Raw genomic sequence first — 115,343 nt, 5'->3', positions numbered from 1 at the left:
GAGGTCGGCGCCCGCACCCGCGGAACCGTTCAGTGCACCGGTGAGGCCAGCGGCCAGATCGCCCCCAACGCCTGCTACACCGCTCAGGCCGGCGGCCAAGTCACCGCCCACACCGACCGCACCGTTCAGCGCACCACCGACACCGGCAGCCACATCGCCACCGACACCGACCACACCACCGAGGCCCGCAGCCAAGTCACTACCCACACCGACCGCACCGTTCAGCGCACCACCGACACCGGCTGCCACATCGCCACCGACACCGACCACACCACCGAGGCCCGCAGCCAAGTCACTTCCCACACCGACCGCGCCGTTCACAGCGCCGGTGAGGCCGGCGGCGAGGTCAGCACCTGCGCCGACCACGCCATTGAGCGCACCACCGACGCCGGCAGCCACTTCGCCGCCCACGCCGATCGCACCGTTCACAGCACCATTGAGACCAGCAGCCAGATCGCCACCCACACCGATCGCACCGTTCACAGCACCGTTGAGGCCGGTCGTCAGGTCGGCGTCCACGTCCACGTTCGCGCCGGTGACGGCGTCGAGGGCGACGTCGATGCCGGCTCCTACCTGGGCGGCGGCGTCGGCGACAACCGACGCTACGGCGCCGAGGCCGACGTCGAGGCCGAGGTCGAGTTCGGCGTCGGCTGCCGCGGCCGCGGTGACGGCGGCAGCAGCGGTGGCGGTGGAGGCGAGGGCCGCGCCCGTGCTCGCCGCGGCGCCTGCCGCCACGATCGCCTGCAACTGGGAGCCGCCGCTGACCAGCGCGGATTCCGCCACCATCGGGGCGACGGCGGAGATGTCCTCCGGGGTCACCGTCAGGCCTGCCTCGGCCAGCGCGTGGCACGGGTTGGCGCAGTAGGAGGCCGCGGCGTCCCGGTCGCGCAGCAGATTGAGGATGAACTCCAGAATCGCGTTCGGTGTCATCGAGATCAGCTCCTCCAGATCATGGGCGATGAGGCCCGACCTGTTTGTCGTTGGAATGTCTTTCACGCTAGGTGAGCCCGTCGTTACAGGTAATGGGGCGAATACCTAGTTCGCGCCGGACGCACCCGTTAGGGGCCCGCCGTCGATTAGGGGAATTTCCCCGTACTTGCCCCGCCGGGGGTAACAGCTCCCACCTGGCAACCGACAGATCGAGTGGGACGCCTGCCATCGGCGATCTCGCCGCGCACAAGCGTTTACCGGTCCACCGAAAGTCCTGCGAACGGGGTTGTCCAATGACAGAGCGTCTGGCGCTCGGCATCACTGTCGGAGCTGCGAATTCGATCGCCGCGGCCACGACAGCCGACGGGACCGGTGCCACCGTTCTCTCCCACCGCAGCGCGTTGTCGCTCGGCGCCGACGGATCGGTGAGCTTCGCCGACACGACCCGCCACCCGCGCGCAGTGGTCGTCGACGACTATCTGTCCAGGGTCGGCGACCCGGTGGATCTGCTGGCAGAAGACGGTTCCACCCACGACGCGGCCGACTTGGTCGCCGCCGCCACCCGCGCGTTGATCGCCGAACTCTCCGGCTCCGCAACCGAATCCGCCACTGCGCCGACCACCGTCGCGTGCTGTCCGGCGTGGTGGCCGGAGCAGACCGTCGAGGCCGCACGGGCCGCGCTCGCACGGGCGGGTCTGCCCGAGGTGACGCTGGTGCCCGAGCCGCTGGCCGCAGTGCGCCGATACGAGATCGAGCACGGACTGCTCGACGACGGCGCGTTGGTCGTCTACGACCTCGGCGCGAGCGGGTTGACGGTGACGGTCCTGCGCACCGGCGAGCAGGCCGGACTGCTCGGCGTCCCGGTGCACGCCACCGCGATCGCCGGTTCGGAATTCGATCTGCTGACCATGCGCTACGTGCTGGCAAATGCGCTGGACGGAAACGACATCGATCCATTCGATCCCGTTGTCGAAGCGGAATTGTCGGCACTGCGGCAACGTTGCGCAATCGCGAAAGAAGAACTCTCCCGAATTACCGCGACGGCGGTTCCGGTCGGCATGCTCAACCCCGCCGTCCACACCGCACAGGTCCGGCTGACGCGGGGCGAACTCGAGGATCTGCTCCGCCCGCTCCTGCTCGACTCGATGAATCTGGTGCAGGACGCGGTGCGCCGCGCCGACCTCACCCTCGGCGACATCAGTCGGGTGCTGCTCACCGGCGGGGGTGGCGCGATCCCCCTGGTCGCCGAGCTGATCTCCACCGAGTTCGGCCTGCCGGTGATCGCCTGCGCCGACCCGGCGACCTGCGCGGCACAGGGCGCGGCCGAGATCGCCCTCGACGTCGCCGCGATCAATGTCGCTACCGTGGCCATCCCGGTCGTACCGGTGGCCCCGGCGCCGGTTGCCGTGGCACCGGCGGTAGAGAAACTCGCGCTGCCGCCCTCGGAGCCCGCACCGACCAAGATGTTCACGGCCAAACGCTCGGCGATCATCGCGGCGGCGGCCCTGACCATGGCCGCGCTGGCCACCGGCACCCTCGCTCTCGGTGGCACCACGCAGTTCTCGCCCACCGGGCCCGCGGCGACCACCAGCGCCCCACAGGCCCCCGGCGCCCCCGCGTCGACCGGTGCCGGCGGAGCGGGCGGGGCCACGAACTCCGCGGTAACCGATCCTGCGCGACCCGGCGCCGAGGCGCCGTCGGGTGCGATCCCGGTCGGCACGGCCGACGCGGGCGTTCCCGGCAGTACGCCCGGGACGGGGACGCCGGCACCCGCCGGAGCCCCCGCAGCCGGAGCTCCCGCCGCCGGAACACCCGCCGGGGGCACACCGGCGCCGGCGGGCCAGCCCGGCCCCGCCGCACAGCAACCGACACAGACGCCGCCCGGTGCACAGGCCCCGGCACCCGCGCCTGCCCCGGCACCTGCTCCCGCACCTGCACCCGCGCCCGCACCTGCACCCGCGCCCGCACCTGCACCCGCGCCGGCTCCTACCCCTAACCGGCCACAGGCTCCGACCATCCAGGTCGACCCCGGCGGCCTGCTCGACGACGTGGGCGGCGCGGTCGGCGACACCCTCGAATCGGGCACGCAACTGCCGGGTCGGGTCCTCGGAGGAAATGGTGGCTGAGATCGCTCTCGACACCTTCCCCAACGCCCGAACCGTTTTCCGCGAACTGGGCACCGTCGATCAGCAGGCGGTGTTCCTGCTGATCCGCGGCCGAGCCGGAACCGGAAAATCGTTCCTGCTCAACGCCGTTCGCGCACATCTGCGTGGCCGCGGCCTCCCGGTCGTCGAATTCGCGGCCGACACCGTGGAGCACGCGGTTCCCGATCGGGCGGTGCTCGTCGCCGACAACGTCCACCACTACAGCGACGCCGAACTGCGCGCGCTCTGCGCGGCCATCGAAACCGGACAGCGTTCAGTGGTGCTCACCACCCAGCCGCGCCCACACGATCCCCGGCTGCGCGCGCTGACCGACGCGGTGGCGCGCAACGGCCGCACGGTGGACCTGCGGGCGCTGGGCAGTGCCCACATCGCCTCGTTCGCCAGGGAACTCGGCGTGGCCGTGTCCCAGCCCCTCGCGCTGCACATCCATCAGCTGACAGCGGGAATCCCCGGTGGTGTCGTCGCGGCGCTGACGGGCGCGCACGCGGCGTCGCTGCAGACCTGCGAGACAGCGGTCGACGAAGCCGTCACCGCGTGGACGCGGTCGCTGCTGGAATCGGTCGAACCTGAGCTGCTCGAAACGCTGGTCATCGCCGCGACCGGAACCGGTTTGGACGCGACGGAACTCACCGAGGTGCTCGGTGTCGACACCGCCACCGCGCACGAGCTGATCGACCGCGCCAGGGCGGGCGCCCTGGTCACCGATGCCGATCTGCTCCTCTCCCCCGCCGTCGGTCCGCTGCGGACGCTGCTCGGCGATCGCCGCTATGTCGAGGTGCAGCGCAAACTGCTCACCGCGCGACTCGACGCCGGTCTGCTGCGCGATCGCACAGCGCTGATCCTGGCCGAGTCCGGTGTGGTCGATGCGCGGCTGGCCGAGTTCCTGTGCCGCACAGCGGAGAAGTCGGATCAGGCGGCCCGCTGCTATGCCGCGGCGGCGGCGGCCGGTGCGGCGGTCGAGTCGATCGCGGTGCGCTGGGCCGAGGCCGCCGCGCACGCGGGCGACACCGACACCGCGTTGCGCCTGGCCGAACCGCTGCTGACCGCGGACAACATCGCACGGGCCGAACTCGTCGCCGCGGTGCGAATCTGCGCGGGCGTGCTCACCCGCCGAGGACTGGTGAGCCGCGCGGCCAGCCTGTACAACTGGCTCGGTCCCGATCGGATCGGCGCCGACTGGGCTCCCGCGGCGATGGTCCTCACCCTGGCCGGCGACCAGGCCGCCGCCGCGCGGATGTCGGCCTCCGCACAGCACTGGCCGCCGACCGAGGCCGACGCGGGAGCTCGGCTGATCGCGCACGCGCTCGACGAATCGCTCGATCCACACGGCGCGGGCACGGCCGCGGCGATTTCGGCACTGATCCAGGCGGGCAACACCGACACCGGTGACGATCGCTATCTCCCCTGCTCGGCTGTCTCGATCGCCACCCTGCTGTGTCTCGGCAGCGGCGAGCCGCGCCGTGCCGGTGACGCGCTGCGCCGGGCGGCGGGCATGGGCGGCGGCCGACAACTTCCGGTGCTCACCGCCTGGACCGCGTTGCTCGGCGGCGACGAACGCCGCGCCGCGAGCACCCTCGCCGAGATCGACATCCCGGCCCTCGCGCCCCGCGATCAACTCCTCGCCCATGCCCTGTCCGTCGGCCTGGCGCGCCGCGGCGGCGATCACGCGGTCCTTGCTCGCGCGTGGCAGGCGGCCTGCCCCCTGTTCGACGAACTGGAAGCCGACCTGTTGAGCCTGTTGCCGATCGGCGAACTGTGGCTGGCGGGCATCCGCCTGCGCGATGTGCGCCGGATCGAGCCGCTCGTCGACGCGACCAGAGCGCTGGTGCGCAAGCTGGGCCGCGCACCCGCCTGGACCAATTCCTTCCACTGGTACGGGGTGCAGGCCGCGCTGGCCGACGAGTCGCCGAGCGCGCTGCTGCCCCACGCCCACGCGCTCAGGACGGCGGCGGAGGCGGGCGACCGGCAGGCCGGAGTGCTGGCCGACGCCGGACGCACCTGGGTGCTCGTCCTGCGCGGACAGGTGGTCGCCGCCGATGTGCAGGCCGCGGTGTCGGCGCTGGCCGAACTCGGCCTCACATGGGACGCTGCCCGCCTGGCCAGCGAAGCCGCCCTCGCGACAGGCGATTCGACGGCCGCGACCGCCCTGCTCAAGCTCGCGCGCTCGGTGCGCACCCAGGCTCAGCCGGTGGAGCCGCCGCGACCGACCGCACAACCGCTGCCGCAGATACCGGCCGGGCCCGTGCCGCCGAACGGCGAGTCCGGTGCTCTCAGCGACCGCGAACGGGAGGTGGCCGAGCTGGTTCTGCTCGGTCTGACCTATCGGGAGATCGGCGCGAGGCTGTACATTTCCGCGAAGACCGTAGAGCATCACGTCGCGCGGATCCGACGTCGAATAGGCGCGCGCTCACGATCGGAATTACTGTCAATGCTGCGCGCGATGGGACACGGCCAACTGCTGGTGTGACTCGCGCGGATTATGTCGACGCCGAGTGAGGGGTGTTCCGCCGATGGCCACTGGGGTCGGCCTGCGTATCGCCGATGACGAATGCATCGCCGCGGTGGTCACCGAGGACGGCACTGTCCAGTTGATCGAGCGTGCTTCGATCCTGCACATGTCCGACGACGGTGACGCCGCCCTCGGCGGACCAGCTCCCACCGGGCACGCTCACACGATCGCCGGATTCGTCCGCGCGATCGGCGACCCGGCAGGCGTCGATGTCGACGGCGGCGAGGCCTATCGCGCCGAGGACCTCCTCGCGACGGCCATGTTCTGCCTGATCGATCTCACCACCGAGCACCTCAGCGGCCCCGCCGAGTTCTACGCCACCCACCCCGCGGGCTGGTCGCCCGAGGTCGTGCGCGGCGTGCGTGAGGCTCTGGACTATCTGGGCTTGAAGTCGGTGGCCCTGCTCGGCGAGGACGAACTGCCCCAGCCCGAGGACGGCGCCGATCCGGGCAAGACCTTCGCCAACGCGGCCGCCGAGGCCGCGCTGGTCGCGGTGCTGGCGACCCCGGCGGGCGCGACGCCGCCCGACCCGATCGTCACCGAGAACGCCATGGTGGCCACCGACGTGATGCCCGCGCTACCGCCGCCCGTGGTGACGGCACAGGCGTATTCGGCGGCGCTGCCGGTCTCGCCCCAGCCGACGAAGGCGATGACGCCGGTCGCGCCCGCCCCGGTCGCCGCACCCGCGGTGGTTCCCGCCGACACACCCGCCCGCGGCAAGACCCCGCTGCTGATCGCCGCCGCCGCGGTCATCGGACTGTTGCTGGGCGGCGTCGCTGTCGCGGTACTGATTCGCGACCCGGGAACAACCGCGCCCCCGACGATTTCCGATGCCCGCCCGGAAACGCTCACCCCCACCTCGGCGCCCGCGCCGCCCCCACCGCCGCCGGTCGCCGAATCGCCACTCCCGCCGCCGGTCATCATCACGACCACCATCGAGCCGGAGCCGACGACCACCACCGAGGCGCCCCCGACGACCACCCCGGAGCCGACGACCACCCCGCCGACGACCACCCCGAGCCCTACCACCACCACCCGTCCTCGGCTGCCGTTCGGGACCTACCCACCCGGCTATCTTCCCGCGCCCCTGACGATCCCGGGACAGCGCTGAAACCAGCAGCCGGACGGTAACCGCGCCGGCTGGGCGAGCGTGCCTTAGAGTGATGCGCTGACCGACTTGATCGCCGTCGGCGGTGTTCTCGGTCACTGGTTGATGACGAAGGGATTTCATGCGCAAGTTGGTGGCGCGTCGCGCCGCGGTCAAGGCAGCCTCCGCCGGGTTCGCCGCGACTGTTCTTCTCGCACCCCTGCTCGGATCCGGTATCGCATCATCGGAACCTGTTGCACCACCCCAGCTTTCAGTCGACGCGTTACCCGGCGAACTGGTGACCGCGTTGTCGCGTGATCTCGGGATGACGCCCACCGAGTACCTCGATCGCGCCGCGCGCGCCCAGCAGCTGCGCGACTACGCGAGCGAGTTCCGCGCCGCGAACCCCGACACCTTCGCCGGTGCCTGGCTCACGCCGGAAGGCAAGGCCGTCGTGGCCACCACCGACGCCGAAGCAGGCAAGCTCGTCACCGCCGCGGGCTACCAAACCCACCTCGCGCCGATCTCGGCCGGTGGCCTCGAAGGCGCGCTGGTGCAACTGAGCCAGTGGATCGCGAGCCTGCCGCCCGCCATCTCCGCGCCGATCAGCTCGATCGCGATCGACGCGCTCAACAGCCAGTTGGTGCTCAACGTGGCCAACACCGGCACCGGCCACATGCTGAACCTGCCGACCCTGATCGCCACCATCAAGGTGGTGCTCTCGCCCGGCGGCGGCGGTCCGGTGGAATACAAGCCGATGGGCGGCGACACCTACATCACCGCGACCAAGGACCTGCACGACGCCACCCTGCGCGGCGTCGACGTGTGCTCGTTCGGTTTCAACAGCACCGACGCCGCGGGCAACGCGCTCAACATCTCCGCGGGCCACTGCAACCCGAACGTCGACGGCGGCGGCTCCGCCTCGGTCTACGTGCCGAACGTGCGCGACATCCCCAACAGTCCCGAGGTCGGCTCGTTCACCCACGCCGTGCTCGGCGGTCCCGCCTCGCTCGACTACTCGGTGATCAAGCTCAACGAGCGGGCGGTGAACGCGGGCATGGACCAGCCTCGCGTGCGCGGCGCCGAGGGCACCACCCTGACGCTCACCGGGACCGCCGAACCCGTCACCGGCGCGCCGGTCTGCAAGACCGGCCAGTCCTCCACCTTCACCTGCGGGTTCGTCTCCGCCGACCGCGTGGAGACCCAGCTGTTCACCGAGGCGGGCGTCAGCAAGACGATCCGCGGCTTCGCCAGCACCGCCTGCACCCTGGGCGGCGACAGCGGCGGCGCCATCGTCACCGGCACCCTCGCCCTCGGCATCACCAGCGGCTCGAACGCCTCGGCCGCGCCCAACTGCACCGAAGCCAACACCCAGCTGGCCCCTTACGGCGGCACCGCGTCCCTCGGCATCCCGATCCGGCCCATTCTGGCCGACATCGAGGCCTCCTCCGGTGGCGGCGTCGGCAGCGGAATCATGGTGCGCACCAAGCCCAACGCGGGCTGAGCCGGAACAAATCACCGACCGGACCGGGTGAGCGAAATCTCTTGCCCGGTCCGAGTAGGCATAAGTCGCTCGAGCCCATATAGTTCGGATCATGCTCCTGCCACGTATGGGTCGTACCCCGTCCGCGCGAAGCTCGACAAGAGCTCGGAAATCGATGATCGCCGCTTCGGCGGCGTTTCTGCTGTTCGGCCCCACGATGGCGGTTGCCGACGCGCAGCCCGCACCCGCAGACCTGCCCGCCCAGCTCGTCGAGGCGGTCACTCGCGATCTGAAGATCTCGCCCGACGAATACCTGCGCCGCGCCGAAGTCGCGCAGCAGGTGGCCGCGTTCTCCACCACCGCGCAGCGTCAGTTCCCGCAGGTCTTCGCCGGTTCCTGGCTGAGCGACCAGGGCAACGCGGTCGTCGCGCTGTCGCAGGGCCCCGGCGCCGAGCAGGCCCGGGATGCCGCGCAGTCGGCCGGTTTCGAGGTCCGCAACGTCGCCAAGAGCGAGTCCATGTTGCGCGGCGAGAAGACCGCCTTCGAGAACTGGCTCGCCGCCGCGCCGCCGGAGATCTCCGCGCTGGTGCGTGGCGTCGTCATCGACACCGTGAACAACTCGATCGCGGTTCGCGTGCAGCAGGCCGGCCTGCCGCTGCCCAGCTTCATCGACCCCTCCCGCGTCATCGTCACCGCCCCGCCGGTGGCAGGCGAGCGGATCGACCTGTCCGCCACCCCCGTCGCCGGTGACGGCAACGGCGCGCTGGCCGGCGGCGACGGCTACGCCTCCGTGGTTGGCCGCAGTTCGCTGCGCTGCTCGCTCGGCTTCAACGGCACCGACCGCTCGGGCAACGTCATCAACATCTCGGCGGGCCACTGCAACCCCGACCTCGAGTCGGCGGGCACCGGCAACGCCGCCGCCGTCTACGAGGTCAACGGCGACCGTGCGGGCGCCCAGCTCGGCACCTTCCAGAAGTCGGTGCTCGGCGAGCAGGACTACTCGATCATCCGGGTCAACGACAACGCGCGCGCCCGCTTCGAGAACAACCTGGTCCGCGTCCCCGGCAACGCCCCCATCGCCGTCGACGGCGTGGCCACCCCCGTGGTCGGCGCCCCCGTCTGCAAGTCCGGTGCCCGCACCGGCTTCAGCTGCGGCGTGATCAACGGCATCGACCAGACCGTCCAGGTCGGCGACCGTCAGCTCACCCAGAGCTTCTCGGCCAACATCTGCGCCCTCCCCGGCGATTCCGGCGGCGCCATCGTCACCGGCCGCCTTGCTCTCGGCATCTCCAGCGCGTCCTCGGTCGCCGACTTCCCCATCTGCGAGATCCCGAACATCATCGGTGCCCTCACCGGCGACACCCCCCAGCTGTTCGCCCAGCCGCTGACCGTCGTCCTCTCGGACAACCCCGGTCTGTCGGTCCGCACCAACTGATCACCCCCATGTAGGCACAGAGCAGCCCCGAAAAGGCCGGTAGCACTCCCGCTACCGGCCTTTTCCGCGTCATCACACCCCTCGGCCACACCCCGGCGGCCTCAGACCGCCCTACCGACCCGGCAGTGCCGAGACCGCCGAAGCACCGCGCTCCCAATTCCGCACTCGCGCCCCGGGCACTACCCCCTGAGATCCATGCCCATTACCAACCAGTACCGCCCTGCGTCTCACCACCCCAGATGTACGCTCGCCCAGCACTCCTGTCGGGGGGAGTCGCGCACACCGGCCAGCCGACCGGCTGTGCAACTGTGAGCAGGGGACTTTCGATGTGAATCACTCAGCGGGGAAAGCATTTCCGTCAGCACGCATCGCGCGCACAGCGATAATCGCGGCGGCGATGCTGGCAGGCGTCGCCGGTTGTGCGGCCGAAAGCACTTCGAGCCCGACGTCGACGACGCAGAGTCCACCCACGACAGCGCAAGCCGCAGTCCCGACGAGTACGCCCGCGATCGCACCACCGGCCCCGCTCGCCCCGGCGCCTGCCCCCACCTCCGCCGCCGCGCCGGCACCGACCGCGATCATGCCCACGGTGGTCTGCATGAACCTGCAGCAGGCGCAGGACACCATCCAGGCGGCGGGAGTGTTCTTCTCCCGGTCCACCGACGCCAGCGGCCGTGGCCGCGCCCAGATGATGGACCGCAATTGGACCGTCGTCGCCCAGGAGCCCGCACCGGGAACACTGATCGGCGAGGGAGAAGCGGTGCTGTCGGTGGTGAAGAACGACGAACCCAGCCAGTGCTGAGGTGAGTCCGGCGGGCCCATGTACGCGCGCGCTCGTCGCGCGCGTTGACAGCTACGAGTTGCCGCTGCGTGGAAGAGCAGTGAGGCGCGGGTTCCTGGGAATCCGCGCCTCACCGGGTGTTCGTGTTCAGTTCGTCAGCTCTTGCGACCCGGAGACTTCGCACCGGACTTGAAGCCGAGTCCGCCGGGCTTGGCGGTCGGCGGAGCTACCGAGGTGCCGTTGCCGTTGGTCGGCGCGGCCTCAGTGGCCGACTCCGCCGCGGGCGCTTTCGGTTCGGCAGCAGCCGCAGGCTCAGCCGGGGCCGCAGGCTCAGCCGGGGCCGCAGGAGCCTCGGCGGGAGCGGCGCCAGGAGCCTTCGGGCCGGGCCGCTTCAAGCCCGACTTCATGGCAAGCCCCTTCGCGGGGACCGACGGCTTGGACTCCGCAGGAGCCGAAACCTCAGGGGCGACAGGAGCCTCGGCGGGAGCCGCCTCCGCGGCCGGAGCCGCCGATCCCTCGGGAGCCGCGGCTGCCGGAGCTGCCGCCTTGGCACCTGGAGCCTTGGCCTTGCCCTTCATGCCGAGTCCCTTGACCGGCGCGGCGGCCGGTGCGGGAGCGGCTTCAGCGGCGGGGGTTTCGGCAGCCGAGGTTTCCGGCGCGGGAGCGGCAGGCGCCTTCGCACCGGGAGCCTTGGCCCCACCCTTCATCCCGAGTCCACCACCGGGAGCCTTCGCTCCACCCTTCATTCCCAGACCCTTGACCGCGGGAGCCGCGGTTTCGGTGGCGGGAGCCGCGGACTCGGTGGCAGGGGCCGCTTCCGCCGCGGGGGCCTTGGCACCGGGAGCCTTGGCGCCGCCCTTCATACCGAGCCCGCCACCGGGGGCCTTTGCCCCACCCTTCATGCCGAGGCCCTTGGCCGGGGCGGCCGCGGTGGTCTCGGCAGCTGGGGCTGCCTCAGCGGAGGCTTTCGCGCCGGGCGCCTTGGCAGCACCCTTCATGCCCAGACCGCCACCGGGCGCCTTGGCCCCACCCTTCATACCCAGACCGCCACCAGCAGGAGCAGCCTTCGGCGCCGCCGCGGTCGCGGTCGCGACCTCGGCGACCGGCTCCGGTTCCGGTTCGGGTGCCGGCTCGGCCTTGGGCTCCTGGACAACCACCAGGTTGGCCGACAACTCGGCCGCATCGATACGGGTGATCGAGTCCAGCATCAGCTGCGACACATCGACAACCTCGACGCCCTCGCCCTGGCCCTGCTCCTGACGGGCGGTGACACCGTCGTTGAGCATGACCCGGCAGAACGGGCAACCCGTCGCGATCTTGGTCGGGTTGGTCGAGAGCGCCTCGTCGACCCGGTCGACGTTGATGCGCTTACCGAGCTGCTCCTCCATCCACATCCGAGCACCACCGGCACCACAACACATCGAACGTTCGCCGTGACGCGGCATCTCGACCAACGTCGAGCCCGACGCCTCCATCAACTCACGCGGCGCGTTGTAGATCTTGTTGTGCCGACCCAGGTAGCAAGGATCGTGGTAGGTGATGTTCTGCGAGACCTGCGCGACCGGGACCAACTGCTTCTGGCGCACGAGCCGGTTGAGCAACTGGGTGTGGTGCACGACCTCGTAGGTCCCACCGACCTGCGGGTACTCGTTGTTCAAAGCGTTGAAGCAGTGTGCGCAGGTGACGACGATCTTCTTCTTGGACTGCTCGACACCTTCGAACACCGAGTTGATGACCTCGATGTTCTGCATCGCCAACTGCTGGAACAGGAACTCGTTGCCCGCGCGGCGAGCGGAGTCACCGGTGCAGGTCTCCTCGGCACCCAACACCATGAACTTGGTGCCCGCGGTCGCGAGGAGCTCGGCGACGGCCTTGGTGGTTTTCTTCGCGCGGTCCTCGTAGGCACCGGCACAACCAACCCAGAACAGGTACTCGTAGCCGTCGAAGCTGTCGGCGTCCTTACCGAAGACCGGAATGTCGAAATCGACTTCCTTGATCCAGTTCAGGCGATCCTTGGAGTTCTGACCCCACGGGTTGCCCTTGTTCTCGAGGTTCTTGAACAGGCCGGCCAGCTCGGAGGGGAACTCCGACTCGATCAGCACCTGGTAGCGGCGCATATCGATGATGTGGTCGACGTGCTCGATATCGACCGGGCACTGCTCGACACACGCGCCACAGGTGGTGCAGCTCCACAGCACTTCGGGATCGATGATGCCGTGGATGTCCTCGCCACCGACCAGCGGACGATCGGCTTCGGCCCGAGCGGCCTCGGGGATCTTGGCCAGCGCGGCCTCGTCGGGCTTGCCGTCGGCGTCGACCAGACCGACCTCGTCACCGCCGGCGTCCTTGCGGCCACCGGCCAGCAGGTACGGGGCAGCGGCATAACCGTGGTCGCGCAGCGACATGATGAGCAGCTTGGGCGAGAGCGGCTTACCGGTGTTCCAGGCGGGGCACTGCGACTGGCAGCGGCCACACTCGGTGCAGGTGGTGAAGTCGAGCCAGCCCTTCCAGGAGAAGTCCTCCATGCGGCCCGCGCCCAGGTTGTCGACCTCGGGGTCGACGTTCTCCATGTCGAGGACCTTGCCGTCCGACATCATCGGCTTGAGCGCACCGAGGGCGACGCTGCCGTCTGCCTCGCGCTTGAAGTAGATGTTGAAGAAGGCGGAGAACCGGTGCCAGGCCACGCCCCAGGTGATGTTGCGGCCGACCAGGTACAGGAACGCCATGCCCGACATCAGCTTGATGAACGCGAAGATCGACACCATGGTCGGGCTCGCGGGCAGCAGCTTCGCGATCTGCATGGTGAAGAAGTCGGTGGAGGCGTGCCCGTTTCCGTAGGTGGCGATCTTGCCGGCCTTGACGAAGATCATGCCGAGGCCCTCCATCAAGACGATCGTCTCGATGACATAGGCGGGGGCCATCTTGGAGCCGCTGAAACGCGACAGGCGTGCGGGAGTCCGCGGGTGGTTCAGCTGACGGATGATGATCAGCGCGGTGATGCCGACCACGGTGCCGATGCCGAGGATCTCGTCGACCAGGTGGTAGATGGCCCAGTTGCCGATGATCGGCCAGTGGAACGAGCCGTCGAAGGTCTGGCCGTAGGCCTCGAACCACAGGATCGCGCCGAGGATGAAGCCGGTCATCACCAGCCAGTGCGCCCAGCCGACGGTGCGGAACTTGTTCATCCGCGTGTGGGCCGCGACCTCGACGAACATGTTCTTGAACCGTGGGAAGAACGGTCGCCAACGATCGGGAGCCGTCTGGCCGATGGTGATGGCCTTGCCGATGTTCCATGCGCCGCCGATAAACGACGCCCAACAGAACAGGCTGAGCACAGCTCCAATCGTGCCCAACGTAATTGTCAGGGCATTCATGTCGCGACCTTTCTTTCGAGGCAACACGAGGGTCTGAGCGAGGAGACCTCACTCGATTGCTCGTATCGTAACCGCCACTAAGTTACCGGCCAGTAACTAACACTGTCCACCGTAGGATCGGCATTTGTGCTCTGACCTTGTTTACTGCAACTTGACCTGTGGTTTGCCTGTGAGCAATCTCACATAAAAGTTTGCTGCGGGGTTCCCGTAGCGCCCGTTGAACACCGTAAACCGTCCGTGAACTGCGGTGAAGCTAAGGTCAGGCTTACTAAGCCCACCGAAATTCCTTCTGGTCTCAGGGGATTCGGTCCATTAAGCTCCAGCTGTTCTGCATGCTGTGCCGGTCTTCACACTGCTCGGGGAGAAGTAGGCGACATCTCACATGGGTGCCCTACTTGACGAGTCTCGCGTGTCGCTCGATCGCACGCCGCACCAACACCTGATGATTGGAACCTGAATGAACTTCCGTAGGACCACTGCGGCTGCCGCACTGGTTATCGGGGCGATGACTGTGGCCACGGGCACCTCGCACGCCGACCCCGCCGCGCCCCAGGACATCAAATACTCGGTGAAGCTGGTCGACAAGACCGTCGTCGCCACTCTCCAGAACGGCACCTTCTCGGTTGTCGAGCAGCCGGGCGAAACGCCGGAGGCTCCCAAGGTCAAGGTCGCCGAGATCAAGGACAGCCGCGGCGCGGTCGTCGTGTCGCTGCCGATGGAGTACTCCATCAACGGCGCCGCCATCCCGATGAAGACCGAGGTAGACAAGGACAGCAAGATCCTGTCGCTCACCCCGGAGAAGCCGGCCGGCGTCGAGATCGGCCAGGAGGTCGTCGCTCCGCAGCCCGTGCTGAAGGGCGAGGCGATCGCCTCCCCCACGGAGAACTCGAAGGCGATCAACGACTTCTCCTCGAAGTTCAGCATCGGCACCGCGATCGGCACCTTCGTCGGTACCGCCATCGGCGCGATCGTCGGCTGCGGCCTCGGCCTGCTCGCGATCCTCGCGGGCTGCGTCGTCGGCCTGCCGCTGGGCGCCACGATCGGCGGCATCCTGGGCATGATCGTGATCGGCGGCCCGACCATGGCCGTGGCCGGCTGGGAGCTGCTGCAGGTGCTGCAGGCCGCACCGGGCACGTCGGCATGGGCGGACAAGCCCACCGCCGCGCCCGCGCCGGCCGCCGCACCGGCCAACTGATCGGGCTTACCCCCAACAGTTTCCCGCCAAGGCCCCGTTCCTCTTCGGAGCGGGGCCTTTCGCGTTCGCCGAAGAGCTACACCTTCAGCAGTCGGCGAACCAGGCCTTCACGAACCCCGCCGACTGATAGGCGTAGTCCCATGCCCAGCGGACAGGTGAGAGCTGAGGCTCGGGATCGACGAACAGCAACTCACCGTCCCAGCATTCACCGAGGATGTAGCGGGCACGGGAGATGTGCGGGGTGAAGGTGACCACGATGACGCGGTCCCAGTCGGCACCGAGCCGCGCCAGTGCACGGCCTTCCCCGAGGGTGGTGCGAGGGTCGGGGTCGAAGCAGATGACCTCGAAGCTGTAGCCCCCGTGGCAGATTCGATTCACCATCGGGCTGTGGTCGTAAGGGTTGGAGACCAGGACTCGTGGCGCGTACCCCTGCGCGGCCAACCGCAACCCGAGCTGTTCGCGGCCGTCGTGTGCCCCGCCGAGGACGAGGATCGCGTCGGCGGCCCGCGGGGTATCCGTGCGCGGCCGCACATACACCGGCCACAGGGCGACCACCGCGATCAGCACGGCGACCACCGATACACCCGTGGCGAACAGGATCCGGCGCATCAGCAAATGCTAGTGAATCAGCGCCGTCGACCTGTCCACAGCCACCGACGGATGCACACCGACAAACCGAACCAAGCACTCGTCACCGATCGCATCGCCGCAGGTAGAAGCCTTGACGGACGTCGACCGTTCCGAGCTGCCGACGCATTTCGCCCCCTGTACACCAGATGTTGCGCCCCCTCTTGCCTCACTGACGCGGCGTAGCCACGCGCGCCGCTTACCAACAGAACTATGCGATGCACAGTCTTCGGAACGGGGTACCTCGGAGCCACGCATGCAGCGTGTATGGCCGAGTTGGGACACGACGTGGTCGGGGTGGACATCGATCCCGGCAAGGTGGCCAAGTTGGCCGATGGTGTGGTGCCGTTCTACGAGCCGGGGCTCGAGGAAGTGCTGCAACGCAACCTCACCGCGGGCCGACTGCGGTTCACCACCGATTACGAAGACGCCGCGGCCCACGCCGACGTCCACTTCCTCGGGGTCGGAACACCCCAGAAGAAGGGCGAGTACGGCGCCGACCTGAAATACGTTCACGCGGTGGTGGATACGCTCGCCCCGATGCTGGAACGCCCGGCGATGATCGTCGGCAAGTCCACGGTGCCGGTGGGAACCGCGGCGGCCCTCGGTCTTCGAGCTCGCGAGCAGGCGAAGGTCGAGGTCGAGGTCGCCTGGAATCCGGAGTTCCTGCGCGAGGGCTTCGCGGTTCAGGACACCCTGCGCCCCGATCGCCTCGTCCTCGGCCTCGACCGGGCCCGCGAACGTTCGTCCTGGGTCGAGCAGCACATCCGCGAGATCTACGCCGACCTCATCGCCGCCGAGATCCCCTTCCTGCTCACCGATCTGGCCACCGCCGAATTGGTGAAGGTCTCGGCGAATGCCTTTCTGGCGACGAAGATCTCGTTCATCAACGCGGTGTCGGAGGTGTGTGAGGCCACCGGCGCCGATGTCACCATGCTGGCCGACGCGCTCGGCTACGACGCCCGCATCGGCCGCCGGTTCCTCAATGCCGGACTGGGTTTCGGTGGCGGCTGCCTGCCCAAGGACATCCGCGCCTTCATGGCGCGCTCGGGCGAACTCGGCGCCGATCACGCTGTCGCGTTCCTGCGCGAGGTCGACAACATCAACATGCGCCGTCGCACGAAGGTCGTCGACATGGCCGCCCGTGCCTGCGGCGGTTCCGTGCTCGGTGCGAATGTGGCGGTCCTCGGCGCGGCCTTCAAGCCCGAATCCGACGATGTGCGCGATTCGCCCGCGCTGAACGTGGCGGGGATGATCCAGCTGCACGGCGCGGTCGTCACCGTGTACGACCCCAAGGCCGTGGAGAATTCGCGCCGCGTGTTCCCCACGTTGAACTACGCCACCTCGGTCTCGGAGGCCTGCGATCGCGCCGACGTGGTGCTGGTCCTGACCGAATGGAACGAGTTCACCGCTTTGACTCCGGCCGACCTGGACCCGGTGGTACGGTCCCGTTCGATCATCGACGGTCGCAACTGCTTGGACAGCGCAACCTGGCGTGAAGCCGGATGGGTATACGCCGGACTCGGCACCCCGTAGAGTAACGAGCCAAGCGGGGGCTGGAGCGGATTTCGGTCCGCGTTATCGCAGTCCCTCGCACGTCGTGCAACACGGACGAGATGGGCAGCGGATGAGTTCGGTTCTGGGAATATCGGTGGGGGCCGGGACGGTGCGCCTCGCGCGTCCGCAGCACGGTGGCCCACACGATTCCGTGCCGCCGTATTCGTTCGAGCTGCAATCGATCTCGATGCCCGAACAGCGGGCCGAGGAGTTCGCCGCCGACGCGATCGCCGCCGTGTTGGCCGCCTCGCCGGACATCGCCGCCACCACCATCACCTTTCGCAGCGAGCCGCAGGCCAGGGCCGTCCGCGCCGCGATGGCGCGACGCCAACTCACCAACTATCAGCTCGTTCCCGAAGCCGTCGCCGCCGTGCACTTCGCCCACGCCACCAGCGACATGCGCGAAGTGTCCACGCTGGCCGTCTACGACCTGGGCAGTTCGGGTCTCACGGTGAGCGTGATCAACGCCCGCACCAGTGATGTGTACCAGTGCGAGCGGATCAGCGATATCAGCGGCGACTACCTGGATTCGCTGATCAGGGAGCAGCAGATCGCCTCGGGTCGGATCGCTCACCCTGCCGATCCGGCGGGCCTCGCCGCGCTCGACGGGCTGTGCCGGGCCGCCAAGGAGCAGCTGTCCAACAGCAACGCGGTGGCGTTACCCAGCGAGCAGGGCCTGGTCCTGCTCACGCAGGAGAATTTCGAAGCGCTGATGATGCTGGCGATCGAGTCGTCGGCCCGGATGACCCGCGATGTCGTCATCCGCGCGCAGCAGCCGGTGCAGGCGGTGATGGTGCTCGGTGGTGGCGCCCGGATTCCGCTGATCGCGCGCGTGTTGGAACGCACGATCGGCGTGCCGGTGATCGTGCCCGCCGAGCCGGAGACGGCGCTGGCCCGCGGTGCCGCGCTGCTGGCCCGTCCCGCCCAGGTCCAGCAGGCGCCGGCCGCCGCCGCACCGGCTCCGCTCGGCGACCACGACGACGCGACAACCCCCGCCTGGCTCACCGCGCCCACCCGGGGCCGCCGCCCGCTCAGCGCGCTCACCGGCCGCGGACATTCCCGCCGCGAACTGAACGTGGCGGTGCTGACGGTGAGTTCGCTGGTGGTCGTCGCCGCGATCGGTCTCGGCCTCGGCTACGGCCCCGAAGTGCTCGAGCGCGGTTCGTCGAGCGACGGTTCGCAAGCCGTCCCGGCGACCACGCCACCACGGCCGAGCACCGCGAGCCCGACCACGGCCCCGGTCGCGACCACCGAGCTCGAACACGGAACCGTCGCCGCTCCACCGGTCAATCCGCGCCAGATCGAGGCAACCACCACCGCGCCCCCTTCACCGGGTCCCAACACCTTCACCGTCGTGCCGGGCCTCCCGCCGGTCGTGCTGCCGACCCTGCCTCCGGTGGTTCTCCCCGGTTTTCCCCCCGCCGGGCAGTAACCGCTCGATCCGAGACCCGACGGGCTCAGTTCCGAGCGTGCCTGGCCCGCGCGGGCGCCACCGCGGCGGTCGGCTTCGACCCGAACGGTCGTGCCAACATCACCGCGATCGCCGTGGTCAGCGGCACCGACAACGCCAGCGCGATACCACCCACCGCCGAGCGCGTGATCTCGATGGCCACCGCGTCCCCGGTCAGCACATCGGTGATCGATCGCCCCGCCACGCTGAACAGCAGCAGCAGCGGCAGCGCGCCGCCGGCGTAGGCGAGCACGAGCGTGTAGACCGTGCTGGCGATGTGGTCGCGCCCCACCCGCATGGCCGCGGTGAAGATCTCGCGCCGCGACGCGCCTTCATCGAGCGCGGCGAGTTCGAAGGCCGCCGAGGCCTGGGTGATGGTCACGTCGTTGAGTACGCCGAGCGAGCCGATGATGAATCCCGCCAGCAGCAAGCCGGTGATGCTCACGTGCTGAATGTAGGTCGCCACGTTGGTGTTCTGTTCCTCGGACAATCCCGTGAGATGGGTGATCTCGATCGCCACCCACGACAGCACCGCCGCCACCACCATCGACGCGAGCGTCCCGAGCAACGCCGAACTGGTCCGCAGATTCACCCCGTGCGCGAGGTAGAGCACCACGTAGAGGATCAGCGCCCCCGACACCAGCGCGACCGGGATCGCCGACTTCCCGTCGAGCAGCGCGGGCAACAGGAACATCACCACCACGCCGAACGCGAAACACAGCCCCACCAGCGCCCGGAATCCCCGCCACCGCGCGACCACGCAGATCACCACGACGAACGCGAGCACGATCAACAGCAGCGGCAGCCCGCGCGAGTAGTCCTCGAACGCGTACATGGTGATCCCGGCCGGGTCCGCGGCCCGCACCACCCGAATGTTGTCGCCCGCCCGCAGGTCGGGTTGGCCCGGCCCCGGCGCGATCTCGAACAAGGTCTTCTTGCCCTCGTCGGGCCCCGATTCGATCTCGATGATGCTGCGCTGACATGTGTAGGAGGCGGTCCGTGGCGGTTCCGGCTCGCTGGTGAACACCTTGCCGATCGACGGACTCCCGCAGGCCCCGATGTCCTGCATGACCACGGTTCCGGCCTCGGTCTGCACCGCCCCGCCCGCCATGGTCTGCATCGGCAACGGGATCTCGACGTGCTGGGCGCTCGGCCACAGAATCACCGTCGCGACGAGCACCACCACCCCGATGATCCCCAACAGCCCGACAACAACCTTCGCCGCCGTGTCGCTGATGGCAATCGGCCCGGAATGGTCGTGATGGTGGTGATGATGATCGCTCACGGCCCGAAGCTTAAAGGATCTGATTTTCAAGAACACCCGCGCAACACCAGTTCTCGCGAGAACAAGGCCGGCTCTCCGGGAACGGGCAAACCGCCCACATCGGAACCATTGCCCGCGGACGAAAAAACCTCCCCGGGTCCAGGACTTGCCCGGGCCCGGGGAGTCGGAAGTGTGCGGCGGCGGAGAGCAGGGGGGTGTCTCCGCCGCCGGAGGCAGGCGCCTAGGGGGGTAGGCGCGCGTACCTAAGGCTCTCGGTTGTCCAGGGGGGGTAGACAACCGGGCCAGGGCGCCGAAGCGCCGAGGTCTACTGTACACAAAAGATCGACTTTTGCACTAGTAGATCGGCAAAACATCCAACATTCTGAACTCGAAGTCGGTTTAACCTGTCATACCAGGATGGCCATCCTGGCTGAGCCCCTCGAACTCACAGGTCAAAGCCCTGACAAGTGAGCCCCTACTGTCGGTAACCGGCCAGGAAGTTGCCGAACCGCTCGATCGCCACGGCCAGATCCCGCGCCCACGGCAACGTCACGATCCGCAGATGATCGTTCGCGGGCCAGTTGAACCCGGTGCCCTGCACCATCAGGATCTTCTCCTGCAACAGCAGGTCCAGCACGAGCTTCCCGTCGTCGTGGATCTCGTGCACATTCGGATCCAGCCGCGGGAACGCGTACAGCGCGCCACGCGGCTTCACGCACGACACCCCCGGAATCATATTGAGCCGCTCCCACGCCACGTCGCGCTGCTCGAGCAGCCGCCCACCGGGCAGGATCAGGTCCTCGATGCTCTGATGCCCGCCGAGTGCCACCTGAATGGCGTGCTGAGCGGGCACGTTCGGGCACAGGCGCGAGGAAGCGAGCAGATCGACGCCCTCCAGGAACCCGGCGGCGTGCTCCTTGGGCCCGGTGATCGCGAGCCACCCCGCCCGGTAACCCGCTACCCGATACGCCTTCGACAGGCCGTTGAACGTCAGGCACAGCAGGTCGGGGGCGAGCGAGGCCAGCGAGATGTGCTTGGCGTCGTCGTAGAGGATCTTGTCGTAGATCTCGTCGGCCAGCAGCAGCAACTGATGCTTGCGCGCCAGGTCGACGATCTGCTGCAACACCTCCGTCGAGTACACCGCACCCGTCGGATTGTTCGGGTTGATCACCAGCAGGGCCTTGGTCTTGTCGGTGATCTTCGATTCGATATCGGCGATATCGGGCTGCCAGCCGTTGTCCTCGTCGCACAGGTAGTGCACCGGAGTACCGCCGGCCAGGCTCGTCATGGCCGTCCACAGCGGGTAGTCGGGGGCCGGGATCAGCACCTCGTCGCCGTTGTCGAGCAGGGCCTGCATGGTGACGGTGATCAGCTCGGACACTCCGTTGCCGAGGTAGACGTCGTCCACATCGAGCTCGGGGAAGCCGGGCACCAACTCGTACCGGGTGACGATGGCGCGCCGCGCCGACAGGATCCCCTTGGACTCGGAGTACCCCTGGGCATACGGCAGGGCGGCGATGATGTCGCGCATGATCACATCGGGCGCCTCGAACCCGAAGGGCGCCGGGTTGCCGATGTTGAGCTTGAGGATGCGGTGCCCCTCGGCCTCCAGACGTGCTGCCTGTGCGTGAACCGGTCCACGGATCTCGTAGACCACGTTCTGCAGTTTCGTCGACTGCTCGAGAACGCGCGGGGGCACATGCGAAGATTGAGGACTCACCCGTCCATGGTGCCATCCGCGGCAAACCAATAAAGCTGCGCGGTTGCTCTGTGGCTGGTGACAGCCCCTACGACCGCGGGTGGCCGGCCAATGCGGCGGTCGCCACACAGAACTCTTCGATGCGCTCATCGAGGCCCCGCGCCTCCACGGCGTCGCGATAGGTCGGGGCGGCGATGCGGCGGCGCAGGCCGACGAGGCGCTCGCTCAGCTGGGCGATGCGTTTGTCCTCGGGCAGGTCCAGAACCGGGCGCAGGGCGTCGGCGGCGCCGTCGATACTGCCGTTGATGAGATGGGCGGCCGCGTTGTCGACCCGGGCCAGCGATTCGGCGCCGTAGGAACGTTGCAGCGGCGGTCCGCTCGAGTACAGGGTGATGGCGCGTTCGGTGGCGGTGAGCGCTTGTTCGGCGCGGCCGAGCTGGATGCAGGTGGCGCCGGCGTAGTAAGCGGCCTTGGGCGGGCCGAATCCGAACACCCCGCCGATCTCGTCGTGTAGGTCGTCGCGGCGGTCACCGGCTGCCACCTCGGCCGCGCGCAGGCACCGGTCGGTCTCGGCATCGCTGCCCAGCCGCGCCCACACCCTGGCCTCGATATTGAGCAGCCGCACCCGTCCCAGTCCCGGACCGACGAATTCCTGTCCGCTGCGCGCCAGGTGGACGGCGTTGCGCGGACGATCGGACCAGTTCTCGATCAGCGCGTGCATGCCGCGCGTCCACGCGCGTAACCCGTTGTGCCCGCTCAGTTCCGCGTAAGCCCAAGCGGCCCTGATCTGCTCGCCCGCGGCATCGAGGTAGCCCAGGTCGGTGCTCGCGTTGGCCAGCAGCCCCGACAACGTCCCCGCCAGCAGATATAGGTGGCTGGTGTCGACCGGCTTCTGTTGCCCGTCGAGTAGTCGATACACCCGCCTGCGCACCCGCAGCATCTCCACCATCATCGGCGCCGGTGCGGCGTGGACGTATTCGTTGGCGATGCGCCGCACGTCGGCGTCGAGCTGGGCCAACGTCGTGGCACCTACGTTGGTGCCCTCCGCGGCGGCCGCATGTTCGCTGGCCTCGTGCGCAGCCGCCATGATCAACTCCCTCTCCGACAACACCTCGGGCACAGCACCTTTGACAGTTCCCGCATCGACGAACGCGAGCAGGTCGGCATCACCCGCGGGCGCCAGCAGGGTCGAGAATCGCGCGCGCACAACATCATCGGAGCGAGCCAATGACGTATCCAGCGCTGCCTGGTTCACCGGACGTGGGCGCACCCGCACCCCGCCGGCTTCCCATTTCGACACCAGTCGTTCGTGCACACCGAGATGAGCCGCGAACTCCCGGATGCTCATTCGTTTGGCATCGCGAAGAGCTCTGGCCTCTCTCCCTGTCCACTCCCCGACCACGGCGTCACCTCATCCGACGGACAACTCCCTCCAGAGTACGAGTGTGACAGTGAGACACACCACAAGTTCGCGGAATCGGTTGCCAGGGGCAGTGAAAGGGCGGTGCGGGGCAGTGGTCACGCGCTCGCGCATGCGCGACTCTGGAAGCGTGGAAGCCAGAACTGTCGACGACTGGGTGCGTTGTTACCAGCGTGAATTCCGGCTACCCGTCCGCGAGCGCGGCGGCTTTGTGATGCTGCCGATCACCGACCGGCTCTGCGTGGTGCATCTACCGACCACGCGCGCCGAGAAGGTGCTCACGGCGCTGCGCGAGCAACGCTGTGAGGGTCCGGTGCTGGCGCGTCAGATCCGCTGGAGCGTGCTCGCCGCACCCGACGCCAGGCCCTCCGAGGAAGAGGCCGCCGAGCTCGCGGGGCTCGATATCGATATCCCCGGCACCGGCAGCGCCGTGATGCTGCCGACGAACCTGGGCCGCTGGAGTCGCGAGGGTTGTCACTGGGTGCGCCCGCCGTCCGGCGGTGGCGACACCCTGCCCGCGCTGTCGCTGGTGCTGCGCCTGGCCGTGGCGTCAGGCCCTCAGCGCGCCTCGACCGCGCTCAGGGAATCGGGCGAGAGGGGAAAATTGAGGTACGACCGCGACGGCGTCGGCCCCCGCTGACCCTGATACTTCGACCCGGCCTTGGCGCTGCCGTACGGGTGCTCGGCCGGACTCGACAGCCGGATCAGGCACAGCTGCCCGATCTTCATCCCCGGCCACAGCGTGATCGGCAGATTGGCGACGTTCGACAGCTCGAGAGTGATGTGCCCGCTGAACCCCGGATCGATGAACCCCGCCGTGGAATGCGTGAGCAGCCCGAGCCGCCCCAAGCTCGACTTGCCCTCCAGCCGTCCCGCCAGATCGTCGGGCAGCGAGCACACCTCGAGCGTTGACCCGAGCACGAACTCCCCCGGATGCAGCACGAACGGCTCCCCCGGCTTCGGCTCCACCAGGCTGGTCAACTCGTCCTGCTGCTGCGCCGGATCGATATGGGTGTAGCGACTGTTGTCGAACACCCGAAACAGCCCGTCGAGGCGTACGTCGATGCTCGACGGCTGAACCATCGACTCGAGCATCGGTTCGACGCCGAGACGCCCGGCAGCGATCTCGGCCCTGATGTCACGATCGGAGAGCAGCACCGGCCCAGTGTAGGCAGCTGCGCCCCAGGTAGGGCCCCCACCCCTGTGGCCGCCGTCGACGGGCAGCCTCGTTCGCCCACGGGCGTCGGCCCCCGGCACAGCCGCGAGGCGAACGCGCCTCTGGCGGCTACTCGGTAGGGGCGACACTTTTCGACCGCTGCACCGGCGTGCCGACTTCGGAAGTCTCCGTCGCCGTGGTTCGGGTTCGTGCAGATCGTCCCCTCACACGGCACCCAGGCCCCGTCCCCGTTCAGCTCGGGCATCTGGTGCGAAACCCGCTGCCCGCACTCTAGATCCCCCACCGACAACCACCCCGATACCCACGCGATCACCCGACGCCACAGCCACTACCTGGGCATACGCGACAACACTTGCGTCGCACAGCGCGAGGTCTGATAGAGTCGCCAACGCGCCTGACAGCGCACTGCCGATGTAGTTCAATGGTAGAACTTCTGCTTCCCAAGCAGATGGCGCGGGTTCGATTCCCGTCATCGGCTCAACGACAAAACCCCCAGGTCATCCTGGGGGTTTTGTTGTTTCTGTCGGTCTGGCCGAGGTGGTCCCAAGGGGCCGCCGTGCCACACACGTGCCACTTAGGCACTGGAACGTCCGTCGCGGTAGTCCTTGGCCATCTGCGAAAGATCGCTGGCAATGCGACGTTCGGCGTCGTCAGTCGCCCGCTGGTAGATCAGCGCCGCCCGCATATCGTCATGGCCCATCCGGGACATCAGATCCTTGGTCGACATCCCCGACTTAGACGCCCACAGGTTCCCGGCATGCCGCAAGTCATGGATGTGGATGCCGGCGAGCCCGACCGACATGGTGGCCGTCTTCCAGTTCACGTTCTTGGTGAAGTTGGACCGTCGCAACGGATTCCCCCTCAGCCCGGTAAACACGTAGGCATCTGGCCGGTTGTCGACGTACTTCTCGAGGTGAGCCAGGATGTCGGGCCGGATCGCTTCTGGAACCGTCAGCGTTCGAACACCTGCCCGCGACTTGGGGCGAGAAACCACCAGTCCGAGCCCGGTGACCTCGACCATCGCCTTGCCGACTCGCACGCTCTCCGCGCCGTCGGAGATGTCGGCCCGGGTCAGCGCAGATGCCTCACCCCATCGCAGCGACAGGAACGAGGTCAGCAGGATCACCACCCGATACCGCTCCGGCACGGCACCGGCGAGCGCGAACACCTGAGCCACTGACAACACCGGACGTTCTGGGCTGTCCTCCTTGTCGGCGCCCTTCACACGGACCGGATTGCGCGGAATGATCTTGTCCTCATCCACGGCGGTGTTCAACGCCGCTCGGACCAGCCGGTACGCCTTCGCCGTCGTGATCTTCGAGACACCAGCGTCGAGCCGTTCGGATCGCCATTGCCGAACCATCGGTGTGGTGAGCTTGCCGAGCTGGGTTCCACCCATCGCCGTCGACTTCACATGCGCACGCAACAGCCAGCGGTACAGCGAGAGCGTCTTAGGCCGAAGTCCGGGACGCTGATCAATCCACCGTTCGACGTACTCGTCAAGGCGCCTGCGGCGGCGCGTGCGCGCCATCGGCAGACGCCGGAGCTCCGGAAGCTCACCACCGCATCGGCCCGAGCAGTGGACGAGGCCGACGAGGACCAAGCCGCGGATTGCAGAACGGAATTCCCGAGCCCGATTCGGCCGGCATATGCCCCGATCGACGGCCATCAGCACACCGACTCCCATACGGTGCTGCCGCACGAGCTTCGCTCGATTGCCTCATAAGACCCAGCCTGCCGAACCCGCGTAGAGGTCAACGAGCCGTCACCAGTTCAGCCGAAATCCGTCGGCATACTTCTCGATCACTATGTCGCTCACCAAGTGCGAGCGAATTGCTGAACGGCATCCGTGGTGTGTCCTGCGATGCCGATTTCCGATCCAGGACGCTGCTGCGGCCACACGCCAGCCCCTCCTACCGCTGCCCCCGGAAATGGGTTCGGATGCTAGCCTCCACGAGCTTGATAGAGAGGCGGAACTGGTGTTGCGTTGGGCTTTGGGGTTCGTCGAGATCAGAGTTTGGGCTTTGATCCTGGCGATCGTTGCAGCGTTTTTACTGTTCAACAACGTCCCGAAGATTCAGCATCCACCCAGCCCGTCCATGATCGAGTGCAACGGCCAGCGCCTGGCCGAGCGTGGTACTTGTTTGATCAGTGGCGAAGGTGTACTGAGCTACGACGACTTGGTCCAGCGAGAACAGGACTCCGCGCGCGACCGTGCGGTCATCTGGACAATTTTTGGAACCGGAGCAGCTGCGGTCGCCGTGATTTTTCTCGTGCCGATCCGATCGCGCAAGGCTTCTGCCGACCGCAGAGGGAGCTCTGCTCGGGCGCGGCGCGCACCCCGGCCGCTCGAGACTTTCCCGGTCTCTGAAATTATGACGCCTTTACCCGGACTCGATGATCAGTGAACGCTCTTCACTCTGGTTAGGGGCGGGCCAGCGGCGCTACATCTTCATCAGAACAGGTCGAGCGGGTACCCTTCCACGTTGCTTATCGCGCGAGTAGCCGTCGCTCCGCTGTGCCCCATTCGTGCCCCGAGCCAGGGGCAAATGGGGTAAATCTGGGTACACCACGCGCAAGCGCCAGCCCAGTTCAGGGCGTCATTCCCGCCTATACGCCTGCTTCCCAAGCAGATGGCGCGGGTTCGATTCCCGTCATCGTCTCAAAGACGAAACCCCCAGGTCACCCTGGGGGTTTCGTTGTTTCTGTAGGTCTGGCCGCAGTGCTCCCAAGTGGCCGCCGTACTACTACGCTTCGGGGGCCACCACATGCAGGCTCGGGTGATAGTGCAGCATCTCGATGACGACAGCCTCGGGCGAGTAGGGATGAAGCCGCATCGGCGACAACGTCATCGCCTTTCGGTCTCCAACCGTCGACCAGCCCGAATACAGCACACTTTCAAGCGGCGTTCGCGTCGTATTCCGCGTCGATCGCGCGTGCAGAATGATCTCGACCGCGTTGGAAGAACCGCTCTTTCGCAACCGGACGGCCACCACCTCGTGCCAGCGGATCTTCCTGGCAGGTGGGACCAGCAGTCCTTCAGCGTCAAGTACGAGCTCCGGCCTGTTCCGAACAAGCGCTGTCACCGCCACGGGTGTTCCCACGATGGATGCGACAAGAACGCCTCCACCCAGGACGATTCGCTCCAGGGCGACGAACTCCTCGAGCATCATGAACAGGGCGCCGAGCACGCCGGCCAGCGGCGTCATAACGACTGCCAGAATTCGAGCAGCGCGCGAACCCGGATAGATCGTCTGTTCGTTCATCTTTGTCCCACGGTTCAGGTGTTCATCCCAGGATCTCCGAGCCCGGCGTGAACTCGCCGGTCGGCAATCCTCGACACAACTTATCGCGGCTGGGTGCCCACGCCCGCTCCGATGCAGATGGCCCGGCATCGATTCCCGTGCTCGGCTCTACGCCGCTTCCCTGACACATTCACCCGACTCCTCAACGCCGGGTGGGCATCTCGACCACGTCCAGGCTGATGTTCCACATCTGCCCAATGCGTTTGCACGCGTGTCATACTCGGCCGACACTGCGTCCGGGTTGATACGGGAACGGTTTCCAAGTGTGCGTTCAGGTTCTCGAAAACATCCGCGCATGCGGTTGCAATCAGTAACGGGCCAAGGCAATTCGCATCGCGATGCGAACCACGTCAATCGGAAATCAGCCCGGTTGGAGCCACGACATCGCTGCTCGTTCTCGTGCTGTTCTCGAGGACTCGAAAGACGACAGCCTCCTGTCCCAGGACGGGACGTGGAGCATCGACTCCCCGGCTGGCACATGGTCGTTCGGCGGCCAGATGCGCGAAGGCGCCTGCCATGGATCCTGGATCTTCACCATGCGTCGAACCGCGCGGTCTCGAACGCGGGAGTAGACACCGTCGAGCCCCCGTCCGGTCGGAGTGGGGCTCGGTCGTCGCGCTGGTGGTTCACTCGGCGCGGTAAGCGACACTATCGTGCGTCGGAATTCTCGGTCGCCTGGGTGTCGAACGCCTGTGCAACGGCGAGGCTGTCCTCGTAGACGTGATGGCGGGTGACGAGGTCGTTCTCGACAGTGAGGTGCAGGGCGAAACGGGCACGGTAGGCGCGGCCGGTGGGCCGGGCGGTTTGGCGGATCTCACCCAGCACCACCGCGTCGGGGCCGTCGATCAGGATGCGTTCGATCACCGTTTCGTTCTGTTCGGGCAGGTGGTGCCGGGAGACTTCGCGGTAGTGCTCGGCCACGTCGGCGCGCGTGGCACGATGCCGAATCCACGGGGTCTCGGTCCGGCCGTGCTCGTTGTCGGGCCAGTCCAACTTCCAGTCGCTGACCGGGGCGTAGATCGCTGAGATGGTGTCGGCGTCGCCCGAGCCGATTCGACGGAGAAGCTCTTCGACAACGGTGCGGGTGGCGCTTGTCGCGATGTTGCTCATATCAGCCACCATGCCCGAGCCGGCCCGATTTCGTCGACCACCGGTGCCCGGCCTCCGACCTGGAGACCACCACGACGGTTATTCTCACCCTCGTGCCGACTGGCGGTAGTAAACAGGTTCGCGCCGCACGCAAGCGCAAGAAGCGGATGGCGCAGGTCACCCACGACCTCACCGACGCGCAGTGGGACGCGCTCAAGTCGTCCTGGGGTGGCTGCGCGTACTGCCGCTCCTCCGCCACCGCGCTGCAAAAGGACTGCGTGCGGGCGATCTCGCGGGGTGGCCGCTACACAGTCGCCAACGTTGTGCCCGCGTGCGGATCGTGCAACGCCAGCAAGTGCAACGCCGAGGTGACCGGCTGGCTGCGGCGCAAGAAGCTCGACGAACGCTCGTTCCTCGTGCGCCACTACGAGATCTCGACCGAGCTCACCACCCGGTTCGCCTGGTCGACCGGTTCCGAGGGCTGAGCGGTTGGCTCGCACCGGGCCGACCCACCAGATCGCCGAGCTCACCCCGTCCGGAATATCCACCCACCCTCGCGTCCCACAATCGACTGCGGCACCTCGTTCAGCAGACGGTGCCGCCACTAAGTGATCGACTGCGGCACAGCTGGTCTCATCCGCTCACAGGGCAGTACCTCCGCTGGCGTCGAGGGTCTGCCCGGTGATCCATCGGGCGTCGTCGCTGACGAGGTAGGAGACGATGTCGGCGATGTCGGCGGGGCGGCCGACGCGTCCGAGAGCGACGTTGGACGAGGCTTCGCGCTGACCGTCGGGGTTGTCGATGAGCCAGGCGTTCATATCCGTGAGTACATAGCCGGGGGCGACGGCGTTGACGGTGATGCCGCGCGAGCCGAGAGCCTGGGCCAGAACGCGGGTGAAGCTGTCGATGGCGCCTTTGGTCATGGTGTAGCCCAGGATGTCGGGAATGGCCATCCGGGTGACGGCCGAGGACAGATTCACGACGCGGCCGCCGTCACGGAGCCGGTCGAGGAAGCCTTGCACCAGGAAGAACGGGGCGCGGACATTGGTGGCGAAGAGGGTGTCGAATTCCGTGGGCGTCATGGTGTCGACGCCTTTCATGACGGTCATGCCCGCGTTGTTGACCAGGATGTCCAGGCCGGCGGGGGCGCCGAGGTCGGCGAAGCCCGCGTCCACGTCATCGAGGAGGGTGGCGAAGTCGGTGGAGCCGAGGTCGCCACGCACCGCGAAAGCGCGGCCACCGTCGGACTCGATCCCGGCGACTACCTCTTTGGCCGCAGCGTCGTTCTGGCCGAAGTGCACTGCTACCAGTGCACCGTCTCGGGCCAATCGTTCGGCGATCGCACGGCCGATGCCCCGGCTCGCGCCGGTTACCAGGGCTGTTTTGGTTGTGGGGGTTTCGGTTTCGCTCATGCAAGCTATTCAACGGACACGACCTTCCGATGTCCGGCTGGATTCGGACATGGCATTCAGGGCAGGCGCAGGCCGTCCAGAGCGGTAGTGAGTTCCGAGCTGGTTCGCACCTCGGGCAGGCGCGCTTGGACAGCGACGCCGAACCCTGCCATGCGGATCGTGTCGTCGATGAAGGAATCCAGGTCCTCGGGCCAGGGCAACTGCGGCGCGGCGATGAGCAACGAGACGCAGCCGTGCGCGGCCGACCACAGCTGCAACGCCAGTGTGCCGGGGTCACCGTGCATCAGACCGGTCGCGACACAGGAGGAAATCGCGTTGGTCATCAATCGGAAACAGGTTGTCGCGGCGGGGTTCTCCGAGGTGGACTTGCGCATCAGCAGCACCCGGTACTGCACTGGATGCGCCAGTGCGAACTTCACGTAGGCGCACCCGAACCTGCCCATGGAATGGAAGGGATCGGCGACCTGGCAGCGGTGGAACAGCTCTTCCAGTTGCCCCCACACCCGGATACAGACTGCCTCGAGCAGGGCTTCTCGATCGGCGAAGTGCAGGTAGACCGAGGGAGTGGACACCCCGGCGGCCGTGGCGACGGCGCGTACGGTCAGCGCGTCTTCGGTACCGGTGGACTCGAGCAACTGCTCGGCGGCTTCGAGGATCTCCTCCCGTAGCCGCCCGCCCTGTCCCGGATTGGCTCGCACCCTTCTGTTCGTCACAACTGCACATTGACATCGTCAACCTGACGGTGTCAACCTGGCTCCATGCAAACCTTCGCCGAAGCCACGGCGGTCATCCCCAGCGACGACAACGCTTGCGCCGCCGACCTCGACCCTCAGTGGACCGTGGGCGGCAAGCTGCACGGCGGCTATCTGATGGCCGTCATGGCCCGCGCGGCCGCCGCTCACGCCGATCACCCACAGGTGACCGCGATCAGTGCCACGTTCCTGGCACCGCCCTCACCCGGCCCGGCGACGGTGACCGTCGACGTGCTCCGCGCCGGCCGCACCTCGACGCAGGTGCGCGCCCGGCTGGAGCAGAACGGCCGATCCTGCACCGAAGCCCTGATCACCCTCGGCGTCCTCGAAGATCTCGACCCCTGGTGGACGACCGCGGTGACCCCGGAGATCCCGGCCGAGGTCGACTGCTTCCACTCCCCCTCGAATCCGCCGGGAGCCCCGTTTCCCGTGCCGCTGCTGGATGTCGTCGAACACCGACTGGATCCGTCGACCTTGGGTTTCGTTGTCGGTGAGCCGTCCATGAAAGGTCGTATCGCGGCCTGGCTGCGGCTGGCCGACGGCTCCGACTGGGACTCGTTCGCCCTGCTGATCGCACTGGACCCGATACCCCCGGCTTCGCTGACCCTGGGCATGCCCGGCTGGGCGCCCACCATCAGCTTCACCGCCTACCTGCGCCGCCGCCCCGCACCTGGTCCGGTCCACGTGATCATGCACGCCACCGATGTCACCGCCGGTCGAATGCACGAGACAGCCGAAGTCTGGGACGCCACAGGCAATCTCGTCGGATGCGCCACGCAACTTGCCGCGGTTCGCATCCCCACTGACCGCACACGGCAGTCGGCACAACCGGATCTTGACGATGGGCGACTCGCATAGGGGCGTTGCCTGCCGTGCCCGGTGAGTTACCCACGTCTTTGCGAGATCAGGCGCCGGGTTCAGCCGGTGTGCAGGGTCCGGAACTTGCTGCCGTGGAATACCAATGGATCGATGTCCTCGCGTGCGGCCACCCGATTCACCCGCAGGATCACCACCAGGTGGTCGCCCGCACCGACCTGGGTCTCGGGCACCCCTTCGATCCAGGCGGTGGCGCCGTCGATGAACACCGCCTCGCCGGTTCCGCGGTGCAGGGCGGTCTCCCGGAAGCGATCGCCGTTGCGAGCGCCGAGCGCCTTGGCCGCGGCTTGCTGATCGGTGCCGAGCAGACTGAGCCCGAGGTGGCCGGCGCCTGCCAGCTTCGGCCAGGTCGACGACGAGTTCTGCACACAGAACGACACCAGCGGCGGATCGAGGGAAACGGGCACGAAGGTGCTCACCGCCAAACCGTGTGGCGTGCCGTCGATCTCGGCACACACGGCCACCACGCCGCTGGGGAAGTTGGCGAAGGCGCGGCGTAGGCCGTTGCCGTCGGCGGGAAAGTTCAAGAGCTCATGCATGATTGGCTGCCTCCGTCGGCTGCTCGGCCGGGTCTGCCAGTGCCGCGGCGACGGGTCCCCATCGCCGCGCGTATTCCTCGATGACGCCGTCCTCGCCGAAAGTGCGATCCGACAGAGAGAGCCCCGGCAGTGCGGCGGTGCCACCGATTTCCACCAGGACCGGTTTGAGCACCAGGTCGGGGGCGAGGGCATGGGTCGGACCGGCGCCGAGCATCACCGGCACGGTCACCACACCGGCCGGCCCGGTACCACCGTCGAACTGTTCGAGGAACAGTTTCAGCAGCCCGGTGTAGGTAGCTTTGCAGGTCGGGCTGGCGAATTCGACGAGTTCCGAGGATGCGACCGTGCGCGCGGCCGCCGTCACCGCCGGGTCACCCCAGCCGAGCAGACCGGGCCCAGGGTCACCAGGTCTATCACCGTGGGTTCGACATCGGGACGCAGGGCCCGCGCGACCAGCACGGCCGCGGCGAGCGTGCGCGATGCGGGTTTCGGGTTTCGGGTTTCGGGTTTCCGACGACGACGGTCACTGACATGAAATGTCCTTGTCTGTCCGGGGTCTAGATGACGCCGTGCAGCGGCGGCGGCCGGTTGTGCAGAACGGCCCGCCCGAGGTGCTGGTATTTCCAGCGAACCGGGTCGTGCAGGGTGTGCGTGCGCGCGTTGCGCCAGAAGTGATCGAGCCGGTGTTCGGCCGCGGCGCTCCTGGTGCCTGCTACTTCGAATATCGCCGCGGACACCTCGTTCGCAGCACGGTCGGCGAGGATCTTGGCCGTCGCGGCCGCGATCGATGCCTGCGCGCCGTCGCCTTCGAGGGTTCCCACCGGGTCATCCGCGATGGTCCTCGGCCGAACCGCCGCGTCCACCGCCGTACCCGCGACGATCAGCGTCGCCTCAGCAGCCGCGACCGCGACAGCCAATTCCCCGAATCGCTGCACGACCAGCGGATCGTCGGCCGCATGCTCGACCTCGGCCTCGAACCACGGCCTGCTGTGCGTCCGGACGAACTCGGCCGCCGCCCGCAGGGCACCGCGCGCGATACCGGTATCGATGGCGGCATGCAGGAGTTGCGCGAACGCCCCGTACCCGGTCGGCGCGCGCACCGCGCCCGACCGCGCGACCAGCTGCTCGCGCACGAGCGCCACCGAAGCGAATTCGACAGTTCCACTTCCAGTTGTTCTCTGCCCCAGCGCATCCCAGTCGTCGACTATTCGAATTCCAGGTTCGGACGCCGGTACGAAAGCCACGTACTCGCCCGGCTCCAGTCCCGAAATACCCTGCGGGTCATCGAGTCTGGCCAATACGGCGAGCCAATCGGCGTAGAGCGACCCGGTGCAATAGAACTTCGTCCCCTCGAGCACAAACCGCTGAGCCTTTGTGCCGTCGAGTTCGGCACCAGCGATTCCGACCTGCCCCCGCCCGCGCACCGTCCCGCCGACGCGCCCACGCCCACCGTCGCCCGAATCGTCGACCGGCCGCAGCACCGTCGCGATCTCGGCGACCGTCGCCCCACCACGCTCGGACTGCGCATTGGCGATCCGCGCACCCGCGAGCACCTTGCCGAACAAGTCCTCGCGCTGCGCCCGAGTTCCGGCCAGCCGCAACAGGTTCAGATACACGAAGTGGCTGTGCGGCACCTGTGCGATATTCGGATCAGCGGCGGCCAGGATCCGCACCACCTCGGCGACCACACTCGGCGGTAGGTCGGCGCCACCGAATTCGGCGGGCACCGTGATCGCGAGCAACCCGCTGGCCGAGAGCTGATCGAGCTCCTCGTGCGGCAGTCGACGGAGCAGATCGCGCTCGGCGGCGCCCGCGGCGAACACCTCGGCCAACTCGGCCGCGATCCGCACCGCCTGGTCCGCCGTGGCGATCCGCTCGGCGGTCACCACCGTCATCAGCGTCCCGCCGCGACCGGCGTGGCGGCGGCCTCCAGTTCACGCACCAGCGGCAAAACCTTGGCGCCGAAGTACTCGACTTCTTCCTGGAAGTGCAGGAATCCGGCCAGGATCAGGTCGACGCCGAGCGCGCGGTAGGCCACGATCCGCTCGGCGATCTGCTCGGGCGTGCCGATCAGTCCGGTGCGGAATCCGTCGTTGTACTGGACCAGGTCCTCGAAGGTGGAGTCGGCCCACATGCCCTTGCGGTCACCGGTGGACGCGCCCGCTTGCCGCACCGCGTCGCGGAACCCTTGCACCGCGGGCTTGTTCGCCTTCTCGACGATCTCGCGCAGGGTGTCGCGGGCTTCGGTCTCGGTGTCGCGAGCGATGATGAACCCGTTGAGCCCGAACTTCACCTCGCGATCATCGGCCCTGGCGACTTCGCGTAGATCGTCCAATTGTTCTGTGACGCCGTCGAAGTCCTTGCCGTTGGAGAAATACCAGTCCGCGTGGCGACCACCGTTGCGCCGGGCCGCCGTCGAGTTGCCGCCTTGGAACAGTTCGGGATTGGGCCGTTCAGGGGTATTGAGTGGCTTCGGCTTCAAGGTGAAGTCGCGGATCCGGTAGAAGTCGCCGCCGTAGTTCACCGCGTCCTCGGTCCAGATCTTGCGGATCACCTCGAGGAACTCGGCGCTGCGCCGGTACCGCTCGTCGTGTTCGAGCCACGGCTCGCCCAGAGCCTGGAACTCACCGGCGAACCACCCCGACACCACATTGATCGCGAACCGGCCGCCGGACAGGTGGTCGGCCGTCGCACCGAACTTCGCCAGCACGGCCGGATGCCACAGCCCCGGATGCACCGCGGCGATCACCTTGAGCCGTTCGGTCGCGGCGAGTAGCGCGAGGCTGAACGAGGTCGACTCGTGCTGGAACTCGGCGCCATAGGAGGCGGTGTAGCGCACCTGGGTGAGCGCGTAGTCGAAGCCGTTGCGCTCCGCTGTCCGGGCGAGCTTCCTGTTGTAGTCGAAATCCCAGCTGGTGCGCTGTTCGATATCGCTGGTCACCAGTCCGCCACTGACGTTGGGCACCCAGTAGGCGAACGAGACCTGGTCGGCGATTGTCTCCGTGGTCACGGCAGTTCCTCCTCGTCGTCGGCGCTTCCAGTGCAACACCGGTGGCCGACGGCGACGAGGGTTTGAATCGGCGCGATCGTTACGTGCCCGGGTCAGCTCCCCACGCGCACGCAATCGGCCGCGATCTTCGACTGCGCCGCGCTCACCTTGGCCGCGTCGCTCTCGCCGAGCAGCGTGGCCGGATCGTCGGATTGCGCGTTCGACACCATCACCCGCAGCCCGTCCTGCGACATCCCCGAGTCGAGGAATACCTGCGCCGCGCAGTCGGCCAGCGCGGGGTTCTTCAACCCCTTGTCCTGCAACGACTTCGACAGCTCGGCCTGAGTAACCGCAGGAGCTTCGTCGCCACTGCCGCAGGCCGACAGCACCGGCAGTGCCAGCAGTGCCGCGGCAATCAGACAGATCCGCATTCGGTGAGTCCTCTCGATCCTCGCGCATCGAGGCGACGCGCGATGCGTTCGGATCATGCCGCAATGCCGTCCGTGTGGCCACCCACTCGAACTGACTCGCGAGTAAGATAGCCACATGGGAGACCACATCACCGTCCGTTTCGACAACGACCGCGCCTACGTCGAACTGAACAGGCCCGGCAAACACAACGGGCTCACCTTGGAAATGCTCCGCGATCTCGTCGCCGCGGCCCGAGAAGTGGCCGACCGCAAGACAACCCGTGCCGTCATCATCACCGGCAACGGCCCGAGTTTCAGTAGCGGCCTCGATATCGCCGCCGCCACCCGCGACCCGCTGGCTATCGTGCGTGAATTCCTCCCCCGCCCCCTGCGCGGGACCAACACCTTCCAGGAAGCCTGCTGGGCCTGGCGCCGCCTCGACGTTCCGGTGATCGCCGCGGTACACGGCCGCTGCTTCGGTGGCGGCCTCCAGCTCGCCCTGGCCGCCGACTTCCGCATCGCCGCGCCGACCGCGGAGTTCTCGGTGATGGAAGCCGCCCACGGCCTGATTCCCGATATGACGGGCCCCGCTACGTTGTCACAGCTCATCGGCATCGACCAGGCGCTGCTGCTGGCGATGACCGCCGACTCGATCGACGCCGATTACGCGCTGCGCATCGGCCTGATCACCGACGTCGCCGACGACCCGGTGAAGGCCGCACAGGATCTCGCCGACCGCGTCACTGCCCGCGATCGCAAGGCGGTGGCCGCCGCCAAGCACCTTTTCGACCGCTCGTGGCACCGCGGCTCCCGCGCCACCTTCGCCGCCGAGCGCATGGCCCAACTGCCGTTGCTGGTGCGCAAAGCGCTCAGTAGTAGCGACTGACAAGCAATCCGCCGGGAATTTCATGTCAGCTACCCAACGTATGTACCGCAGATCACTGTTAGCGGCTGTTAGCATCGCTTCGATTCGCTGACCAGCCGAAAGTGGTACGTGACGGCAAGCCTGGACCGTGCCCCGGATTTCGGCCCGACCCGGAGGCTCGAGCAACCTGTGAACAAGACCGGATCCATCCTGCTGTCCGCGCTCGCAGGTACCACGGCCTTGCTGGTGAGCGCTGCGCCTCCCGCCGTGGCCAACCCCAACGCCATCAACCCGATTCCGGTGCTCAACGGCACCCACGGCCTGCCCGTTCTGCACGGGCGCACCCAGGCGGTGTTCCAGGTCACCGGCATGGCCAGCCCCAACAACACCCAGAACTACAACGTCCTCGGCACCGACCTCGGCATCATGTGGGACAACGGGCGCGGCGAGATGCTCACCGCCTTCGGTGACACCGCGGGCATCGGCTTTCCCAACCTGCTCGCAGGCAGCACCTGGGCGTGGCGCTCCAACATCCTGGTCCGCAGTCACGACAAGAACCCGGCCGACGGGATCATGTTCGACAGCGTCGTACGCGACGTCATCGGCCAGGCGCGCGACCTGATCCCCAGCCCGAAGATCCCGTTCCTGGAGATCAGCCGCATCCCCACCGCGGGCATCTCGGCCAACGGCGTGCAGTACATGTCGTTGATGTCGGTGAAGACCTGGGACGCGCCCGGTGAGTGGACCACCAGCTTCTCCGGCCTGGCGGCCTCGGCCGACAACGGCGAGACCTGGGCCGATCTCGGCCACACCCGCCGTCCCGACGAGGGCGGCAACGCCAACTTCCAGATGAACAGCTTCGTGAAGGACGGCGGCTTCGTCTACGAGTACGGCACCCGCGCCGGCCGCAACAACGACGCCTTCATCGCCCGCGTTCCCGAGGCCCAGATCGAGAACCTGGCCGCCTACGAGTACTGGGACGGCGGCGAGTGGAAGCTCAACGACGTGAACGCGGCCGCTCCCATCATGGGCGGCGTCGGCGAACTCTCGGTGATGTACAACGAGCATCTCGGCCAGTTCGTCTCCCTGACCACCGACCCGTTCAACTCCGTGGTGATGCGCCGCGCGGCCTCCCCCGTAGGCCCTTGGAGCGCCCCGGAGGTGTTGATCGACGCCCGCGAACTCCCCACCGCCTACGCCCCGTCGATCTTCCCCTACCAAACCGGCCGCGACCTCTACTTCATGACGACGATCCACACCCAGTACAACGTGGTACTCATGCGCACCACCCTGTGATCACCTTCGCGGTGGAACGCATGAGCGCAGCCGGCCGACAGTAGGACCGGTACGACGTGGCGACCGGGTCCTACACTCGACCCATGGATGCGGCGGAGTGGGACTCTCGATACGCGCGTAGTGAATTGGTGTGGGGCGCACCACCGAACAGCACCGTCGTCGAACATGTCTACGGCCTCGACCGCAGGATCCCACTGCTCCCCGATGATTCAGGGGTCACGCCCCCGCTTCCCCGGGCCCTCGACCTGGCCTGCGGCGAAGGCCGCCACGCACTCTGGCTGGCCACCCACGGCTGGCAGGTGACGGCCGTCGACTTCTCCCAGGTGGGCATCGACAAGGGCAGAACCGTCGCCGCGCGCCTGTCGCGCTCGGTCCGCTCCCGCGTGCACTGGCAGACCGCCGACATCACCGACCTCGAAGCCGCCGAGATCACCGGCCCCTTCGAACTGATCCTGATGGTCTTCGTCCACCTGACCGCCGACGAGCGCCGCACCCTGCTGCACCAACTCTCCGACATGCTCGCCCCCGGCGGCATGCTCCTGATCCTGGGTCACGCCACCCGCAACGTCACCGACGGCTACGGCGGCCCCCAAGACCCCCAAATCCTCTTCTCCCCCGAAGACCTCCGCGCCGACCTGCCCCGCGACGACCTCACCATCACCCTCGCCAGCGAGGTTTTGCGCCCCACCGAAGGCCCCGACGCCATAGATTCCCTCCTCATCGCCGAACGCCCCCTCCCCGAGCCCACCGACTGACCAAGATCAACAGGCGGTCAGGGATTTTCCTTCTCGGGCGATGCCTCCCTGAGGGCCTGGTGATCAACCGTCCAGCGGGCGAACCAGGGGGTTACCGTCGCGGCGATGATGTCGAATCCCGTGCGGAACGAGTGCGCCTGCTTCGGGATCACCCGTACTTCGGCGGCGTCGGCGGCATCGGGCACCCCGAACGGGTCACTACCCCCGTTGATCACCACGACCGCGATATCGCCGGGCGCCAACAGTTCGTCTCGCCTGCTCCTCTCTGGCTTGCCCGGCGGATGCAACGGGAACGACAGCGCGATCACGCCCCTCGCACCGGCCGCCACGGCCGTCCGGCACGCAACTCGCGCTCCATTGCTGCGACCCCCCTGGACAACTGGCACCCCCGGATACCGAGCCATCAGCGCCGCCACTATCTCGAGCCAGGCCTCATCCTGTTTCTCCGCGTTCCCCGGCGCCCGCCGCCCCGCAACCCGATAGGGCTGCACCACCCGAGCTACCGAACCACCAGCTTCTACAGCCGAATCGCGCACGGCCAGAATATCTTTCGCTTCGACGCCACCGCCGGCCCCGTGCGTGATCACCAGCAGGAATGCCGGATCGCGCACCTCATCGAGCTCGATCTCGGCCGGTCCAGCAGTCGTCTCGATGCGCACATCTCACGGTAGCCCCGAGGTCGCGGCGAGCAACGTTTCCGCACCCGCGCGTGTTTTTCACATCACATTGCCGCCCATCCCTTTGCCGAACCCATTACCCACCGGTAATATGATCCATAAGTTACCCGCGAGTAGCATGCGGACAACCGGCGACGGGCGGGAACGGCACACCACCGACCGCACCAGAACTCAACGGAGAGTGAGTAGTCACATGGGCCACTACAAGGCAAACGTTCGCGATCTCGAGTTCAACCTCTTCGAGGTTCTCGGCATCGGCAAGGTGCTCGACGCAGGCGCCTTCGGCGACCTGGACACCGACACTGTCAAGGAAATGCTCTCCGAGGTCCGCCGCCTGGCCGAGGGCCCGCTGGCCGATTCGTTCGCCGACGCGGACCGCAACCCGCCGGTGTTCGACCCGAACACCCACACCGTGAAGCTGCCCGAGTCCTTCAAGAAGTCCTACAAGGCGCTCGAGGACGGCGAGTGGGCCAAGGTCCCGCTGAACGACGAGCTCGGCGGCCTCGGCGCCCCGTCCGCCATCGCGTGGGCCCTGTCGGAGATGGTGCTCGGCGCCAACCCGCCCGTCCAGATGTACGCCGCGGGCGCAGGCTTCGCCCAGGTGTTCTTCAACAACGGCACCGACGAGCAGAAGAAGTGGGCGGCCAAGATCGCCGACCGCAACTGGGGCGCCACCATGGTGCTGACCGAGCCGGATGCCGGTTCCGACGTCGGCGCCGGTCGCACCAAGGCGATCAAGCAGGAAGACGGCACCTGGCACATCGAGGGCGTCAAGCGCTTCATCACCTCGGCCGACTCCGACGACATGTTCGAAAACATCATGCACCTGGTGCTGGCTCGCCCCGAGGGCGCCGGACCGGGCACCAAGGGCCTGTCGCTGTTCTACGTCCCGAAGACCCACTTCGACTTCGAGACCGAGACCTACGGCGACCGCAACGGTGTGTTCGTCACCAACGTCGAGCACAAGATGGGCATCAAGGCCTCGACCACCTGTGAGCTCACCTTCGGCGGCCACGGCGTTCCCGCCAAGGGCTGGCTCGTCGGCGAGGTGCACAACGGCATCGCGCAGATGTTCGACGTCATCGAGAACGCTCGCATGATGGTGGGCACCAAGGCCATCGCGACCCTGTCGACCGGCTACCTGAACGCGCTCGAGTACGCCAAGACTCGCGTCCAGGGTGCCGACCTGACCCAGATGACCGACAAGGCCGCGCCCCGCGTGACCATCACCCACCACCCCGACGTGCGTCGCTCGCTGGCCATGCAGAAGGCCTACGCCGAGGGCCTGCGCGCGGTGTACCTCTACACCGCCGCGCACCAGAACCCGGAAATCGCCGAGGTCGTCTCGGGCGCGGACAAGGACGTCGCGTTCCGCGTGAACGACCTGCTGCTCCCGATCGTCAAGGGTGTCGGCTCCGAGCGCGCCTACCAGTACCTGACCGATTCGCTGCAGACCTTCGGAGGCTCGGGCTTCCTGCAGGACTACCCGATCGAGCAGTACATCCGCGACGCGAAGATCGACTCGCTGTACGAGGGCACCACCGCCATCCAGGCGCAGGACTTCTTCTTCCGCAAGATCGCGCGTGACCGCGGTGTGGCCCTGGCCCACGTGGCGGGCCAGATCCAGAAGTTCCTGGAGTCCGACTCCGCCAACGAGCGCCTCAAGGGCGAGCGCAAGCAGCTCGCCACCGCGCTCGAGGACGTGCAGGCCATGGCCGCCACCCTGACCGGCCACCTGATGGGCGCGCAGGAGCAGCCGACCGAGCTGTACAAGGTCGGCCTGGGTTCGGTGCGCTTCCTGATGGCCGTCGGCGACCTGTTCATCGGCTGGATGCTGCTGAACCAGGCCGAGATCGCCCTCGCCGCGCTGGACAACGGTGCCACCGGCGCCGACGTCGCGTTCTACACCGGCAAGGTCGCCTCGGCGCAGTTCTTCGCCCGCAACGTCCTGCCCGAGCTGACCGCCACCCGCGCGATCCTGGCCAACCTGGACAACGACATCATGGAACTCGACGAAGCCGCCTTCTGATCCGCTTCTCCGCGTATTTTGGCCGGACTCAGGTGGGCCTTCGGTTGGGTACGCGGCCAGCGGAAAAGCATGTGGGTAGTTAGCCGGTTCCCGACGAGTTACCCATGTTCTTGCTAGATCAGCAGAATGGCCCGGAGCTTTTGCTCCGGGCCATTTCGTTGTCTGCGTGTCAGCCCGCGAGGGCACCTGAGCCAAGTGGGGCCGGCCATTCCTGTCACGTGATGGTCACGAACGCGTGGTGGCACCGGCGGCTTCAGTTCCCGGCCGTCGGACCAACATCCGCGAGTACCCTGGGTTTTACCGTCGGTCGGGGTGAGGCTCGGGGGTTGAGATGACTGAAAGCACTGCGCTCAGTGTGTATCTGCGTGAGCGGCGACTGGCCGCGGGGCTCGCGCGGGCCGAACTCGCCACCCGCACACAGCTCGCGCCACTTCTCATCAGCCAGATCGAATCAGGGACCCTCGTCCCGAATCCCGCCATGCTGCAACGGCTTTTCGACAGCCTCGGCGTGCCGCCGTGGTATCGCAAGCACATCCTGGTCCTCGGCCTGCCCGCCGTCGAATCCGGTGCCGCCCCCACCGCACCGTCGGCCGAAGACCTCGCCGACCTGGCCAGCCTCACCCACCCCGCGTGCCTCGCGCGCTTCCCCACCATGGACATGCTCGCCGCGAACTCCGACTACCAGCGCCTTTTCCCCGGTCTCGGCGCCGGCGTGAACATGCTCGAGTGGATGTTCCTCAACCCCGTGGCGAAGAAGGTCTACCTCGACTGGACCACCGAAGCCCAGCTCCTGGTGCATGCCTTTCGCATGCTCGCCCCGCTCGCCCCCACCCAGCGCGTCACCGCCATCACCGAATCGTGCTGCGAATCCCCCGACTGGGATCCGGTGTGGACCAGCGAGGTTCGCCCGCAGGACATCGCGCGACGTCACCTGCGCCTGCGCGAACGCAGCACCGGCCTGGAGCGCCGCATGATGCTGCGCATCTACGACCCCGCGTTTCCCAGCCGCCCGTGGTGGCTGTACCGCCTGATCCCCGTGCGGTGAAATGCGGCGAGGCCCCCGTTGCCGTAGCAACAGGGGCCCGCGAATTCTTCAGCAGTTACTCGGCGGCTTCGCCCGAACCCGACGTCAACTGCTCGAGCAGCGCGGCAAGGCCATCGGCCGAACCGGTCTCGGCCTCGTCCTCGACGACGTCTTCGACTTCCTCGCCCGACCCTGAGGTCAGCGAGGCCAGGATCGCGGCCAGCTGCTCCGACGACCCGGTGGCGGGAGCCGGCTCTTCCGCCGACGCCGTACCCGCACCGAGCACGGCGATGCTCGCCGCCGCAGCCATGGCCACACCGAAGACACGAATCTTACTCATTCTGAACCCCTCGCAATTAAGATTTGCTGCGGATTTCCGCCGCACAAGATGTTTAACAGCGCGACGGCCCCGAGCGGCAGCCCAATGAAAGGGGGCAAGACAAACCGTCAGGAACCCGACCCACTGGCCAACACCTGCATGAGCGAGGTCAACCCCCACAGCATCGTGGTGGCCGAACCGGTCGGCAATTCCTCGGCGATACCTGTTCCCATATTCGAAACCCCTTGTTGCTCATCATCACCGACAATGTCCGACCAAGATCATAATGAGTCACTCGATCCGGAAGCGGCGGCGGTACTCGTTCGGGGTGGTGTCGAGCTGGCGTCGAAATGCGCGAGCGAGCGTATCGACGGTGTTGAAACCGCAACCGGCAGCGATCCGTTGGAGCGATTCGTCGCTCGTCTCGAGCCGATGCCGCGCCACCTCCACCCGCGCCGATTCGATGTAGGCCGCCGGCGTCATCCCGAGTTCGGTGCGAAAAATGCGCGTGAGCTGGCGTTCACCGACATGAACCTGCTCGGCCAACTCGGCGACCGTGAGCGAGCTCGCGATATTGCGCGAAATATAGTGCCGCAGATCCTCGATCCGCCGGGTGGTCGACACCGGCTCGAGCGACACACTGAACTGGCTCTGTCCGCCCGGCCTTTTCAGATACATCACCAGCTGGCGAGCTACCCGCAACGCCAGTTCGTCCCCGAAATCGTCGGCCACCAACGCCAAAGTGAGATCCAGACAAGCCGTGAGTCCCGCACCGGTCCACACATTGCCGTCACGAATGTAGATCGGATCAGCATCGACGATGACCGCCGGATGCTCGGCCGCCAATTGCGGCGCCGTCGACCAATGCGTGGTCGCCCGCTTCCCGTCGAGCAGCCCCGCGGCCGCCAGCACATGCGCGCCGACGCACACCGAAGCCACCCGCCGGGCCCCCTCCGCCAACCGCGCCACCGCCGCGACCACCCCCGGATCCACCACCGCGCGGAAGCGCCGCCTGCTGTCCGCCTCCACCGCCCCCGGCACCACCACCGTGTCCACCCGCCCCAACTCGGCGAACGTCACATCCGGCAGAATCCGAACTCCCGCCGAGGTGGTCACCGGCGCCATCGACTCCGCGGCCAACACGACCCGATACCCGGTCGGCTCATCCATCTCCCGCTGCAACAGCGAGAAGACCTCGGACGGACCCGTGACATCGAGCAGATCCACCTGATCGAACATCACGATCACGACGAGCCGCTCGGCCATCACCACACCTCCGTGTCCGAATCTGCAGGTTACATGTCATTGCCGACATTACTCGGGCGCCATAGCGTGGAACACATGACCTCGACAACCCTGCGCGAACTCAACGGCCTCGACGAAACCCCCGCATCCCTGACCAACTCCACCCTCGTCCTGGTCGACTACCAGAACACCTACACCCAGGGCGTCTTGGAACTGACCGACTGGGAGCCCGCCCTCGATGTAGCCGCCGAACTACTCACCGCGGCAAGGGAATCCGGCACGAAGATCATCCACGTCATCCACGACAGCGGCGTGGGATCGCCCTACGACGTCACCGCCGACATCGGCCAGATCCACCCCAAGGTAGCCCCCATCGCCGACGAGCCCATCGTCGTGAAATCCGCCCCTAACGCCTTCGTCGGAACCAATCTCGCCGACCTGGTCGACGCTGCGGGCAACACGAACCTCATCGTCATCGGCTTCATGACCCACATGTGCGTCACCTTCACCTCCGAAGGAGCCTTCCTCCGCGGCAACACCCCCACCGTCGTCGCCGACGCCTGCGCCACCCGCCCCCTCGGCCAGGTCTCCGCTGACCAACTCCACGACAGCGCCCTGGCCACGATCAGCGACCTCTACGGCATCGTCGTCCCCACCCCCACCAACCTCAGCGACTAACCCTCAGCGGACTCCAGCTCAACGAGTACCTGTCGGACAAGCGCCGCTTCGCGGGGCAACCGATTCGCAAGGAGGTTCCAGTGGATGGTGTGGTCGACAGCGTCGTAGTTGCGGGCGACCAGGTTCCGTGTCGCTTTCACACCACGCCAGGAAACCTCAGGGTGCGACGCGACGAATTCTGCAGGTAGGCGGGCTACGGACTCGCCGAGTCGATGCAGCACCGCCTCGGCGGCAAGTCTGGTGATCTCATCGGCGTCGTAGGCGGCCTTGCCACCACTGACGATGCGTGCCGCCATTTCACTGAAGGCAAGGAAGTCCTGCAGGCTCTCGACTGTCCGCCCGCTGGCATCGCGGCCGCTCACAGCGGCTTGGCCTCGTCCCGGAGGGGGTGCGGCCCCGGCGGCAGCCCACCTTCGGACACCAAGTCGACATGAAGACCGGTGAGTTCCTCCAAGTCGAGCATCAACTCCGCCATATCGAGCAGGTCGGCATCGTCGTCGAACCGCACCAGCAGATCGATATCACTACCCGAGACATCGTCGCCCCGCGACACAGAACCGAACACGCGTACGCGATGTGCCTTGTGCCGCAGCGCGAGCGCGATGATCTGATCTCGATGCGCGGCAACGACCCCGGACGGGCGAGGCTTGGCAACCTCGCGCAGCCGCGCCATCATCGCGGCCGAAGGTCGGCGGTTGCCACTCTCGTAGGCGGCGATATTGGGCTGCGCCACACCGGAGCGCTGAGCCAGCTCGGCCTGAGTGAGGCCAGCAGCCAGTCGCAGCTCACGCACAGTTTCCATGCCTCGATCATATCGGAAGATATCAACCTCACCGGTCCGTCATGGACGAGAGCCACAGAAACGACAAAACGACCGTCCTAGTGCCCGAAAAGGAGCGGCCCACTTGACGCGCCCCCGTCAGGGGATATCGCGGTCACGGTGTAATAGTTGGCACTGAAGAACCTGATTGAACTGCATCTCGGCCTGCAAGAACTCTACGCCGCTATAACGATGGAAATGCTGAGATCGAGCAGGTGACGGATGTCATAGCAACCCTTGAGAACAGCGGAATAGACTGCCTTGAAACCGAATTCACACTCATAGCGCGTAATCTACCTGACTGTCAGGAAGTCGATCGTTCCTGTTATCAGCTCACAAGAACACGTAGACGACGTCATCGGCGCGCAACACTGGCTGCGACGCCAACAGAATGTTTGCCGGGATCTCTGCGGACAGGCTCACTCCCGTACTGAGCGCAGGACTCGAAAATGTCTGCACAACACCATTGCGGAGCTGCTGTACAGCGAAAGTGGCGATTTCGGTCGCGGTGCCGGGCAGAACACGGAAGGCCGCGCACCATGCGGTGCGCGGCCTTTTCTACTGTTGCGTTATCAGGCGCCCGCACCGGAATCGACGTCCGGATCGGTCGGCTCCTCGGCACCGGCGGAACCGCTGAGCAGCGCCTCGAGCGCGGCGGCCAGGCCCTCGGCCGAACCCGTCTCCACGGCGGTGCCGTCGTCACCGGTGGCGTCGTCGCTGATCGCGTCACCGGCATCGGTGGCCGGGTCCTCGGCGCCGGCCGAACCAGTGGTGAGCGCCTGCAGGAACTCGGCGAGGCCGTCGGCCGAACCGGTGGTGGTCTCCTCCTGGGTGCCACCGGTAGCGGTGTCGTCCGCGGTGGCGACGCCCGTGCCGAACATGGCCATTCCGGCCGCGATGACGATGCCGAAGCCGAGCGTGCGAATCTTCTTCATTAAGTGAAACCCCTTGATATGGAACATGATTGCCGACTTTGTTGCCGACTGAAAGTTTCTAACACGCGCTGCAGGGGTTGCCCCAGCCCACAACATTCGGGGCATTCGCGGTGCCGTAGCTGCGCGGTTGCCACTGCGATGGAATTCGGTGGTCCTCGTTCAGGGGACTTCGTATCGATGGTTCGCGGATCGCCGTCCGGCGATGAAGACGCGAGCATGAACAAGATCATTACCGCTGGACAATCGATCAATCGGGCATTCGGTTCAGATGCGGCCGTTCGCGAAGATTTCGGGTCGAGCGACACGCTTGCGCCGAACTTTACTGAATACCCAGTTAACACTCGGCGTATAGCATGATTGATCTCACCCACAGGACCCGTAACGAGCCGGGGTCCGTAACCGATTGCAGCACAATTGTATTCGGTTCGTAGGCAGGACCGCTCAGGCTTGCCGCAACAGTTGCCGACGGATTTCCGAGCGATAGCTTCCAAGCAGGGCCGCAGGCTTTTTCGTGCCTGCGGCCCTGGTGGCTCACGGGTGTAAAACGCTAGGACGGGCAGTTGACCGTGTACTCCCACTGGGTGTCGTTCGGCCCCGTGACCCGAACGCTCACCGTCGACAACGACCCCGCGGGCAACGACACCACCCGGGAGCCGGTGCCCTGGTTGGCATTGTCGCCGACATAGCCGGTGTCGAGCACTTGGCCGCCTTCGTAGAACACCTGAATACGGTCGGGAATATTGAGAGTTTCGTAGGTCAGGACGAACGAGGTGGGACCGGTGACGCCGAGCTGATGCGTCGTATTTGTCACCCCCGCCCCACCCGACTTCGTCGAGCGATTGCACTGCTGCACGGTCTCGGAAGATCCGCCGCTCGCGCCACCGCCGACGATTCCACTGCCCGCATCGAGCAGATCACCCAGAATGCCACTGCCCGTGTCGATCACCCCGCTCCCGGTCTCGCCGCTACCGGTATCCGCGCCGGCTGCCCCCGCGCACGCGACCATCGACATCATCGCCCCCGCGACAGCCACCGCCCGAAGAACCCTCCGATTCGAAAGACTGATCTTGTTCACAACGCTTCCTCCACCACACTTCTCGCCACGGATCTGGATCAGGTGAACCCGCCGAAGCGACCGAACGATCGCTGGGCAAGAGAAGTTCTACACGCGTCGCGAAGCATCCGAAATGCCCCGAATTCGGCCACCACAGTGTTCAGATGCCGAAGAGTTGCCCGGCTGCACGAGCGTTCGATATTGGCATTCGGGCAACACTCTATACGCAGCCCACCGCGCCGTGAGCAATTTCTTAGCACGCAGAAGAAAACACCGGACGGTAGACCAGAATGCCCATTCGAATACTCGACGGCAATTACACAGCGAATGAATTCGGGGCGATGAGTAAAGTCACAGCAATTGTGCGTAACGACGCGCCTCGCGGGGACGATCGGGCAATTCGCCTGTGCCCGAACACCACAAGGGCCGCACACCCCCCTGGAGTGTGCGGCCCTTGCTGGTGAAGCCTCAGCGCAGGGTGGCGGTGAGGTGGGGGTAGCCCTTTTTGGGGTTCAGGATGGAGAGATCCCAGCCGGATCCGACCTGATCGGCGTAGATGTTCACCGACGACGGCAGGAAGATCGGCTTGCCGAATTTGACCGAGTAGGTGGCCTTTTCGGGTACGCGGCCCTCGATGGTGCCGAGGATCGCGGCGGCGGACCACATGCCGTGGGCGATGGTTTGCGGGAAACCCATTGCCTTGGCGCCGATTCCGGAGACGTGGATCGGATTGTGGTCACCGGACGCGGCGGCGTAGCGGTTGATCATCTTCTGATCGACGCGCTGCACGCGCAGCGGAGGCGGGGGCACCTCGTCGGCGGGAGGCGCCGACTTGGGGCCACCAGAGAGGGACGTGCGCTGCTGGTGCAGGAAGGTGGTCACCTGGCGCCAGACGAGTTCACGGCCGACGCTGATCTCCGTGATCGCGTCCACCAGAAGGCCTTTCGGGTGTTCGCGGAGGTTCTCGATGTGGGTGGCGAAATCGAGCGGTTCGGACAGCGAGATCTCGCGGGTGCGTTCGATGACGTTCTCGAAGTGCACCGCACCGACCGCGCTGAACGGGAAATCCCGTGCGACGACGAGTTGCATCGCCAGCGGGAAGCTGAGGATGAACGGGTACGTCAGCGGCAGGGTGTCGCTGAAACGCAGGCCGGTGGCGTGGCAATAGGCAGCGAGGTGATCGGGGTCGACCCGCACGCCTTCCACGACGACGCGACGGTCGGGCAGGGTCGGCTTGCGACCCGACAGTGCGGCGGGCAGCGGGATGGCACCCAGCGCCGCCTTCGCGTACAGGGCGCCGTTCTTGGGAACCTCAGTGAGGGTGATGGTCTGGGTCATCAGGCGCCGATCAGGCTCTGACCACAGACGCGAACCACGTTGCCGCTCACCGCGTTCGACGCGGGGCTCGCGAAGTAGGCGATGGTCTCGGCGACGTCGACGGTCTGGCCGCCCTGCAGCAGCGAGCTCATCAGTCGACCGGCCTCACGGGTGCCGACGGGGATCGCGGCGGTCATCGCGGTCTCGATGAAGCCGGGCGCCACCGCGTTGATGGTGATGCCCTTCTCGGCCAGCAGCGGGGACTCGGCGTCGACCATGCCGATGACGCCCGCCTTGGACGCGCCGTAGTTGGTCTGGCCGCGGTTGCCCGCGATGCCCGCGATGGAGGACACGTCGATCACGCGGCCGCCTTCCTTGAGCACGCCCTTGGCGACGAGACCGGAGGTGATGCGGTGCGGGGCAGCGAGATTGACGTTGATCACCGAGCTCCAGCGGCCCTCGTCCATGTTGGCGAGCAGCTTGTCGCGGGTGATACCGGCGTTGTGCACGACGATGTCGATGCCGCCGAAACGCTCGGTGGCGAACTCGGCCAGACGCTCGGCGGCGTCGGGCGCGGTGACGTCGAGGGCCAGCGCGGTGGCGCCGATCTTGTTCGCGGTGTCCGACAGCGCCTCGCCCGCGGCGGGGATGTCGGCCACGATCACGGTGGCGCCGTCACGGGCGAACACCTCGGCGATGGTGGCGCCGATGCCGCGCGCGGCACCGGTGACCACGGCGACCTTGCCGGCGAGGGGCTTGTCCCAGCTGGCCGGAGCGACGGAGTCGTCCTTGCCGACGCGGATGACCTGGCCGTCGACGAAGGCCGACTTACCCGAGAGCAGGAAACGCAGGGTCGACTCGAGGCCGGTGGCGGCGGTGCCCGCTTCGGGGTGCACGTAGACGAGCTGGCCGGTGGCGCCGCGCAGCAGCTCCTTGGCGACCGAACGGGTGAAGCCCTCGAGCGCGCGCTGGGCGATCTGCTCGTCGACCGAGCCGACCAGTTCGGGCGTGGTGCCCAGAACCACGACACGACCCGAAGGGGCGAGGCTGCGCATGGCGGGCTGGAAGAATTCGAACAGCTGCGCGAGCTTGTCGATCGAGTCGATGCCGGTGGCGTCGAAGACCAGCGCGCCGTACTTGGTGCCCGAGTCGAGCGAATCCGCGACGGTGTAGTCCGACAGCAGCGCGCGGACCGGCTCGGCCAGGCGGCCCTTGCCACCGAGCAGCACCGGGCCGGGCAGCGCGGGCTCGCCCGCCTTGTAGCGGCGCAGTTCGGCCGGCTGCGGGAGGCCGAGCTTGCTCGCGAGGAACGCGCCCGGGGCGGAGTGGATGAAAGATCCGTACAGGTTCGGTGCACCCTTGCTCTTGGCTGCCACTGTTCCTACCTTCTCTGTGCTCGACGAGTGTGTGACCGTGCTCCGCCCAGTGTCCCCCGTGTGAGCGCACACTTGCGGGTACGGTGTCGACAACGAACTTACTCCGGAGTAAGTTTAATGTAAACCGATACGACGCTGTGACCGCACGGGGGCCATTCCACCGGCCGGCGTTACCCGGATCCGACGAGACCATGGAGAACTCGAGTGACAAGTAAAGCCCGCTCGGCGACGGCCAAGGCTGCGGCCACCACCGCCAAGACCGCCAAGACCCAGCGCCCGATCGCCATCGTTGGCGGCAACCGCATCCCGTTCGCGCGCTCGGACAAGGCGTACGCGAAGGCGTCCAACCAAGACATGTTCACCGCCGCCATCGACGGACTGGTCAGCCGGTTCGGCCTGCAGGGCGAGCGCCTCGGCATGGTTGTCGGCGGCGCGGTGCTCAAGCGCGTGGGCGAGCACAGCCTGGTCCGCGAGAGCGTGCTCGGCTCGAAGCTCTCCCCCTACACCCCGGCCCACGACCTGCAGCTGGCCTGTGGCACCGGCCTGCAGTCGATCGTCACCGTCGGTGACGCGATCGCCCTCGGCCGCATCGAGTCGGGCATCGGAGGCGGCGCCGACACCACCTCCGACGCGCCGATCGGCGTGAGCGAGGACATGCGCGAGTGGATGCTCACCGCCAACCGCGCCCGGACCAACAAGGACAAGCTCAAGCTGGTCGGCCAGCTGCGCCCCTCGATGCTCGGCATCGAGATCCCGCGCAACGCCGAGCCGCGTACCGGGCTGTCGATGGGTGAGCACGCCGCCATCACCGCCAAGGAATTCGGCGTGGCCCGCGAGGCGCAGGACGAACTGGCCTACCTCTCGCACAAGAACATGGCGGCCGCCTACGACCGTGGCTTCTTCGACGACCTGATCACCCCGTTCCTCGGCCTGACCCGCGACGACAACCTGCGTCCCGGGTCGACCGTCGAGAAGCTGTCGACCCTGAAGCCGGTGTTCGGCGTCAAGGCGGGCGACGCCACCATGACCGCGGGCAACTCGACCCCGCTCACCGACGGCGCGTCGGCGGTGCTGCTGTCCACCGACGAGTGGGCCGCCGAGCACAAGCTGCCGGTGCTCGCGCACCTGGTGGACTCCGAGGTCGCCGCGGTCGACTACATCCACGGCCCCGACGGCCTGCTGATGGCGCCCACCTACGCGGTCGCGCGTCTGCTGGCCCGCAACGGCCTGACCCTGCAGGACTTCGACTACTACGAGATCCACGAGGCCTTCGCCTCCGTGGTACTGGCCACCCTGGCCGCGTGGGAGTCCGACGCCTACTGCAAGGAACGCCTCGGCCTCGACGCCGCGCTGGGCTCGATCGACCGCAGCAAGCTCAACGTGAACGGTTCCTCGCTCGCCGCGGGCCACCCGTTCGCCGCGACCGGCGGCCGCATCGTCGCCTCGACCGCGAAGATGCTGGCGGAGAAGGGCTCCGGCCGCGCGCTGGTTTCCATCTGCGCCGCGGGCGGCCAGGGCGTGGTGGCGATCATCGAGCGCTAGTGCGCGCCTGATCACACAGCGACGGCGGGTGGTTTCCGGCTTCCGGAGACCACCCGCCGTTCGTCGTCAGACCTCAGCGGCACATCGGGTTCGGGTGCGGCTGCGTGGACCCCCATGGCCCGCAGATGATGAGCTTCAGGAAGCCCAGTGGAAAGTCGACCAGTGCCGAACCGGTTCCGGCGGAACCCGATTCGGCCACGACGGCCGGCTGCGCGGGGGCGGCGAGCGCGGGGGACGCGCCTGCGGCGAGACCGGCGACAGCCGCGGTGGCAACCAGGACTCGGATCATTCGACGATGCATAACAAGCCTTTCGGGGGAAAATCTAGGCGAAGCTGATAATCACATCGGGTGCCCCGCCACGGGCGTTATCCATAACTTCCGGGGGCTTGACTACCTGAATTGATCAGTGCTACAAGCTGTTCGAACCGGCATCAGCTCGCGCCGAGGGCCGCAGCCAGAAGTGGCCAGGAGTTGTGCAGGTCCTGTTCCCAGTACTGCCAGGTATGGGAGCCTGCCGGGCGGAATTCGGTGTGGGCGGGAATGCCCAGTTCCGCGAGCCGGGCGGCAAGGCGCTGGGTGCACAGGTTGGCAGCAGCCTCGATGGCGCCCCCGAGCAGGATCTGGTCGGTCATGCCGATGACTTTTCCGGGCGTCGCGCCCGGCGGGAGAGCTTCGGCGGGGCCGGGCAGGCCGCTCGCGCTGGACAGGTAGATCGCCTTGCCGCGCAGGCGTTCCGCGTTCAGGTAGGCATCGTTCGCGCGCCAGGCGGGGTCGCCGGGCGGGCCCCACATATTGACCGGGTCGGCTCCGCCGCGGGCGAGGACCAGGTCGATGGCGGCGCGGCCGAGCGGGTCATCCACCGAGGCGCAGCCGCTGTAGGCGCCGACGGCGCGGTAGCGGTCCGGAGCGGCGATGGCCAGGTTGAGCACCGCGGTGGCCGACATCGACAGGCCCGCGATGGCATTCACGCCGGTGGCGTTCAGGGCGGCATCGATGATCGGCGGCAGTTCCTCGGTGAGGAAGGTCTGCCATTTGTTGCGGCCGAGCTTCGGATCGTCGCGCTGCCAGTCGGTGTAGTACGAGAAAGCGCCTGCCGCGGGCGTGACGACGTTGACGTTCTTGTCGGCGAAGAACTGCACGATATCGGTCTGGTTGTACCAGTTCGCGATGTCCTGCCCACCCCCCGCGCCGTTGAGCAGATACAACGTCGGACGTGGCTCGCTGGTGTCGTGCGGCGTGATGACCTGCAGCGGGATCACCCGGTCCATCGACGCGGAGTACACGTGCAGTGTCTGCTGCCGCTGGCCGGGCCGATCGATACCGTCGAGCCGAGAGCCGTCCGCACCGGCGGTGCCGATCGACAGCAGCACCAGCGCGATGGTCGACATCGCGACCGAGCGCGCACGGGTGAACACGAACATCAATCCTCACTCCAGATGACAGCCGAGATGTCCCAAACTTGTTCGACAACCCGGAGCGCCGGGACGACAGCGCGAGAGCCGTCCCGGCGACCAGGTGCTACGCGATCAGCTACCGATCAGATTGCGCAGCACGTCGGAGATGATGTCGCTCAGCGAGCCGGTGGAGCTCAGCTGATTGTCGGAGGAACCAAGCCCGTTGTCGCCGAGGCTGCCGATCACGCTTTCGCCCGCGTTGGCGCCGCGCGCGGTGAAACAAGCAGTCAGGTCGGGCATTTCGTTGCTGACGCCCACCGTGCCCGCCACGCCGACGCCGCCGCTGGTGACCATCTGGCCCACCTTGATGCCGCTGGGCACCGGGTAGGTGATGGTCAAGGTGACGGGGTTGCCGGAGTTGACGAACCACCCGGTGCTGGTGACCTTCCAGCCGCCCGCGTTGGGCACGGCGGTGACGTCCTCGGTGACCTGGCCGCCGACCGCGTGATAGGCGGTGATGGTGGTCTTGGTCGGCGCCCCGAAGCCGACCGGCGGGAAGTCGGTGATCGTGTTGACGTACGGATTGCCGATCCCGGTGGTCCCGACGATCACCTTGTAGGTGACCGAGGTGCCGACACCGATCTGCTCCGCGCTGGCGACCTTGTCGTAGACGTGGGTGACACCGACGGTGCTCCAGTCCTGCTTGGTGTCGTGGCTGCTGACAGCACAGGCGGCGTCGGCGGTGGCGACGCCGGAACCCAGGCCGACACCGACGCCCGCGACGACGAGCGCGGTAGTGGCGAAGCCCGCGGCGATACGCGAAGTCCGGAACATGATTTCCTCCATAGCCCTGGCGCGGACGGCCGGGGCGAATTCCTCATCAGGTGGGCTGTCCCCCCTCTGACCACAAGGTATAGGTCGGACTGGACGTTTGTCCTGGAAAATAGGAACGTGTTCTCATTTTGTGGAACGTACCTATTTTACTCTTTGGCACGGGTAGCATCCGAGGTTTTCGACCCACCTCCATCACCCCGAAAACGCGACAACCGGCCTCCGTCTGGCGACGAAAGACCGGCTGCGGGCGTCTAGGGGGCTACTTCTGGGGCAGCTCGTTGTGGCCGCCGAACGCCTTTCGGGATATACGCGTCTGGCTACTTCTGGGGCAGCTCGTTATGACCGCCGAACGCCTTTCTCATGGCCGAGAGCATCTTGTCGGCGTACAAGGCCTGACCGCGGGAGGAGAAGCGCTGGTAGAGGGCTGCGGAGAGGACCGGGACGGGGACCGCGGTGTCGATGGCGGCGTCGATGGTCCAACGGCCTTCGCCGGAATCGGACACGTGACCACCGTAGGAGTCCAGCTCGGGGTCGGCGACCAGCGCCGACGCGGTGAGGTCGAGGAGCCAGGAGGCCACGACCGACCCACGGCGCCACACCTCGGTGATCGCCGGGATGTCCAGGTCGTACATGTAGTACTCGGGGTGCTCCATCGGCGTCTCCTCGGCGGAGTGCTCACCGTGCAGATACTGCGAGCCCGCGTTGGCGTGCTTCAAGATGTTGAGACCCTCGGCGTAGGCGCCCATCGCGCCGTATTCGATGCCGTTGTGGACCATCTTCACGAAGTGGCCCGCACCGTGCGGACCGCACAGCAGATAGCCCTTCTCCGCCTGCGACGGCTCACCGGTGAGACCAGGGGTGCGGGGGGCAGCCTCGTAGCCGGGCGCGATGGTTTCCAGGAGCGGCTCGAGGTAGTCGACCTGGGCCCGGTTCCCACCGATCATCAGGCAGTAGCCACGCTGCAAACCGAACACGCCACCCGAGGTGCCGATGTCGAGGTAGTGAATACCCTTGGGCTCCAAGGCCTTCGCGCGCTTGATGTCCTCGTGGTAGCGGCTGTTGCCGCCGTCGATGATGATGTCGCCGGGCTCCAGCAGCTCGGCGACCTGCTCGATCACCGCACCGGTGGCACCGGCGGGGATCATCACCCACACCACCCGGGGCACCTCGAGCATGCCGATGAACTCGGCCAGGTCGGTCGTGCCGCCGAACTTGTCACCGAGTTCGGACTCCAGCTGGGAAATGGCCTCTGGATGACGCTCGTAACCCACAGCGGTGTGTCCGTTACGCACGATGCGGCGCACGATGTTGGCGCCCATCCGGCCGAGGCCGATCATTCCCAGCTGCATCAGTTCTCCTCGTTGTCCGGTCGTGGTGTCGAGTCTCACCTCGATTGTCTCGCGACGTCGAGCAGCACCGGAGGGCGGCGTCACCCCGCGCGCGGAAATTCTTCCGAATGGGCTGTAACGCCCCGCTCCGGGCCACGATAAACAGATCGGCTCCGTGTAGTTGCCAGACCCCCGACCCGGCAACTACACGGAGCCTTTTCGCTGCCCGAACCCGGTCGCCGAGCTGCTGAGTGCGCCCAAGCGCGTTACCCTCGGGCCGGACCCCGCAAACACATCGGGGCCAACCTAACGGAAGGACCTCCGTGCCCAGCGAGTCGACCGCCGGACAACCGGCCGACCGGAGGGGCGAGGTCGGATTACGCAAGTTGCTCGAATCAAATCGCACTTTCGATCCGGACACCACCGCCCTCACCCAGCCCCTGAACACCGTGACCCGCGATCGCTGGTCACCCACCCCCGGCCCCGGAGGCGCACAGCCGCCGACTCCGCCGGACAACCAACAGCTGGTCAAGCGAATCGGGATCGCGGTCGGCGCCGTGCTGGCCGTCGGAACCGCCGCCTACCTGGCCGACCTCGCGTTGAGCGCCGGTGACGTGGCGCGCGGCGTCGTCGTCGCCGGTATCGACATCGGCGGGATGGACCAGGCCGAGGCCGACGCGCTGCTGCACACCGAGCTCGGCCCCAGGGCCGAACGACCGCTGCCCGTGCGCATCGGCGATGTGCGGGCGAGCATGGTGCCCGCCGCCGCCGGTCTGTCGGTGGACTACGACCGCACCTGGGATGCCGTCGGCAGCCAGCCGTTGAACCCGGTGAGCCGACTGATCTCGGTTTTCGGCACCCGCGAGGTGCCGGTCTCGACCACCGTCGACGCCGCGGCTCTCGACGCTCAACTCACGACCTTCCGCATGCACGACAACCCGACCGTGGAAGGCACGGTGCGGTTCGAGAACGGTAGACCCGTCGCGGTCGCGCCGGTGCCGGGCCTGGTGCTCGATACCGAGGCCGCGCGCGCCACCATCACCGACCACTGGGCTGTCGGCGAGGAACTGGATCTGCCCGTGGTGGCCGCACCCGTCGCCGTGCGTGCCGATGCCGTGCAGGCGGCGTTGCGCGATATCGCGACGCCGGCCGTCGCGTCACCGATCACCATGTCCGGCAAGGACGTCGAGGCGACGCTGACGCCCGATCAGATCGCCGACGTACTCGGTTTCGTGCCCGACGGCAACGGCGGGCTGGCGCCCCGGTTCGACAACGACGCCGTGATCGCCTTGCTCGCACCGCAATTGGCGAAGTCCGAGGTGGAGCCCAAGGACGCCACCTTCACGGTGAGCACGGGTAAGCCGACCGTCGTGCCCGCCGTGGTCGGCGAGAAGGTCGACTGGCCGAAGACGCTGGAGAAACTGCCCGCTCTGCTCACCCAGCCCGGACCGCGCGACAACCCGGTGGTGTACGAGCGCATCGAGCCCAAGCTCACCACCGAGGCCGCCGCCGCGCTCGGCGTCAACGAGAAGATCGGGGAGTTCACCACCGGCGGCTTCAGCGGCCCCTCGGGAGTCAACATCCGCACGGTCGCCGCCAAGGTCGACGGCGCGGTGGTGAAGCCGGGAGAGATGTTCTCGCTCAACGAGTTCACCGGTCCGCGCACCGCCGCGGAAGGCTACGTGGAGTCCGGCATCATCGACAAGGGCAGGCCGAGCACCGCGGTCGGCGGCGGTATCAGCCAGTTCGCCACCACGCTCTACAACGCGGCCTACTTCGCCGGGATGGAAGACGGCGGACACACCGAGCACAGCTACTACATCTCGCGCTACCCGGCCGCACGTGAGGCGACCGTGTTCGACGGTGCGATCGACCTGGCGTTCCGCAACACCGGCACCACCGGTGTCTACATTCAGACGGTCGCCACCGGATCCGAGATCACCGTGCGGTTGTGGGGCACCAAAACCGTGAACGTGGAATCGATCACGGGTGAGAAGTCGAAGCCGACCGAGCCCAACGAAGTGGTGCTGCCCAAGGGCAAGGACTGCATCGCCTCCGAAGGTGCGCCCGGTTTCACCATCTCCGACACGCGGGTGATCACCGACGCCAAGTCGGGCACTCAGGTGTCGCGGCACACGCGCACGGTGAAGTACGACCCGATCCCGGTCGTCAAGTGCGAGTAGGGGTTCGACGGTAAGGGGCTCGCGCGGTCGGCGGATTCGCCACCGCGCGAGCCTTTTTCGTCAGCAGCTGCAGTCGCAACCACAGTCGCCGCAGCAGCCGTCCTCGCCGCAGCAACTGCAGCAGTCGCCACAGCCACCGCAGCAGTCGCCGCAACTGCCACAGTCGCAGCGCTTCGCCCAGGCCTCCTTCTGTTCACCGGTGCACGGACTGGTGTGGTCGATGCAGCAGGCCATGCCGGTGCAGTAGACGCCGAGCACCAGGCCACCAGCCTGGAACGGGCTCGGCCGGTTCGGGCGTCGACCAGGCGGGGACGGGAATTCGTACGGCGAATGCTGTTGAGCTGTCACCGAAGTACGGCAGACATGCCCGACCGCGATGCCAAGCCCTTGGCCCAGGCGTCGCAGCAGGCTCGCCAGCGGATCGAGCAGCGCCCAGCGCACGGTCGGCAGCTGGTCGAGTTCGGCCGCTGATGCGGCCTGCCGGATCTGAGATTCGCTCTCGCGCAGCAGATCATAGGCACGGGGCAGATCGGTGCCGGTGGCCTTGAGTGGATTGAAACGGCCGCGGGCCCGGTCGCGTTCGAGGTCTTCGATGGCATCGGCCAGATGCGCGATGCGACCGACATGGCGCCCGATCTCCTGCAGGGCCGCGACGTTTTCCGGTCGACCCGCCAGAGTGGCGGTATGCCCGAACAGCGTGGCGGCGCAGAGCTGAGTAGGGCCGGTGAGCTCTTCGAGCGTGATCACCTCGATCGCCTGAATTCGCGGACTCCGCTGTTCTGCAACCGAATTGGTCGGGTCGGAGGCCGAACCCGGACCCAGTTTTCGCGCAGCCGTCGCGCGGGACTCGAGTAACGGCTGCGTAGCGATCGCGCTCAGCATGGGCCGCACATCGAGCCCGATCAGACCGGCCTGCCGCTCGGCTCGGGCGGCCCAGGTATTCGACACCCTCCGCATCGGTCGGCGGGCAAGGACAGAGGCGTCACCGTCGTCGATGTGATCGCCGATCTCGGCCGCCCCCAACAGCAGTGACGCCGTCGCGGCCAATTGCACGCCCGGCGCGTTCGCGGCGACCACCGACGCGCGCCGCATCCCGCGCAGCGGACACGGACCGGCGGTGGTACGCGCACCCGCACTCGACTGCGCCTCGGTGAGCACGCTGAGCACGATCGCATCCGTATTGGTCGCCGCACGGGCCAACTGGCCGTGCCCGTCACGCAGACCCAGACACAACCCGCACATGTGCGCTTGCCACTGCCCCGGATCGATGCCGTATTTCGCCGCACCGTGCGCACACGGCTTCAACACACCGAACACTGCCACCCCGTCTATCGTCGATCGTCAACCGTGCAGGATCGCAGGCGACGGGGCGCGGCGCAACCGCTAGTCGGGCTTCTTGCGACCGGCCAGACCGCGCCAGGCGAGATCGTCGAGCAGGTCGACCGCCTCGGCCACTTCGATCCGTCCGCTGGCGACCCGGTCGGCGATGGCCTCACCGGCGCCGATCACCGCCGCCGCGACGACCTCGAAATTGGTGCCGGGATCGGCGTTCTTGGCACTGGATTCCAGCAGTTTCGCGGTGAGTTCGATGACGCGCTCACGGGCATTGTCGATTTCGGAGGCGAAGGTTTGCTGACCGATCGCCTGACGGTAGAGAACCTGCCAGGACTGCCGGTTGCGGTCGACGAAATCGAGGAAGCCCTCGAGTGCGGTGCGGACCTGTTCGTGGGGGGTCAACTGCGGGTTGCCCGCCGGCGCAACGGCCTCGATGAAGCGCAGACCCTCGCGCTGGATGCAGGCGCGAAACAGCTCGTCCTTGGAGCCGTAGTACAGGTAGAGCATGGGCTTGGAGATCTTCGCCTCGGCGGCGATGGCATCCATCGACGTGTCGTGGAAGCCCTTGCGCGCGAACACCTCGACCGCGGCATCGAGCATCTGCTGCTCGCGAACCGCCCGGGGAAGTCGCTTGGTCCCGCCTGCCATCCACTCTCCTACCGCAGGGTGAACCACCTATCTTACTTGAAGGTAAGTTCACCCGCGCTCATTTGCCGCACAGTCGCCGGGTGCGATCAGCAGCCCAGCGCTACGCCCTTGTAGCGCGCCATCCGCAGTACGGAAGTGTCGACCCGGTCGGCGGGCAGTTTGCCACTAGCCACCGACTGTTCCAAACGGTCGAGCACCTGGGGCACCGCATCGCTGCTGATCCACAGCGCGTTGTCGGCGCCCGCGACGAGCGTGGCCTCGACCGCGTCGGCGATGGACATGCGGGCGGTGATGGCGGCCATGCCGCTGAGATCGTCGGTGAAGATCGGGCCGTCGAACGGCGGGGCGCCGTAGCCCTTGCCCTCACGCAGCAGCGTCATCACGGCCGGGCTGAGGCTGGCAGGCACGTCGGGCTCGGTCAGGCCGGGGACGTCGAGGTGGCCGACCATCACCGCCGCGCCGGAGTTCACGAGGTCGCGGAACGGCACCAGGTCGGTGTTCTGCATCTGCTCCAGCGGCGGGGTGGTCACCGCGCCGGTGTGCGAGTCACCGGAACCGGAGCCGTGGCCGGGGAAATGCTTGATCACCGAACCGAGGCCCACCTCGTTGGAGGCGCGGATGTAGGCGCCCGCGTATTCGCTGACGACCTTCGGGTCGTCGCTGTAGGAGCGGTCACCGATCACACTGTTGGCAGGCTGGCTGCTCACGTCGGTGTCGGGCGCGAAATCGACGGTGATGCCGACGTCCTTGAGGGCCTTCGACCTGGTCAGGGTGAACTGGTAGTACTCCTCGGGCGACAGGGTCTGCGCGATCTCGCGCGCCGACGGCGCGGCGCCGATCACGTTCTTCGCGCGGGAGACACGCCCGCCCTCTTCGTCGATGGTCACCATCAACGGCACCTCGGCCTCGGCCTTCACCGCGTCGAGTGCCGTCTTGTCCAGCAGGCTCGGATCGGTCCAGCTGCCGATGAAGATGCCGCCCACCTGCTCCGAACTCACCACGTTCGAGGCGTCCGCCGCACCGGTGATACCCACGGTCAACAGCTGGGCGAGCTTCTCTCGCTGCGAGAGCGCGGCCAGATAGTCTGCGCCGCAATTGTTCTGGACCGGAGTCCCCGACGTGGGCGAACTCGATTCCGACCCGGCGGAGGGGGAGGCCGCGGCGCTGCTGCTCGCGGCGGGCGTCGTCTCGTTCGACGAACCTCCCGAACAGCCGGTGACCGAACCAGTGAGGGCGGCGAGAACTGCGAACACGACCACAGGCGATTTCCGCATGCGCTCCACGGTAGCCCGCACCCGGCACGAACCACACCACCCGGGATCTGATTCGCAGGTCCGAATCGCGGGTAATCTGATGGGAAAGCCGCTCCGACCAGCGCAGGAGGTCGTCATGGCATGCGATCGGATGCTCATCGCCTACGACGGTTCCGAACAAGCCAAACGAGCCGTCGAGTACGCGGGGCGGTTCCTCACCGCCGAGCGCGCGATTCTGCTCACCGCGTGGGAGCCGATGGTCCGCCAGGCCGCGCGCATCTCCGGGCTCGCCGGGGTGATGCAGCCGGACTGGGTGCCCGACGAGGAGTTGGAGGACATCGCCTACTCCGACGCCCGCAAGATCAACGCCGAGGGCGTGCACCTGGCGAAACTGGCCGGCATCGACGCCGAACCGCGCACCGCCGAGTGCACCACCACGATCTGGAACGCCATCGTGGATTGTGCCGATGAGCTCGACGTCGACATCATCGTCGCCGGGACGCGCGGTTCGACGGGATTGCGCGCGCTGTTGCACAGCAGCGTCGCCGAAGCGGTGCTCAAGCACGGTCACCGGCCCGTCTTCCTGGTGCCGCCCGAGCAGTAGCTCCGCTGGTGTCGGTGGTGGCGTCGCGCGGTGAGAGTTCGGTCGCTCTCGCGGTTCGGGGCCGCCGCGTCGGCGTTATGGTCGAAGCACGATGAACGAATTCCTGCTCGCTCGACCCGACTCGGTGTTGCGGACCTCGGGCGTGCGCGCGACGTATTCGGACCCCCGCCGGGCGGTCGAGGCGTTGCACCAGCGGATCGCCCCGAAGTTGATCGTCGGCGCACTTCCATTCGATCCTCGGACGGCGGCCGCGCTCTGGCAGCCCGAGAACGTGCTGCACACCGCCGGACCGTGGCGACCCGCCGCCCTGCCGGAACTGCCCGACGTGCGAGTGGTGGCCGAGATACCCAGCGCGCCAGAACATGTGGCGCGGGTGACGAAACTGGTCGAGCAACTCGGCGACCCCGCCAACGAGCTGCGCAAGGTGGTGGCCGCGCGGTCGATGGTGGTCGAAGCCGCCGCGCCGCTGGACCCGGAGGTGTTGGCCGGACATCTGTTGAGCAGGCATCCGAATGCCGCGGTGTACGCGGTCGACCTGTCCGCCGCGGGACGAGCGGGCGAGACGCTGATCGGTGCGACACCCGAAGTGCTGGTGGCACGGCACGGCGACCGCGTGAGCCTGCATCCGCTGGCAGGCACACTCGCCCGCCGCGCCGACCCGGCCGACGACGCGGCACAGGCGCGCGAACTGCTCTCCAGCGCCAAGAACCACGACGAGCACGCCTTCGTGATCGACTGGATCCGTCGACAGCTGACGCCGGTCTGCGCACAGCTGCACATCCCCGACGCGCCCGAACTGCTCAGCACCGAACAGGTGTGGCACCTGGCCACCCCCATCCACGGTGTGCTGCGTGACCCGTCGACCACCGCACTCGACCTCGCGCTGCTGCTGCACCCCACCCCCGCCGTCAACGGCACCCCCTTCGCCGCCGCGCTCGAAGCGATCACCACCGACGAACCGTGGCGCGGGTTCTACGGCGGCGCGGTGGGCTGGTGTGACGACAACGGCGACGGCGAGTGGGTCGTCGCGATTCGCGGCGGCGAACTCTCGGCCGATCAGCGGGTGCTGCGCGCCAGTGCGGGCGGCGGGATCGTGGCGGCCTCGGATCCACCGGCAGAACTGGCCGAGACCACGGCCAAACTACGCACCCTGCTCGGCGCCCTGCGTTGCGAGCTGCCCAACGACTGACCGAGGCCGCTGGACCTGCTAGGTTGACCGAGAAAGGCCCCGACGTCGAGCGTATTGGAGTGCGCGATGAAGTTTGCTGTTCCGGCTGTTGCCAGCGCGGTCGGCGGCGCCCTGCTGAGCGCGATCGCTGTCTTCGCGATCACGGCAGCGGTGCAGCAGAACACGGCGCCCTCGATCGACCGCAGCGGTGACAAAGACTCCTCGCTGCTCAACGCTCCTGAATACGGCAGCCGCTGAGGCCGACGCCCGCGCGTCGCGCCCCGCATCGGGGCAACCGGACAAGGCGCCACTGGGTTGGCGCTGGCTCGTCGGCTCGGTAGTAGCCGCCTTCGTACTGACCTTCGCGCAGGCGCCCGGCCTCACCGTCGCCGACACCAAATACGACCTCGCGCAGAACCCGCTCGGCTTCCTCGCGCGGGCCTCGCACCTGTGGAGCAGCCAGGCCCCGATGGGCCAGGTCCAGAACCAGGCCTACGGCTACTTCTTCCCGCACGGCACCTTCTTCTCCGCGGGTCACCTCCTGCACCTGCCCGCGTGGGTCACCCAGCGTGTGTGGTGGGCTCTGCTGCTGCTGGCCGGGTTCTGGGGAATCGTCAAGCTGTGCGAGACCCTCGGGATCGGCTCGCGCGGTTCTCGCGTGATCGCGGGCATCGCTTTCGCGTTGTCGCCGCGAGTGCTCACCACGCTCGGGTCGATCTCCTCGGAAACACTGCCGATGATGTTGGCGCCCTGGGTTCTGTTGGCGCCCGCGGCCCTCGGCGTGGCCGTGAGAACACGGCGCGATGCGGCGGCGCGCGGCCAGGATCCGCCGAAGGACGCCGTCGCGGCGGCGGAGACCGAGGACCTCTCGATGCGCAGGGGCGGCCCTCCTTCCCCAGCGGGAAGCGCACTCGCGCTGGCCTTGATGGGGTCGGTGAACGCCGTCGCGACGGTGGCGGCGTTTCTACCCGCGGCGCTGTGGTGGGCGTCGTATCGACCGAATCGGCAGTGGTGGCGGTTCACACGAGCCTGGATTCCGCTGCTGGTACTCGCCACGCTCTGGTGGGTGGTGCCGCTGCTGCTGCTCGGGAAGGTGAGTCCGCCCTTCCTGGACTTCATCGAGTCGTCGGGGGTGACGACGCAGTGGGCGGCGTTGAGCGAGGTGCTGCGCGGCACCGACAGTTGGACGCCGTTCGTGTCGCCGGAACGGATCGCCGGTGCGGTGCTGGTGACCCAGCCCGCAGCCGTGCTGGCGACGGGCCTGCTCGCGGCCGCGGGCATGGCCGGGCTGGCCCGCTCGACGATGCCGTATCGGGGCAGGTTCGCGTTGATCCTGTGCGTGGGACTGGCGGGGATCTGCGCGGGGTACGTCGGGACGCTGGGTGGGCCCTTCGCCGAATCGGTGCGGATCTTCCTCGACTCGGGCGGTGCGCCGCTGCGCAATGTGCACAAGCTGGAACCGCTGATCCGGTTGCCACTGGTGGTGGGGCTGGCGCACCTGCTGGGCCGCGTCGCCCTGCCCGCGTCCGTGCCGATGCCGGTGTGGCGCAGCTCTTTCGCCCATCCCGAGCGCGATCGGCTGGTCGCGGTCGCGGCGCTGATCCTGGCCGCGCTCACTCTCGCCACCTCCCTGGCGTGGACCGGTCGGCTCGCCCCGCGCGGCGCCTACGATCGGGTGCCCGCCTACTGGACCGACACCGCCGACTGGCTGGCCGCCAATGCCGCGGACACCCGTGCGCTGGTGGTGCCCGGTGCGCCTTTCGGCAGTCAGATCTGGGGACTGACCCGCGACGAACCGCTGCAAGCCCTGGCGAGTACCCCCTGGGCCGTGCGTGATGCGGTTCCGCTGAACCCGCCGGGGACCATTCGCGCGATGGATTCGGTTCAGCGGTTGATCGCCGACGGCAGGCCGTCGACCGGGCTCGCCGCCACCTTGGCCGCCCAGGGCATCGGAATCGTGGTGTTGCGCAACGATCTCGATCCCGAGACCTCCCGTTCGACACGGCCGATGCTGGCCCATCGCGCGATCGAGGGATCACCGGGACTGACCAAGGTGACCTCGTTCGGCGCGCACATCGGGCCGCGGGCGGCGGACGCGGGACTGGTGGTCGACAACGACCTGCTGCCCGCCTATCCGGCGGTCGAGATCTATCGCGTCGACGTGCCGCCGCCCGGTACCCCCGTCGACGTGCGCAGTGGCACCGGGGCCCCGCCCGGATTCCCTGGCGCCTACACCACCCCGCTGGACTCGACACCCGTAGTCCGAGGCGGTCCCGAAGTACTGGAAAGGGTGCGCCGTGATGACGAGAACCATTCGGCGCCAGTGCTTCTCGAAGCGGACGCGCGACGCGCCGGGTTACCCGCACGGCCCGTGCTGCTGACCGACACCCCGATGGACCGTGAGTCCGACTTCGGTCGGGTCGACAACCACAACTCCGCGGTGCGCGCCGCCGACGACGCCCGGCGCACCCACAATCTGGTTGCCGACTACCCCGTCGAGGGCGCCGAACTCGTGCAGGGCGAATGGTCGGGCGCGAAGGTCACCGCGTCCAGCTCCGCCGCCGACGCCACGCAGATCGGCGGAGCGGCACCCGGTAGCTCGACCGCGGCCGCCGTGGACGGCGATCCGAGCACAGCGTGGATCAGCAACGGGTCGGAACCTGCTCTGGGGCAATGGATTCGACTCGACCTCGACGAGCCGATCGCCAACGGCTCGCTGCGCTTCACCACCACCGCGGCGGCGCTGGGCGACCCGGTGAAGTGGGTCGAGGTCCGTACTTCGCGCGGGACCGTGTCGGCCCGGATCACCGAACCCGGCACGCCCGTGTCCGTCGCGCTGCCCGCGGGCAAGTCCGACTGGGTGATGATCAGCGCCGCGCGCACCGAAACCGGAACCCGTGGTGGGCAATTCGGCATCAGCGAACTCACCCTCGACGACTACTCCGATCGCGACGCGCCGGTGCGCGTCGACATCCGGCATCGAGTCGTGCTGCCCGATGTCGCACCGGGAACGACCGTCAGCGGATGGGATCTCGGACAGGAATTCCCCGGTCGCGGCAACTGTTTCGACGGCCCCGACCGCGTGCACTGCAGTAAGGGGCTCGGACTGCCCGCCGAGGAGCCCGGCATCTTCGGCCGCACCCTCTCGGTGCCGGAACCGCTCACCGTCGGCACCGACCTCACCGTGCGCACGCGCCCGGGGCCCGCGCTGGAGGCGTTGCTCACCGACCCCACCCGACCGATAGCCCGCGGCAAGGCCGACGTCGCCGACCTGCGCGGCGCCGCCTTCGCAGCCACCGACGGTGATCCGAAGACCACCTGGACCGCACCCGAATCCACCGTGCGCGGGCTCGCCGGCGGCAAACCCACACTGGTACTGGAACTTCCGGAGCCGGCGACGGTGACCGGACTCGACATCACCACCGCACTGGGCGGGCTGCCCGCGACAGCCACCTCCGTGGCGGTCAACCTGGGCAACGGCCCGCAGATCCGCGAACTACCCGAACGCGAACACGGCGAACCGGCCCGCATCTCGCTGTACCCCACTGAAACCGATCGCATCGAGATCAGCATCCAGAGCTGGAACGAGGTCCTCGACCGCACCGCACTCGGATTCGTCCTCAGCCAGCCCACCGGTGTTGCCGAAGTCGAAGTGCTCGGCCCCGAGTACCCCGCGCACGCCCCCGGCGATCGGCTCGTCACCATCGGCTGTGAGGCGGGGCCGGTGATCGCGATCGGCGGGCGCGCCGTGCACACCACCGTCACCGCCACGGCCGACGAACTGCGCTCCGGCGCACCGGTTTCGGCACTGCCGTGCCCGGAGGACGCGGCCGATATCGAACTCCTCCCCGGCCACCCCGACCTCACCGTGGCGCCCACCGAACTCTTCACCGTCGACCGCATACGCCTGCCCCGCACCGACCCCTACCCCGGCAACCCCGGCGCCGCTGTCGAAACGTCGACCGAAGGCACTCAGCTGCTGGTCCTGCCGCTCAGCACCAATGTGGGCTGGCAGGCGCACACCGCCGACGGGCGCGAACTGTCGCCGCTGGTTGTCGACGGCTGGCAGCAGGCGTGGCTCGTGCCGCCCGGAACCAGCGGGGAGATCACGGTGTCGTTCCCGGCGGACCGCTGGTACCGGCTCGCGATCTTCGGTGGGCTGTTGCTCCTCATTCCCCTTGTCCTTCTTGCGATTCCGCGCCGACGTGCGGTCGCCGACGTCGGGCCCGCACCGGTGACCTGGGGTGCCCGCTGGGTCGCCGCGATCGGACTGACCGGTGTGATCGGCGTGATCTCCGGACCGTTCGGCGCGGCAGTCACGCTGATCGCTGTGGGCTGCAGCCACTTCCGGCCCGCGGTGACGGCCCGAACCCTGCCATGGCTGGCCGGCCTCGGGACGCTGATCTCGGCGGCGGCACTGTCTACGGGGACCTGGCGCTCCGGCACCGAATACATGGGCGGCTCGCTGTGGGCCCAGGCACCGGCCGTGGTCGCGGTCGTCGCCGTCGGGGTGGCGGCGCTCCCCCGACGTCGCTGAGCCCTGCTCAGCGCACCGGCGAGCTCTGCACCGGTTCCGATCGTTCGGCGCGCGCGGACGCGGCCCGCCGATCCCAGCGAGCCGCCCAGTGGCGGGCAGGTTCTTCGATCAAGGCGAAGCTGGCGGCTGCCAGCGGAAGAGTGAGCGCGGTGGTCAGGATGATCACGTAGAGGAAGTGGCCGTGGAAGGGCATGATGCCGAAAACCGGGAAAACCACGGTGAGAACCACCAGGTGCCACAGGAAGATGCCGTAGGACCAGCGGCCGAGGATCGCGGCAGTCGGCGATTCCAGCCAGCGGTGGCGAGCGCCGGGTCGGCGGATCACCAGGGGCGCGAGCAGGCCGAAGCCGAGGATCATGCCCAGCACCATCTTCATCGCGTACTGCCACGGTTGCGCGCGTTCCAGGCCGGCCGGGCCGCCGAACTCGGTCGCCGAGAGCAAGAACGCCGCCAGCGCCAGCGCCCACATCAGCGGCTGACTCGACAGGACGCGGGCCCACCGGACATCAGCGCGCACGAGGTGGATCAGTTCCGCCAGGAGCATGCCCGCCCCGAACCACGGCAGATAGCCGGGCAGCCAGTTGTCGGCGTGAATGGCCTCCGGCGTCGGTACCGGCCACAGATTCCACGTGAGGCTCACCGCGATCAACCCGCACAGCACCGGCACCCGCCACCGGGCCGCGGGTCCGCGCAGTCGCACCACCAGCCACGCCAACAGCGGCAGCAGCAGGTAGAAGGCCATCTCCACCGACAGGCTCCACATCTGCGTGAGTCCATCGGTCAACGTCAACGGAACGAACACCTGCAGCAACGCCAGATTCGACATCCACACCCGCAGGTTCGCCGAATGCGCCGCGCCGGGCAGCAACAGCAGCACCAACACCACGACCACCCAGTACGCGGGCATCACCCTGGCCACCCGGTGCAACAGGTAGCGGGAGGTCGTGGGCGCGCGGCCGAGACCGTGCGCGGCCGCGGCGTGTGGGCGCCACAGCAGAAAACCCGACAGCGCGAAGAACACCGCGACCGCCATGTCGAAGCGCTCCAGGATCGGGCCGAGCACCGGCGTGCGACTCGTACCGGTCTGGAAAGCCACGTGCGTGACCAACACACCGAGCGCCGCCATCCCACGCATCCCTTCGAGGGCGGGGATGAAGGCACGCGGGGGCGCAACGGGGGCGGTGGCGGTCGTCATCGTGGTCCAGTCTGCCGTGTCGGCGATTTCCGCGGCACAGCACCGCACCTTCGGAGTTCGGGCTGTTAGTGTCGGGGCTCACGCGTGTCTGTGGTGCAATACCAGACCACCGGGCCATCCGTGTTCGAACGACGAGGAGAGTTTGCATGGCACTGAGTGCCGGTACCAGAAGAACGGTCGCCTGTGTGCTCGTGGGTCTGGGCGCGGCGTTACTCGTCGCCGCGCTGATGATCCCCACCTACACGGTGAGCAAAGTAGCCAAGACTCCACTCGACCTCGAGATCACCACGATCGCGGAGAATCAGAAGGGCGAGGAAAGCCTCGTCCTCGACTCCAAGTCGTTGACCTCCGGTGACGGTGCCGCCGTGGTGAACAAGGATGTACCGCTGATCTCCCAGCGTTTCGTCACCGTCGAGGAGCCCTCCGACGCCGACGAGATGACGCTGCAGGCGGGCACGACGCTGCGGCGCACCGACGTGCAGGGCGACACCGGCCTGCTCACCGCCGCCATCGACCGCGTCACCATCTCGCGCACCACCGGCATGCCGGTGGACGACGAACCCAACGGGTCGATCGCGGTGACCGTGAACAACGAGGGCAGCGTCATGGAACCGGTGCAGCACACCGGCATCGGCTACCGCTTCCCGATCGGCACCGAGAAGAAGACCTACCCGTACTTCGACATCAACGTGCGCGAGTCCTTCGACGCGAACTTCATCGAAGAGACCGAGATCAACAACATGAAGGTGTACCGGTTCCAGATGACCGTGCCGGTCACCAGCACATGGGACGTCGTTCAGTCGCCCACCAACCGGCTCACGTTGCCCGCCGCCAAGTGGGGCGTCGAGGGCGGCGACGCCCCCGTCACCATGACGCGCTACTACACCAACGTGCGCGACCTGTGGGTCGAGCCGCAGACCGGCACCGTGATCAAGGGTGGTGAGTCGATCCACCTGTTCTACGGGCGCTCCGGAGACAAGCCAGAGGTGACCGCGCTGAAGTCGCACCTGGTCTTCGACGAGGCGACCGTCGAGTCCCAGATCGCCATCGCCAAGGAGAACACCGACAAGCTGTCGCTGTTCGGGCGTGTAGTTCCGATCGTGTTCGGCGTGTTGGGTGTGTTGGCGCTGCTGGCCGGGTTGTTCCTCGGCTTCCGCGGTGGTGGCACCGCGGCCCACGCGACTCCTCGTGGTGCGCGTCCGACGCCCGCGCCTACCGCTGCGCCCGATAACGCGGCGGCTACTCGGTGGGATGGGGACGACGCGCCGACTACGCAGTTCCCTCGTGGGGATTACGACGCTCCTACTGAGCAGATCGATATCGACAAGCGTCCCTAGCGGATGTGAGCTTCGGCAGCGGCCCCGGTCTTTTGACCGGGGTCGTTGTTGTTTTTGGGGGCGGGATGGTTCGCGACCTTTTGCTGTACATGTGAAGTCGGGGGCAGGGGGTGCGCTTTGCCGTCTACGGAGAACCGGGCCCGGGGCGGGTGAACCTTGCTGCACACGTAAAACCGGGCCCGGGGCGGGTGGACCTTGCTGTGTTTGTTGGAGCGCTGACGCGCTCGAGTCGGGGCCCTTCGGGCCCCCGATCTTCCCTCCCTCCGGGTACTCCTTCGTCGCACCCTCCGCTCAGTCCAGATCGGGGCGGGCCCCTCCGGGTAGAGACATATCAGGGTTACCCGGCCCAGGCTGTGTACGTGGGGGGGGGGTGACGCACCACGACTACCCGACCCCCACTGGGCACATTGCTAGTGACTCACCAGGAATACCCGGCCCACGCTGTACACCTGAGTTGTCACGCACCACGACTACCCGACCCCCACTGGGCACATTGCTAGTGACTCACCAGGAATACCCGGCCCACGCTGTACACGTAGGTAGTGACGCATCACCACTACCCAGCCCACGCTGTCCACGTGGGTAGTGACGCATTCGGCTACCACCCCACACCTGGCACGTGAGCGGTGACGCATCAGGATTATGCGGCCCGGGAAGGCCGGTCTGAGTGGGGTGTTAGGACTTCGGTCAGTCCCGGTCAGTGCGCGCCAGGCCGGAGGCAGGTGTGTCGGGTGTTGTCCGGGGGCGGGGTGTGGTGCGGGCGGTGCGGAGGACGACTACCGCGACGATCGTGGTGGTGACGGCGGCTACGGAGACGGCTGTGCCGATCAGGGATTCGATGGTGCGGGCGAAGGTGAGCATCAGCGTTACCTCGATGGCCAGGCCTATCCAGGTGACGGTGGCCAGGGCCGTGCGTTCTACCGCGATCGCCGAGAGCAGGGCGCCCTGGAGAACCGCCAGGATCGCGCCGTGCAGGGCGAACAGCCACAGCAGGCCCTGGATGGGCGCGTAGTCCTCGCCGGCGAACAGGGGAGCCAGGGGGGCGGCCAGCGCGGCGCCGATCACCGCGACCACACCGATCACGGACAGTACCGACAGCGCGTCGCGGATCGCGCGGGCCGAATGGGTGGGCTGGGCCATCCGGGGATACAGCACCACACCGACTGCCTGCGGCAGCCAGAACGCGATCTTGGTGGCGATGGTGCCCAGCGAATAGCGGCTCGCGTCGACCTCGTCGAGGACGATGCGGACCACGATCAGGTCGACCGAGGACAGCGCCATCAGCGCGGCCTGCACCTGGACGGCCCGCAACACCGGCAGGACGCCGACGGCCTTCGTCTCGGGCACCGGCTCGTGGTCGGCCCCGCCCGCCTGTCCTCGGCTTTCCCCGGCGTCGGTCGGACGATCCGTCGCACGGGTCGTCGAGCGAGCGATGCGGCCGGCGACGAGCGCCGCGCCGACGATGCCGACCGCACCCGCCCACAGCGCACCGGCGGCACCGCCACCCAGCGCGAGCGCGAGCAGCGCAGGCGCCACCCGGGCCGTACCCGCCATCGCGAGAACCGTGGCGAGCGCACGGAAATGATTGCCGCCCTGCAGGATTCCCTGTTCACCGGAGAGGATCACCAACGCGGGCGCCGCACCGAGCGCGGCAGCGGCAGCCCACACTCCTACGTCCAGCACTGCGGCTACCACCGGGACCAGCACCACCGAGACCGCCGCGACCAACCCGGCGCACCGCCACTGCATCGCGCGCACCGCACTCAGCGTGGCCCCGCGCACCACTTCCCGCGCCACCACGTTCTGCATGGCCAGCGCGGGCACCGCGCACAACAACTGCACGGCGAGCAGACTCGCGAACTCGCTGTACCCGGCCACTCCCAGCCAGCGCCCGGCCAACAATTGCAGCAGGTACCCGGCGACGTTGGCGGTCATCGCGCCGGCCGTCACCCAGGTCAGATCGGCGACAACGGGCGGGCGGCGGACTGAGGACACGCCTCATCGTCGCACCTCACTGTGTTCGCCATCACGGCTACCCCGAAAATGTGAGTCCGCGCGGACTCACCTCGAGCGATTCGGCCTCGAACAGCGGCTATTTGCCCCCGGCCACGGCGGCGCCCGACGGGACGTAAGGTGCGTGGACGTGACGAGTAGCGGGCGTACAAGGGCCTTGGTGGCCGGATACTGCGCCCTTCTCACGATGATCATCGTCGGGCCGCTGGCCGGATCGGGCTATCTGCTGCTGCGGGACGCGGTGAGCACCCCGCGCTCGTACCTCACCGATTCCGCACTCGGCTTGGGCGCCGCCGCGCCCCGCGCTGTCCCGCAGGACGCACTGCTGGCCGTGCTCTCGCCGGTGATCGACGGTGGGCTTCTCGTGAAGGCGATCCTGATCGTCGCGCTGTGGTCGGCCGGATACGGTGCGGCGGTGCTCGCACGACGATTCCTCTCCGCCTCCACCGGAGCGCAACTGGTCGCCGCGACTCTCGCGTTGTGGAATCCCTATGTCGCGGAACGACTTCTGCAAGGCCACTGGAGCCTGCTCGCCGGATACGCCGCCCTGCCGTGGACCGCGCTCGCCGCCGCACGCATTCGAACTGCTGCGGGCACAACAGCACCCAGCGAAGTCGCCGGGGCCACACGACGCTTCAGGTTCACCGGCCACGCGGGAGCTCTCGGTGGGTGGGCCGCACTGACCGCGAGCTTCGCCGCCGCCGGGCTGACGCCCACCGGTTCGCTGCTCGCCGCTGTCATCGGGCTCGCACTGATCGGGCGGCGGGCCCTGATCCCCGGCATCGTTGTCTGGGTCGTCACCTGCGCGCCGTGGCTGACCGCGACCGCGCTCGGTTCGGGGGCCGAACCGTCGGACCCCACCGGTGTCTCGGCGTTCGCGGCACGGGCCGAGCCGTGGCTCGGCACGCTCGGCAGCCTCGCGGGGCTCGGTGGAATCTGGAACGGGGAGGCGGTACCCGCGAGCCGCACGACCCCGCTGGCCCTGGTCGGCACACTCTTGCTGCTCGGCATCGTCGCCTGCGGGGTGCGGGCGGTGTGGGCGCTCGGGCGTGACGGGCGGGCACTGCTGGTGATCGCGGCGGTGGCGATCGTGTTGCCCGCCCTCGGCGCGACCAGTGGGGGGCTGGCGGCCGGGGAGTGGTTGATGGTGCACGTTCCCGGCGCCGGCCTGCTGCGGGATACGCAGAAGTACGTCGCTTTGGCGATGCCCGCGTACGCGCTGTGCGCCGCGGCCGCCTGCCGCACCGTCGCTACGGCGGGCCGCCGGCTGCTGACCGAAGCGCCTCCGGGTGCCGATTCAGCGGACACCGGCGCCGACGACTCGGATGCGACGCCGAGCCGGGTCGCGAATCACCCACGCGCCGAGTCGGATACAGCCGACGAATTGCCGATACCCGCAGCAAACAAGGGAATTCGCCCCGGCGTCTCCGGAATACGCGCCACCGCAGTCTTTTTCGTTCTTCTGCTCACCCTCCCCATGGCCGACCTGGCCTGGGGCGTCGGTGGTGCGATGCGTCCCGTCCACTACCCCGCGGGCTGGCAGCAGGTCGTCGATCACATCGACGGCCCCGGCGATGTAGCCGTGCTCCCCGCCGGCATGTTCCGCCGGTTCCCTTACAGCGGAACAGCTCCCGTTCTCGACCCGGCCCCCCGGATTCTCCCGAACGACGTGCTCCAAACCGGCGAGCTCCGAGTCCGCGGCTACGCGGTGACCGGCGAGGGCAGCCGCGCCCGCACAGTCGAGGAAGCGCTGCTCCGAGGTGCGCCGTCCAGCGATCTCGCGGCCCTTGGCGTCGGCTGGATCCTCATCGAACGCACCAGCCCCGGGCCACTCGGAAACTCCGAAAAGACCCTTGCCACAGCGGAATCGATTTACCAAGACCGGGACTTGGCCCTCTATCGGATCCCGTCGCACCACCTTCTCGACACCGCTACCCCGGCCCAGCGCCGGACCTCCGTCGCGGCCCACCTCCTGTGGGCCTTCCTCCTGCTCGCGGGCTTGACCGCCGCCGCGCTGCGCCCGCATCGCACGCCGTCGGAGGACCACCCGGCGAGCAGCCCGGTGCCACCTGGAGCTCGAGTCGACTAGTCCCGGGTCGGGGAGACCAAGCCGCTGACGGTGCGGCCGCGCGCGGCGGCGGCGAGGACCTCGTAGACGCCCGCGCCTGTCTGTTCCCAGGAGAACTCGTTGGCACGGGCTCGGGCCTTTTCGCCCATGACCAGCCTGGTCTCGGGGTCGGCGAGCAGATCGGCGGCAGCTGAGGCGAGGGCGGGGGCGTCGTCGACGAGCAGGCCGGTGACGCCGTCGACGATGGAGTCGGTGAGGCCTCGGGAGCTGCGGTAGCCGATGGTGGGGACACCGTGCTGGGCGGCTTCGATGACAGCCAGGCCCCAGCCTTCCTTGCGCGAGGGCATCACATGGACCCAGGCGGTCGAAAGGATCTCGTGCTTGCGGCGTTCGTCGACGTGTCCGTGGAAGGTGACGGCGTCGGCGATGCCGAGGGAGTCGGCGCAAGCTCGCAGGTTGGGGGCCCACCAGCCGTCGCCGATCACGTCGAGGTGCACGTCGGGGAAGCGTTCGCGCAGGTGAGCGACGGCGGTGAGGGCGTCTTCGATCTGCTTGTGCGGCACCAGGCGCGACAGGACCGCGATGCGCGGGTGGGTGGCGCGGGTGGCGTCGGCACCGGGGACGACCGCGGCGGGTACCGGCTCGGCACCGTTGCGGACCACGGCGATGCGCTCGCGGTCCACCCCGAGCACCGACAGCTCCTCGGCCGAGGGCAACGACACGGTGAGGTACTGGTTGTCACGGTGCACACGCGGGGACAGGCTGGATTCGATCCACCAGCCGATCCGCCCGACCAGGCGACCGGCCACCGGCCACTGCTCACGGTGCCCGTGATGCACCAGCACCACCGAGGGCACGCCCGTGGCGGTGGCGAAGAAGGGGATGCCGTTCTGGGTGTCGATCACGACATCGGGCCGCAGGCCTCGCAGGGGCCCGAAACCGAGCCGACCGGCCACGATGGCGGCCAGCGCACGCGGGTACACGGTGAAGCGCCCGCCCGCGCGACTGATGTCGATCCCGTCGATCCGCTCGCGCTTGGGCGCACCCGGATAACCGGCCGTCCGCAGGGTGACCTTGATGCCACGGGCGGCCAACTGCGCGCCGACCTGCTCCAGATACCGCTCGCTGCCCCCGCCCTGCGGGTGCCCGGTGTCACGCCAGCAGAGTAGGAGGACTTCACGCACGGTCGGGGCTCGCATTCGGTTCGGTGGCAGACAAACGTCGGCCCCCACACTAGCGGGTGTGCCCTGCGTAACACGGAAGGATCGACAGCATCCGCCCACACCGCCTGATCCACCCCAACCCCCACCCAACCACCCCAACCCCCACCAAACCCACACCCCCGAACCAACCCCACGAACCCAACCCCACCAAACCCCACCCCGCCCACACTCCGAACCAAGCCCACGAACCCAACCCCACCTCGTTCACACCCCCCGAACCAAGCCCACGAACCCAACCCACCCACCACCAGCCGCGACCGAAGGGTCAGCCCATAAACTCCTGCCCGTGTCGACCGCCACCCCGCCGAGAACCGAACAGCCCGTCGCGCGACGCGACCGATCCAGGTTCGCGCGCCGTGCGACTCTGCGCCGCTCGCTGCGCCTGCTCACCAGCTTCCGCTTCGAGCAGTCCGACCCCGCCCATTTCTACGGCGGCATCGCCACCGACAGCGCCGAGCTGATCGCCGACTTCTACGCCGACATCACCGGCCACGACCTCACCGGCACCGTGATCCTCGACGTCGGCGGCGGCCCCGGCTACTTCGCCGACGAGTTCACGGCGGTGGGCGCACGCTACGTCTCGGTGGAGCCGGACCCGTCGGAGATGCACGCGGCCGGGCTGCGGGTGTCGGGTTCGGTGCGCGGGTCGGGGATGGCATTGCCGTTCCGCGACAACGCCTTCGACGTCTGCTTCTCCTCCAACGTCGCCGAACACGTCCCGCAGCCGTGGCTGATGGCCGACGAGATGGTGCGGGTGACCAAGCCCGGCGGCCTCATCGTGTACTCGTACACCGTGTGGCACGGGCCCTTCGGTGGTCACGAGACCGGCCTCTGGCATTACCTCGGCGGCGAGTACGCGGCCCGCCGATATCGGCGCAAGCACGGATACGAACCCAAGAACAGGTTCGGCCGGTCACTGTTCGCGGTGACAGCGGCGGATGGATTGCGCTGGGCGGCAAGGACTTCAGCCGACGTGCGAACCATTTTTCCGCGATATCACCCGCGCTGGGCTTGGTGGCTGGTCCGGGTTCCGGTGGTCCGCGAGCTACTGGTCAGCAACCTGGTGGTGGTGGCTACCAAAGCGTGATCACGCCAGCCAGCTCAAGCGCCGCGACCTCCGAATCGGCTCGGGTAGCGCCCTGACCCACGGCGATTCCTGAATCGCCAGGCCTACGGTCTCCAGCGTGGTCAGGCCGACCTGATCGGCCAGCGCGCCGACCATCGCGACCGCCTCAGCGGCCTGGATAGCGGCAGTCGCCTGCTCGATCGTGAGCGTGCGGCCGGGCAGGAACGAGACAACCCATCCGCCACTGCCCACGCTTTTCGCCTGATGGTCGGTCTGGTCGCTGGTCATCAACGATCGGCCGATCACTTGCACAGCCATGAGTCGGTCTCCCCAATTCGCTGTTAATGTCCGATGAATCGAGCGAGCTGATCAGTAGCTAAAGCATCCCCTTTTCACCACCGGAACGCAATAGTGCGTTTACCCGAAAAGCGAACCGACAGGTTGGAATTCGCAATCTTCACAGTCGTTGCGCCCCAGCGAATTAGAACAGGTTGCAGACAATTCGCCCGCAAAACTGTAACGTGTTCTCATGCACTACGACAGTCTGTTCATCGGCGGTAAGTGGACAACACCGGCCGGTAGTGACCGCATTTCAGTGGTCTCCCCCGCAACGGAGGAGACCGTGGGCAGCGTGCCCGCGGTAACGAATGCCGATGTCGACGCGGCGGTCGCCGCAGCGCGCGACGCGTTCGACAGCGGGCCGTGGCCATCGACGCCCCCACTGGAACGAGCCGCGGTCATCGCCAAGGTTGCCCGGCTGATCGAGCAGCGTTCGCCGGAATTGCTCGCCGCGCTCACCGCGGAGATGGGTGCGCCGCCGTTAGCGGCCTTGACACTCAACCAGATTCCCGCCGTCGCCGCGTTGGACGCACTCACCGAACTCGCGAAGACGTTCGCCTGGAACGAGACTCGAGTCGGCCTGTTCGGAACCTCGCGTGTGTCACGGGAACCGCGCGGTGTGGTAGCCGCGATCACCGCCTGGAATGTCCCGTTGTTCCTCGCGGCGAACAAGCTCGGACCCGCATTGCTGGCCGGCTGCACCGTGGTGCTCAAACCGTCTCCACTCACTCCGTTGACCGCGAACCTCCTGGCCGACATCTTCACCGAGGCGGGCCTGCCCGACGGCGTGCTGTCGGTGCTGCCCGCCGAGGCGCAGGCCAGTGAGTACCTCGCGAGCCACCCCGGCGTCGACAAGGTGACCTTCACCGGCAGCACCCCCGTCGGCCGCAAGCTGGCCGCGCTGGCCGGTGAGCAGCTCAAGACCGTGTCGCTCGAGCTCGGCGGCAAGTCGGCCGCCATCGTGCTGCCCGATGTCGACCTGGCCGCGAGCATTCCGGTGCTGGCGTTCTCCGGGTTGATGAACAGCGGCCAGGGCTGTGTGGCCCAGACGCGAATTCTCGCCCCGCGCAGTCGCTATGACGAGATCGTCGAGGCGTTGGTCGCCCACGTCAAGACCATGCAGACCGGCGATCCCACCGATCCCGCGACCCAGCTCGGCCCCCTGATCAGCGAAAAGCAACGCGATCGCGTGGAAAGCTACATCGCCAAGGGCAAGGCCGAGGGCGCGCGACTCGTACTCGGTGGCGGCAGGCCCGAGGGCGTGGAACGCGGTTGGTTCGTGGAGCCGACGATCTTCGCCGACGTCGACAACGCGAGCACCATCGCCCAGGAGGAGATCTTCGGCCCGGTGCTCTCGGTGATCCCGTACGAGACCGAGGACGAGGCCATCGCCATCGCCAACGACTCGGACTACGGGCTCGCCGGTTCGGTGTGGACCACCGACATCGAGCACGGCGTCGAGGTCGCGGCTCGGATTCGCACCGGCACCTTCGCGATCAACTGGTACGCCTTCGACCCGACCGCACCGTTCGGCGGCTACAAGGACTCCGGTATCGGCCGCGAGAACGGCCCGGAGGGCCTGGACGCCTTCTGCGAGCAGAAGTCCGTCCTGATGCCCATGGGTTGGACCGCAGAGTAGACCACCATGTCAACCCGCAACATGGCGTGCGCATCATTCCGCTGGACCGACTGAAACTTCAGATCTCTGGCATATGGACGCGCAGCACCGGCTGCGCGGCCACCTCACCCCGGGCGGGTAGGTCGACGACGTCGACCCGCCAGCCCGGGGGCAGGGCCCGCTGTAGGCGGCCCGCCACGCGCTGCATGGGCGTGCTCGAATAGGTGTCGGACTCGAATCCGGTCACCAGATCGGTCATGCGTCAAACCACCTCTCAGCGTCGATCTCGTCGTTGACCGCGTCGCGGTGCAGGAGTCTCGCAGGGGTTTCAGCTCGAGAGGAATATAGGCGACAGTGGCGCCGGCGCCACCAGCGACTCTCTGACATCGACAGAGATACCCAAAAAGAGTCCGCAGGAATCGTCCGACGAACTGTGCAGAACAGGAACCGCCCGTACCGAATCGGTACGGGCGGTTCTGTACTTGCGGGGGCAGCGCTACTCGGCGATCAGCCCAGGCGCTCCTTGAGTGCCTCGAACTCGTCACGCACGCCCGAGGGCAGCTTGTCGCCGACGAACTCGAACCATTCCTCGATCGACGGGATCTCCTTGCGCCACTCGTCGGCGTTCACCGCGAGTGCCTCGTCGACATCGGCGGCGACCACGTCGAGGCCGTCCAGGTCGAGATCGGCGGCCGAGGGGACGTTGCCGACCGCGGTGGCCGTGGCACCCGAGCGGCCCTCGATGCGGCCGACGATCCACTCCAGCACGCGGGAGTTCTCACCGAATCCGGGCCACAGGAAGCGGCCGTCGTCGCCACGACGGAACCAGTTGACGTAGAAGATCTTCGGCAGCTTGTTCGCGTCGGCGTTCTTGCCGAGGTCGATCCAGTGGTTGAGGTAGTCGCCCACGTGGTAGCCGAGGAACGGCAGCATCGCCATCGGGTCGCGGCGGACGGTGCCCACCTTGCCCTCGGCGGCGGCGGTCTGCTCGGAGCCCATGGTGGCGCCCATGAACACGCCGTGCTCCCAGCCGAACGACTCGGTCACCAGCGGCACGGTGGTCTTGCGGCGACCGCCGAACAGGATGGCCGAGATCGGCACGCCCTGCGGGTCGTCCCACTCGGGAGCCAGGGTCGGGCACTGCGACATCGGGGTGCAGTAGCGCGAGTTCGGGTGCGCGGCGTGGCCCTCGGACTCGGGGGTCCAGTCGTTGCCCTTCCAGTCGATCAGGTGCTGCGGGTCGCCTTCGAGACCCTCCCACCACACATCGTTGTCGTCGGTCTGGGCGACGTTGGTGTAAACGGTGTTGCCCGCGTCGATGGTGGCCATCGCGTTGGGGTTGGAGCTGTGGTTGGTGCCCGGCGCGACGCCGAAGAAACCGAACTCCGGGTTCACGGCGTAGAGCTGGCCGTCCTTGCCGAAACGCATCCAGGCGATGTCGTCGCCCAGGGTCTCCGCGCGCCAGCCGGGGATGGTCGGCTGGATCATCGCGAGGTTGGTCTTGCCACAGGCGCTCGGGAACGCGGCGGCGATGTAGTAGTTCTTGTTCTCGGGCGAGATCAGCTTGAGGATCAGCATGTGCTCGGCCAGCCAGCCCTCGTCGTGGGCCATCGCCGAGGCGATGCGCAGCGAGTAGCACTTCTTGCCGAGCAGCGCGTTGCCGCCGTAGCCCGAACCGAAGGACCAGATCTCACGGTCCTCGGGGAAGTGGGTGATGTACTTGGTGTCGCTGCACGGCCACGGCACGTCGGCCTGGCCCTCGGCCAGCGGCGCGCCCACGGAGTGCAGCGCCTTCACGAACGGGCGGTCGGTGCCCATCTTCTCCAGCGCGGCGGCACCCATGCGGGTCATCACGCGCATCGAGACGACCACGTACTCGGAGTCGGTGAGCTCCACGCCCAGCTTGGGGTCCTCGGCACCGAGCGGGCCCATGCAGAACGGCACCACGTACATGGTGCGGCCCTTCATCGAGCCGCGGTACAGCTCGGTCATGGTGGCGCGCATCTCGGTGGGGTCGACCCAGTTGTTGGTCGGGCCGGACTCGGCCTCGGTCTTGGAACAGATGTAGGTGCGCGATTCGACGCGGGCCACATCGGAGGGATCGGACAGCGCGAGGAAGGAATTCGGCTTCTTCTTCTCGTCGAGCTGCTTGAAGGTGCCCGCCTCGACCAGCTGGGTGGTCAGGCGATCCCATTCCGCGTCGGAGCCATCGGCCCAGACCACGCGATCGGGCTGAGTGAGCTCTGCGACTTCCTGTACCCAGGCGAGCAGTTCACTGTGCTCGGTCGGCGCCTTGCCGTCGGATCCACGAAGACCAGGAATGGTCGCTGAGGTCATGAAAACTCTCCTGAGATGGGCGGTTGTTCGATCCATCGATCGCCACCATGGGCGGGTAAGGCGTCCGCAGTGACCAACCGTCGCACAACCCCGATAGACGGCTGAGGAAGGCCGTACACGGACGGTGGCCGCGCATCGACTGGCAAGAGCGGACGCCCAGGTTCCTGCCTCCAGGTTAACGCGATATGACCACCGATATGGCATCGGGCTCCCTAACAGGTACCCACAGGTGTATCGGTCAATCCCACGTCGGCAATCGATCGAGCGTGGCGATGTCGCGCTCGCACGCGCTCAGCTGTGCGGGACGCTCCGCGACGAGCCTTCGCGCGAGCGCGTCGAGCTCGGTGACGCGCCGGTCAACGGCGATCGCGCGGGCGGTCGATTCGCGCACCACGTGCTCGGCCAGCTCGGCCTCGATATCCACCAGCACCGCCGCGACACGCTGTTCCAGCTGGGCTTTGATGTTCACCAGGGCCTCCGAGACCCACTGGGCCATGTGGTTGCGCTCGGCGAGTTGGCCGCGCGCGCGCACGACCCAGGCGGCCGCGCCCGCGCCGAGCAGCAGCGTCACCGGGACGCTCGCCACGTCGAGAGTCGGCACCAGCGACAGCGGTGCCACGATCAGCCTGCCGAGGCCGACACCAGCCGACGCGCCGAGCGCGATCATGAGGTGATCTTCGACACCACGGTGCCGTTTGTCGGGATCGGGACCGACTCGCGGTGCGGGATCGCGCCTGCGGGTGGTCGGCGCGGCGGTGCCGATCCGGCGGGCGGCTTCGATGACGCGATCGTCGATGACGGCGTCGACCGAGACCGACAGCTCACCGGCCGCCTGCTGCAGTCGCTGGGGGTAGCCGCGCAGTTCGGCGCGGTCGCAGCGGTCGAGTTCGGCGCGTGACCTGGTGTGCAGGGCGCGCACCATCGCGCCGAGTTCGGTGGTCAGGTCGACGCGGGCGAGCTGGACCTGGCTGCGCACGGCGGCCAGCCCGGTCTGGCGGCCACCGTCGCGCTCGGCGACCAGGCCGATGCGTTCCTCCCTGATCCGGGCGGTGTCGGTGCCCGAGCGCAAGGCGGTGATCTGTTCGTCGATGCGCGCCCTGGTATCGGCGAGTACGCGGGCGCGCACGGCGGTGCGACGCTGGGCACCGTCGGCCGGGCCGTGTGCGGTGGCCGCGGCGAGCACGGCGTGCAGTCCGGCCACGCCGGAACGGTCGAGCAGGGCCGAATCGTCGGCGGCGCGGGCCGCGGCGGACATGCGGGCCGACACCGCGACGATGTCGAGGTCGGTGATGCCGCGGGCGGCGAGCAGTTCGAGGTTGCGATCGCGGGTCGCGCGCCAGTCCTGGTAGGCGTGAAAGCCGTTCATGGCGAGCAGGATTCGCTGGTCGGCGGCGCGGAGGCGGTCGATCAGGGCGAACATGTCGGAGCCGAGGACGCTGCCCGCGTCGAAGAGGATCAGCGCCGCGGCAGGCTCGTTGCCCACGGCGGGTTCGGCCAGGTCGATATGGGGTTCGAAGCGGGCGAGTTCGGTGCGCAGCAGGGTGGTGTTGGCGTCGTCGGGAGCATAGAAATCGACGCTGGAGCCCTGCCCCGCACCGGCCATCGCCCGCAACAGGGCGGCGCCCTGCGGGTTCCACCGCTCGATCACCGCGTCCACCGCTGGTGTGAGCGCATTCGGATCGTCATCGTCGACCGGCGCGCGGTCGGATGAGGCGACCCGATCCTCGTCGGGAGGGCCGTGATCCGCCGGGGTGTTCGGATCGTCGGTGCCTCGCGGGTCGACGATCGACCCGTGATCGCGCGGGACCTCAGAGTCCGGCACTGGACATCCGCTCCCAGGCTCTGACATAGCCGTTGTGGACGCGCAGTGCGGCGCGCCGGGCGGCCGGCGGCATGTCGCTGGACACGACCGCGCGCCAGCGGGTGGCGCGGGCGAGCGCCTCGTCGGCGTCGGCGGGCGCGGGTGCCGGGTAGCCGGCGGCCAGGTGCGAGACCTGCGGGCAGGCCAGGCCCGCGCAGAGTCCGGCCCACAGCGCTTCGTCACCGACGAGGTAGTGCTCGATCAGCGTGCGGGCGCGGCCGCCGTCGCCGGGGACCGCGCGGGCGGCCAGCCGGGTCAGCTCGTCGAGCAGTTCGCCGCCACGCACCGCTTCCACCTGCTCGTATCGGCGATGGACCAGCTTGTGCAGCGGATCGATCCCACTGGCGGAGTGCAGAATCTGGATGATCGCCGACGCGGGCAGGTCTGGATCGGCGCGCAGAGCCGACAGCGCGCAGTCCACGCCGTAGAGATCCCAGTTGGCGATCAGCCGCCCGCGGGCTTGCTGATCGGAACCGCTGCCGATGAACAGGTCGGCCGCCAGCACCGAGGGCACATCGGGACCGACCGCGAGCCTGCGCAGGTCGCTCAGATCGGCGGCGTCCACCGCTCCCGCCCTGGTCCGGGCCGCCACCGAGGCGACGATCGGCACGACCGGCAGCCCGAGCTCCTGCGCGTGCCGCTGCGCGGCGGCCACCGCCTCACCCCAGCGCGAGCCCACCGCGTCGGCCTTGTTGAGCACTACGACACCGCGGCCCTTCGGCACCGTGGCGAGCAGGCGATAGTCGGCGGCCTGCGGCGCACCCGCCAGCACATAGATGACCAGATCGCCGTCGAGAACCGGATCGGGCAGCTCGGGTTGGTCCACCGGCGCGGTCTCCTGCGCCGACAACAACGCCAACGCGGCCAGCACGGTGGTCCGCCCACTGAGCGCACGCCCCGCGATCTGGATGCGCACCGGGCGACGGCGGCGAGCTGCCGCGTCGGCGAGCTGCTCGGCGATCGCCGGATCGCCCCCGCGACCTGCGCCGAGAACCGAGATCAGCTCGTCGAGCTGATCCGCGGGCCGTGTCTGTGCGAATTCGGTGACTGTCGACATCGAGCACACCCCCTTTTCGCAGGGCATTGTGTCAGATCCGCGCGACGACGGGGCGGGGCGAACCTTCTGCCGACCTGGGCGATCAGCGGTCCTACCAAGTCGACTGCGACGTAGCTCCGCGCATGCTGGACAATGGACGACGTGAACGACGCCGCCAACCACGCCGAGCCGACCAGCCACAAGCTGTCGGAGATGCCGAACGACGCGGGCCGGCGCTCGCTCACGGGCTCCCGGCTGTACCCGCGCGTCACGAGCTTCCGCTCGCGGCGGGGCGCGCTGACGCCGAAACAGCAGACCTCCTGGGATCGCACATGGCCGGTGATCGGCCGCGATGTGTCCAACGATCCGGTCGAGGCCGACGCCTGGTTCGGGCGTGAGGCACCGCTGGTGATCGAGATCGGTACCGGCACCGGCACCGCGACGGCCGCCATGGCCAAGGCCGAACCGCACCTGAACCTGATCGGCATCGAGGTGTACCAACCGGGTCTGGCCCAGCTGGTTCAGCAGATCGAACGCGAGCAGATCGACAACATCCGGTTGCTGCGCGGCGACGCCGTCGACGTACTCGAGAACATGGTTGCCCCGGAATCGCTGATCGGCGTTCGCGTGTTCTTTCCGGACCCATGGCCGAAGTCGCGCCACCACAAGCGTCGACTGTTGCAGGCCCCGACCTTCGCTCTCATCGCCAGCAGACTGAAGCCGGGCGGGGTGCTGCACGTGGCCACCGACCACGCGGATTACGCCGAGCACATTCTCGAAGTAGGCTCCAAGGAACCGCTGTTCACCGGCTTGAACGACACCACCGGCGGCGACAGCGCCGCCAACCGCACCACCGCGCCGATCGGTTTCGAACGGCCCGTCACCAAGTTCGAAGGCAAAGGCCTGCGCGCCGGTAGCGCCATCAACGAGTTCATATGGGGGAAGATCGACAGATGAGCGTGAGTGAGATCGCCCCCGAGATGCCGGTGCCCGCCCAGGCAGGCTCCGGATCCGAGGCGTTGAGCGGTTCCGATGTTCGACGCGTCCTGCTGGTGTGGGACGCGCCGAACCTCGACATGGGGCTCGGCGCCATCCTCGGAGGACGGCCCACCGCCGCTTATCGCCCCCGCTTCGACGCGCTCGGCCGCTGGCTGCTGGCTCGCACCGCCGAGATCTCGGTGGCCTCCAAGGGCCGCATCGAGGCCGAGGCCACCGTCTTCACCAATATCGCGCCCGGCACCGCCGACGTGGTCCGCCCGTGGGTGGAAGCGCTGCGCAATGTCGGTTTCGCGGTGTTCGCCAAGCCCAAGATCGACGAAGACTCCGATGTCGACGCCGACATGCTCGCCCACATCGCCACGCGTCAACGCGACGGCGGTTTAGCCGGCATCATGGTCGCCTCGGCCGACGGCCAGGCGTTCCGTGAACCGCTGGAGGCCATCGCGGCCAAAGGAATCCCAGCTCAAGTGCTCGGATTTCGTGAGCACGCGAGTTGGGCCGTCACATCCGATACCCTCGGGTTCGTCGACCTCGAGGACATCCCGGGCGTGTTCCGGGAACCGCTGCCGCGGGTGAGTCTCGAGTCGCTGCCCGACGAGGGTGCTTGGCTGCAGCCTTTCCGGCCGCTGTCGGCGCTACTCACTTCTCGCCCTGGTCAAGGAGTCGCTTAAGTGTTCACCCGCTGGGGCGATCTGGTCTATCGGTTCCGCTTCGCCGTTATCGGTGTCGTCGGTGCGGCTTTGTTGGCGCTCGGTGGTTTCGGCTTCGGGCTGGAGGACCATCTCAGCTCCAGCGGTCTGGACGACCCGAATTCGGAGTCATCGCAGGCAGCCCGCATCTCCGACGGCGCGTGGGGGCGCAATCACGACTCCGACATCGTCGTGATGTACAACGCCCCTGAGGGCAAGACTATCGATGATCCCGAGATGAGCCAGAAGGTCATCGCGAATCTGGCCGGGTTGACCGAAAAATATCCGGACTCGATCGATGGTCTTGTCGGCACATACTGGCGCGTCGGCAACTCGCCTTCTGTCCCGTCCACCTTCGGGTCCAAGGACAAGAAGCACGCGTTCGCCGCCATCCGGCTCAAGGGCGACAACGACACCGAAACCTTGCGCAGCTACCGCGCGACGAAGGACGCGTTCGACGTGCCCGGCGTCGACACCGAGGTCTCCGGCTTGCAGGGCATGGCGGGCACCCTCAACGACACCATCGCCAACGACACCAAACGCATGGAACTGCTGGCGATTCCCGCTGTCGGGGTGCTGCTGTTCTTCATCTTCGGCGGCATAGTCGCGGCCGCGCTGCCACTGATCATCGGTGGACTCACGATTCTCGGCGCCAACGGCATCGTCATGGCCTTGACCCATTTCACCGAGGTCAACTCTTTCGTCACCGGTGTCGTCTCGATGATCGGCCTCGGCCTGGCCATCGACTACGGATTGTTCATAGTCAGCCGTTTCCGAGAGGAGATGGCCGAGGGCTACGACACCCGTGCTGCCGTCCGAAGATCGGTGATGACGGCCGGTCGCACTGTCGTGTTCTCGGCGACGATGATCATCGCCAGCCTCGGCGGCATTCTGCTGTTCCCGCAGGGCTTCCTGCGATCGATCGCCTACGGCACCATCGCGACGGTCAGCCTGGCAGCGCTCACCGCGATCACGATCCTGCCCGCGATGCTGGCCATCCTCGGCCCGCGGGTGGACATGCTCGGTCTCAAGCGGTTCCGTAAGGACAAGACCGCCGACGAGATCGAGAACGGCTTCTGGGGCAACATGACCCGCTGGGTCATGAAGCACCCACTCAAGATCGCTATTCCGATCACCATCGGGCTGCTGCTGTTGATCATCCCGGTCAAGGACCTGGCCTTCGGCGGCATCAACGAGAAGTACCTGCCGCCGGACAACTCGACCCGCCTGGCGCTCGAACACTTCTACGAAGTCTTCCCGCTGAAGAAGACCGACCCGATCGAGCTCGTGTTCGTCGGCGAGGACACCAACGCGATCGGCGCGGTCTGGAAGCAGGCGAACCAGGCGCCCGGGTTGGTCGGCCCCTTCGGTGTGCCATCGACGGCGCCGAATGATCGCACGATCTATCGCACGTCGGCGACCCTGCTCGACTCCGACAACGCCGACCAGACGATCGACTATCTGCGCGCCATCGAGACACCCGACGACATCGAAGTCTACGTCGGCGGTCAGCCCGCGATCATGAAGGACAGCATCGACGCGCTGCTCAACCGCATGCCGCTGATGATCGCGCTGGTCCTGCTGGTGACCACGGTGCTGATGTTCCTGACCTTCGGTTCGCTGGTGCTGCCGATCAAGGCCGCCGTGATGAGCGCACTCGGCCTCGGTTCCACGCTCGGCATCCTGACGTGGATCTTCATCGACGGCAACGGTTCCGGAATACTGAACTTCACGCCACAGCCGATCAGTGCGCCGGTCTTGGTGCTGATCATCGCGATCATCTACGGCTTGTCGACCGACTACGAGGTCTTCCTGCTCTCCCGCATGGTGGAAGCGCGCGCCCAAGGCGCATCGACCACCGAAGCCGTGCGGATCGGTACGGCCCAGACCGGGCGGATCATCACTGCCGCCGCGCTGATCCTGCTCGTGGTGACCGGTGCGTTCGCGTTCTCCGATCTGGTGATGATGCAGTACATCGCCTACGGCATGATCGCGGCGCTGTTCATCGACGCCACGGTGCTGCGCATGCTGCTGGTCCCCGCGATCATGAAGCTGCTCGGCGACGACTGCTGGTGGGCGCCGAAGTGGATGAAGCGGATCCAGGAGAAGATCGGCCTGGGCGAACCCATCCTCGACGACGAGCGCCCCGCGCACGGCGGGGTGGTCGATCTCGTGAAAACCACCCCGATCACCGACCCGCCGACCATGCAGATGACGGCGGTCCCCGACTCCAAGCTGGCCCGCACCCCGCGCAGGCCGCGCACGGTCGCCGAGATCGAGGCCGAGGCGCCGACCCAGCGCATCGACAAGATCACCGAGGCCGAGGCCGGCGAGCCCGCTCGGCCGCGGCTGCCGATGTCACCCGATCCGACGCGCCCCCGTGCCTCGATGCTGTCCTCGGGTGAGCCGACGCGAGAATTGCCGGTGGTGAAGCCGGGTACGCCCGCGAAATCCGAAGACGCCGCGAAGCAGGAGGACTCCGGTCTCGACCTGCCGAAGTACGAGACCGGCGAGCCGACCCAGGTTCTCCCGATCGTCAAGTCCTCCACCCCGAATCCCGCTCAGGGACGCGGTGATTCGCCGACATCCGGAGACAACGACCACGGCGACTCGACCACGGGTACCTATGGCGAATCGACCTCGGAGACGTCCGCGGACAACGATCGTGGTTACTCGGGCCCCAGTTTCGGCACGCCCCCCGCCGGGCCCACCGACCTCGGCGACCCCGAAACCGGGCCGGGCGGAGCCGCTCGGTCCACCAATGGGCTCGCGCGCACGAACGGCGCCGCCGACTCGCCCAGCGACAACCCCGGATTCACCGGGCCGAGCTTCGGTGACGATGCCCGCTTCGGACCCTCCGGCACCACCACACCGGACGCTGACCGCGGTGACACCGAAACCCCCAGCAGCCCTTCGGTTTCCCGCTCGAACACGGTCGGGGACAGCGGACCGGGGCTCGACCTTCCCGGAATCGCCACCGACCTGCCGCGGCGCGGTTCCGCGCGCGTGCAACCACCGACCGGGTACACCCCGGGAGTGATCGGCGAAAACCCGCCGACACCTCGGGTGTCGCCGCCGACCGCCACCGGCGACAACACCGGGTTCGGTGCTCCCACAGCGGATTCACCGCAGCGGCCGAGCATCGTCCCGCCGGCCAGGCCGAGCACTGCGACACCACCGCGCGGGATCGTCGATCCGCCGACACCCAGCATCGTCAACCCGCCACCGAGCGCGGCGACACCGGCGTCTCGCGCGAGCGACGCACCGTCGAGCGGTGCCACACCGACGAGCGGAGCCTTCAGCGGATTCAGCCCCGTGACCGCGTCGAATCTCAGGCCGGTGGCTCCGAACTCCCCCGCGCCCGATTCGGCGGAGCCGACCCGGGCGTCCGAACAAGCTGATGCCGCACTGCGCGAACCGGATTCGCGCCCGCACGGAGCCGCGTCGCCGAGCACCGACCTCTCGGCGGTACCCGGCGCGCATCGGGCGGAGTCGGGCTCGGGCACCGCGGCTCGCGCGGAGACCGAACCCGAATCGCCGATCGAGCCGCACAGTGTTTTCGGCACGTCGGTGCCCGTCGAACCACAGCCGAGCACGCCGTGGAACAGCGGGATGACGAGCCCCGGCACACCTCGCGGTTTCAACACACCCGATCACGAGAACGGACCGAGGTTCTCGCCGGTCACGCCCTCCTCTCCCGACGGGGCCGGCGATCGCACCCGGCCCGCCGTCGACCACCCGGCCGACTTCCTCAGTGCGCCGAATCCCTCGGGCACCCAGTCGGATTCGACTCGTTCGGCGAACATCGTGCGCCCGCAGGTGGCCCCGCCTGGATTCACCGAGATCACCCGGGACACCGCCGCCCCCGCGACCGGGCCGACAGGAGCGGACGAAACAGCTGTCGCAGGTCAGGAAGCAGCCGACCACGGCTCGTCATCGGACCAGACCGGTGCCGACGGTCAGTGGCAGGCTCCATCCGGTTTCACCGCCGTCCCGAATCCGCCCGCATCGCCGACGGATAACTCCGACGATGCGTCGACTGCCCCATCCACCGCTGAAACCGATGGCCCCGCAGCGGAATCCGGTGAAGCGCAGGCGGACACCCGCAATGAGATCGAGAACTGGATGGCTCAGTTGCGGTCGTCTCGCCGGGGTACCGCCGCGGACGAGGGGCGTCATCACGGTGGTGAGGGGCGGACGGTCAGTGTGAACGAGCTTCTGCGTCGGCGTGAGGACGACTGAGCGGTTCAGTTCGGGCGGTGGGGCTTTCGGCTCTGTTGGGTGCTCGGAGTGGTGAACTTGCTGTACAGGTGAGACCGGGGCCGGAGCGGTTTGCCTTGCTGTACATGTAGACCGGGTTCCGGAGCTGTGCGCCTTGCTGCACAGGTGAACCGGGCCCGGGGCGGTGAGCCATGCCGCACACGTCAAACCGGGACCCGGGGCGGTGTGCCATGCCGCACACGTCAAACCGGGACCCGGAGCGGTGCGCCATGCCGCACACGTCAAACCGGGACCCGGAGCGGTGCGCCATGCCGCCTACGGAAAACCGGGCCCGGAGCGGTGCGCCTTGCTGCACACGTAAAACCGGGCCCGGGGCGGGTGGACCTTGCTGTGTTTGTTGGAGCGCTGACGCGCTCGAGTCGGGGCCCTTCGGGCCCCCGATCTTCCCTCCCTCCGGGTACTCCTTCGTCGCACCCTCCGCTCAGTCCAGATCGGGGCGGGCCCCTCCGGGTAAAGACACATCAGGGTTACGGGACGGGACGGGTACGGGTACGGGTACGGGTACGGGGATGGTTCGGGTTCGAGCACGGGTACGGGTTCGGGTTCGGAACTACGGGGTTTGGCGGGGTGGGGTGGCTTCGGCGAAGGCGCGGGCGTAGCGGGTTCCGGTGAGTAGCAGCAGGATTCCCACTGCCAGGAAGGCGGCTACGCGGATCAGGCCGGAGAGGGTGGCCAGGTCGAACAGGAACAGTTTGGCCAAGGCGGCCGCGGCTACCAGTAGGCCGGAGACCAGGCAGACCTTCGCGACCGCGGGCGAACTCGACAGGCGTCGCAATCCGTAGAACAGCGAGCCGGTGGCCGCCACCATCCACACGATGGTCGCCAGGCTGTGTCCGACGATGAAACCGTCTGCGCCGCCGAGGGATACGCCGAGCGAGACCGCGGCGACCAGCACGTAGTACAGCCCGGCGATACTCACCGCGATCCACACCGCGGTGACCAGTGCCGCGTCGTCGCACCGGGGCAATCGGGGCACGGTCCATGCCACCATCGCCGCCACGCCCAGTCCGACCACGGCCGCGACCGCGGTCGAGATGCCGAGGTGTTGGTCGGCGAGCCTTTGTAGCGCAAGCGTTTCCGGCGTGGCGATCGCCAGCATCACCAGCCCACCCAGCAACGCGAACGCGATGCCGAGGCCGGCGGCGACCCGGGTGCGGCTCGCCGCGGCCACCGCCAGGAAGGCTAGGCCGACCGCGAACAACATGGTCGGGAGCAGCCGAGGATGCCCGCCCGTCGCCAGGGTGCAGGTCTGCAACAGGGCGACGGCACCGGTCAGTCCCGCTACCAGCGCCGTATGGCGCGCGATACGCAACCGTCCGCCGGGGTGGGCGAGTTCGGCGTCCGGGACGACCGCGGTACCGGTGGAAGGTGCGCCCTTCGCGAGATCCTCTGGCGCCTGCGCGTTCTCAGGGATCTCGGCCGTGGCGGTGAAGCGCGGAATCAGCGCGGTGGCCGCGAGGCCGAGGAGGACAGCGGCCGACACGGCGGTGATCGAGGCGCTCATCATGCGGTCGAAGAGCACCGCGGCGGCAAGCACCGGTAGCGCGGTCAGGGCGATCGTGATGCTCGCGGTGATGTCGCCTGCCCTGCGCCGCACCGCGAGCAGCGCACCGACGAGCCCGACCACCGCACAGGCGATCGCGGCAACCAACAGCCCCAGCCGCTGCTGTGCCTGCCCACCGGACATGGCCGCTTCGGTCCCGCTGAGCGCCACCATCCCCAGCAGGGCCAGTACCACCGGCAAGGTGCGCGCTATATGCAGCACCGGCCAGTCCCTGCGCATCTGCACCGGAACACCCGCCGCCTGTAGCACCACCAAGAAGCCGAGCAACATCAATTCGGTGGTCAACGCCGGTGACAACACCGCCGCCCCCAACACGACTCCCACCGCCAACGGCTGCGACTGCCACCGCATCGCGATCCCCACCCCGACCAACGCCACGACAAGGGCGACCGCGAGCCCCACGCCTCCCGGAATCCACCGGTAATACCCCGTGACCGCGACGACATCGAGGTACAACCCGGCAATACCGGTGGCCACCAAGGCGATTCCACCCACCCGGCCACCGGGTCGTCCGAATACCCGCCAACCGAGTCCCACCAGAACCGCCGAAAGGGCGCCCCCGGCAACCACTCTCGCCACCGGACCGAAGAACCCCGCCTGCGCGGCCAGCACCAGCAGCATCAGCACACCCACCAAGGTCACACCGACTCCCGCAACCGCGAGCACCCGAGAGATAACCCCTTCCCGCTGCCACCACGGCACCCGAGCCGCACGACCCGGCCCAACCTGCCCACCACGCCCCGAAGCTCCGACCCATCCCGGAGCGCCCTGCCCCGTCGGCTGTGCGACCTGTCCGTAGGGCGCACCACGCCGACCACGCGACCCCGCCGGACCAACCCAATTCGGCGGCGTCGCGTACGACGCACCATGCCCACCGGGCGACCCAGCCCAATTCGGCGGCGTCGCATATGGCGCACCGCGCCCACCATGCACCCCCGCCCAGTTCGGCGGCGCGGCGTACGGCGCGACCTGCCCACCGTGCGGCCCCACCCAATTCGGCGGCACCCCACTGGGCCCATACGGCGAGGGACCCACCGGCCCATAGGCCATTCCACCAGCGGGACCTACAAACCCTTGATTCGTACCCGGCACCGCCGGACCCGCGGCATTGCGCACATCTTCGCCACCGGGACTCCCGCCCCGCTCCGGCGAGACGTCAGCCCGCCCGGCCTGCTCAACACCGCTGCCAGGAACCCCGGAAACCGCACCCGGATCCGGAGCAGGCTGCTCGACGACCGCACTCTCCGCCCGCGACACCTCCCCCCGCAACTGCGCGGACAGCACATCCAGATCGCCCCCCAGCTGCCCCATGCGGGCGCCGAGCGCGGTGAACTCCCCCGAGAGTCGCGCAACCAGCGCGGGATCGATAGCAGTACTCATAACCCCATAGTCGGCGCACATGAAGCCCCGAACATGAGTAGAAACCCCTGCCAACCCCCTGTTCCTACCTGAATTCGAATATCACCACTACCAACGCCCCACCCCCACCCCGTATGTCTTTACCCGGAGGGGCCCGCCCCGATCTGGACTGAGCGGAGGGTGCGACGAAGGAGTACCCGGAGGGAGGGAAGATCGGGGGCCCGAAGGGCCCCGACTCGAGCGCGTCAGCGCTCCAACAAACACAGCAAGGCATACCCGCCCCGGGCCCGGTTTCACGTGCGCCGACAAGCCCCCGCCTGCATCAAGACCCCAAAAACCGTCTCCACTGAACCATCAACGGATACTTCGCCGTCACAGACCCGAACCGAATCCGCCCGTGCACGACAAGATGCAGCGGCCCGATCGGCGGCCCCGTACGCACCTTGTTGTTGGCCGAGGACCCCACCAGATCGAGACCGTTGAGATCGACCGTCGCAGCCGCCGGGACGAGCAACGTCAGGCTCGTGCAGTAGTCATCGACCTGGATCTCCACGATCTGCGTCTGCATGACCGCCTCGGTGAAGTCCAAGGTCACACCGGACATCAGGTTGTTGAGGTGCAGCACCGGCGGCACCTGCCACGGCCCTCGTCGATGAACCCCCGACAACCGGCTACGGATCGCGTTCGGATTGGACCCACCGGCCGGGACCGGGATGGGTCGTGGGCGCGGCATGGCGGCAGGTTGCGGCGTACCCGCCACTCGCATCCCGGGCAGGTCGACCAGCACAGCGTTGAGTTCGCCGCGAGTCTTGGCGGCGAGCGCGGTGTCCATCCGTTCGGTGAACTCCCCGAGCGAGAGCATGCCGAGCCCGACAGCACGCTGCAGCAACTGCCCGACGTGCTCACGTTCGGCGTCGGAAACGCGGAGCTCACGGTCACCGACGGGAGCAGCCGTCGCGGCGCCGGGTACGAAGAGGGATTCAGGACCGCCCATGTCATCGAGGGTAGCCAGACATGTCGACGAGCACATCAGGGCAAACCCCTAATCACTACGACTACTCGAGCCCCTGCTCGATCGCGTAGCGGGTGAGTTCCACCCGATTCGCCAGCTGCAATTTACGCAATGTCGCCTGCACATGGTTCTCCACCGTTCGATGCGAGAGATTCAACCGGGTGGCGATCTGCTTGGCCGACAATCCCTTGGCCACCATCCGCAGAACCTCTGTTTCCCGCTCGGTCAACGACGGGCGATGCGGTTGATCGGCGACCGGCGGTGCGGTGGCCATCCGGCGGTACTCCCCGAGCACCAACCCGGCCAATCCGGGCGTGAACACCGGTTGACCCGCGGCGGTGGCCTCGACCGCGTCGATCAGCTCGGTGGCCGAGGCGCTTTTCACCAGGTATCCGCTCGCGCCCGCTTTGATCGCGTCGAGTACGTCGTCGCGCTCGGCCGACGCCGACAACACCAGCACCCGGCTGTGCGGCGAAACACGCAGCACTTCGGCGGTCGCCGCGGCGCCGTTTCCGTCGGTGAGCTGCATATCCATCAACACCACATCCGGCTGCACGGCCGCAGCCCGCCGAGAAGCCGTCCCGACACCGTCCGCGGTGGCCAGCACCTCGAAACCGGCTTCGGCGAGATCGCGGGAAACACCCTCACGCCACATCGGATGATCGTCGACCACCATCACCGTAATGACCGGCATGCCCAGCTCCTGTTCTCAGCGCGCCAGGTGGCGCGGAATCCGGAATTCCCATTCGGTACCGAGGTCCTCGCCTTCGGTGAGCAGCTCGGCGCTACCGCCCAGCGCCTCGACCCGTCCGACGATCGACCTCGAAACCCCCATCCGCCCTTCGGCTTCGGCCGCTTCGAGGCGACCCGCCGCGATGCCGACGCCGTCGTCGCGCACACTCACGACCAGCCCGTCGCCGGTATCTTCGAGCAGCACATAGGCTTTCGCGTCCGCTCCGGCATGCAGCGCGACATTCGACAACGCGGTGTTCACCGCCGCCGCGATCTCCTGCGCGATCATCGGCCCGATCAGCACCGGATCGCCCGGCGTAGCCACCGACACCTTGGGGGTAGCGAGTGCGGTCAGCAGCGGCCGCAGATCCACTTCCCCCGAACCGGAGTGGGGCTGCTGCGCCTGCTCGGACAACAGCACGCGCAGCGCCACCTCCTGCTCCCCGGCTCGATAGGCGAGTTCCTCTGCGAGCCCGCCTATCTCGCTTCCGCGACGCTTGATGAACGCGAGCACCTGCAACACCCCGTCGTGCACCTCGCGAGCCAACCGCTCCCGTTCCTGCGCCGCGGCGGTGATCCGCAGTGCCCGCTCGAGCTGCACCTGTGCCCGCCGCGCGGTATTGGCCGCCAGCCCGAGTGCCAGCCCCACCGAAACGAGCACCGGCGCGGTGGCATCGCCCCACACGTCCTGGCCCCACTGATCTCGCACCGTCACCACCACGGCCGACATGGCCAACCCGGCGACGACACCGGCGACCGGCCCGCGCAGCACAGCCATCGAGATCACCGAGTTCGCGATCCACAATGTGGTGGGCAACGTTTGATGACCGTGGTACCAGTCGTAGTCGGCGACCAGCCGGGTCGAGGCGATCAGCGCGATCGTCACCACCTGATCGCCGAACACCACCCAGCCGCGGACCTTCCCGGTCGCCTCGGGGAAATACCATTGCGACAGCAGCAACGCCGAACTGCCCGACCAGATCGCCATCACCGCGATCAGCACCCAGCTCAGTCGCGGATGCTCGTAGTACGACACCGACGCGATCTGCTGTCCGATCGCGTACAGCAGCGTGACCAGCCGAAACGCCTGCGCGGCCCGCCACAGTGGGGCGGTCGCGGCATCTGCCGAGCGCAACTCAGCTGTGTGGGTCCGCATCGCCGGCTCCGGCGTCTTCCTTGCGCAGCAGCTTCGCCACGTCGAAGCGGCCCGCGGGCTCGGGTTTGTCGGGTTCGGCGCTGAACCGTTTTCGTTCCTCGGTGGCGACCAATTCGCCGAAGGCCTGCTCCGGGCTGTCGGCGAGCAGGTACCGAATGGCGGTGTTGCCCACCGCGATCAACGGCACGGCGAGCAGTGCCCCCGCGATCCCCCCGACGACCAGTCCGGCGGCGATGGCCAGCACCACGGCCAGCGGATGGATGCTCACCGCCCGCCCGAGCAGCAGCGGTTGCAGCACATGGCCTTCCAGCTGCATCACCGCGACGATGATGCCGAGCACGATCAGCGCGGTCACCAAACCCTTGGTGACCAGCGCGATGAACACCGCCACGAACCCCGCGAAGAACGCGCCGATGATCGGGATGAACGCGCTGATGAACACCAGCGAGGCCAGCGGCAAGGCCAGCGGCACATGCAGGATCGCCAGCCCGGCTCCTATCCCTATCGCGTCGACCGCGGCCACCACGACGGTGGCGCGCACGAACCCGACCAGCGTTCCGAAGCCCAGTTCACCTGCGGTGCGGACTTTCTCGCGGTGCGCGGTGGGAATGATCCGGGTGATGAAGTTCCAGATCTGATCTCCGCCGTAGAGGAAGAAGATGAGGATGAACAGGATCAGGAACGCGCCGGTGAGAATGTGGCCGATGGCGGTGGCGGTGGTCAGCGCGCCGCTGGTCAGGCTCTCGCGATTGTCCTGGATGGTGCGCACGATGGTGTCGCCCGCGTTGCGGATCTGCTGATCGCTCAGATGCGCCGGGCCGTTGATCAACCAGTCCTGCACCTTGTGCACGCTGTTGGTGACCTCGTTGGACAACCCCGGCACACCGTCGACGAACTGTTCGACGACAAAGGTCAACACCCCCGCGAGCAGCCCGATCGACCCCAACAGCGCCACGAACACGCCGAGCGAGCGCGGAATTCCCACCCGCTGCATCCAATCGACCAGCGGCGCCAGCAGCGCGGCGGCCAACAACGCGATGGCCAGCGGGATCACCACCGTGGCGAACTTCTGCACGAGCATCCCCACCGCGAGCAGGGCGGCGAAGATGATGAGCAACCGCCAGCTCCAGGCGGCGGCTTTGCGGACCAGGGGATGAACTGACTCGGCATCCGAGCGCCACGGCAAAGACGGGGGGCCCGAAACTACCTTCTGGTCGGTCACCCGACAGAGCCTATCGGTCCGAACGCTAGATTGGTGGTCGTGTCGGCGCCACTGGAAGCGGTCAAACAGACCATGCGAACGCGCTGGCCGCTGTATCTGACGTCGGTGCTGTTGGCCAATGCCTTCGGCGCGGTGCTGGTGTGGGCGTTCATCCAATACGGCCTGCCGGTTCCCGAGGGCGATCCGGGTGGGGTGCGCCAGACCGGTCTGCTCGCACCCCTGCTCGTCTTCGGCGTCGCCGCGGTACTGAGCATCTTCGCCGCCGCGCTCATGCTGCGGCCGGTGATGCGCTGGCAGATGCGCGGCGGTCCGCCGAGCAGACGCGAGCAGATGGCGGCACTGCACGTACCGCTGCGGCAGTCGATCGTGCACCTGGTGCTGTGGATCATCGGCGGCGGCATCCTGGCCGCGTTGATCATCGTCGAATCGCCCGAGCTCGCGGGCGCGGTGATCATCACCGAGTGTATGGCCGCCACCATCGTGTTCGGCTTCACCTACATGCTGGGGGAACGCATTCTGCGCCCGGTCGCCGCGGAAGCGCTGACCGAGGGCACCTTCGACCACACACTGACCCCCGGCGTCGGCACGCGCATGGCGATGACCTGGGGTATGGGCACGTTCGCGCCGACCATCGCGATCGTGCTGCTGTGCGTCACCCAGATCTCCTCGGATGTGAAATTCTCGGCGAAGTCGCTCGCGATCTCGATCCTGCTGCTGTGTGGCGTGGTGATCCTGCAGGCGCTGGCGCTGTCGATGCTGACCGGTTCGTCGATCTCCGACCCGGTGCGCCAGCTGTCCCAAGCCATCAACAGGGTGCAGGCGGGGTCGCGCGACGTGCAGGTGGAGGTCTACGACGGCAGCGAGATCGGGCTGTTGCAGGTCGGCTTCAACCGGATGATGGACGAGGCCGCCAAGCGCCGCAAGCTGCAGGAACTGTTCGGCCAGCACGTCGGCGAGGACGTGGCGCAGCGGGCACTGGACTACGGCACCGAACTGGGTGGTGAGACCCGGTTCGTGGCGGTGCTGTTCGTGGATATGGTCGGTTCCACCGCCGCCGCGGCCGAACGCCCGCCGACCGAGGTCGTCAGCCTGCTCAACGAATTCTTCCGGGTGGTGGTCGACGTGATCGACAGCCACCACGGTTTCGTCAACAAATTCGTCGGCGACGCGGCGCTCGCCATCTTCGGCGCTCCGCTCGACCGTCCCGACGCACCGAGTGCGGCCCTCGCCGCGGCCCGCGATCTGCGCGAGGCGCTGCGCGGGGTGACCAGTCTCGACATCGGCATCGGCGTCTCGGCAGGCCTTGCTGTCGCCGGAAACATCGGTGCCGCAAATCGTTTCGAATACACCGTGATCGGCGACCCCGTCAACGAGGCGTCGCGGCTCACCGAATTGGCCAAAGATCATCCCGGCCGCGTTCTCGCTTCGGGCAGCGCGCTCTACTTCGCCGACGAAAGCGAGCAGGAACATTGGATGACCGGAGACGAGGTCCAATTGCGCGGCAGACGCAGAAAAACCCGCCTGGCCTGGCCGAAGTCCGCGATCGCCGCGCCGCGCACGGACGAGGAAGAACACCCACGTTCGCTAGGGTGAGATGGTGACGGCCGACGGCGACCTAGCAGGCGCACCGGCCGAGCGCCGCCGCCGGTTCCGGTGGGTCAAGTGGGTGCTCGGCGCGGTGATCCTGGCGCTGCTCGTCGGCGAGGGGATCTATCTGTGGCCCCGCCTGCACGAATCGTGGCGCACGCTCACCGAGATCCACTGGGGTTGGCTGATCCTGTGCATCGTTTTACAGGCGATGTCGATGAGTGGTTTCGGCCGGGTACAGAAACAGCTGTTGCACGCGGGCGGGGTGGACGTCAGCCAGGGGAAATCGGTATCGGTGGTCTACGGCGCGACCGCGATGTCGCTGACGCTGCCCGCCGGCCAGGTCTTCTCCACCGCCTTCACCTATCGCCAGACCCGGCGCTGGGGTGCGAGCCCCATCGTCGCCTCCTGGCAGTTGGTCTTCTCGGGAGTGGTCGCCGCCGCCGGGCTGGCGCTGCTCGGGATCGCCGGCGCCGCACTGGTGGGGCAGGGAATCGGCTTCAAATTCGTCGGCTCGCTGGTGGTGCTCGGCCTGGTCCTGTTCATCGGCAACTATCTCGCCCGCCATCCCGGCACCCTCGAGGCGATGCTGCGGCGGGTGCTCGCGCTGGTCAATCGACTGCGCAAGAAACCCGCCGATCACGGCATCGCCAAGCTGGCCGAGATCCGGGCCCAGCTCGAGTCGGTCGATCTGGGCAAGAAGGACGCAGCGCTCGTCGGGGTGTGGGCACTGGTGCACCGGTTCGCCGATGTGGCGTGCCTTGGCGCCGCCTGTTTCGCGGTCGGCGCCGATCCCAAGTTGTCCGGGCTGCTCATCGCGTTCGCGGCGGGCAAAGCGGTGGGGTCGATCCCGTTCGCGCCGGGCGGCATCGTCTATGTGGACGCGACGTTGATCTACGGTCTCACCGCGGGCGCGGGGCTGCCCGCCGCGCAGGCTGTCGCGGCCGCGTTCGTCTACCGGCTGGTCAGTTTCATCCTTGTCGCCGTCGTCGGCTGGATCGTGTTCGCGTTCCTGTTCCGCACCCCGCAGGCCGACGACGAAGAGTACGAACAAGAGTTCAAGCAGCAGCGGCGAATCTGATCAGCGCAGTGCGCGAATGGCCGCTCGCCAACCCAGAAGGAACAGCGCGAGCACACAGGACGCGACGATCACGAAACTCGCCGCGACACCCTGTCCGCTGATGGCCCGCAGGGTCATTCCGCCGACGAGGGTGGTGGCCCAGATCAGGATTCCGCTCGGCCACAACGCCGTTGCGTCGAACCGGGCATTGCGCGCGACGAACACCGCCGCGACCCAGCCGAGAATCAACCCCGCCCCGAAGGGCCACACCGTTTTCAGCAGACCGGCGAGAACAGCCTCGTCGTGACTACGGCGGCCGATCGCACAGAACACGATCACCAGCAGGGCATCGATACCGAACGGCGCGTATCTCTTCACCGCAGTAGCGTAACCGGTCAAGATCGACTTCCGGTCCCACATCACACCCATCGACCAGTGCGGACCCGCACCGACAAGGCGGTCAAGCCTCCGGCGTGGCCAGCGATTTCAACAGCACGGCCGCGAGTCGTGAAGTGGCGTCACCGCTGTCGACGTCGGCGATGTGCACCGCGAAAACCAGATCGCCCATCGTGGCAAGCAGCCACCCGTCGGAGCCGCCCCTGGCGGGGAATGCGGTGATATCGCGGAATCCGCGCAGCGCGGCGGTTTCCGGCTTTCCGATGCCCTCGTTCATGAGCCCACGCAAGCGGTCGACCGCGGGTTGGGGCAGCGCGGGGATCGGCGTTTCGGTGGTGCCCGGCTTGCCCGCCTCGATCATCGGCGCGATCACCGAGCCACGCGAGATGGCCGCGGCGGCGATCGCCATTCCGAAGGGGCTGACCTGCACCGCATCGGCGCCCGCACCCTGGCGCACCTGTTCGGTGCTGCGGCCGGGCGCGCTGATCCGCCCGGTCACCTCGTCGAGCCCGGCCACCTTGAAGTCGACGCCGACGCCGAGCGCGGTGGCGGCCTCGGCCGCTTCCTGCACCGTCACGTCCTGCGGCGCCTTGTTCTTGGTCGCCGCGGCCACCGTGCGGAAAAGCTCCATCGTGCCGCCCGCCGGGAACAACCCGGTGAAAGCGATCGGACCCTTCTCGGTGGCGTAGGAGTTCTGCGCCACCGCGACGACCGCGCCGGTCGACGGCTGGATGGCCACGACCGTGGCCGGGGTCCCCGCGCTCACCACCGCGTCTTCGGCGGCGCGCTGCAAGCGCTGATCCATCGTCGCGGCGATGTCCGGCCCGGCGGGCCCCTGATATCCGGCCACCTGGTCGACGAACCTGCCGTCGGCCTCGAAGATCTGCACACCCCAGCCCGCGGTGGCCTCGAGGCTGTCCTGCCACACCTCGCGCAGCGCGTCGAGCATCGGCGAGCGCGTGCGCCGGTCGGCGGAGATCAGTTTGGGCTGCTTCTCCATCACCACGCCGGGCACCTTGGCCATCCGCGGTTCCAGGATCGCGAAATCGCCCTCGCGCAGGTTCACCGCGACGATCGGCTTGCCCTGCGAGCCCGCCAGCTGCTGCATCAGCGACGGTCCGGTGATCAGCGGCGCGACCGGTTCGATGGCGTCGGCGAGGGCGTTGGTGGTGCCGACGAGATCGCCGGTGCGGCTCGGGTCGATCTTGATGACGTTGAGTATCTGCTCGGTCATCAGCGCGTCGCCGGGCAGATCGACCACTCTCGGCGGCGGCTTCGCGGTCGTGCGCACGAGCTTGACCGTGCGATTGTTCGTCAGCTGCGGCATCACCACCGCGGGCTCCCAGGAGATCCGCCAGCCGATGGCGAGCTTGCGGACGGTGCCCTGCAGTGTGTAGGTCCAGTCCTTCTTCTCGCCGAAGTTCCAGGCGACGTCCATGCTGAAGATCGCGGACTGCGGGTCGAGGTCGATGACCTGAGATGCCTCGTAGTCGACAGTGCCCGACTGCAGGCCCTCGAACATTTGCTTCATGGTTGCCGAAGCGGCGGCGGGGTACGAGGTCAGGTCGGCGGCCTTGGCGTAGTCCTGCTCATCGAGAAGGTCGGTGAATCGCTGGACCACCGTCTCCGACTCGCTCGCCTTCCCACCCACTCCGCATGAGCACAGCGCGATGGCGAGGGTCGCAACCCCCGCGATCGCCATTGCGCCCCGGACGCGAAAGCGGCGGGATCCCCACACATCCATATCGCCCACTCTTCACTCTTGCCACTCCGGTAACAAATCCACCGTACCGGAAGTTGACCCGTCTCCAATGCCCCGGTAAGTCGGTACGCTACCCGACCTCGACACCTCGATTGTGCCGGAAATCTCGCCCCGATGAGGGTCCGTTTTCCAACCTCGACCAGTAAGCGGCAACAACTGCTGCGTCAACCGTACCGACCGCCACCCCGGGCGGTGCGGATCTCGCATTTGTCCGGCGATTCAACGCGAGGGTACCCAGGGCTATCGGCGCCCAACCGCGCGGCATCGGCTTCGCGGCATCGGTCGAGGCCGTTCACACAGAACGAAATACCCGGTGCGGATTTCAGCGTAATCTTGTAATCAACGCAACGTGCACAACAGAGACAGCAGGTGATTTCCATGCGGAACGCCCAACGCGAACGCGGATTCGGCCGACCCGGCGGCTGGCAGCAAGCCGACCTTCCCGATCCCGCCGACGCTCCAGACTGGTTCGCCGGACGATTGCCCGCCGACTGGTTCATCGGGCCGGTGGAGATCGAGATCGACCGCGACGAGATCGTCGTGGTCGGCGAACTGCCCGTCCCCGGCGACGCGAGCGCCGCCACCAGAGAAGGCGCCCTCGCCCGCTTCCGCGAGTCGACCCGCCCGGCCCGCATGCAGATCGCCGACGAGGCCCAGCGCCGTTACGGTCGCAGCGTCGCCTGGGGCGTGCGTGCGGACGGCGAACGAATCCTGTTCACCCATTTGGCCGTCCCGGTCATGACCCGCCTACGTCAGCCCGAACGCCAGGTCCTCGACACCCTCATCGACGCCGGCGTAGCCCGCTCCCGCGCCGACGCCCTCGCCTGGACCGTCAAACTCGCGGGAAAACACGCCGAAACCTGGCTGGCAGAGCTGAGAGAAGCGATGCGCAAAGTCGACGACCTCCGCTCAGAGGGCCCAACGGGTCTGTGACTTAAGGTGGCCTGCATGGAGACCGTGCAGGCCACAGGCCCGATCCTCGTCGTCAACGGGCCGAACCTGAACATGCTCGGAACCCGTCAGCCGGAGATCTACGGCGCCGACACTCTCGACGATGTCCTCGCCCTGTGCGAAAAGACCGCCGCCCGCTTCGGGCGCGAGATCATCGCCTTCCAGTCCAATCACGAAGGCGCGCTGATCGATCGGATCCAGCAGGCCCGCGGCGAAGCGTCGGCCATCGTCATCAACCCGGGCGGCCTCACCCACACCTCGGTCGCGCTGCGCGACGCGCTGGTGATCCCGGAGGTGCCGATCGTGGAGGTGCACATCAGCAATGTGCACGCGCGCGAGGAGTTCCGCCACCATTCGTTCGTGTCCCCGATCGCGACCGCGGTGATCGCCGGCCTCGGCATCCAGGGCTATGCGGCGGCGATCGAATACCTGAGCAAGCGCTAGGCGAGCCGGAAAACAGGGAAACCCGGTGCGATAGCGCTCAATTCGGCGTCGGTCGCGTTTTTGGTGACGCCGTCGAAGAACTTGCCGACCTCCCAGCCCCACTTCTCCAGGTACAGGCGCAGCAGCGGCACCTTGTCGGCATCGGGAACCTCGGCGGCCGTGAATGATTCGACCTTGCGACCCAAGCGCAGTTCACCTTCGCCCGCCACCCGCAGATTGCGCACCCACTGCACGTGCCCGCGCGGCGCGACCAGGTAGCGCTCGCCGTCGGCGGCTGTCATCACGTTCACCATGGTCGTGCGCCATTCACCGCTCTTGCGCCCGCGCACCGCGAGCAGCCGCGAACCCATGATGCTGATCCCGAACTCGGGCAGCAGGTTGGCGATCTTGTTGATGATCCGATCGAGGCCGGTCGGGGGGAGGTGGCGGGTCGCGTTGTCCATGGTGATGACTCCTTAAACCGTGAGCACTGCTCTCTGTTGCTCATCAGCATGCGCGCGCCACCGCTCGAAGTCAAGAGCAGTGCTCACCGTTTCCGAAATGTCGCATTGTGGCGAAGTATTGCCGCGATGGAATGTAGTACGTATGCTACATATCATCGAAGGTCGATGACTGGGAGGACTCATGACTTCGAACCACAACGTCGTTCTCGATATCCGGCAGCTACGGATGCGATATGACGAAACAGACGTCCTGCACGATGTGACTTTTCAAGCCAGACGCGGGGAAGTGCTCGTCATGCTCGGCCCCAACGGGGCGGGCAAAACCACCACGATCGAGATCCTCGAGGGGTTCCGCAGGAGGTCGGCCGGTGAGGTCGATGTGCTGGGGACCGATCCCGAACACGGTGACGAACTCTGGCGTGCGCGCATCGGCGTGGTGCTCCAATCCTGGCGTGACCACGCCCGATGGCGGGTGCGCGAACTGCTCGGCCACCTCGGTGGGTACTACAGCCCGTATTCCACCGACCGAGTCACACGACCGTGGGACACCGATGAGCTCATCGAGTTGGTCGGCCTGACCGAGCAGCGCGATGCGAAGATCGCGACCCTGTCCGGAGGCCAACGGCGCAGGCTCGATGTGGCGATCGGCATCGTCGGCAGACCGGAACTGCTCTTCATGGACGAACCGACCGCGGGCTTCGATCCCGCCGCCCGGCGCGACTTCCACGACCTGGTCCATCGACTGGCCGATCTGGAGGAGACCACCGTCCTGCTCACCACCCACGACCTGGACGAGGCGGCGAAACTGGCCGACCGGATCCTGATCCTGGCCGGTGGTCGGATCATCGCCGACGGCTCTCCGGAGGAACTCAGCGCCGCCACCGCGGGCGAGGCCGAAGTGCGCTGGACCTGCGAGGGGCAACGTTTCGTCCACACCACGACCGAGTCGACCAAGTACATCCACGAACTGTTCAAGCAGCACGGTGAACTGATCGAGGACCTCGAGGTGCAACGCGCGTCGCTGGAAGACACCTACATGGCGCTGGTGCGCCGATTCGAATCCGACGCGGCCACCGAACCCGTCCGCTCACTGCAGGAGGTCATGCGATGAATCCCACGCTGGTAGCGGTGCGGGGCGGCCTGGCGGCGATGTGGATCGAGCTGCGGCAGCTGTACACCAACGGAACGAGCCTGATGGGCCAGTTCCTCACTCCCACACTGTTCCTGATCGCGATCTTCTTCCTGCGCGACCGAACCTATCAGGACACCGAGCTGTCGCTGGGCGAACTCGCGGTGCCCGGTCTGCTCGGCGGCATCATCGCGTTCAACGGCTTGTACGGCATCGCCGAAGTGCTCGCTCTCGATCGTGAGGACGGAACCCTGTTGCGTGCCAAGACGATTCCGAACGGCATTCTCGGTTACCTGATCGGCAAGGTCGGCACGACCGCGGGGGCGGTACTCGTCCAACTGGTGGTGGTGCTGGCCATCGGCGCCTTGATCGTGGGTGGATTGTCGACGCCGGGAGGTGCGTTGATCACGCTGGCCTGGGTGATTGCGCTCGGCCTGCTGGCCACCCTGCCGATCGGCGCCATCCTGGGTGGGCTGATCGTCGGCGCCCGTGACGTGTTCCTGCTTACTCTGCCGCTGATGGGACTGATCGCCATCTCCGGCATCTGGTACCCGATCACCGCGCTGCCCGGCTGGGTGCAGGGCCTGGCCCAGCTCTTCCCGATGTACTGGCTCGGCCTCGGCATGCGTTCGGCACTGCTGCCCGCCGAGGCGGTGGCCATCGAGATCGACGGGTCGTGGCGGCACCTCGAGACCGCCGCGGTGCTCGGCGTATGGTCGATCGTCGGGTTGTTGCTCGCGCCGATCGTGCTGCGGCGAGCGGCCCGTCATGAGTCGGGATCCAGCGTGGCAGTCCGCCGCGAGAAAGCGATGCAGCGTGCCTTCTGAGGTCATCTACAACCGCATCGCGATGTTGCGTGCCGAGCGTGGCATCTCGCGGCGCGACCTGGCCGAAGCGCTCGGCGTGCACTACCAGACCGTCGGTTATCTCGAGCGCGGCGAATACAGCCCCAGCCTGCATCTGGCGCTGCGGCTCGCGGCCTATTTCGAGGTGGCGGTGGAGGTGGTGTTCTCCACCGAACCCTTCCCGCGACTGGGCGCCGAGACCGCGTGAACACCCGACACCGTCCGGCAGCGAAGTGCCGGACGGTGTCGGTGTGTCATCCGCGCAGGACCTGAAAGGTCGAGGCCGAGGCGCCGACGGCTCGTTTCCAGTACGACGACACCGATTCGGCCAGAACGGTATCCACGCCGACCGCGGTGCCGGTCTCCACGACGTGTCGCGCACCGGCCGCCATCATCCGCAGGTAGGCCGGATCGGCCGACCCCCCCTGCTCGACCATCCCGGCCCACGCGGCGTACAGATCTCCGACACTGCCCAGTGAGCGCTGGGCGTAGGGCAGGAACCGGGCGATCTCGGAGCCGGATCTCTCGATGATCGCCAGCGCCTGTTCGTAGCCGAGCAGCAGTGGCAGGAACAGGGCCAGCATCGCCTGGTAGTAGACCTGCGCCGCGCCGTCGTCAGCGCCCAGATATTCCGTTGAAGCCAAGGGCCGCAACAACTCTCGCTGCGCCTCGAACACTGCCCGCGGTCCGCTGTAGAAGATGTAGGCCGACGGGCCTGCCAGCTCTTGCGGCTGGGCCATCACCCCACCGGCGAGAAACTCACCACCTCGAGCCCGGACGAACGCCGCGCCTTCCCTGGTTCGCCGCGGCGAATCCGAGGACAGGTTGACCACGACCTTGCCAGTCAGATCGATGTCGCCGAGAACCGCGTCCATCGCGTCGTAGTGGGTCAGGCTGAGCACGATGAGCTCCGCCGCCGCCACCGCGTCGGAGATCGAGTCGGCGCGGTGGGCGCCGAGCCCGTGGGCCTTCTCTGGGGTGCGATTCCAGGCGGTCACCGCGACCCCGGCCGCGAGGTAGGTGCGCACGATCTGCCGACCCATCGGGCCGAGGCCGACAACGGTGACCGCGCGACCCGGCTTCGACATCAGGAGGCCTTGCCCAGCATCAACGCGTACGTCGAAACCGGTTCGCCCGCAGCCTCGCTCGCGGCGACGGCCTTGCGCCAGTACGACTGCGCCAGGTGCGAGAACCCCGAGTCGACGCCGACCTCCTCGCTGGCGTCGATGATGTGCTGGGCACCCGCGACCATCATCTTCAGGCTCGCCACGTCGGCCCAGCCGCCGTTCTGGTTCGCCTCGGAGAACTGCTCCATGAAGAACGGATAGGCCTGGCTGGAGCGGACCGCGAACGGCACGAACCGGGCGATGTCGTGGCCGGACTTCGCGATCATGGCCGTCGCCTGGTCGAAAGCGAGCAGCCACGGATGGAAGACGGTCAACAGTGCCTGGTAGAAGACCTGCGCGAGGCCGTCGTCGGTGCCGAGGTACTCCTGCGGGCTCAGCGGGCGCAGGAGTTCGGCGTGCGCGTCGAACACCGCCTTCGGGCCGCTGTAGAAGATGTAGGAGGCGGGATGGACGATATTGTCGCCCGCCGACATCACACCGCCGGAGAAGAACTCGGCGCCGCGCTCGCGGACCCATTTCGCGCCTGCCCGCGCCTTCTCCGGGGAATCCGAGGACAGGTTGGCGATCACTTTGCCGGGCAGGTGGTCGATCGCCTGGCCGAGCACGTCGTACATGGCGTCGTAGTGGGTGAGGCTGAGCACGGCGACCTCGTTGGCGGCCAGTGCCTCGGCGACGGTGTCGGCGCGCTCGGCGCCCAGCGCCACCATGGCGTCGACCTTGGCGGTGCTGCGATTCCACACCGTCACCTGGACGCCCGCCTCGAGGAAGGCCTTGACCATGGACTGGCCCATCGGGCCGAGGCCGAGGACGGAAACGGAAGCGGTTTGCTCGGACATGTGGTGGCCCTTCGATACTCGGAACTGGATGGTTCGGCGCCGCTTTCAATGGTGGTCGGCGCGGGTATCGTCGGGAAGACCGAACGTTCGGGTGCGGTTGCTTACCCAGAGGTTCGAAATACGGTCAGAGAGGTGCGGCGGAGATGAACAGTGACGCAGATCACGACGTGTGCGGCATGAGCTTGGCCATCGACGCCGTCGGCGGGAAGTGGAAGCTGCACCTGATGTGGGTGCTCGGCGGCGGACCGCAGCGGTTCGGCCAGATCCGGCGCATGCTCGACGGCGTGAGCGAGAAGGTGCTCACCGAGAACCTTCGCCACCTGGAGAGCAGCGGCATCGTGCGCCGCGAGATCTTCCCGGAGATCCCGCCGCGCGTGGAATACTCGCTCACCCCACTCGGCGAAAACTTGCGCCTGGCGCTGGAACCACTCGAGCGCTGGGGCGATCAGCACCGAGCGGAACTGGCCCCGCGGCCGCGCGTCCCGGACGAATCCGCCGCCCGCATCGCCCTGTGACTACAAATGTTCCTTGGCGATGCGCTCACCGAGACGTTCGAGCAGCTCCGCCGCGGCGATGATCGAGCGGCCCGGGTCGGGTTCGAGGTCACTGAGCGGATAGCACGCCGCGAAGCCCGCGGCCCGAATCTCCCCGGGTGACAACAGTGTTCGGCCGACTGCCGCGACCACCGGCACCCCGGCCCTCCTCGCCGCCGCAGCTACTCCGACCGGGGCCTTTCCGTGCATGCTCTGGTGATCGAGCGACCCCTCGCCGGTGACAACCAACTTCGCCCCACCGACCAGCTCGGTGAATTCCAGCAGCTCGAGCACCACATCGATGCCGCTGCGCACCTGCGCCCCGAGCACCGCCAGCACCCCGAACCCGGTGCCACCCGCCGCGCCCGCACCACCGATCTCGGCGTACCCGGTCCCCAATACCGCGGCCCAATTGGTGAGCGCTTCTTCGAGTTTCACCATCTGCCGAGTGGTGGCGCCCTTCTGCGGCGCATAGACCGCCACCGCACCCGCGGGCCCGAGCAGCGGATTGTCGACGTCGCAGGCCAGCGTGAATCGCGCCGTGGCGACAGCCGGATGCAACCCACCCCGGTCCACCGCCGCGACCTGTGCGAGCACAGCGGCCACGTCGTCGGTGGCGGCCAGCTCCTGCCCGTCCCGATCCAACAGCCGCAGCCCGAGCGCCCGCAGCAACCCGGCCCCGCCATCGCTCGAGGCGCTGCCCCCGAGCCCCAACACGATGTCGCGCGCCCCCGCATCGAGCGCATGGGCGATGACCACCCCCAGCCCGAAGGTGCCGGCCTGCAGCGGCGCGAGCCGCCCGCCCGGCAGCTTCACCAGCCCGACCGCAGCGGCCAACTCCACGACCGCCGTCTCGCCGCGCACCGCGTACACCGCCGTCGAAGGCTCCCCGGTGGGGCCCGGCGCGTCGACCTCGACCCGCTTCCACCCCGCCGCGGCGAACGCGTCGACCATCCCGTCCCCACCGTCGGCCACCGGCACCAAGCGCACGTCGGCCTGCGGTGCGCGCCGCGCGATTCCCTTGGCCAGCGCTGTCGCCACCGCGGGCGCCGACAGCGAACCCTTGAATTTGTCGGGAGCGAGCACCACCAGCGGGCCGCGTGTCATCTGTTCCGCCTCTCCGTGAATTCAGCGTGTCGTTCCAGAGCTCGACCGTTCGCTCTCGGTCTTACGTCAGGTGCGCGACGGCTCGGAGGTGGTTGAGGAGTCACCCATGTTCTCACTTGCTCAGTGGGTTGTCCTCCCCCACACGGTAGCGTCAACTCATGGCGACCGAGGTCCGCAACAACACCGCACTAGAGCGGTTCGAACTCACCGCCGACGGTCAACCCGCCGGCTACATCGAATATCAGGACACCGGGGACGAACGTGCCCTCGTGCACACCGAGATCTATTCCCGATTCGAAGGTCGCGGATCAGCGAGCGTGCTGATCGAAGCAGCACTGGACGCCAGCCGCGACGCCGGCTTCAGCGTTCTGCCCATGTGCCCGGTGGTCCTGCATTTCATCACCACCCATCCCGACTACATCGCCTACGTTCCGCAGCGAGCCAGGGAGCTGTTCGGGCTGCCTCAGTAGAGCGCCACGGCCCCGTCGACCGCCGACTGCAGTTCGTCCTTGACGAGCCGTGCGATGTCGGCGGGCCGCTGCGGCAGCTCGAGAATCGGCGCCCGGAAATAGGCGGCACCGGACACCGCCTCGGCGGCGGTCACCGCGACACCGGCGTCGCGGTCGCCGTAGCTCATCCCCATAGCGACCAGCGCGGGCGCGGCGTCCAGTTTGGCCGCACGGAACGCGATGTGCCCGATCCCGCTCCCGACGGCCTGCACCTTGGTGTGATCTACCTCATTGCAGGTCCCCTCGGGGAAGATCGCGAGGTGATCACCGGCGGCCAATCGCTGCGCGCACACATCCATCATCCGCTGACCTGCGGCATTGACCGCCCGGATCCCGTGATCCTTGCCGCGGAACACCGGAATCCCACCCATCATGTCCACCTTGCGGCGCTGCTCGGGATCGAGAAAGAGCTCGTCTTTGGCCAGCACTCGTACCCGCCCGATCTTCGAGCGCAGCGGTGAGCGCCATGCCGTCGCCGCGACCGTGTACGGGTCACTGGTCGAGAGATGGTTGATCGCGTAGATCACCGGCCGTCCACTGCGGATCAGGGCCTTCAACTGCTGTTTCGCGCCCTCGGCGAAGGCCACCCGGGGTCGGAACCGCCGCGCCAGCACCGCATAGGAGGCCAGCGCCTTCCATCTGTTCTGCTGATGCCGCAGGTAGTAGTCGTACACGGCGTCGTTGTCGTCGAGCAGGACTTCGGGCAAGTGCATAGCGGCGACCCTACCGGGCGCTCCCCGGGCGCCGTACGTGAGTGAATTCCGGGTCCGATCCGGTCCGCGGGAAGCGCGCCCCGCCGCTGAAAATGCGATGATGACTCGGTGGCAGGCGGAGACGACCCGGACGAGCGCCGGACTCGCGACGGGCACGGTGACGATCGGCGGCGCGGTCAGCCCGCGGTGGGCGTTCGCGCGGGCAACCTGCTGGTGTCCGCGATAGACCTGGTGGAACCTACTTTCCGGCGCACCGTCGTGTATGTGATCGAGCACAACGACGCGGGCAGTCTCGGCGTGGTGCTGAACCGGCCGAGCGAGACCCCGGTTGTGGATGTGCTGCCGGCATGGGCCGACCTGGCCGCGTCACCGACCGATCTCTACATCGGCGGCCCGGTCAAACGTGACGCGGCACTGTGCCTGGCGGTACTGCGCCCGGGCGTCGACATCTCCGATGTCCGCGGTCTGCGCCGGGTCGACGGCCGGGTGGTGCTGGTGGATCTGGACGCCGACCCCGCCGAGATCGGCCCGCTCATCGAACATATCCGGATCTTCGCCGGGTACGCGGGCTGGTCGATGGGCCAGCTCGACGGCGAACTCGACAACGACGACTGGATCGTGGTGTCGGCGCTGCCGTCCGACCCGATCGCCACCGACCGCCACGACCTGTGGGCCGCGGTGCTGCGCCGCCAACCGTTGCCGCTGGCCCTGCTGGCGACACACCCGATTGAACTCGAACGCAACTGACGCCGTTACTCCTTCGACGAGCAGGAGTGACACATGAATTACGACGAGCAGTGACCAGGGCCGCCGATGAACGATGGTCGCGACGAACTGATGCGCGCGCTCTATGCCGAGCACGCACCCGCCCTGTGGCGTTTCACCCTCGGATTGGTGCGCGATCCCGGCCGCGCCGAGGACATCGTGCAGGAGACGCTGCTGCGCGCCTGGCAGCGCCCCGCCGTGCTGGAACAGACCGAAACCTCGCCGCGCGCATGGTTGTTCACCGTGGCCCGTAATCTCGCGGTAGACGAGCATCGCAGCGCACGGCATCGCCGCGAGTTCGGCACCGACACTCCGCCGGAGCAGGTGAGCCCCGACCAGTCGGACCGGGCGCTCGACGGCTGGCTGGTCGCCGACGCGCTGAGCACGTTGAGCCCGGATCATCGCGAAGTGATCGTGCGCGCCTACTATCGCGGCCTCGGCATGGCCCAGATCGCCGACGAACTGGGTATCCCACCGGGGACGGTGAAGTCGCGCCTGCACTACGGCATGCGCGCCATGCGGCTGGCGCTACAGGAGATGGGGGTGACGAACCGATGACCGATCTCGCCGACGAGTACAGCACCTGGGACGCTGCCTATGTCCTCGGTTCGCTCGGTGCCGCCGAGCGGCGTGAATACGAGACGCACCTGCTCGACTGCGCGCACTGCCAGCAGGCGGTCGCCGAACTGTCCGGGATGCCGGGCATGCTCGGCCTGGTCGACCGCGATACCGCACTGTCGATGATCACCTCGGCCGAGCCGGTTCCGCCGCAGGTCCCGGACCTGATTCCCGCGTTGGCCGCGGCCGCCGAGCAGCGAAGGCGACGGCGGCGCTGGATGGGTGTCGGGAGCGCGGTGGCCGCGGCCGCGGCGGCGGTGGCGATCGCGATTCCGGTGACGGTCACCGTGGCGCGCTCGGAGACGCCGACCGAGCAGATCGTCGCCGAACAGCAGATGGAGGCGGTGGAGCAGACGCCGGTGAGCGCGCAGGTGAAGCTGGTGCGCGACGGTGACCGCACCCGCCTGGTGATGACCTGCCGCTACGCGCCGAGCGCCTACGGTTCCAGCTACACCCGCACGTACGGGCTGGTGGTGACCGCGGGTGAGCAGCGGTTCGAACTCGACCAGTGGCCCGCGGGCCCCGGCACCGAACTGACGGTGGATCGCACCATCGACGCCCCGCCGGAGTCGATCAGCAAGGTGGAGATCACTTCGGTGGATTCCGGCAAGACCGTGTTGGTCGCACAGGTCTGAACGCGAACGGTCCGGCCTCCCGTCAGGAGTCCGGACCGTTCTGTGCGCCAATCTGTGCGCCGAGCTATTTCGCTTGCTTGCTGAAGATCGACTTGGACCAGAAGAACCCGCCGCCCGCGATCACAACACACCAGGCCAGCGAAACCCAGCCGTTGATGCCGATCTCGGTACCCATCAGCAGACCGCGCAGGGTTTCGGTGATGGGGGTGAAAGGCTGGTACTCAGCGAACTGACGCAATCCGACCGGCATGGTGTCGGTGGCCACCAGGCCACTGCCGAGAAACGGCATCATCACGATCGGAAACGGTGCGTTGCTCGCGCTTTCGACAGTGGGTGAGAGCAGGCCGAGCGCGATGGCGAGCCAGGAGAAGGCGAAGGTCACCAGCGTGAGCAGGCCGAGCGCGGCGATCCACTCGACGACGTTGGCCGTGGGCCGAAACCCGATCAACAGGGCCACACCGGTCATCGCGGCCATGCCACCGATCGCCTGGAGGAGCGAGCCGAGCACCTTCCCGGTGAGCATCGACGACGGCGAGATCGACATCACCCGAAAGCGATTCACGATTCCCTTGCTCGCATCACCGGCGATCGACACCGCGACCGACACCGTCATGTACGCGGGCAGCAACAACAACATGCCGGGAGCCAGATAGTCGATGTAGTTGCCGCCGGAGGATTTTTCCAACGCGCCGCCGAAGACGAAGTTGAAGATCAGCATCAGCACGGTCGGCATGATGATGATGCTGAAGATCATGCTCGGATAGCGCTTGGCGTGGATCATATTGCGCCGCAACATCGTCATCGTGTCGGCGAAGGCATAGGACTGGGTCTGGGTGGTCATCGCAGTGACTCCTGCTCGATGGTGGCGCGGCCGGTGAGAGTGAGGAAAACGTCGTCGAGATTGGGGGTGTGCACGGAAATTCCGCCCGCTTCGATTCTTTCGGCATCGAGCAGATCGAGCACCGTACGCAGTGAGCGCACGCCACCGTCGCCCGGCACCGCGAGCGTGAGCCCGTCGCCGCCCTCGAGTACCTGGGCGGTGGAGCCGAATGCGTCGCGGGCGGCATTCAGGGCGGCTTGTTCGCGGAAATCGATGCGGATGTGTCCGCCGGGGATCAGCCGTTTCAGTTCTGCCGCAGTGCCTTCGGCGACAATGCGGCCGTGGTCGAGCACTGCGATGCGGTCGGCCAGGTGGTCGGCCTCCTCCAGATACTGGGTGGTGAGGAAGACAGTGACACCGAGTTCGTCGACCAGCCCGCGGATGATGTCCCAGATGGCGCGGCGACTGCGCGGGTCGAGGCCGGTGGTCGGTTCGTCGAGGAAGATCACCTGTGGGTTGCCGACCAGGGTCATCGCGAGGTCGAGCCTGCGGGTCATCCCGCCGGAATAGGTGCTCGCAGGCTTGTCAGCAGCCTCGACCAGGTCGAACCGCTCCAGCAACTCCACTGCCAGACTGCGTGTTTCGCGCTTCGGCAGGTGGTTCAGATCCCCCATCATCTGCAGGTTCTCCCGGCCGGTCAGCAACTCGTCGACCGCGGCGAACTGCCCGGTGACGCCGATCAGTTCGCGCACCCCACCCCGGTCGCTGCCCACATCGCGGCCACCCACGGTGCACTCGCCCCCGTCGGCGCCGATCAGGGTGGTGAGGATTTGCACGGTGGTGGTCTTGCCCGCGCCGTTGGGGCCGAGCAGGGAGAAGATCGTGCCCTGCGCGACGGTGATGTCGATACCGTCGAGAACTGTCTTGTCGCCGTAGGCCTTGCGCAGGCCGCGTGCGGTGATGGCCGAGTTGACCATGGTCGTCCCTTTCCAGAGAATTTCATTCACTAGTGCGAATACGTGCATGTTTGATCCACACAGCCCCCAGGGGCTGCGGTGCTCGGTTGGGTATGTGGTTGTCGGCGAACCGCTCAGATATCGAGTTCCTCGATCTGCGGATGCGCGGTCATGTCTTCGACCTTGCGGTAGAGCTTGTCGGGGACGCGGCCCTTCAGATCCTTCAAGCCGTCGAGGATCTCGTACTCGTAGTCGCCCCAATCCCACGGCGCGCCGATGCCGAACATGCGGCGCCAGTACTTCCATTCCTTCATGTCACCGGCGGCTTCACCGGTCGGGTAGTCCTCCCACTTCGCCGAGTGCGTGTAGAGCACGAGCTTGCCCTTGCGACTGCGGTAGACCGCCTGGTGCAGCGCCCGCTTGTCGTCGGCATCGCGCCATTCGCCCAGCAGCGAGCCCTGAAAGCGCACCTGCCGAACAGCGTCGCGGCCCACCTGCAGCGTGATCTCCTCGAAGCCGGCCTCGCGGCCTTCTTGCAGCTCGATGAGCCTGCGGAGCGCGGCGACCACCGTGCTGGAGAGGTTGCCGCCGACGAGCTCCTGCGCCCGCTGGAACACGGGGAGGTCGTCATCGGAAACGTAGATCGTCTTGTTGGGCATGAACTCACTATACGTATATGTGTACGTACACACAAGGGTGAGTATTGGACCACCCTCTGAACTCCCTGTCCGCGCGCCTCGTAGTCCCCGGTAAGAGCGGTCCTCAGACCGCCCGATTTCGTCGCGGAGAAGGAGGGCCGATGCCGTACCGAGTGGTGGACTACCTGGTACGAACGGTAGCCGACCGGGGAATCACCCAGATCTTCGGCGTCGACGGCGCCAATATCGAAGACCTGTACGACGCGATCTTCGACGCGGGGGGTTCGCCGGCCGGCATCGTCGCCAAGCACGAGTTCTCCGCCGCCACGATGGCCGACGGGTACGCGCGCAGCACCGCCACGATGGGCGTCGTGGCCGCCACTTCCGGTGGCGGGGCGATGAATCTTGTTGCCGGACTGGCCGAGTCGTTCACCGCACGGGTGCCGGTGCTGGCCTTGGTCGGGCAGCCGCCGACGAACCTGGAAGGGCACGGCGCATTCCAGGATTCGAGCGGCACGGCCGAATCCATCGACGCGGCAGCACTGTTCGCTACGATCAGCAGGTACTGCGCTCGCGTGACCGATCCGGCCGAGCTGCCCGCTCAGCTCGCCGCGGCGATCGCCGCGGCGGAGAGCGGCGGACCGGCGGTGCTGCTGATCCCGAAAGATGTTCAGCAGCAGCTGATGCCGGATCAAGTGCCGCCGGTCCCCGCGCGCCTCGACAGCGGAGCCGAAGCGCCCGAGATCACCGCGCAGACCATCGCCGCCGCACTGGCCGACGCCCGGCGCATCGGCAAGGTGGTGATCATCGCCGGTGATCAGGTCGCTCGCGACAACACCCGTGCCGAACTCGCCCAATTGGTAGCCGCACTCGACGCCGCGATCGGCCTGGCCCCCGACGCCAAGGACGTGTACTCCAACACGGGCCCCGGCTACTGCGGTGTCGCGGGCAGCATGGGTCACGCCGAATTGGTGGAGGCGTTGGGCGCGGCGAGCGCCTGCCTACTGATCGGCACCCGCCTACCGGTCACCGCCCGCGCCGGCCTCGACAGCGCCCTCGCCGACCTGCCGGTACTCAGCATCGGCGCGCTCCCGCCCTATCTGGCGGCGGCGACCCACGCCACCAGCACCGATCTGGCTGAAACAATCACCGCACTGCTGGCAGGCATCGACGCGGGTTCGACAACGAGCGCACGCTCCACCGAGCTCACCGCGATGACGGTCCCCGAAGCCGCGGGCCCCGGGCTGCGCTATCGCACCGTCGTCGAGGCAATCCAGCACGCCTTGCCCGAGGGCGCCGATATTTTCGCCGACGCGGGTAACACCGGAGCCTCGGTGGTGCATTACCTACGGGTACCCGAGCGCGGACGTTTCACGGTCGCACTCGGGATGGGCGGAATGGGTTACGCCTTCGGCGCGGGTATCGGTTCCGCCTTCGCGCGCCGCTCCGCACCCGACGGCCCGCACCACACCGTCGTCATCGCCGGCGACGGCTCGTTCTTCATGCACGGCATGGAGATCCACACCGCGATCGAACACGACCTGCCCATCACCTTCGTGGTGTTCAACAACAACGCGCACGCCATGTGCGTCACCCGCGAACAGCTCTACTACCGGGATC

101 protein-coding genes, 1 tRNA gene and 1 pseudogene (2 of these 103 cut by a window edge) are annotated in these 115,343 nt (G+C 67.6%); 46 read left to right on the top strand and 57 right to left on the bottom strand.

From position 1 onward, the window contains the following. Positions 1-930: the beginning of an IniB N-terminal domain-containing protein gene (locus tag ACFWUR_RS10240; RefSeq protein WP_378904856.1), read on the bottom strand. 1,485 nt of this gene lie to the left of the window's left edge; only the first 930 of its 2,415 coding nucleotides appear in the window; it begins with the start codon at positions 928-930; its stop codon lies off the left edge, out of view. 293 nt (positions 931-1,223) lie between these two features. On the opposite strand from ACFWUR_RS10240, the gene ACFWUR_RS10235 reads away from it, so the two are divergent. From ACFWUR_RS10235 to ACFWUR_RS10215, 5 genes are all read left to right on the top strand, one after another. Beyond that, positions 1,224-3,056, top strand: a complete 1,833-nt coding sequence (locus tag ACFWUR_RS10235) for an Hsp70 family protein (protein WP_378904853.1) — start codon at positions 1,224-1,226, stop codon at positions 3,054-3,056. After that, positions 3,049-5,562 (top strand): LuxR C-terminal-related transcriptional regulator, encoded by a 2,514-nt coding sequence (locus tag ACFWUR_RS10230; RefSeq protein WP_378904850.1) that lies wholly within the window; start codon positions 3,049-3,051, stop codon positions 5,560-5,562. The genes ACFWUR_RS10235 and ACFWUR_RS10230 overlap by 8 nt, the downstream gene beginning before the upstream one ends. A gap of 43 nt (positions 5,563-5,605) precedes the next feature. After that, positions 5,606-6,715 (top strand): hypothetical protein, encoded by a 1,110-nt coding sequence (locus tag ACFWUR_RS10225; RefSeq protein ID WP_378904847.1) that lies wholly within the window; start codon positions 5,606-5,608, stop codon positions 6,713-6,715. Between the two features lie 118 nt (positions 6,716-6,833). Further along, complete coding sequence (locus tag ACFWUR_RS10220; protein WP_378904844.1) at positions 6,834-8,195, top strand: S1 family peptidase; 1,362 nt, start codon at positions 6,834-6,836, stop codon at positions 8,193-8,195. 154 nt (positions 8,196-8,349) lie between these two features. After that, a complete protein-coding gene (locus ACFWUR_RS10215) occupies positions 8,350-9,609 on the top strand; it encodes a S1 family peptidase (protein WP_378904841.1) in 1,260 nt (419 codons plus the stop codon). Positions 9,610-9,942: 333 nt separating this feature from the next. On the opposite strand, the gene ACFWUR_RS10210 is transcribed toward ACFWUR_RS10215, so the two are convergent. Then, complete coding sequence (locus tag ACFWUR_RS10210) at positions 9,943-10,209, bottom strand: hypothetical protein (RefSeq protein ID WP_378904838.1); 267 nt, start codon at positions 10,207-10,209, stop codon at positions 9,943-9,945. Between ACFWUR_RS10210 and ACFWUR_RS10205 the strand changes: the two genes are divergently transcribed. After that, entirely contained in the window at positions 10,208-10,411 is a 204-nt protein-coding gene (locus ACFWUR_RS10205) for a PASTA domain-containing protein (RefSeq protein ID WP_378904835.1), read from the top strand. The genes ACFWUR_RS10210 and ACFWUR_RS10205 overlap by 2 nt on opposite strands. Positions 10,412-10,545: 134 nt before the next feature. Here ACFWUR_RS10205 and ACFWUR_RS10200 read toward each other — a convergent pair whose 3' ends face one another. Beyond that, positions 10,546-13,764, bottom strand: coding sequence for a (Fe-S)-binding protein (locus ACFWUR_RS10200; RefSeq protein ID WP_378904832.1), 3,219 nt, complete (start codon positions 13,762-13,764; stop codon positions 10,546-10,548). A gap of 568 nt (positions 13,765-14,332) precedes the next feature. Here ACFWUR_RS10200 and ACFWUR_RS10195 point away from each other — a divergent pair. Further along, a complete protein-coding gene (locus ACFWUR_RS10195; RefSeq protein WP_378904829.1) occupies positions 14,333-14,959 on the top strand; it encodes a hypothetical protein in 627 nt (208 codons plus the stop codon). A gap of 84 nt (positions 14,960-15,043) precedes the next feature. Here ACFWUR_RS10195 and ACFWUR_RS10190 read toward each other — a convergent pair whose 3' ends face one another. Beyond that, positions 15,044-15,568: a YdcF family protein gene (locus ACFWUR_RS10190; protein ID WP_378904826.1), complete on the bottom strand. Its 525-nt coding sequence runs from the start codon at positions 15,566-15,568 to the stop codon at positions 15,044-15,046. A gap of 231 nt (positions 15,569-15,799) precedes the next feature. On the opposite strand from ACFWUR_RS10190, the gene ACFWUR_RS10185 reads away from it, so the two are divergent. Then, positions 15,800-17,122: a UDP-glucose dehydrogenase family protein gene (locus ACFWUR_RS10185; protein WP_378904823.1), complete on the top strand. Its 1,323-nt coding sequence runs from the start codon at positions 15,800-15,802 to the stop codon at positions 17,120-17,122. 91 nt (positions 17,123-17,213) lie between these two features. Further along, on the top strand, positions 17,214-18,575 hold the full coding sequence (locus ACFWUR_RS10180) for an Hsp70 family protein (protein ID WP_378904820.1): 1,362 nt from the start codon (positions 17,214-17,216) through the stop codon (positions 18,573-18,575). A 25-nt stretch (positions 18,576-18,600) separates the two neighbouring features. Here ACFWUR_RS10180 and ACFWUR_RS10175 read toward each other — a convergent pair whose 3' ends face one another. The 3 genes from ACFWUR_RS10175 to ACFWUR_RS10165 form a co-directional block, all read right to left on the bottom strand. After that, the gene (locus ACFWUR_RS10175; protein ID WP_378904817.1) at positions 18,601-19,878 is read right to left on the bottom strand and encodes a YibE/F family protein; all 1,278 of its coding nucleotides are present in this window, start codon (positions 19,876-19,878) and stop codon (positions 18,601-18,603) included. A 454-nt stretch (positions 19,879-20,332) separates the two neighbouring features. Then, on the bottom strand, positions 20,333-21,577 hold the full coding sequence (locus ACFWUR_RS10170; RefSeq protein ID WP_378904814.1) for a pyridoxal phosphate-dependent aminotransferase: 1,245 nt from the start codon (positions 21,575-21,577) through the stop codon (positions 20,333-20,335). Positions 21,578-21,644: 67 nt separating this feature from the next. Beyond that, a complete protein-coding gene (locus ACFWUR_RS10165; protein WP_378904811.1) occupies positions 21,645-22,904 on the bottom strand; it encodes a helix-turn-helix domain-containing protein in 1,260 nt (419 codons plus the stop codon). A gap of 202 nt (positions 22,905-23,106) precedes the next feature. Between ACFWUR_RS10165 and ACFWUR_RS10160 the strand changes: the two genes are divergently transcribed. Beyond that, positions 23,107-23,616 (top strand): hypothetical protein, encoded by a 510-nt coding sequence (locus ACFWUR_RS10160; protein WP_378904808.1) that lies wholly within the window; start codon positions 23,107-23,109, stop codon positions 23,614-23,616. Here the strand turns inward: ACFWUR_RS10160 and dcd are convergent. After that, positions 23,535-24,134 (bottom strand): dCTP deaminase, encoded by a 600-nt coding sequence (gene dcd, locus ACFWUR_RS10155; RefSeq protein ID WP_378904805.1) that lies wholly within the window; start codon positions 24,132-24,134, stop codon positions 23,535-23,537. The genes ACFWUR_RS10160 and dcd overlap by 82 nt on opposite strands. Before the next feature lie 426 nt (positions 24,135-24,560). On the opposite strand from dcd, the gene ACFWUR_RS10150 reads away from it, so the two are divergent. Further along, a tRNA-Gly gene (locus ACFWUR_RS10150) sits at positions 24,561-24,631 on the top strand. A 96-nt stretch (positions 24,632-24,727) separates the two neighbouring features. Here the strand turns inward: ACFWUR_RS10150 and ACFWUR_RS10145 are convergent. Next, a complete protein-coding gene (locus ACFWUR_RS10145) occupies positions 24,728-25,822 on the bottom strand; it encodes a tyrosine-type recombinase/integrase (RefSeq protein WP_378905042.1) in 1,095 nt (364 codons plus the stop codon). A 139-nt stretch (positions 25,823-25,961) separates the two neighbouring features. On the opposite strand from ACFWUR_RS10145, the gene ACFWUR_RS10140 reads away from it, so the two are divergent. Next, entirely contained in the window at positions 25,962-26,561 is a 600-nt protein-coding gene (locus tag ACFWUR_RS10140; RefSeq protein ID WP_378904802.1) for a hypothetical protein, read from the top strand. 339 nt (positions 26,562-26,900) lie between these two features. On the opposite strand, the gene ACFWUR_RS10135 is transcribed toward ACFWUR_RS10140, so the two are convergent. Beyond that, positions 26,901-27,419 (bottom strand): hypothetical protein, encoded by a 519-nt coding sequence (locus ACFWUR_RS10135; RefSeq protein WP_378904799.1) that lies wholly within the window; start codon positions 27,417-27,419, stop codon positions 26,901-26,903. 687 nt (positions 27,420-28,106) lie between these two features. Continuing rightward, the gene (locus ACFWUR_RS10130) at positions 28,107-28,568 is read right to left on the bottom strand and encodes a nuclear transport factor 2 family protein (RefSeq protein ID WP_378904796.1); all 462 of its coding nucleotides are present in this window, start codon (positions 28,566-28,568) and stop codon (positions 28,107-28,109) included. Between the two features lie 92 nt (positions 28,569-28,660). On the opposite strand from ACFWUR_RS10130, the gene ACFWUR_RS10125 reads away from it, so the two are divergent. Then, the gene (locus ACFWUR_RS10125) at positions 28,661-29,032 is read left to right on the top strand and encodes an HNH endonuclease (protein ID WP_378904793.1); all 372 of its coding nucleotides are present in this window, start codon (positions 28,661-28,663) and stop codon (positions 29,030-29,032) included. A gap of 156 nt (positions 29,033-29,188) precedes the next feature. Here ACFWUR_RS10125 and ACFWUR_RS10120 read toward each other — a convergent pair whose 3' ends face one another. Both ACFWUR_RS10120 and ACFWUR_RS10115 read right to left on the bottom strand, forming a co-directional pair. After that, the gene (locus tag ACFWUR_RS10120; RefSeq protein WP_378904790.1) at positions 29,189-29,959 is read right to left on the bottom strand and encodes an SDR family oxidoreductase; all 771 of its coding nucleotides are present in this window, start codon (positions 29,957-29,959) and stop codon (positions 29,189-29,191) included. A gap of 56 nt (positions 29,960-30,015) precedes the next feature. Beyond that, on the bottom strand, positions 30,016-30,672 hold the full coding sequence (locus ACFWUR_RS10115; RefSeq protein ID WP_378904787.1) for a TetR/AcrR family transcriptional regulator: 657 nt from the start codon (positions 30,670-30,672) through the stop codon (positions 30,016-30,018). Positions 30,673-30,717: 45 nt separating this feature from the next. Between ACFWUR_RS10115 and ACFWUR_RS10110 the strand changes: the two genes are divergently transcribed. After that, on the top strand, positions 30,718-31,569 hold the full coding sequence (locus ACFWUR_RS10110) for a thioesterase family protein (protein ID WP_378904784.1): 852 nt from the start codon (positions 30,718-30,720) through the stop codon (positions 31,567-31,569). Between the two features lie 59 nt (positions 31,570-31,628). Here the strand turns inward: ACFWUR_RS10110 and ACFWUR_RS10105 are convergent, their stop codons facing one another. The 5 genes and pseudogenes from ACFWUR_RS10105 to ACFWUR_RS10085 form a co-directional block, all read right to left on the bottom strand. Further along, a complete protein-coding gene (locus ACFWUR_RS10105; protein WP_378904781.1) occupies positions 31,629-32,126 on the bottom strand; it encodes a flavin reductase family protein in 498 nt (165 codons plus the stop codon). Beyond that, positions 32,119-32,585 (bottom strand): annotated as a pseudogene (locus tag ACFWUR_RS10100) (NADPH-dependent FMN reductase). Before ACFWUR_RS10100 ends, ACFWUR_RS10105 begins: the two are co-directional and overlap by 8 nt. Positions 32,586-32,683: 98 nt before the next feature. After that, positions 32,684-34,021, bottom strand: coding sequence for an acyl-CoA dehydrogenase family protein (locus ACFWUR_RS10095; RefSeq protein ID WP_378904778.1), 1,338 nt, complete (start codon positions 34,019-34,021; stop codon positions 32,684-32,686). After that, positions 34,021-35,136: a dimethylsulfone monooxygenase SfnG gene (sfnG, locus tag ACFWUR_RS10090; protein ID WP_378904776.1), complete on the bottom strand. Its 1,116-nt coding sequence runs from the start codon at positions 35,134-35,136 to the stop codon at positions 34,021-34,023. Before sfnG ends, ACFWUR_RS10095 begins: the two co-directional genes overlap by 1 nt. Before the next feature lie 92 nt (positions 35,137-35,228). Further along, positions 35,229-35,546, bottom strand: coding sequence for a hypothetical protein (locus tag ACFWUR_RS10085; protein ID WP_378904773.1), 318 nt, complete (start codon positions 35,544-35,546; stop codon positions 35,229-35,231). Positions 35,547-35,661: 115 nt separating this feature from the next. Between ACFWUR_RS10085 and ACFWUR_RS10080 the strand changes: the two genes are divergently transcribed. The 3 genes from ACFWUR_RS10080 (at position 35,662) to ACFWUR_RS10070 (ending at position 38,441) form a co-directional block, all read left to right on the top strand. Beyond that, positions 35,662-36,411, top strand: a complete 750-nt coding sequence (locus tag ACFWUR_RS10080; protein ID WP_378904770.1) for a crotonase/enoyl-CoA hydratase family protein — start codon at positions 35,662-35,664, stop codon at positions 36,409-36,411. A 168-nt stretch (positions 36,412-36,579) separates the two neighbouring features. Next, positions 36,580-37,686, top strand: coding sequence for a DUF4185 domain-containing protein (locus ACFWUR_RS10075; RefSeq protein WP_378904768.1), 1,107 nt, complete (start codon positions 36,580-36,582; stop codon positions 37,684-37,686). Between the two features lie 83 nt (positions 37,687-37,769). Continuing rightward, entirely contained in the window at positions 37,770-38,441 is a 672-nt protein-coding gene (locus ACFWUR_RS10070; RefSeq protein ID WP_378904765.1) for a class I SAM-dependent methyltransferase, read from the top strand. A gap of 17 nt (positions 38,442-38,458) precedes the next feature. Here ACFWUR_RS10070 and ACFWUR_RS10065 read toward each other — a convergent pair whose 3' ends face one another. After that, a complete protein-coding gene (locus tag ACFWUR_RS10065; RefSeq protein ID WP_378904762.1) occupies positions 38,459-39,100 on the bottom strand; it encodes an alpha/beta family hydrolase in 642 nt (213 codons plus the stop codon). A gap of 211 nt (positions 39,101-39,311) precedes the next feature. On the opposite strand from ACFWUR_RS10065, the gene ACFWUR_RS10060 reads away from it, so the two are divergent. Together ACFWUR_RS10060 and ACFWUR_RS10055 are read left to right on the top strand one after the other, a co-directional pair. After that, positions 39,312-41,147, top strand: coding sequence for an acyl-CoA dehydrogenase (locus ACFWUR_RS10060; protein ID WP_378904759.1), 1,836 nt, complete (start codon positions 39,312-39,314; stop codon positions 41,145-41,147). 331 nt (positions 41,148-41,478) lie between these two features. Then, complete coding sequence (locus ACFWUR_RS10055) at positions 41,479-42,192, top strand: helix-turn-helix domain-containing protein (protein ID WP_378904756.1); 714 nt, start codon at positions 41,479-41,481, stop codon at positions 42,190-42,192. Between the two features lie 55 nt (positions 42,193-42,247). On the opposite strand, the gene ACFWUR_RS10050 is transcribed toward ACFWUR_RS10055, so the two are convergent. Together ACFWUR_RS10050 and ACFWUR_RS10045 are read right to left on the bottom strand one after the other, a co-directional pair. Beyond that, positions 42,248-42,511, bottom strand: coding sequence for a hypothetical protein (locus tag ACFWUR_RS10050; protein ID WP_378904753.1), 264 nt, complete (start codon positions 42,509-42,511; stop codon positions 42,248-42,250). A gap of 270 nt (positions 42,512-42,781) precedes the next feature. Beyond that, positions 42,782-43,756: a GlxA family transcriptional regulator gene (locus ACFWUR_RS10045; protein ID WP_378904750.1), complete on the bottom strand. Its 975-nt coding sequence runs from the start codon at positions 43,754-43,756 to the stop codon at positions 42,782-42,784. Between the two features lie 75 nt (positions 43,757-43,831). On the opposite strand from ACFWUR_RS10045, the gene ACFWUR_RS10040 reads away from it, so the two are divergent. Next, positions 43,832-44,413, top strand: a complete 582-nt coding sequence (locus tag ACFWUR_RS10040; protein WP_378904747.1) for a cysteine hydrolase family protein — start codon at positions 43,832-43,834, stop codon at positions 44,411-44,413. Here the strand turns inward: ACFWUR_RS10040 and ACFWUR_RS10035 are convergent. The 6 genes from ACFWUR_RS10035 to ACFWUR_RS10010 all read right to left on the bottom strand — a co-directional run bounded on the left by ACFWUR_RS10035 (position 44,410) and on the right by ACFWUR_RS10010 (position 49,915). Next, the gene (locus tag ACFWUR_RS10035; RefSeq protein ID WP_378904744.1) at positions 44,410-44,775 is read right to left on the bottom strand and encodes a DUF86 domain-containing protein; all 366 of its coding nucleotides are present in this window, start codon (positions 44,773-44,775) and stop codon (positions 44,410-44,412) included. The two genes, ACFWUR_RS10040 and ACFWUR_RS10035, sit on opposite strands and share 4 nt — an antisense overlap. Further along, on the bottom strand, positions 44,772-45,215 hold the full coding sequence (locus tag ACFWUR_RS10030) for a helix-turn-helix domain-containing protein (protein ID WP_378904742.1): 444 nt from the start codon (positions 45,213-45,215) through the stop codon (positions 44,772-44,774). The genes ACFWUR_RS10035 and ACFWUR_RS10030 overlap by 4 nt, the downstream gene beginning before the upstream one ends. A 590-nt stretch (positions 45,216-45,805) precedes the next feature. Further along, positions 45,806-46,168, bottom strand: coding sequence for a hypothetical protein (locus ACFWUR_RS10025; RefSeq protein WP_378904740.1), 363 nt, complete (start codon positions 46,166-46,168; stop codon positions 45,806-45,808). A gap of 547 nt (positions 46,169-46,715) precedes the next feature. Beyond that, positions 46,716-47,201 (bottom strand): hypothetical protein, encoded by a 486-nt coding sequence (locus ACFWUR_RS10020; RefSeq protein WP_378904737.1) that lies wholly within the window; start codon positions 47,199-47,201, stop codon positions 46,716-46,718. Between the two features lie 489 nt (positions 47,202-47,690). Then, positions 47,691-48,560, bottom strand: a complete 870-nt coding sequence (locus ACFWUR_RS10015; RefSeq protein ID WP_378904734.1) for a MaoC family dehydratase — start codon at positions 48,558-48,560, stop codon at positions 47,691-47,693. Further along, positions 48,560-49,915 (bottom strand): 3-oxoacyl-ACP reductase, encoded by a 1,356-nt coding sequence (locus tag ACFWUR_RS10010; RefSeq protein ID WP_378904731.1) that lies wholly within the window; start codon positions 49,913-49,915, stop codon positions 48,560-48,562. Before ACFWUR_RS10010 ends, ACFWUR_RS10015 begins: the two co-directional genes overlap by 1 nt. A gap of 204 nt (positions 49,916-50,119) precedes the next feature. Here ACFWUR_RS10010 and ACFWUR_RS10005 point away from each other — a divergent pair, with 204 nt between their 5' ends. Beyond that, positions 50,120-51,457 (top strand): acetyl-CoA C-acetyltransferase, encoded by a 1,338-nt coding sequence (locus ACFWUR_RS10005; protein WP_378904728.1) that lies wholly within the window; start codon positions 50,120-50,122, stop codon positions 51,455-51,457. 73 nt (positions 51,458-51,530) lie between these two features. Here the strand turns inward: ACFWUR_RS10005 and ACFWUR_RS10000 are convergent, their stop codons facing one another. From ACFWUR_RS10000 to gnd, 4 genes are all read right to left on the bottom strand, one after another. Continuing rightward, the gene (locus tag ACFWUR_RS10000) at positions 51,531-51,746 is read right to left on the bottom strand and encodes a hypothetical protein (RefSeq protein ID WP_378904725.1); all 216 of its coding nucleotides are present in this window, start codon (positions 51,744-51,746) and stop codon (positions 51,531-51,533) included. 143 nt (positions 51,747-51,889) lie between these two features. Beyond that, the gene (locus ACFWUR_RS09995) at positions 51,890-52,846 is read right to left on the bottom strand and encodes an alpha/beta hydrolase (protein WP_378905039.1); all 957 of its coding nucleotides are present in this window, start codon (positions 52,844-52,846) and stop codon (positions 51,890-51,892) included. A 138-nt stretch (positions 52,847-52,984) separates the two neighbouring features. Further along, entirely contained in the window at positions 52,985-53,686 is a 702-nt protein-coding gene (locus ACFWUR_RS09990) for a hypothetical protein (RefSeq protein ID WP_378904722.1), read from the bottom strand. A gap of 317 nt (positions 53,687-54,003) precedes the next feature. Then, positions 54,004-55,035 carry a phosphogluconate dehydrogenase (NAD(+)-dependent, decarboxylating) gene (gene gnd, locus ACFWUR_RS09985; protein ID WP_378904719.1) on the bottom strand — a complete coding sequence of 344 codons (1,032 nt, stop codon included), beginning with the start codon at positions 55,033-55,035 and terminating at the stop codon, positions 54,004-54,006. Between the two features lie 302 nt (positions 55,036-55,337). Between gnd and ACFWUR_RS09980 the strand changes: the two genes are divergently transcribed. Continuing rightward, the gene (locus tag ACFWUR_RS09980; protein ID WP_378904716.1) at positions 55,338-57,197 is read left to right on the top strand and encodes a VanW family protein; all 1,860 of its coding nucleotides are present in this window, start codon (positions 55,338-55,340) and stop codon (positions 57,195-57,197) included. A gap of 60 nt (positions 57,198-57,257) precedes the next feature. Here the strand turns inward: ACFWUR_RS09980 and ACFWUR_RS09975 are convergent, their stop codons facing one another. The 3 genes from ACFWUR_RS09975 to ACFWUR_RS09965 form a co-directional block, all read right to left on the bottom strand. Then, positions 57,258-58,520 (bottom strand): DUF5685 family protein, encoded by a 1,263-nt coding sequence (locus tag ACFWUR_RS09975; RefSeq protein WP_378904713.1) that lies wholly within the window; start codon positions 58,518-58,520, stop codon positions 57,258-57,260. A gap of 60 nt (positions 58,521-58,580) precedes the next feature. Next, entirely contained in the window at positions 58,581-59,180 is a 600-nt protein-coding gene (locus ACFWUR_RS09970) for a TetR/AcrR family transcriptional regulator (protein WP_378904710.1), read from the bottom strand. Positions 59,181-59,266: 86 nt separating this feature from the next. Continuing rightward, on the bottom strand, positions 59,267-60,454 hold the full coding sequence (locus tag ACFWUR_RS09965; protein ID WP_378904707.1) for a glycoside hydrolase family 3 N-terminal domain-containing protein: 1,188 nt from the start codon (positions 60,452-60,454) through the stop codon (positions 59,267-59,269). A 115-nt stretch (positions 60,455-60,569) separates the two neighbouring features. On the opposite strand from ACFWUR_RS09965, the gene ACFWUR_RS09960 reads away from it, so the two are divergent. The 4 genes from ACFWUR_RS09960 to ACFWUR_RS09945 all read left to right on the top strand — a co-directional run bounded on the left by ACFWUR_RS09960 (position 60,570) and on the right by ACFWUR_RS09945 (position 66,742). Further along, complete coding sequence (locus tag ACFWUR_RS09960; protein WP_378904705.1) at positions 60,570-61,037, top strand: universal stress protein; 468 nt, start codon at positions 60,570-60,572, stop codon at positions 61,035-61,037. A gap of 91 nt (positions 61,038-61,128) precedes the next feature. Then, complete coding sequence (locus tag ACFWUR_RS09955; protein ID WP_378904702.1) at positions 61,129-62,226, top strand: isochorismate synthase MenF; 1,098 nt, start codon at positions 61,129-61,131, stop codon at positions 62,224-62,226. A gap of 66 nt (positions 62,227-62,292) precedes the next feature. Then, positions 62,293-62,463, top strand: coding sequence for a DUF2613 domain-containing protein (locus ACFWUR_RS09950; protein ID WP_022566695.1), 171 nt, complete (start codon positions 62,293-62,295; stop codon positions 62,461-62,463). After that, positions 62,444-66,742, top strand: a complete 4,299-nt coding sequence (locus tag ACFWUR_RS09945) for an alpha-(1->3)-arabinofuranosyltransferase (protein ID WP_378905037.1) — start codon at positions 62,444-62,446, stop codon at positions 66,740-66,742. Before ACFWUR_RS09950 ends, ACFWUR_RS09945 begins: the two co-directional genes overlap by 20 nt. Positions 66,743-66,749: 7 nt before the next feature. Here ACFWUR_RS09945 and ACFWUR_RS09940 read toward each other — a convergent pair whose 3' ends face one another. Further along, positions 66,750-67,937 carry an acyltransferase family protein gene (locus tag ACFWUR_RS09940; protein ID WP_378904699.1) on the bottom strand — a complete coding sequence of 396 codons (1,188 nt, stop codon included), beginning with the start codon at positions 67,935-67,937 and terminating at the stop codon, positions 66,750-66,752. 146 nt (positions 67,938-68,083) lie between these two features. On the opposite strand from ACFWUR_RS09940, the gene ACFWUR_RS09935 reads away from it, so the two are divergent. Then, positions 68,084-69,274 carry a DUF3068 domain-containing protein gene (locus ACFWUR_RS09935; protein WP_378904696.1) on the top strand — a complete coding sequence of 397 codons (1,191 nt, stop codon included), beginning with the start codon at positions 68,084-68,086 and terminating at the stop codon, positions 69,272-69,274. A gap of 687 nt (positions 69,275-69,961) precedes the next feature. Here the strand turns inward: ACFWUR_RS09935 and ACFWUR_RS09930 are convergent. Next, the gene (locus ACFWUR_RS09930; RefSeq protein ID WP_378905034.1) at positions 69,962-71,209 is read right to left on the bottom strand and encodes a polysaccharide biosynthesis protein; all 1,248 of its coding nucleotides are present in this window, start codon (positions 71,207-71,209) and stop codon (positions 69,962-69,964) included. A 208-nt stretch (positions 71,210-71,417) separates the two neighbouring features. On the opposite strand from ACFWUR_RS09930, the gene ACFWUR_RS09925 reads away from it, so the two are divergent. Beyond that, positions 71,418-73,376: a hypothetical protein gene (locus ACFWUR_RS09925; RefSeq protein ID WP_378904693.1), complete on the top strand. Its 1,959-nt coding sequence runs from the start codon at positions 71,418-71,420 to the stop codon at positions 73,374-73,376. On the opposite strand, the gene ACFWUR_RS09920 is transcribed toward ACFWUR_RS09925, so the two are convergent. After that, the gene (locus ACFWUR_RS09920) at positions 73,373-74,539 is read right to left on the bottom strand and encodes a glycosyltransferase family 4 protein (RefSeq protein ID WP_378904690.1); all 1,167 of its coding nucleotides are present in this window, start codon (positions 74,537-74,539) and stop codon (positions 73,373-73,375) included. The genes ACFWUR_RS09925 and ACFWUR_RS09920 overlap by 4 nt on opposite strands. 325 nt (positions 74,540-74,864) lie before the next feature. Here ACFWUR_RS09920 and ACFWUR_RS09915 point away from each other — a divergent pair, with 325 nt between their 5' ends. Beyond that, positions 74,865-75,665 carry a methyltransferase domain-containing protein gene (locus ACFWUR_RS09915; protein WP_378904687.1) on the top strand — a complete coding sequence of 267 codons (801 nt, stop codon included), beginning with the start codon at positions 74,865-74,867 and terminating at the stop codon, positions 75,663-75,665. Here ACFWUR_RS09915 and ACFWUR_RS09910 read toward each other — a convergent pair whose 3' ends face one another. Next, positions 75,666-75,962, bottom strand: a complete 297-nt coding sequence (locus ACFWUR_RS09910; RefSeq protein WP_378904684.1) for a hypothetical protein — start codon at positions 75,960-75,962, stop codon at positions 75,666-75,668. A gap of 211 nt (positions 75,963-76,173) precedes the next feature. Between ACFWUR_RS09910 and ACFWUR_RS09905 the strand changes: the two genes are divergently transcribed. Continuing rightward, entirely contained in the window at positions 76,174-77,622 is a 1,449-nt protein-coding gene (locus ACFWUR_RS09905) for an aldehyde dehydrogenase (protein WP_378904681.1), read from the top strand. Between the two features lie 58 nt (positions 77,623-77,680). Here ACFWUR_RS09905 and ACFWUR_RS09900 read toward each other — a convergent pair whose 3' ends face one another. From ACFWUR_RS09900 to ACFWUR_RS09885, 4 genes are all read right to left on the bottom strand, one after another. Next, positions 77,681-77,860, bottom strand: a complete 180-nt coding sequence (locus tag ACFWUR_RS09900; RefSeq protein ID WP_378904678.1) for a hypothetical protein — start codon at positions 77,858-77,860, stop codon at positions 77,681-77,683. A gap of 248 nt (positions 77,861-78,108) precedes the next feature. Further along, the gene (locus ACFWUR_RS09895; RefSeq protein ID WP_378904675.1) at positions 78,109-79,938 is read right to left on the bottom strand and encodes a phosphoenolpyruvate carboxykinase (GTP); all 1,830 of its coding nucleotides are present in this window, start codon (positions 79,936-79,938) and stop codon (positions 78,109-78,111) included. A gap of 238 nt (positions 79,939-80,176) precedes the next feature. Continuing rightward, positions 80,177-81,760, bottom strand: coding sequence for a hypothetical protein (locus ACFWUR_RS09890; RefSeq protein WP_378904672.1), 1,584 nt, complete (start codon positions 81,758-81,760; stop codon positions 80,177-80,179). Continuing rightward, positions 81,747-82,856: a hypothetical protein gene (locus ACFWUR_RS09885; protein WP_378904669.1), complete on the bottom strand. Its 1,110-nt coding sequence runs from the start codon at positions 82,854-82,856 to the stop codon at positions 81,747-81,749. Before ACFWUR_RS09885 ends, ACFWUR_RS09890 begins: the two co-directional genes overlap by 14 nt. Before the next feature lie 132 nt (positions 82,857-82,988). On the opposite strand from ACFWUR_RS09885, the gene trmB reads away from it, so the two are divergent. Genes trmB through ACFWUR_RS09870 form a run of 3 tightly spaced genes read left to right on the top strand, consistent with a single transcriptional unit; the run spans position 82,989 to position 88,765 of the window. Continuing rightward, positions 82,989-83,792, top strand: coding sequence for a tRNA (guanosine(46)-N7)-methyltransferase TrmB (trmB, locus tag ACFWUR_RS09880; RefSeq protein WP_378904666.1), 804 nt, complete (start codon positions 82,989-82,991; stop codon positions 83,790-83,792). Continuing rightward, positions 83,789-84,505: an NYN domain-containing protein gene (locus tag ACFWUR_RS09875; RefSeq protein ID WP_082844190.1), complete on the top strand. Its 717-nt coding sequence runs from the start codon at positions 83,789-83,791 to the stop codon at positions 84,503-84,505. Before trmB ends, ACFWUR_RS09875 begins: the two co-directional genes overlap by 4 nt. Next, a complete protein-coding gene (locus ACFWUR_RS09870; protein ID WP_378904663.1) occupies positions 84,506-88,765 on the top strand; it encodes an MMPL family transporter in 4,260 nt (1,419 codons plus the stop codon). 589 nt (positions 88,766-89,354) lie between these two features. Here the strand turns inward: ACFWUR_RS09870 and ACFWUR_RS09865 are convergent. The 5 genes from ACFWUR_RS09865 to ACFWUR_RS09845 all read right to left on the bottom strand — a co-directional run bounded on the left by ACFWUR_RS09865 (position 89,355) and on the right by ACFWUR_RS09845 (position 95,849). Next, complete coding sequence (locus ACFWUR_RS09865) at positions 89,355-91,418, bottom strand: DUF2339 domain-containing protein (RefSeq protein WP_378905032.1); 2,064 nt, start codon at positions 91,416-91,418, stop codon at positions 89,355-89,357. 631 nt (positions 91,419-92,049) lie between these two features. Beyond that, entirely contained in the window at positions 92,050-92,721 is a 672-nt protein-coding gene (locus ACFWUR_RS09860; RefSeq protein ID WP_378904660.1) for a DUF1707 domain-containing protein, read from the bottom strand. A gap of 61 nt (positions 92,722-92,782) precedes the next feature. Then, complete coding sequence (locus tag ACFWUR_RS09855; protein ID WP_378904657.1) at positions 92,783-93,433, bottom strand: response regulator; 651 nt, start codon at positions 93,431-93,433, stop codon at positions 92,783-92,785. A 15-nt stretch (positions 93,434-93,448) separates the two neighbouring features. Beyond that, positions 93,449-94,627, bottom strand: a complete 1,179-nt coding sequence (macS, locus tag ACFWUR_RS09850) for a MacS family sensor histidine kinase (RefSeq protein WP_378904654.1) — start codon at positions 94,625-94,627, stop codon at positions 93,449-93,451. Further along, entirely contained in the window at positions 94,608-95,849 is a 1,242-nt protein-coding gene (locus tag ACFWUR_RS09845) for an AI-2E family transporter (protein ID WP_378904651.1), read from the bottom strand. The genes macS and ACFWUR_RS09845 overlap by 20 nt, the downstream gene beginning before the upstream one ends. A gap of 72 nt (positions 95,850-95,921) precedes the next feature. Between ACFWUR_RS09845 and ACFWUR_RS09840 the strand changes: the two genes are divergently transcribed. Together ACFWUR_RS09840 and ACFWUR_RS09835 are read left to right on the top strand one after the other, a co-directional pair. Continuing rightward, complete coding sequence (locus tag ACFWUR_RS09840; protein WP_378905029.1) at positions 95,922-97,442, top strand: adenylate/guanylate cyclase domain-containing protein; 1,521 nt, start codon at positions 95,922-95,924, stop codon at positions 97,440-97,442. A 4-nt stretch (positions 97,443-97,446) separates the two neighbouring features. Continuing rightward, positions 97,447-98,517: a YbhN family protein gene (locus ACFWUR_RS09835; protein ID WP_378904648.1), complete on the top strand. Its 1,071-nt coding sequence runs from the start codon at positions 97,447-97,449 to the stop codon at positions 98,515-98,517. Here ACFWUR_RS09835 and ACFWUR_RS09830 read toward each other — a convergent pair whose 3' ends face one another. Both ACFWUR_RS09830 and ACFWUR_RS09825 read right to left on the bottom strand, forming a co-directional pair. Continuing rightward, on the bottom strand, positions 98,518-98,874 hold the full coding sequence (locus tag ACFWUR_RS09830; protein WP_378904645.1) for a DUF3054 domain-containing protein: 357 nt from the start codon (positions 98,872-98,874) through the stop codon (positions 98,518-98,520). It lies immediately after the preceding gene. A gap of 82 nt (positions 98,875-98,956) precedes the next feature. Then, positions 98,957-100,543, bottom strand: a complete 1,587-nt coding sequence (locus tag ACFWUR_RS09825; RefSeq protein WP_378904642.1) for an NTF2-like N-terminal transpeptidase domain-containing protein — start codon at positions 100,541-100,543, stop codon at positions 98,957-98,959. A 489-nt stretch (positions 100,544-101,032) separates the two neighbouring features. Here ACFWUR_RS09825 and ACFWUR_RS09820 point away from each other — a divergent pair, with 489 nt between their 5' ends. After that, positions 101,033-101,587: a hypothetical protein gene (locus tag ACFWUR_RS09820; RefSeq protein ID WP_378904639.1), complete on the top strand. Its 555-nt coding sequence runs from the start codon at positions 101,033-101,035 to the stop codon at positions 101,585-101,587. A 15-nt stretch (positions 101,588-101,602) separates the two neighbouring features. Next, entirely contained in the window at positions 101,603-102,049 is a 447-nt protein-coding gene (gene aroQ, locus ACFWUR_RS09815; protein WP_378904636.1) for a type II 3-dehydroquinate dehydratase, read from the top strand. Here aroQ and ACFWUR_RS09810 read toward each other — a convergent pair. Continuing rightward, positions 102,046-102,492: a nitroreductase family deazaflavin-dependent oxidoreductase gene (locus ACFWUR_RS09810; RefSeq protein ID WP_378904633.1), complete on the bottom strand. Its 447-nt coding sequence runs from the start codon at positions 102,490-102,492 to the stop codon at positions 102,046-102,048. The two genes, aroQ and ACFWUR_RS09810, sit on opposite strands and share 4 nt — an antisense overlap. A 181-nt stretch (positions 102,493-102,673) precedes the next feature. Here ACFWUR_RS09810 and ACFWUR_RS09805 point away from each other — a divergent pair, with 181 nt between their 5' ends. From ACFWUR_RS09805 to ACFWUR_RS09795, 3 genes are read left to right on the top strand one after another with little or no spacing between them, the layout of a single operon-like run. Further along, entirely contained in the window at positions 102,674-103,603 is a 930-nt protein-coding gene (locus tag ACFWUR_RS09805) for an ABC transporter ATP-binding protein (protein ID WP_378904631.1), read from the top strand. After that, the gene (locus tag ACFWUR_RS09800; RefSeq protein ID WP_378904629.1) at positions 103,600-104,448 is read left to right on the top strand and encodes an ABC transporter permease; all 849 of its coding nucleotides are present in this window, start codon (positions 103,600-103,602) and stop codon (positions 104,446-104,448) included. Before ACFWUR_RS09805 ends, ACFWUR_RS09800 begins: the two co-directional genes overlap by 4 nt. Next, positions 104,438-104,674, top strand: coding sequence for a helix-turn-helix transcriptional regulator (locus ACFWUR_RS09795; protein WP_067455043.1), 237 nt, complete (start codon positions 104,438-104,440; stop codon positions 104,672-104,674). The genes ACFWUR_RS09800 and ACFWUR_RS09795 overlap by 11 nt, the downstream gene beginning before the upstream one ends. Before the next feature lie 46 nt (positions 104,675-104,720). Here the strand turns inward: ACFWUR_RS09795 and ACFWUR_RS09790 are convergent, their stop codons facing one another. Both ACFWUR_RS09790 and ACFWUR_RS09785 read right to left on the bottom strand, forming a co-directional pair. Further along, the gene (locus tag ACFWUR_RS09790) at positions 104,721-105,554 is read right to left on the bottom strand and encodes an NAD(P)-dependent oxidoreductase (RefSeq protein ID WP_378904627.1); all 834 of its coding nucleotides are present in this window, start codon (positions 105,552-105,554) and stop codon (positions 104,721-104,723) included. Further along, a complete protein-coding gene (locus tag ACFWUR_RS09785; protein ID WP_378904624.1) occupies positions 105,554-106,429 on the bottom strand; it encodes an NAD(P)-dependent oxidoreductase in 876 nt (291 codons plus the stop codon). Before ACFWUR_RS09785 ends, ACFWUR_RS09790 begins: the two co-directional genes overlap by 1 nt. A gap of 143 nt (positions 106,430-106,572) precedes the next feature. On the opposite strand from ACFWUR_RS09785, the gene ACFWUR_RS09780 reads away from it, so the two are divergent. Next, positions 106,573-106,944, top strand: coding sequence for a winged helix-turn-helix transcriptional regulator (locus tag ACFWUR_RS09780; RefSeq protein ID WP_378904621.1), 372 nt, complete (start codon positions 106,573-106,575; stop codon positions 106,942-106,944). Here the strand turns inward: ACFWUR_RS09780 and ACFWUR_RS09775 are convergent, their stop codons facing one another. Next, positions 106,945-108,069 carry a glycerate kinase gene (locus tag ACFWUR_RS09775; RefSeq protein ID WP_378904618.1) on the bottom strand — a complete coding sequence of 375 codons (1,125 nt, stop codon included), beginning with the start codon at positions 108,067-108,069 and terminating at the stop codon, positions 106,945-106,947. Between the two features lie 158 nt (positions 108,070-108,227). Between ACFWUR_RS09775 and ACFWUR_RS09770 the strand changes: the two genes are divergently transcribed. Beyond that, positions 108,228-108,539: a GNAT family N-acetyltransferase gene (locus tag ACFWUR_RS09770; protein ID WP_378904615.1), complete on the top strand. Its 312-nt coding sequence runs from the start codon at positions 108,228-108,230 to the stop codon at positions 108,537-108,539. On the opposite strand, the gene ACFWUR_RS09765 is transcribed toward ACFWUR_RS09770, so the two are convergent. Then, complete coding sequence (locus tag ACFWUR_RS09765; protein ID WP_378904612.1) at positions 108,533-109,291, bottom strand: lysophospholipid acyltransferase family protein; 759 nt, start codon at positions 109,289-109,291, stop codon at positions 108,533-108,535. The genes ACFWUR_RS09770 and ACFWUR_RS09765 overlap by 7 nt on opposite strands. Before the next feature lie 108 nt (positions 109,292-109,399). Between ACFWUR_RS09765 and ACFWUR_RS09760 the strand changes: the two genes are divergently transcribed. The 3 genes from ACFWUR_RS09760 (at position 109,400) to ACFWUR_RS09750 (ending at position 111,309) form a co-directional block, all read left to right on the top strand. Next, positions 109,400-110,038, top strand: a complete 639-nt coding sequence (locus tag ACFWUR_RS09760; protein WP_378904609.1) for a YqgE/AlgH family protein — start codon at positions 109,400-109,402, stop codon at positions 110,036-110,038. A 66-nt stretch (positions 110,039-110,104) separates the two neighbouring features. Next, positions 110,105-110,614 (top strand): sigma-70 family RNA polymerase sigma factor, encoded by a 510-nt coding sequence (locus ACFWUR_RS09755; RefSeq protein ID WP_378904606.1) that lies wholly within the window; start codon positions 110,105-110,107, stop codon positions 110,612-110,614. After that, complete coding sequence (locus ACFWUR_RS09750; protein WP_378904603.1) at positions 110,611-111,309, top strand: zf-HC2 domain-containing protein; 699 nt, start codon at positions 110,611-110,613, stop codon at positions 111,307-111,309. Before ACFWUR_RS09755 ends, ACFWUR_RS09750 begins: the two co-directional genes overlap by 4 nt. 64 nt (positions 111,310-111,373) lie before the next feature. Here ACFWUR_RS09750 and ACFWUR_RS09745 read toward each other — a convergent pair whose 3' ends face one another. The 3 genes from ACFWUR_RS09745 to ACFWUR_RS09735 form a co-directional block, all read right to left on the bottom strand. Beyond that, positions 111,374-112,150 carry an ABC transporter permease gene (locus tag ACFWUR_RS09745; RefSeq protein ID WP_378904601.1) on the bottom strand — a complete coding sequence of 259 codons (777 nt, stop codon included), beginning with the start codon at positions 112,148-112,150 and terminating at the stop codon, positions 111,374-111,376. Continuing rightward, positions 112,147-113,106, bottom strand: coding sequence for an ATP-binding cassette domain-containing protein (locus ACFWUR_RS09740; RefSeq protein ID WP_378904598.1), 960 nt, complete (start codon positions 113,104-113,106; stop codon positions 112,147-112,149). Before ACFWUR_RS09740 ends, ACFWUR_RS09745 begins: the two co-directional genes overlap by 4 nt. A 113-nt stretch (positions 113,107-113,219) precedes the next feature. Continuing rightward, positions 113,220-113,744 carry an EXLDI protein gene (locus ACFWUR_RS09735; protein WP_378904595.1) on the bottom strand — a complete coding sequence of 175 codons (525 nt, stop codon included), beginning with the start codon at positions 113,742-113,744 and terminating at the stop codon, positions 113,220-113,222. A 140-nt stretch (positions 113,745-113,884) separates the two neighbouring features. Between ACFWUR_RS09735 and ACFWUR_RS09730 the strand changes: the two genes are divergently transcribed. Further along, on the top strand, positions 113,885-115,343 hold the 5' portion of the coding sequence (locus ACFWUR_RS09730; protein ID WP_378904592.1) for a thiamine pyrophosphate-binding protein. Its footprint extends 230 nt past the window's final position; only the first 1,459 of its 1,689 coding nucleotides appear in the window; its start codon is at positions 113,885-113,887; its stop codon lies beyond the right edge, outside the window.

Origin of the sequence: Nocardia sp. NPDC058633 (genome assembly GCF_042717045.1) — a bacterium.
GTDB lineage: Bacteria > Actinomycetota > Actinomycetes > Mycobacteriales > Mycobacteriaceae > Nocardia.
The sequence above is the reverse complement of the archived record's forward strand: the minus strand, read 5'-3'. Positions and strand labels throughout refer to the sequence as shown.

Bases quoted from the DNA above. Each gene is read 5' to 3' on its own strand.
- ACFWUR_RS10095 (WP_378904778.1), bottom strand. From the start codon at position 34,021: ATGACGGTGGTGACCGCCGAGCGGATCGCCACGGCGGACCAGGCGGTG.
- macS (WP_378904654.1), bottom strand. From the start codon at position 94,627: ATGCGGACCCACACAGCTGAGTTGCGCTCGGCAGATGCCGCGACCGCC.
- ACFWUR_RS09935 (WP_378904696.1), top strand. From the start codon at position 68,084: ATGGCACTGAGTGCCGGTACCAGAAGAACGGTCGCCTGTGTGCTCGTG.
- ACFWUR_RS10145 (WP_378905042.1), bottom strand. From the start codon at position 25,822: ATGGCCGTCGATCGGGGCATATGCCGGCCGAATCGGGCTCGGGAATTC.
- ACFWUR_RS10120 (WP_378904790.1), bottom strand. From the start codon at position 29,959: ATGAGCGAAACCGAAACCCCCACAACCAAAACAGCCCTGGTAACCGGC.
- ACFWUR_RS10135 (WP_378904799.1), bottom strand. From the start codon at position 27,419: ATGAACGAACAGACGATCTATCCGGGTTCGCGCGCTGCTCGAATTCTG.
- ACFWUR_RS10215 (WP_378904841.1), top strand. From the start codon at position 8,350: ATGATCGCCGCTTCGGCGGCGTTTCTGCTGTTCGGCCCCACGATGGCG.
- ACFWUR_RS09740 (WP_378904598.1), bottom strand. From the start codon at position 113,106: ATGGTCAACTCGGCCATCACCGCACGCGGCCTGCGCAAGGCCTACGGC.
- ACFWUR_RS10050 (WP_378904753.1), bottom strand. From the start codon at position 42,511: ATGAGTAAGATTCGTGTCTTCGGTGTGGCCATGGCTGCGGCGGCGAGC.
- ACFWUR_RS09770 (WP_378904615.1), top strand. From the start codon at position 108,228: ATGGCGACCGAGGTCCGCAACAACACCGCACTAGAGCGGTTCGAACTC.
- ACFWUR_RS09900 (WP_378904678.1), bottom strand. From the start codon at position 77,860: ATGACCGATCTGGTGACCGGATTCGAGTCCGACACCTATTCGAGCACG.
- ACFWUR_RS09905 (WP_378904681.1), top strand. From the start codon at position 76,174: ATGCACTACGACAGTCTGTTCATCGGCGGTAAGTGGACAACACCGGCC.
- ACFWUR_RS10105 (WP_378904781.1), bottom strand. From the start codon at position 32,126: ATGCATGAGCTCTTGAACTTTCCCGCCGACGGCAACGGCCTACGCCGC.
- ACFWUR_RS10085 (WP_378904773.1), bottom strand. From the start codon at position 35,546: ATGCGGATCTGTCTGATTGCCGCGGCACTGCTGGCACTGCCGGTGCTG.
- ACFWUR_RS09970 (WP_378904710.1), bottom strand. From the start codon at position 59,180: ATGGCAGGCGGGACCAAGCGACTTCCCCGGGCGGTTCGCGAGCAGCAG.
- ACFWUR_RS09860 (WP_378904660.1), bottom strand. From the start codon at position 92,721: ATGGGCGGTCCTGAATCCCTCTTCGTACCCGGCGCCGCGACGGCTGCT.
- ACFWUR_RS09950 (WP_022566695.1), top strand. From the start codon at position 62,293: ATGAAGTTTGCTGTTCCGGCTGTTGCCAGCGCGGTCGGCGGCGCCCTG.
- ACFWUR_RS10200 (WP_378904832.1), bottom strand. From the start codon at position 13,764: ATGAATGCCCTGACAATTACGTTGGGCACGATTGGAGCTGTGCTCAGC.
- ACFWUR_RS10055 (WP_378904756.1), top strand. From the start codon at position 41,479: ATGACTGAAAGCACTGCGCTCAGTGTGTATCTGCGTGAGCGGCGACTG.
- ACFWUR_RS09765 (WP_378904612.1), bottom strand. From the start codon at position 109,291: ATGCACTTGCCCGAAGTCCTGCTCGACGACAACGACGCCGTGTACGAC.
- ACFWUR_RS10060 (WP_378904759.1), top strand. From the start codon at position 39,312: ATGGGCCACTACAAGGCAAACGTTCGCGATCTCGAGTTCAACCTCTTC.
- ACFWUR_RS09875 (WP_082844190.1), top strand. From the start codon at position 83,789: ATGAGCGTGAGTGAGATCGCCCCCGAGATGCCGGTGCCCGCCCAGGCA.
- ACFWUR_RS10225 (WP_378904847.1), top strand. From the start codon at position 5,606: ATGGCCACTGGGGTCGGCCTGCGTATCGCCGATGACGAATGCATCGCC.
- ACFWUR_RS09735 (WP_378904595.1), bottom strand. From the start codon at position 113,744: ATGCCCAACAAGACGATCTACGTTTCCGATGACGACCTCCCCGTGTTC.
- trmB (WP_378904666.1), top strand. From the start codon at position 82,989: ATGGACGACGTGAACGACGCCGCCAACCACGCCGAGCCGACCAGCCAC.
- ACFWUR_RS09995 (WP_378905039.1), bottom strand. From the start codon at position 52,846: ATGTCGACCATCGCGCTGGTGCTGCTGTCGATCGGCACCGCCGGTGCG.
- ACFWUR_RS10210 (WP_378904838.1), bottom strand. From the start codon at position 10,209: ATGCAGACCACCGTGGGCATGATCGCGGTCGGTGCCGGCGCGGCGGCG.
- ACFWUR_RS09810 (WP_378904633.1), bottom strand. From the start codon at position 102,492: ATGGACAACGCGACCCGCCACCTCCCCCCGACCGGCCTCGATCGGATC.
- ACFWUR_RS09805 (WP_378904631.1), top strand. From the start codon at position 102,674: ATGACTTCGAACCACAACGTCGTTCTCGATATCCGGCAGCTACGGATG.
- ACFWUR_RS09840 (WP_378905029.1), top strand. From the start codon at position 95,922: ATGCGAACGCGCTGGCCGCTGTATCTGACGTCGGTGCTGTTGGCCAAT.
- ACFWUR_RS09800 (WP_378904629.1), top strand. From the start codon at position 103,600: ATGAATCCCACGCTGGTAGCGGTGCGGGGCGGCCTGGCGGCGATGTGG.
- ACFWUR_RS09750 (WP_378904603.1), top strand. From the start codon at position 110,611: ATGACCGATCTCGCCGACGAGTACAGCACCTGGGACGCTGCCTATGTC.
- ACFWUR_RS10015 (WP_378904734.1), bottom strand. From the start codon at position 48,560: ATGACCCAGACCATCACCCTCACTGAGGTTCCCAAGAACGGCGCCCTG.
- ACFWUR_RS09910 (WP_378904684.1), bottom strand. From the start codon at position 75,962: ATGGCTGTGCAAGTGATCGGCCGATCGTTGATGACCAGCGACCAGACC.
- ACFWUR_RS09785 (WP_378904624.1), bottom strand. From the start codon at position 106,429: ATGTCCGAGCAAACCGCTTCCGTTTCCGTCCTCGGCCTCGGCCCGATG.
- ACFWUR_RS10070 (WP_378904765.1), top strand. From the start codon at position 37,770: ATGGATGCGGCGGAGTGGGACTCTCGATACGCGCGTAGTGAATTGGTG.
- ACFWUR_RS09855 (WP_378904657.1), bottom strand. From the start codon at position 93,433: ATGCCGGTCATTACGGTGATGGTGGTCGACGATCATCCGATGTGGCGT.
- ACFWUR_RS09965 (WP_378904707.1), bottom strand. From the start codon at position 60,454: ATGCGGAAATCGCCTGTGGTCGTGTTCGCAGTTCTCGCCGCCCTCACT.
- ACFWUR_RS09780 (WP_378904621.1), top strand. From the start codon at position 106,573: ATGAACAGTGACGCAGATCACGACGTGTGCGGCATGAGCTTGGCCATC.
- ACFWUR_RS10080 (WP_378904770.1), top strand. From the start codon at position 35,662: ATGGGAGACCACATCACCGTCCGTTTCGACAACGACCGCGCCTACGTC.
- ACFWUR_RS10045 (WP_378904750.1), bottom strand. From the start codon at position 43,756: ATGGCCGAGCGGCTCGTCGTGATCGTGATGTTCGATCAGGTGGATCTG.
- ACFWUR_RS09930 (WP_378905034.1), bottom strand. From the start codon at position 71,209: ATGACCGCCAACGTCGCCGGGTACCTGCTGCAATTGTTGGCCGGGCGC.
- gnd (WP_378904719.1), bottom strand. From the start codon at position 55,035: ATGCAGCTGGGAATGATCGGCCTCGGCCGGATGGGCGCCAACATCGTG.
- ACFWUR_RS09790 (WP_378904627.1), bottom strand. From the start codon at position 105,554: ATGTCGAAGCCGGGTCGCGCGGTCACCGTTGTCGGCCTCGGCCCGATG.
- ACFWUR_RS09865 (WP_378905032.1), bottom strand. From the start codon at position 91,418: ATGGCCTATGGGCCGGTGGGTCCCTCGCCGTATGGGCCCAGTGGGGTG.
- ACFWUR_RS10180 (WP_378904820.1), top strand. From the start codon at position 17,214: ATGAGTTCGGTTCTGGGAATATCGGTGGGGGCCGGGACGGTGCGCCTC.
- ACFWUR_RS10165 (WP_378904811.1), bottom strand. From the start codon at position 22,904: ATGAGCATCCGGGAGTTCGCGGCTCATCTCGGTGTGCACGAACGACTG.
- ACFWUR_RS10110 (WP_378904784.1), top strand. From the start codon at position 30,718: ATGCAAACCTTCGCCGAAGCCACGGCGGTCATCCCCAGCGACGACAAC.
- ACFWUR_RS10235 (WP_378904853.1), top strand. From the start codon at position 1,224: ATGACAGAGCGTCTGGCGCTCGGCATCACTGTCGGAGCTGCGAATTCG.
- ACFWUR_RS10185 (WP_378904823.1), top strand. From the start codon at position 15,800: ATGCGATGCACAGTCTTCGGAACGGGGTACCTCGGAGCCACGCATGCA.
- ACFWUR_RS09755 (WP_378904606.1), top strand. From the start codon at position 110,105: ATGAACGATGGTCGCGACGAACTGATGCGCGCGCTCTATGCCGAGCAC.
- ACFWUR_RS09895 (WP_378904675.1), bottom strand. From the start codon at position 79,938: ATGACCTCAGCGACCATTCCTGGTCTTCGTGGATCCGACGGCAAGGCG.
- aroQ (WP_378904636.1), top strand. From the start codon at position 101,603: ATGGAGACCGTGCAGGCCACAGGCCCGATCCTCGTCGTCAACGGGCCG.
- ACFWUR_RS10220 (WP_378904844.1), top strand. From the start codon at position 6,834: ATGCGCAAGTTGGTGGCGCGTCGCGCCGCGGTCAAGGCAGCCTCCGCC.
- ACFWUR_RS09960 (WP_378904705.1), top strand. From the start codon at position 60,570: ATGGCATGCGATCGGATGCTCATCGCCTACGACGGTTCCGAACAAGCC.
- ACFWUR_RS10140 (WP_378904802.1), top strand. From the start codon at position 25,962: ATGTCGCTCACCAAGTGCGAGCGAATTGCTGAACGGCATCCGTGGTGT.
- ACFWUR_RS09885 (WP_378904669.1), bottom strand. From the start codon at position 82,856: ATGTCGACAGTCACCGAATTCGCACAGACACGGCCCGCGGATCAGCTC.
- ACFWUR_RS10025 (WP_378904740.1), bottom strand. From the start codon at position 46,168: ATGAAGAAGATTCGCACGCTCGGCTTCGGCATCGTCATCGCGGCCGGA.
- ACFWUR_RS09940 (WP_378904699.1), bottom strand. From the start codon at position 67,937: ATGACGACCGCCACCGCCCCCGTTGCGCCCCCGCGTGCCTTCATCCCC.
- ACFWUR_RS09745 (WP_378904601.1), bottom strand. From the start codon at position 112,150: ATGACCACCCAGACCCAGTCCTATGCCTTCGCCGACACGATGACGATG.
- ACFWUR_RS09820 (WP_378904639.1), top strand. From the start codon at position 101,033: ATGCGGAACGCCCAACGCGAACGCGGATTCGGCCGACCCGGCGGCTGG.
- ACFWUR_RS10130 (WP_378904796.1), bottom strand. From the start codon at position 28,568: ATGAGCAACATCGCGACAAGCGCCACCCGCACCGTTGTCGAAGAGCTT.
- ACFWUR_RS10000 (WP_378904725.1), bottom strand. From the start codon at position 51,746: ATGATCCGAGTCCTGGTTGCCACCGCGGCTGTCGCCGGTCTCGCCGCA.
- ACFWUR_RS10030 (WP_378904742.1), bottom strand. From the start codon at position 45,215: ATGGAAACTGTGCGTGAGCTGCGACTGGCTGCTGGCCTCACTCAGGCC.
- ACFWUR_RS10040 (WP_378904747.1), top strand. From the start codon at position 43,832: ATGACCTCGACAACCCTGCGCGAACTCAACGGCCTCGACGAAACCCCC.
- ACFWUR_RS09775 (WP_378904618.1), bottom strand. From the start codon at position 108,069: ATGACACGCGGCCCGCTGGTGGTGCTCGCTCCCGACAAATTCAAGGGT.
- ACFWUR_RS09955 (WP_378904702.1), top strand. From the start codon at position 61,129: ATGAACGAATTCCTGCTCGCTCGACCCGACTCGGTGTTGCGGACCTCG.
- ACFWUR_RS10190 (WP_378904826.1), bottom strand. From the start codon at position 15,568: ATGCGCCGGATCCTGTTCGCCACGGGTGTATCGGTGGTCGCCGTGCTG.
- ACFWUR_RS09990 (WP_378904722.1), bottom strand. From the start codon at position 53,686: ATGTTCCGGACTTCGCGTATCGCCGCGGGCTTCGCCACTACCGCGCTC.
- ACFWUR_RS10205 (WP_378904835.1), top strand. From the start codon at position 10,208: ATGAACCTGCAGCAGGCGCAGGACACCATCCAGGCGGCGGGAGTGTTC.